This is a genomic window from Janthinobacterium sp. 67, assembly GCF_002797895.1.
In the GTDB taxonomy this organism is placed as follows: domain Bacteria; phylum Pseudomonadota; class Gammaproteobacteria; order Burkholderiales; family Burkholderiaceae_D; genus Janthinobacterium.
Genome location: NZ_PGES01000001.1, coordinates 4978043 through 5090070 on the forward strand (window position 1 = coordinate 4978043; position 112028 = coordinate 5090070).

General features: G+C 62.9%; 110 protein-coding genes and 1 other RNA gene (2 of these 111 running past the window's edge). 72 read left to right on the forward strand and 39 right to left on the reverse strand.

Annotated features, from left to right (window positions below; translation table 11 throughout):
- The 4 genes from thiE to CLU90_RS22365 all read left to right on the forward strand — a co-directional run.
- Positions 1-106: the end of a thiamine phosphate synthase gene (thiE, locus tag CLU90_RS22350; protein ID WP_100428930.1), read on the forward strand. 506 nt of this gene lie to the left of the window's left edge; the window shows 106 of its 612 coding nt (coding positions 507-612); the start codon falls outside the window, past its left edge; its stop codon occupies positions 104-106.
- A gap of 78 nt (positions 107-184) precedes the next feature.
- Positions 185-817 carry an ANTAR domain-containing response regulator gene (locus CLU90_RS22355; RefSeq protein ID WP_034749164.1) on the forward strand — a complete coding sequence of 211 codons (633 nt, stop codon included), beginning with the start codon at positions 185-187 and terminating at the stop codon, positions 815-817.
- 93 nt (positions 818-910) lie between these two features.
- Positions 911-2017, forward strand: coding sequence for an S-(hydroxymethyl)glutathione dehydrogenase/class III alcohol dehydrogenase (locus CLU90_RS22360; protein WP_034749160.1), 1107 nt, complete (start codon positions 911-913; stop codon positions 2015-2017).
- A 182-nt stretch (positions 2018-2199) separates the two neighbouring features.
- Positions 2200-3063, forward strand: coding sequence for a hypothetical protein (locus CLU90_RS22365; protein WP_157808880.1), 864 nt, complete (start codon positions 2200-2202; stop codon positions 3061-3063).
- 13 nt (positions 3064-3076) lie between these two features.
- On the opposite strand, the gene CLU90_RS22370 is transcribed toward CLU90_RS22365, so the two are convergent.
- Positions 3077-3601, reverse strand: a complete 525-nt coding sequence (locus CLU90_RS22370) for a GNAT family N-acetyltransferase (RefSeq protein WP_100428932.1) — start codon at positions 3599-3601, stop codon at positions 3077-3079.
- Entirely contained in the window at positions 3598-3873 is a 276-nt protein-coding gene (locus CLU90_RS22375; protein ID WP_100428933.1) for a hypothetical protein, read from the reverse strand. Before CLU90_RS22375 ends, CLU90_RS22370 begins: the two co-directional genes overlap by 4 nt.
- Positions 3874-3982: 109 nt before the next feature.
- Between CLU90_RS22375 and CLU90_RS22380 the strand changes: the two genes are divergently transcribed.
- Together CLU90_RS22380 and CLU90_RS22385 are read left to right on the forward strand one after the other, a co-directional pair.
- Positions 3983-6286: a UvrD-helicase domain-containing protein gene (locus tag CLU90_RS22380; protein WP_100428934.1), complete on the forward strand. Its 2304-nt coding sequence runs from the start codon at positions 3983-3985 to the stop codon at positions 6284-6286.
- Between the two features lie 407 nt (positions 6287-6693).
- Entirely contained in the window at positions 6694-7653 is a 960-nt protein-coding gene (locus CLU90_RS22385; protein ID WP_100427598.1) for an IS110 family transposase, read from the forward strand.
- A 98-nt stretch (positions 7654-7751) separates the two neighbouring features.
- Here the strand turns inward: CLU90_RS22385 and CLU90_RS22390 are convergent, their stop codons facing one another.
- The 3 genes from CLU90_RS22390 to CLU90_RS22400 form a co-directional block, all read right to left on the reverse strand.
- The gene (locus tag CLU90_RS22390) at positions 7752-8543 is read right to left on the reverse strand and encodes a BPSS1780 family membrane protein (RefSeq protein ID WP_092716867.1); all 792 of its coding nucleotides are present in this window, start codon (positions 8541-8543) and stop codon (positions 7752-7754) included.
- Between the two features lie 3 nt (positions 8544-8546).
- The gene (locus tag CLU90_RS22395) at positions 8547-9503 is read right to left on the reverse strand and encodes a homoserine kinase (protein ID WP_100428935.1); all 957 of its coding nucleotides are present in this window, start codon (positions 9501-9503) and stop codon (positions 8547-8549) included.
- Between the two features lie 84 nt (positions 9504-9587).
- Positions 9588-9983, reverse strand: a complete 396-nt coding sequence (locus CLU90_RS22400; protein WP_046683428.1) for a hypothetical protein — start codon at positions 9981-9983, stop codon at positions 9588-9590.
- 291 nt (positions 9984-10274) lie between these two features.
- On the opposite strand from CLU90_RS22400, the gene polA reads away from it, so the two are divergent.
- The 4 genes from polA to CLU90_RS22420 all read left to right on the forward strand — a co-directional run bounded on the left by polA (position 10275) and on the right by CLU90_RS22420 (position 17088).
- Positions 10275-13037, forward strand: a complete 2763-nt coding sequence (polA, locus tag CLU90_RS22405; protein ID WP_100428936.1) for a DNA polymerase I — start codon at positions 10275-10277, stop codon at positions 13035-13037.
- A 167-nt stretch (positions 13038-13204) separates the two neighbouring features.
- Positions 13205-14089 (forward strand): dienelactone hydrolase family protein, encoded by an 885-nt coding sequence (locus CLU90_RS22410; RefSeq protein ID WP_100428937.1) that lies wholly within the window; start codon positions 13205-13207, stop codon positions 14087-14089.
- A 246-nt stretch (positions 14090-14335) separates the two neighbouring features.
- Entirely contained in the window at positions 14336-15094 is a 759-nt protein-coding gene (locus CLU90_RS22415; RefSeq protein WP_046683425.1) for a ZIP family metal transporter, read from the forward strand.
- Between the two features lie 257 nt (positions 15095-15351).
- Positions 15352-17088 (forward strand): ABC-F family ATP-binding cassette domain-containing protein, encoded by a 1737-nt coding sequence (locus CLU90_RS22420; RefSeq protein WP_100428938.1) that lies wholly within the window; start codon positions 15352-15354, stop codon positions 17086-17088.
- Positions 17089-17133: 45 nt separating this feature from the next.
- On the opposite strand, the gene CLU90_RS22425 is transcribed toward CLU90_RS22420, so the two are convergent.
- From CLU90_RS22425 to CLU90_RS22435, 3 genes are read right to left on the reverse strand one after another with little or no spacing between them, the layout of a single operon-like run.
- Positions 17134-17985: a sulfurtransferase gene (locus tag CLU90_RS22425; protein ID WP_100428939.1), complete on the reverse strand. Its 852-nt coding sequence runs from the start codon at positions 17983-17985 to the stop codon at positions 17134-17136.
- Positions 17986-17998: 13 nt separating this feature from the next.
- Positions 17999-18922, reverse strand: a complete 924-nt coding sequence (locus CLU90_RS22430; RefSeq protein ID WP_092716881.1) for a DMT family transporter — start codon at positions 18920-18922, stop codon at positions 17999-18001.
- A gap of 54 nt (positions 18923-18976) precedes the next feature.
- Positions 18977-20077: an aromatic ring-hydroxylating oxygenase subunit alpha gene (locus CLU90_RS22435; RefSeq protein WP_100428940.1), complete on the reverse strand. Its 1101-nt coding sequence runs from the start codon at positions 20075-20077 to the stop codon at positions 18977-18979.
- A 407-nt stretch (positions 20078-20484) separates the two neighbouring features.
- Here CLU90_RS22435 and CLU90_RS22440 point away from each other — a divergent pair, with 407 nt between their 5' ends.
- The 6 genes from CLU90_RS22440 to CLU90_RS22465 all read left to right on the forward strand — a co-directional run bounded on the left by CLU90_RS22440 (position 20485) and on the right by CLU90_RS22465 (position 26654).
- Entirely contained in the window at positions 20485-20736 is a 252-nt protein-coding gene (locus CLU90_RS22440; RefSeq protein ID WP_046683420.1) for an exodeoxyribonuclease VII small subunit, read from the forward strand.
- A complete protein-coding gene (locus CLU90_RS22445) occupies positions 20733-21644 on the forward strand; it encodes a polyprenyl synthetase family protein (protein WP_232731298.1) in 912 nt (303 codons plus the stop codon). Before CLU90_RS22440 ends, CLU90_RS22445 begins: the two co-directional genes overlap by 4 nt.
- Positions 21645-23513 carry a 1-deoxy-D-xylulose-5-phosphate synthase gene (dxs, locus tag CLU90_RS22450; RefSeq protein ID WP_100428941.1) on the forward strand — a complete coding sequence of 623 codons (1869 nt, stop codon included), beginning with the start codon at positions 21645-21647 and terminating at the stop codon, positions 23511-23513.
- Positions 23514-23704: 191 nt separating this feature from the next.
- Positions 23705-25771 (forward strand): FUSC family protein, encoded by a 2067-nt coding sequence (locus CLU90_RS22455; protein WP_100429543.1) that lies wholly within the window; start codon positions 23705-23707, stop codon positions 25769-25771.
- A gap of 278 nt (positions 25772-26049) precedes the next feature.
- A complete protein-coding gene (locus CLU90_RS22460) occupies positions 26050-26430 on the forward strand; it encodes a glutaredoxin family protein (protein ID WP_232731299.1) in 381 nt (126 codons plus the stop codon).
- 32 nt (positions 26431-26462) lie between these two features.
- The gene (locus CLU90_RS22465; RefSeq protein WP_100428942.1) at positions 26463-26654 is read left to right on the forward strand and encodes a hypothetical protein; all 192 of its coding nucleotides are present in this window, start codon (positions 26463-26465) and stop codon (positions 26652-26654) included.
- Positions 26655-26726: 72 nt separating this feature from the next.
- Here the strand turns inward: CLU90_RS22465 and CLU90_RS22470 are convergent, their stop codons facing one another.
- A complete protein-coding gene (locus CLU90_RS22470) occupies positions 26727-27281 on the reverse strand; it encodes a cob(I)yrinic acid a,c-diamide adenosyltransferase (protein WP_100428943.1) in 555 nt (184 codons plus the stop codon).
- A gap of 150 nt (positions 27282-27431) precedes the next feature.
- Between CLU90_RS22470 and CLU90_RS22475 the strand changes: the two genes are divergently transcribed.
- Genes CLU90_RS22475 through glcF form a run of 3 tightly spaced genes read left to right on the forward strand, consistent with a single transcriptional unit; the run spans position 27432 to position 31242 of the window.
- A complete protein-coding gene (locus CLU90_RS22475) occupies positions 27432-28922 on the forward strand; it encodes an FAD-linked oxidase C-terminal domain-containing protein (RefSeq protein WP_100428944.1) in 1491 nt (496 codons plus the stop codon).
- Between the two features lie 16 nt (positions 28923-28938).
- The gene (glcE, locus tag CLU90_RS22480) at positions 28939-30009 is read left to right on the forward strand and encodes a glycolate oxidase subunit GlcE (protein WP_092716892.1); all 1071 of its coding nucleotides are present in this window, start codon (positions 28939-28941) and stop codon (positions 30007-30009) included.
- 6 nt (positions 30010-30015) lie between these two features.
- Entirely contained in the window at positions 30016-31242 is a 1227-nt protein-coding gene (glcF, locus tag CLU90_RS22485) for a glycolate oxidase subunit GlcF (protein WP_092716894.1), read from the forward strand.
- Here glcF and CLU90_RS22490 read toward each other — a convergent pair.
- The 4 genes from CLU90_RS22490 to CLU90_RS22505 all read right to left on the reverse strand — a co-directional run bounded on the left by CLU90_RS22490 (position 31235) and on the right by CLU90_RS22505 (position 36202).
- Positions 31235-33343, reverse strand: a complete 2109-nt coding sequence (locus CLU90_RS22490) for a putative bifunctional diguanylate cyclase/phosphodiesterase (RefSeq protein ID WP_100428945.1) — start codon at positions 33341-33343, stop codon at positions 31235-31237. The two genes, glcF and CLU90_RS22490, sit on opposite strands and share 8 nt — an antisense overlap.
- A 184-nt stretch (positions 33344-33527) precedes the next feature.
- Positions 33528-34013 (reverse strand): glutathione peroxidase, encoded by a 486-nt coding sequence (locus tag CLU90_RS22495; RefSeq protein WP_092716898.1) that lies wholly within the window; start codon positions 34011-34013, stop codon positions 33528-33530.
- Between the two features lies 1 nt (position 34014).
- Positions 34015-35154 carry a PilT/PilU family type 4a pilus ATPase gene (locus CLU90_RS22500; RefSeq protein ID WP_175539389.1) on the reverse strand — a complete coding sequence of 380 codons (1140 nt, stop codon included), beginning with the start codon at positions 35152-35154 and terminating at the stop codon, positions 34015-34017.
- Between the two features lie 4 nt (positions 35155-35158).
- Positions 35159-36202: a type IV pilus twitching motility protein PilT gene (locus tag CLU90_RS22505; protein WP_092716900.1), complete on the reverse strand. Its 1044-nt coding sequence runs from the start codon at positions 36200-36202 to the stop codon at positions 35159-35161.
- Between the two features lie 70 nt (positions 36203-36272).
- Between CLU90_RS22505 and CLU90_RS22510 the strand changes: the two genes are divergently transcribed.
- Entirely contained in the window at positions 36273-36974 is a 702-nt protein-coding gene (locus CLU90_RS22510) for a YggS family pyridoxal phosphate-dependent enzyme (RefSeq protein ID WP_100428946.1), read from the forward strand.
- Between the two features lie 16 nt (positions 36975-36990).
- On the forward strand, positions 36991-37821 hold the full coding sequence (proC, locus tag CLU90_RS22515) for a pyrroline-5-carboxylate reductase (protein ID WP_100428947.1): 831 nt from the start codon (positions 36991-36993) through the stop codon (positions 37819-37821).
- Here proC and CLU90_RS22520 read toward each other — a convergent pair whose 3' ends face one another.
- The 8 genes from CLU90_RS22520 to CLU90_RS22555 all read right to left on the reverse strand — a co-directional run bounded on the left by CLU90_RS22520 (position 37822) and on the right by CLU90_RS22555 (position 42954).
- Complete coding sequence (locus CLU90_RS22520; RefSeq protein ID WP_100428948.1) at positions 37822-38538, reverse strand: anti-sigma factor; 717 nt, start codon at positions 38536-38538, stop codon at positions 37822-37824.
- Positions 38535-39110 (reverse strand): sigma-70 family RNA polymerase sigma factor, encoded by a 576-nt coding sequence (locus tag CLU90_RS22525; protein WP_232731300.1) that lies wholly within the window; start codon positions 39108-39110, stop codon positions 38535-38537. Before CLU90_RS22525 ends, CLU90_RS22520 begins: the two co-directional genes overlap by 4 nt.
- Positions 39111-39184: 74 nt before the next feature.
- Positions 39185-39742: a DUF3455 domain-containing protein gene (locus CLU90_RS22530; RefSeq protein WP_100428949.1), complete on the reverse strand. Its 558-nt coding sequence runs from the start codon at positions 39740-39742 to the stop codon at positions 39185-39187.
- Between the two features lie 90 nt (positions 39743-39832).
- A complete protein-coding gene (locus CLU90_RS22535) occupies positions 39833-40180 on the reverse strand; it encodes a hypothetical protein (RefSeq protein ID WP_092716910.1) in 348 nt (115 codons plus the stop codon).
- Positions 40177-40563, reverse strand: coding sequence for a phage holin family protein (locus CLU90_RS22540; RefSeq protein ID WP_046683403.1), 387 nt, complete (start codon positions 40561-40563; stop codon positions 40177-40179). The genes CLU90_RS22535 and CLU90_RS22540 overlap by 4 nt, the downstream gene beginning before the upstream one ends.
- 56 nt (positions 40564-40619) lie before the next feature.
- Positions 40620-40976 carry a glycine zipper domain-containing protein gene (locus CLU90_RS22545; protein WP_092716915.1) on the reverse strand — a complete coding sequence of 119 codons (357 nt, stop codon included), beginning with the start codon at positions 40974-40976 and terminating at the stop codon, positions 40620-40622.
- A gap of 107 nt (positions 40977-41083) precedes the next feature.
- Positions 41084-41938 carry a 4-hydroxybenzoate octaprenyltransferase gene (ubiA, locus tag CLU90_RS22550; RefSeq protein WP_035824713.1) on the reverse strand — a complete coding sequence of 285 codons (855 nt, stop codon included), beginning with the start codon at positions 41936-41938 and terminating at the stop codon, positions 41084-41086.
- A gap of 77 nt (positions 41939-42015) precedes the next feature.
- A complete protein-coding gene (locus CLU90_RS22555; RefSeq protein ID WP_092716917.1) occupies positions 42016-42954 on the reverse strand; it encodes a hydrogen peroxide-inducible genes activator in 939 nt (312 codons plus the stop codon).
- Between the two features lie 134 nt (positions 42955-43088).
- On the opposite strand from CLU90_RS22555, the gene CLU90_RS22560 reads away from it, so the two are divergent.
- From CLU90_RS22560 to CLU90_RS22600, 8 genes are all read left to right on the forward strand, one after another.
- Positions 43089-43328, forward strand: a complete 240-nt coding sequence (locus CLU90_RS22560) for a DUF3717 domain-containing protein (RefSeq protein ID WP_100428950.1) — start codon at positions 43089-43091, stop codon at positions 43326-43328.
- Between the two features lie 44 nt (positions 43329-43372).
- Entirely contained in the window at positions 43373-43855 is a 483-nt protein-coding gene (gene rfaE2 / locus CLU90_RS22565) for a D-glycero-beta-D-manno-heptose 1-phosphate adenylyltransferase (protein ID WP_092716921.1), read from the forward strand.
- Between the two features lie 126 nt (positions 43856-43981).
- Positions 43982-45466, forward strand: coding sequence for a hypothetical protein (locus CLU90_RS22570; protein WP_157808881.1), 1485 nt, complete (start codon positions 43982-43984; stop codon positions 45464-45466).
- Positions 45463-46932, forward strand: coding sequence for a hypothetical protein (locus CLU90_RS22575; protein ID WP_100428952.1), 1470 nt, complete (start codon positions 45463-45465; stop codon positions 46930-46932). The genes CLU90_RS22570 and CLU90_RS22575 overlap by 4 nt, the downstream gene beginning before the upstream one ends.
- Positions 46933-46976: 44 nt before the next feature.
- Complete coding sequence (locus CLU90_RS22580) at positions 46977-47417, forward strand: hypothetical protein (protein ID WP_092716927.1); 441 nt, start codon at positions 46977-46979, stop codon at positions 47415-47417.
- Positions 47418-47451: 34 nt separating this feature from the next.
- Positions 47452-51147 (forward strand): tubulin-like doman-containing protein, encoded by a 3696-nt coding sequence (locus tag CLU90_RS22585; RefSeq protein ID WP_100428953.1) that lies wholly within the window; start codon positions 47452-47454, stop codon positions 51145-51147.
- A 33-nt stretch (positions 51148-51180) separates the two neighbouring features.
- Positions 51181-52395 carry a hypothetical protein gene (locus tag CLU90_RS22595; protein WP_157808882.1) on the forward strand — a complete coding sequence of 405 codons (1215 nt, stop codon included), beginning with the start codon at positions 51181-51183 and terminating at the stop codon, positions 52393-52395.
- Positions 52396-52412: 17 nt separating this feature from the next.
- Entirely contained in the window at positions 52413-53183 is a 771-nt protein-coding gene (locus tag CLU90_RS22600) for a hypothetical protein (RefSeq protein ID WP_100428956.1), read from the forward strand.
- A gap of 92 nt (positions 53184-53275) precedes the next feature.
- Here CLU90_RS22600 and trmL read toward each other — a convergent pair whose 3' ends face one another.
- Positions 53276-53746, reverse strand: a complete 471-nt coding sequence (gene trmL, locus CLU90_RS22605) for a tRNA (uridine(34)/cytosine(34)/5-carboxymethylaminomethyluridine(34)-2'-O)-methyltransferase TrmL (protein WP_100428957.1) — start codon at positions 53744-53746, stop codon at positions 53276-53278.
- Between the two features lie 24 nt (positions 53747-53770).
- Entirely contained in the window at positions 53771-54526 is a 756-nt protein-coding gene (locus CLU90_RS22610; protein ID WP_100428958.1) for a ComF family protein, read from the reverse strand.
- Positions 54527-54583: 57 nt separating this feature from the next.
- Between CLU90_RS22610 and CLU90_RS22615 the strand changes: the two genes are divergently transcribed.
- Positions 54584-55507, forward strand: a complete 924-nt coding sequence (locus tag CLU90_RS22615; RefSeq protein WP_232731301.1) for a methyltransferase domain-containing protein — start codon at positions 54584-54586, stop codon at positions 55505-55507.
- Positions 55508-55630: 123 nt separating this feature from the next.
- On the opposite strand, the gene CLU90_RS29420 is transcribed toward CLU90_RS22615, so the two are convergent.
- On the reverse strand, positions 55631-55894 hold the full coding sequence (locus CLU90_RS29420; protein WP_139178444.1) for a hypothetical protein: 264 nt from the start codon (positions 55892-55894) through the stop codon (positions 55631-55633).
- Positions 55895-55973: 79 nt separating this feature from the next.
- Here CLU90_RS29420 and coxB point away from each other — a divergent pair, with 79 nt between their 5' ends.
- The 6 genes from coxB to CLU90_RS22640 are packed head-to-tail and all read left to right on the forward strand — an operon-like array spanning position 55974 to position 60639.
- On the forward strand, positions 55974-57182 hold the full coding sequence (gene coxB / locus CLU90_RS22620) for a cytochrome c oxidase subunit II (RefSeq protein ID WP_092716952.1): 1209 nt from the start codon (positions 55974-55976) through the stop codon (positions 57180-57182).
- Positions 57183-57195: 13 nt separating this feature from the next.
- Positions 57196-58794: a cytochrome c oxidase subunit I gene (ctaD, locus tag CLU90_RS22625; RefSeq protein WP_034749009.1), complete on the forward strand. Its 1599-nt coding sequence runs from the start codon at positions 57196-57198 to the stop codon at positions 58792-58794.
- 51 nt (positions 58795-58845) lie between these two features.
- Positions 58846-58953, forward strand: a complete 108-nt coding sequence (locus tag CLU90_RS29955; protein ID WP_217635101.1) for a cytochrome oxidase small assembly protein — start codon at positions 58846-58848, stop codon at positions 58951-58953.
- Positions 58950-59522 carry a cytochrome c oxidase assembly protein gene (locus tag CLU90_RS22630; protein WP_092716955.1) on the forward strand — a complete coding sequence of 191 codons (573 nt, stop codon included), beginning with the start codon at positions 58950-58952 and terminating at the stop codon, positions 59520-59522. Before CLU90_RS29955 ends, CLU90_RS22630 begins: the two co-directional genes overlap by 4 nt.
- Positions 59523-59531: 9 nt before the next feature.
- The gene (locus CLU90_RS22635; RefSeq protein ID WP_034749002.1) at positions 59532-59738 is read left to right on the forward strand and encodes a DUF2970 domain-containing protein; all 207 of its coding nucleotides are present in this window, start codon (positions 59532-59534) and stop codon (positions 59736-59738) included.
- Between the two features lie 40 nt (positions 59739-59778).
- Complete coding sequence (locus tag CLU90_RS22640) at positions 59779-60639, forward strand: cytochrome c oxidase subunit 3 (RefSeq protein ID WP_092716958.1); 861 nt, start codon at positions 59779-59781, stop codon at positions 60637-60639.
- Between the two features lie 230 nt (positions 60640-60869).
- On the opposite strand, the gene CLU90_RS22645 is transcribed toward CLU90_RS22640, so the two are convergent.
- Positions 60870-61070: a twin transmembrane helix small protein gene (locus CLU90_RS22645; protein WP_034748996.1), complete on the reverse strand. Its 201-nt coding sequence runs from the start codon at positions 61068-61070 to the stop codon at positions 60870-60872.
- Positions 61071-61106: 36 nt separating this feature from the next.
- Here CLU90_RS22645 and CLU90_RS22650 point away from each other — a divergent pair, with 36 nt between their 5' ends.
- The 6 genes from CLU90_RS22650 to CLU90_RS22675 are packed head-to-tail and all read left to right on the forward strand — an operon-like array spanning position 61107 to position 66269.
- On the forward strand, positions 61107-61856 hold the full coding sequence (locus CLU90_RS22650; RefSeq protein ID WP_092716961.1) for an SURF1 family protein: 750 nt from the start codon (positions 61107-61109) through the stop codon (positions 61854-61856).
- Positions 61837-62466, forward strand: a complete 630-nt coding sequence (locus CLU90_RS22655) for an SCO family protein (protein ID WP_100428960.1) — start codon at positions 61837-61839, stop codon at positions 62464-62466. The genes CLU90_RS22650 and CLU90_RS22655 overlap by 20 nt, the downstream gene beginning before the upstream one ends.
- An 18-nt stretch (positions 62467-62484) precedes the next feature.
- Positions 62485-63660: a COX15/CtaA family protein gene (locus CLU90_RS22660; RefSeq protein WP_100429544.1), complete on the forward strand. Its 1176-nt coding sequence runs from the start codon at positions 62485-62487 to the stop codon at positions 63658-63660.
- Positions 63661-64560 (forward strand): heme o synthase, encoded by a 900-nt coding sequence (cyoE, locus tag CLU90_RS22665; protein ID WP_100428961.1) that lies wholly within the window; start codon positions 63661-63663, stop codon positions 64558-64560. It begins immediately after the preceding gene.
- On the forward strand, positions 64557-65150 hold the full coding sequence (locus CLU90_RS22670; RefSeq protein WP_100428962.1) for an SCO family protein: 594 nt from the start codon (positions 64557-64559) through the stop codon (positions 65148-65150). Before cyoE ends, CLU90_RS22670 begins: the two co-directional genes overlap by 4 nt.
- A 42-nt stretch (positions 65151-65192) precedes the next feature.
- Positions 65193-66269 carry an AI-2E family transporter gene (locus tag CLU90_RS22675; protein WP_092716972.1) on the forward strand — a complete coding sequence of 359 codons (1077 nt, stop codon included), beginning with the start codon at positions 65193-65195 and terminating at the stop codon, positions 66267-66269.
- Here the strand turns inward: CLU90_RS22675 and CLU90_RS22680 are convergent, their stop codons facing one another.
- The 3 genes from CLU90_RS22680 to nhaR form a co-directional block, all read right to left on the reverse strand.
- A complete protein-coding gene (locus CLU90_RS22680; protein WP_034749482.1) occupies positions 66270-67610 on the reverse strand; it encodes a hemolysin family protein in 1341 nt (446 codons plus the stop codon).
- Positions 67611-67719: 109 nt separating this feature from the next.
- On the reverse strand, positions 67720-69054 hold the full coding sequence (locus CLU90_RS22685; RefSeq protein ID WP_100428963.1) for an MFS transporter: 1335 nt from the start codon (positions 69052-69054) through the stop codon (positions 67720-67722).
- 122 nt (positions 69055-69176) lie between these two features.
- Positions 69177-70091, reverse strand: a complete 915-nt coding sequence (gene nhaR, locus CLU90_RS22690) for a transcriptional activator NhaR (protein WP_100428964.1) — start codon at positions 70089-70091, stop codon at positions 69177-69179.
- 117 nt (positions 70092-70208) lie between these two features.
- On the opposite strand from nhaR, the gene CLU90_RS22695 reads away from it, so the two are divergent.
- The 6 genes from CLU90_RS22695 to CLU90_RS22720 all read left to right on the forward strand — a co-directional run bounded on the left by CLU90_RS22695 (position 70209) and on the right by CLU90_RS22720 (position 74854).
- Positions 70209-71291, forward strand: a complete 1083-nt coding sequence (locus tag CLU90_RS22695) for a DUF475 domain-containing protein (RefSeq protein ID WP_100428965.1) — start codon at positions 70209-70211, stop codon at positions 71289-71291.
- A gap of 131 nt (positions 71292-71422) precedes the next feature.
- Entirely contained in the window at positions 71423-71998 is a 576-nt protein-coding gene (locus CLU90_RS22700) for a TerD family protein (RefSeq protein WP_092716984.1), read from the forward strand.
- A gap of 194 nt (positions 71999-72192) precedes the next feature.
- Entirely contained in the window at positions 72193-72888 is a 696-nt protein-coding gene (locus CLU90_RS22705) for a TIGR00266 family protein (protein ID WP_092716987.1), read from the forward strand.
- Between the two features lie 39 nt (positions 72889-72927).
- Complete coding sequence (locus tag CLU90_RS22710; protein WP_100428966.1) at positions 72928-73509, forward strand: TerD family protein; 582 nt, start codon at positions 72928-72930, stop codon at positions 73507-73509.
- Between the two features lie 79 nt (positions 73510-73588).
- Positions 73589-73807 carry a hypothetical protein gene (locus CLU90_RS22715; RefSeq protein WP_010394888.1) on the forward strand — a complete coding sequence of 73 codons (219 nt, stop codon included), beginning with the start codon at positions 73589-73591 and terminating at the stop codon, positions 73805-73807.
- A 159-nt stretch (positions 73808-73966) separates the two neighbouring features.
- Positions 73967-74854, forward strand: a complete 888-nt coding sequence (locus tag CLU90_RS22720; protein ID WP_092716993.1) for a hypothetical protein — start codon at positions 73967-73969, stop codon at positions 74852-74854.
- Between the two features lie 39 nt (positions 74855-74893).
- On the opposite strand, the gene CLU90_RS22725 is transcribed toward CLU90_RS22720, so the two are convergent.
- From CLU90_RS22725 to CLU90_RS22740, 4 genes are all read right to left on the reverse strand, one after another.
- The gene (locus tag CLU90_RS22725) at positions 74894-76546 is read right to left on the reverse strand and encodes a patatin-like phospholipase family protein (RefSeq protein WP_157808883.1); all 1653 of its coding nucleotides are present in this window, start codon (positions 76544-76546) and stop codon (positions 74894-74896) included.
- Positions 76547-76613: 67 nt separating this feature from the next.
- Complete coding sequence (locus tag CLU90_RS22730; RefSeq protein WP_100428968.1) at positions 76614-78935, reverse strand: CPBP family intramembrane glutamic endopeptidase; 2322 nt, start codon at positions 78933-78935, stop codon at positions 76614-76616.
- Positions 78935-79666: an ABC transporter ATP-binding protein gene (locus tag CLU90_RS22735; RefSeq protein ID WP_092717002.1), complete on the reverse strand. Its 732-nt coding sequence runs from the start codon at positions 79664-79666 to the stop codon at positions 78935-78937. Before CLU90_RS22735 ends, CLU90_RS22730 begins: the two co-directional genes overlap by 1 nt.
- Positions 79667-79726: 60 nt before the next feature.
- The gene (locus CLU90_RS22740; RefSeq protein ID WP_100428969.1) at positions 79727-80419 is read right to left on the reverse strand and encodes an ArsR/SmtB family transcription factor; all 693 of its coding nucleotides are present in this window, start codon (positions 80417-80419) and stop codon (positions 79727-79729) included.
- A 76-nt stretch (positions 80420-80495) separates the two neighbouring features.
- Here CLU90_RS22740 and CLU90_RS22745 point away from each other — a divergent pair, with 76 nt between their 5' ends.
- Both CLU90_RS22745 and CLU90_RS22750 read left to right on the forward strand, forming a co-directional pair.
- A complete protein-coding gene (locus tag CLU90_RS22745; RefSeq protein ID WP_100428970.1) occupies positions 80496-81599 on the forward strand; it encodes a cytochrome P450 in 1104 nt (367 codons plus the stop codon).
- Positions 81596-81964 carry an antibiotic biosynthesis monooxygenase family protein gene (locus tag CLU90_RS22750; RefSeq protein ID WP_100428971.1) on the forward strand — a complete coding sequence of 123 codons (369 nt, stop codon included), beginning with the start codon at positions 81596-81598 and terminating at the stop codon, positions 81962-81964. Before CLU90_RS22745 ends, CLU90_RS22750 begins: the two co-directional genes overlap by 4 nt.
- Here CLU90_RS22750 and CLU90_RS22755 read toward each other — a convergent pair.
- Entirely contained in the window at positions 81939-82391 is a 453-nt protein-coding gene (locus CLU90_RS22755; protein ID WP_092717008.1) for a hypothetical protein, read from the reverse strand. The genes CLU90_RS22750 and CLU90_RS22755 overlap by 26 nt on opposite strands.
- A 178-nt stretch (positions 82392-82569) precedes the next feature.
- Between CLU90_RS22755 and CLU90_RS22760 the strand changes: the two genes are divergently transcribed.
- Positions 82570-82836, forward strand: a complete 267-nt coding sequence (locus CLU90_RS22760; protein ID WP_092717011.1) for a hypothetical protein — start codon at positions 82570-82572, stop codon at positions 82834-82836.
- A gap of 89 nt (positions 82837-82925) precedes the next feature.
- Here CLU90_RS22760 and rpoH read toward each other — a convergent pair whose 3' ends face one another.
- The 5 genes from rpoH to CLU90_RS22785 form a co-directional block, all read right to left on the reverse strand.
- Positions 82926-83819 (reverse strand): RNA polymerase sigma factor RpoH, encoded by an 894-nt coding sequence (rpoH, locus tag CLU90_RS22765; protein ID WP_092717014.1) that lies wholly within the window; start codon positions 83817-83819, stop codon positions 82926-82928.
- A gap of 392 nt (positions 83820-84211) precedes the next feature.
- Positions 84212-85132: a permease-like cell division protein FtsX gene (gene ftsX, locus CLU90_RS22770; RefSeq protein ID WP_100428972.1), complete on the reverse strand. Its 921-nt coding sequence runs from the start codon at positions 85130-85132 to the stop codon at positions 84212-84214.
- Positions 85129-85872, reverse strand: coding sequence for a cell division ATP-binding protein FtsE (locus CLU90_RS22775; protein ID WP_100428973.1), 744 nt, complete (start codon positions 85870-85872; stop codon positions 85129-85131). Before CLU90_RS22775 ends, ftsX begins: the two co-directional genes overlap by 4 nt.
- Before the next feature lie 10 nt (positions 85873-85882).
- Positions 85883-86941, reverse strand: a complete 1059-nt coding sequence (gene ftsY, locus CLU90_RS22780; protein WP_100428974.1) for a signal recognition particle-docking protein FtsY — start codon at positions 86939-86941, stop codon at positions 85883-85885.
- 164 nt (positions 86942-87105) lie between these two features.
- Complete coding sequence (locus tag CLU90_RS22785; protein WP_100428975.1) at positions 87106-88047, reverse strand: MerR family transcriptional regulator; 942 nt, start codon at positions 88045-88047, stop codon at positions 87106-87108.
- Between the two features lie 205 nt (positions 88048-88252).
- On the opposite strand from CLU90_RS22785, the gene CLU90_RS22790 reads away from it, so the two are divergent.
- The 10 genes from CLU90_RS22790 (at position 88253) to CLU90_RS22835 (ending at position 97943) form a co-directional block, all read left to right on the forward strand.
- A complete protein-coding gene (locus CLU90_RS22790; protein ID WP_100428976.1) occupies positions 88253-89563 on the forward strand; it encodes an NAD(P)/FAD-dependent oxidoreductase in 1311 nt (436 codons plus the stop codon).
- Positions 89553-90350: a DUF1365 domain-containing protein gene (locus tag CLU90_RS22795; RefSeq protein WP_100428977.1), complete on the forward strand. Its 798-nt coding sequence runs from the start codon at positions 89553-89555 to the stop codon at positions 90348-90350. Before CLU90_RS22790 ends, CLU90_RS22795 begins: the two co-directional genes overlap by 11 nt.
- The gene (locus CLU90_RS22800) at positions 90347-91594 is read left to right on the forward strand and encodes an SAM-dependent methyltransferase (RefSeq protein ID WP_232731302.1); all 1248 of its coding nucleotides are present in this window, start codon (positions 90347-90349) and stop codon (positions 91592-91594) included. The genes CLU90_RS22795 and CLU90_RS22800 overlap by 4 nt, the downstream gene beginning before the upstream one ends.
- 2 nt (positions 91595-91596) lie before the next feature.
- Positions 91597-92145, forward strand: coding sequence for a chalcone isomerase family protein (locus tag CLU90_RS22805; RefSeq protein ID WP_100428978.1), 549 nt, complete (start codon positions 91597-91599; stop codon positions 92143-92145).
- On the forward strand, positions 92142-93422 hold the full coding sequence (locus tag CLU90_RS22810; protein WP_092717039.1) for an MFS transporter: 1281 nt from the start codon (positions 92142-92144) through the stop codon (positions 93420-93422). The genes CLU90_RS22805 and CLU90_RS22810 overlap by 4 nt, the downstream gene beginning before the upstream one ends.
- On the forward strand, positions 93410-93970 hold the full coding sequence (locus CLU90_RS22815; RefSeq protein ID WP_092717042.1) for a DUF3833 domain-containing protein: 561 nt from the start codon (positions 93410-93412) through the stop codon (positions 93968-93970). Before CLU90_RS22810 ends, CLU90_RS22815 begins: the two co-directional genes overlap by 13 nt.
- Positions 93967-94734, forward strand: coding sequence for an SDR family NAD(P)-dependent oxidoreductase (locus tag CLU90_RS22820; RefSeq protein WP_100428979.1), 768 nt, complete (start codon positions 93967-93969; stop codon positions 94732-94734). The genes CLU90_RS22815 and CLU90_RS22820 overlap by 4 nt, the downstream gene beginning before the upstream one ends.
- Positions 94731-95189 carry a nuclear transport factor 2 family protein gene (locus CLU90_RS22825; RefSeq protein WP_100428980.1) on the forward strand — a complete coding sequence of 153 codons (459 nt, stop codon included), beginning with the start codon at positions 94731-94733 and terminating at the stop codon, positions 95187-95189. The genes CLU90_RS22820 and CLU90_RS22825 overlap by 4 nt, the downstream gene beginning before the upstream one ends.
- Before the next feature lie 974 nt (positions 95190-96163).
- Positions 96164-97249: a porin gene (locus CLU90_RS22830; RefSeq protein ID WP_092717051.1), complete on the forward strand. Its 1086-nt coding sequence runs from the start codon at positions 96164-96166 to the stop codon at positions 97247-97249.
- Between the two features lie 151 nt (positions 97250-97400).
- Entirely contained in the window at positions 97401-97943 is a 543-nt protein-coding gene (locus CLU90_RS22835; protein ID WP_100428981.1) for a hypothetical protein, read from the forward strand.
- A gap of 73 nt (positions 97944-98016) precedes the next feature.
- Here the strand turns inward: CLU90_RS22835 and CLU90_RS22840 are convergent, their stop codons facing one another.
- Positions 98017-99720: a thiamine pyrophosphate-binding protein gene (locus CLU90_RS22840; protein WP_100428982.1), complete on the reverse strand. Its 1704-nt coding sequence runs from the start codon at positions 99718-99720 to the stop codon at positions 98017-98019.
- 236 nt (positions 99721-99956) lie between these two features.
- On the opposite strand from CLU90_RS22840, the gene rnpB reads away from it, so the two are divergent.
- From rnpB to murG, 11 genes are all read left to right on the forward strand, one after another.
- An RNA gene (rnpB, locus tag CLU90_RS22845) (RNase P RNA component class A) lies at positions 99957-100318 on the forward strand.
- Positions 100319-100980: 662 nt separating this feature from the next.
- A complete protein-coding gene (gene mraZ, locus CLU90_RS22850; RefSeq protein WP_035824821.1) occupies positions 100981-101409 on the forward strand; it encodes a division/cell wall cluster transcriptional repressor MraZ in 429 nt (142 codons plus the stop codon).
- A 9-nt stretch (positions 101410-101418) separates the two neighbouring features.
- A complete protein-coding gene (gene rsmH / locus CLU90_RS22855) occupies positions 101419-102396 on the forward strand; it encodes a 16S rRNA (cytosine(1402)-N(4))-methyltransferase RsmH (RefSeq protein WP_100428983.1) in 978 nt (325 codons plus the stop codon).
- The gene (gene ftsL / locus CLU90_RS22860; RefSeq protein ID WP_034748894.1) at positions 102393-102662 is read left to right on the forward strand and encodes a cell division protein FtsL; all 270 of its coding nucleotides are present in this window, start codon (positions 102393-102395) and stop codon (positions 102660-102662) included. The genes rsmH and ftsL overlap by 4 nt, the downstream gene beginning before the upstream one ends.
- Entirely contained in the window at positions 102662-104440 is a 1779-nt protein-coding gene (locus CLU90_RS22865; RefSeq protein WP_092717063.1) for a peptidoglycan D,D-transpeptidase FtsI family protein, read from the forward strand. The genes ftsL and CLU90_RS22865 overlap by 1 nt, the downstream gene beginning before the upstream one ends.
- An 8-nt stretch (positions 104441-104448) precedes the next feature.
- Positions 104449-105957: a UDP-N-acetylmuramoyl-L-alanyl-D-glutamate--2,6-diaminopimelate ligase gene (locus tag CLU90_RS22870; protein ID WP_100428984.1), complete on the forward strand. Its 1509-nt coding sequence runs from the start codon at positions 104449-104451 to the stop codon at positions 105955-105957.
- A gap of 11 nt (positions 105958-105968) precedes the next feature.
- Positions 105969-107399 carry a UDP-N-acetylmuramoyl-tripeptide--D-alanyl-D-alanine ligase gene (locus tag CLU90_RS22875; RefSeq protein ID WP_100429546.1) on the forward strand — a complete coding sequence of 477 codons (1431 nt, stop codon included), beginning with the start codon at positions 105969-105971 and terminating at the stop codon, positions 107397-107399.
- 2 nt (positions 107400-107401) lie between these two features.
- On the forward strand, positions 107402-108577 hold the full coding sequence (mraY, locus tag CLU90_RS22880) for a phospho-N-acetylmuramoyl-pentapeptide-transferase (protein WP_092803429.1): 1176 nt from the start codon (positions 107402-107404) through the stop codon (positions 108575-108577).
- Positions 108577-110133 (forward strand): UDP-N-acetylmuramoyl-L-alanine--D-glutamate ligase, encoded by a 1557-nt coding sequence (gene murD / locus CLU90_RS22885; protein WP_100428985.1) that lies wholly within the window; start codon positions 108577-108579, stop codon positions 110131-110133. The genes mraY and murD overlap by 1 nt, the downstream gene beginning before the upstream one ends.
- A complete protein-coding gene (gene ftsW, locus CLU90_RS22890) occupies positions 110133-111344 on the forward strand; it encodes a putative lipid II flippase FtsW (RefSeq protein WP_092717072.1) in 1212 nt (403 codons plus the stop codon). Before murD ends, ftsW begins: the two co-directional genes overlap by 1 nt.
- Positions 111341-112028: the 5' portion of an undecaprenyldiphospho-muramoylpentapeptide beta-N-acetylglucosaminyltransferase gene (gene murG, locus CLU90_RS22895; protein ID WP_100428986.1), read on the forward strand. It continues 407 nt past the right edge of the window; the window shows 688 of its 1095 coding nt (coding positions 1-688); the start codon lies at positions 111341-111343; its stop codon lies off the right edge, out of view. The genes ftsW and murG overlap by 4 nt, the downstream gene beginning before the upstream one ends.

Sequence of the window (112028 nt, forward strand, 5' to 3'; positions counted from 1 at the left end):
GCTGGCAGCGCGCGGCGCCGACATGGTGGCGGCCATCAGCAGCGTCTATCAGGCGGACGATGTGGATATTGCGGTGCAGCAATTCAATCACTTGTTTGCGGCATGAATAGGGGCGTGCAGGGCTGGTTCGGGGGAATAATCGGCATATAATAAGAACATCATTCATTACCGAGGTCCCCCATCCATGAGTCAGCCAGCCGCCGCGAAACGCCTTATCCTGATCGTTGACGATGACCAGCTCCTGTTGGAATTCCTCGGCGAAGTCCTGCGCCATGCCGGCTACGAAACAGCCCTGGCCCATTCGGCCGAAGTGGCGCTGCAACTGATCGCCCAGCGCGAGCCGGACCTGGCCTTGCTCGACATCCACATGCCGGGCATGTCCGGGCTGGAACTGGCCAAGCGCCTGCATGGCGAGACGGCCGTGCCGTTCATGTTCCTGTCCGGCAGCGGCGACAGCGAATCGGGCAAGCAGGCGGCCGCCTATGGCGCCGTCGGTTACGTGGTCAAACCCGTCGACGAGGGCCGCTTGATGCCCGCGTTTGAAGCGGGCCTGGCCCGTGCCGATGAAATCCGCCAGCTGCGCCGCACGGAGCTGAACCTGAACGCGGCCCTGGCCGCCGGCCGCGAAACGAGTTTGGCCGTGGGTTTGCTGATGGGTAAATTCCAGACGGACCGCAACACGGCCTTTGAAGTGCTGCGCGACCATGCCCGTTCCAGCCGCCGCAAGATCAATGAGATCGCCAGCCAGCTGCTGCTGGCCGAGGAAACCCTGAACGGCTTGCACGGAGCGTTCTTGAACCGCGCAAAAACCAAGTAAGCGTTTTCCTGGCGCCTGCTTTGTTATGATGTGGCGATACGGCGCGCTGGCGCGCCCGGTTCAACCATACTCAGCACACACCACAGGACACACATGAAAACCAAAGCAGCGATTGCATGGAAGGCGGGCGCGCCTTTGACCATCGAGGAAGTCGACCTGGCCGGCCCGCGCGAGGGCGAGGTACTGGTCGAGATCAAGGCCACGGGCATTTGCCATACCGATTACTACACCCTGTCGGGCGCCGATCCGGAAGGCATTTTCCCGTCCATCCTGGGCCATGAAGGCGCCGGCATCGTCGTAGACGTGGGACCGGGCGTGAAAAGCCTGAAAAAGGATGACCACGTCATCCCCCTTTACACGCCGGAATGCCGCCAGTGCAAATTCTGCCTGTCGCAAAAAACCAATTTGTGCCAGTCGATCCGCTCGACCCAGGGCCGCGGCCTGATGCCGGATGCCACCTCGCGCTTTTCCATCGACGGCAAGCCCATCTTCCACTACATGGGCACGTCCACCTTTTCCAACTACATCGTCGTGCCGGAAATCGCCCTGGCGAAGATCCGCGAAGATGCGCCATTCGACAAGGTTTGCTACATCGGCTGCGGCGTCACCACCGGCGTGGGCGCCGTGCTGTTTACGGCCAAGGTCGAGGCGGGCGCGAATGTCGTCGTGTTCGGCCTGGGGGGCATCGGCCTGAACGTGATCCAGGCGGCCAAGATGGTCGGCGCCGACAAGATCATCGGCGTGGACATCAATCCGGCCCGCCAGGCCATCGCGCGCAAGTTCGGCATGACGCATTTCGTCAACGCCAACGAGGTGGAAAACGTCGTCGACACCATCGTGCAGCTGACGGACGGCGGCGCCGACTATTCGTTTGAATGCATCGGCAACACCACCACCATGCGCCAGTCGCTCGAGTGCTGCCACAAGGGCTGGGGCCAGTCCATCATCATCGGCGTGGCGGCGGCCGGCCAGGAAATTTCCACCCGTCCATTCCAGCTGGTGACGGGGCGCGTGTGGAAAGGTTCCGCCTTCGGCGGCGCGCGCGGCCGCACGGATGTGCCGAAGATCGTCGACTGGTATATGGAAGGCAAGCTCAACATCGACGACCTGATCACGCACCGCCTGAAGCTCGACGACATCAACCAGGGCTTCGACCTGATGAAAAGCGGCGAGTCGATCCGCTCCGTCGTGCTGTACTAATACATTACGCCGTACCACGGCGTTTTTGCGGAGGCTGCGGCCTCCGTTTTTTTTGCCCGCCTCCATCCATCGTCCGTGTTTGCCATCCAGGGCGGTCTTTTTGCAGCCTGTCGCATGGCGCTGGAGCGGTGCTCCATCCACCGCTAAAGTGCATGCTCCACTACTTTTGCGACGAGGCAGCCATGTCCACTTCCCACCGTTTGATCCTCAGCCTGGCCGGTATCCTGATCGGCGGCAGCGCGCTGGCCGTGCAGCCGCCCCAGCCGCCCGCGCCGCCAGCGCCGCCGGCCGCACCGGCCGCACCCAGCAAACAGATCAATATTTCCATGGGCAGCGGCGATGGCTATGCGCTCGTCGACAGCACGGAGGACAGCGTCACCATGGCCGGCACCGATGTCGATGGCCAGCAGATCAAGCAGCTGCAGCGCTCGCTCAAGGGGCAGTTTCTGTGGTTCCGCGACCAGGGCAAAGGCTATGTAACGCAGGATGCCGCGCTGCTGGCCCGCGTGCGCGACGCCTGGAAGCCGTCGCAAGATCTGGGTTTTCAGATGAGCGGCCTGGGCAAGCAGATGAGCGAGCATGGCAAGGCGATGGGTGAACTGGGCAGCAAGATGGGCGCCCAGGGCGCGGCGCAGGCGAATGGCGGCACGCGCGAGGCGGCGCAGCTGCAGGCGCTGGGCCGCCAGCAGCGGGAACTGGGCCGCAAGATGGGCGAGGCGGCGCGCCGCCAGGCGCAGGCGACGACGGAGACGGCGCGCCGCGCGGCCGAGCGCGATGTCGAGAGCTTGCAGCAGCAGATGGAAGATGCGCAAGACAAGATGGAAGAGGTGAATGACCGCCTCGCCGCCGCGCACGAGCGCGAGGCGGACAAGGCGGAAGTGCTGTCGCGCCAGATGGATCAGCGGGGCAAGCCGATGGAAGTGCTGGGCAAGCAGATGGAAGCGCTGGGACGCCAGCAGGAAAAAGCCACCAAGGCGGCCGACAAGGCCACGCGCCAGGTGATCGCCCAGGCGCTCAGCGAAGGCAAGGCGAAGCCGGTGCGCTGAGCAGCGTGCCGAATCAGGGCGCCAGCGGCTTGCGCATCAGGCAGCGCAGCGCCGGATCGTGGCCATCCTGCGCTTCGCGCGTCAGCCTGCGCGCGTGGCCCGCGCCCAGCGTCGCGGCATCGGTTTCGCTGAAACCGTGGCGCGCATAATAGGGTGCGTTCCATGGCAGGTGGCGATACGTGCTCAAGGTCAGCCAGGCGCAGCCCAGCGCCCGGGCATGGGCCGCCGCCGCGTCGAGCAGGCGCGCGGCCAGTCCCTGCCGTTGCTGCGGCAGCGCGACGGACAATTCCACGATGAACAGCTGGCCATCGAGCGCCTCGGCCGCCAGGAAGCCCACGGGCGTATCGTGCTCATCGGCGGCCACCCACAGGCCGCCTTCGCGCCATAGCCCCTGTAATGTGCTTAGGGGCAAGGTTTCCCCTTGCGCCAGCCACGCCAGGTCCGGCCCGGCCTGGGCAAACAGGGCCGCGGCGCTGCGTTCGACCCGGGCCAGCAAGGGCAGGTCGGCGCCGGTGGCCGCGCGGATGGTGTAGCTCATGGCGTGTGCCACACGGCGGCCACGGCGCAGTATTGGGCCGGCAACTGCCGCATGGCGTCGTCCGCGCTGGCATACACGTCGTCCTGCACCGTTTCCCACTGCGCGTCGCAGCTGAAACGGTAGATGCGCGCTTCGCCCGCGTAACGGCAGACGGCCAGGCCGTGGATGGCGGTGGGGGCACCACCATGCTCATTGGTGACATGGCCGAAGGGCTGGTCGGACCAGGCCCAGGCCAGTACGCGGGCGCCGTCGAGGTGGGTGGGGGGTGTCATGGGGATACAGGCTGCGGTGTCGGGATGGCGATTGTAGCGCGCGTGGGTAAAATGCCGCGAACGCTGGACAAATGCACAGTATTTTTAGCCATGCCGGTATAATCACGGGATGCAAAATCTTCTTCACAACCTCAATCCCGAACAATTGGCTGCCGTCACCTTGCCGGCGCAGCATGCGCTGATCCTGGCAGGCGCCGGTTCGGGCAAGACCCGCGTGCTGACCACCCGCATCGCGTGGCTGATCCAGACCCAGCAGGTATCGCCGCCCGGCATCCTGGCCGTGACGTTTACGAATAAAGCCGCCAAGGAAATGCTCACGCGCCTGTCGGCCATGCTGCCGATCAATACGCGCGGCATGTGGATCGGCACCTTCCACGGCCTGTGCAACCGCTTGCTGCGCACGCATTACCGCGACGCGGCCTTGCCACAAACGTTCCAGATCCTCGACTCGCAGGATCAATTGTCGGTGATCAAGCGCTTGTTGAAGGCAAACAATATCGATGATGAAAAATTCCCGCCGAAGACGGTGATGTATTTCATCAACAACGCCAAGGACCAGGGCTTGCGCGCCACGGACGTGGAAGCGTACGACGCGCACGAGCGCAAGATGGTCGAGCTGTACCAGTTGTACGACGACCAGTGCCAGCGCGAAGGCGTCGTCGATTTTGCGGAATTGCTGTTGCGCACGTACGAATTGCTGAGCCGCAACCAGCCGCTGCGCGAACACTACCAGGCCCGCTTCCGCCATATTCTGGTGGACGAGTTCCAGGATACCAATAACCTGCAATACAACTGGCTCAAATTGCTGGCCGGCCACGGCAGCCGCGATGGCGGCGCCCTGTTTGCCGTCGGCGACGATGACCAGAGCATCTACGCCTTCCGCGGCGCGAATGTCGGCAACATGAGCGCCTTCGAGCATGAGTTCCAGGTCAAGAACTTGATCAAGCTCGAGCAGAACTACCGCTCGCACGGCCACATCCTCGACAGCGCCAACGTGCTGATCGCGAACAACAGCAAGCGCCTGGGCAAGAATTTGCGCACGGACGCGGGCCATGGCGAGCAGGTGCGCGTGTATGAAGCCAGTTCCGATCTGCAGGAAGCGCAGTGGATCATCGAAGAGGCGAAAAGCCTGATCGCCGATGGCGCCTCGCGCAGCGAAATCGCGATTCTGTACCGCTCGAATGCGCAGTCGCGCGTGATCGAACACGCGCTGTTTTCGGCCGCGATTCCGTATCACGTGTATGGCGGTCAGCGCTACTTCCAGCGCGCCGAGGTCAAGCACGCGATTGCCTATTTGCAATTGATGGACAATCCCCACAACGATTCCGCCTTCTTGCGCGTGGTGAACTTCCCCACGCGCGGCATCGGCATGCGCTCGATCGAGCAATTGCAGGCCGCCTCGGAACAGTACGGCATTTCGCTGTACGCATCCGTGCCCTACGTGGCGGGCAAGGCGGGCAGCGTGCTGGCCGGCTTCGTCAAGCTGATCGAAGGCGTGCGTTTCGAAACGCAGCAATTGTCCTTGCCGGAAATGGTGCGCGTGGTGCTGGAAGCGAGTACCTTGCTGCAGCATTACCAGAACGAAAAAGAAGGTGCCGACCGCATCGAAAATCTGGAGCAGATGGTCAGCGCGGCCAGCCAGTTCATTTCCGAGGAAGGTTTCGGCCAGGGCGCACCGGCCCATCTGGGCCCTGCCGCCCAGGCGCAGTCGGGCGCGCCCGTCGTCAACCAGGATGGCATCGAAATTTTGGATGCGGACGCGCCGCTGCCGGCCGTGATGTCGCCGCTGTCCGCCTTCCTGTCGCATGCATCGCTGGAAGCCGGGGATAACCAGGCGCAGGCGGGCCAGGATGCGCTGCAGATGATGACGGTGCACTCGGCCAAGGGCCTGGAATTCGACAACGTGTTCATCACGGGCCTGGAAGAGGGCCTGTTCCCGCACGAAAGCAGCTCGAAGGAAGACAACGGCGTGGAAGAGGAACGCCGGCTGATGTACGTGGCCATCACGCGCGCGCGCAAGCGGCTGTACATGAGCTTTTCGCAGACGCGCATGCTGCACGGCCAGACGCGCTACAACATGAAGTCGCGCTTCTTCGACGAATTGCCGGAAGAATCCTTGAAATGGCTGTCGCCGAAGGTGCAGGCGAACTGGTTCGGCAACCGCAAGTCGGCCTGGGACGAGGCGCCCAAGGTGGCCAGCCTCGGTTCGGACAATGCGATTGCGCAAAAGATCGCGCAAAAAGCCACGGGCGGCGGCTGGCGCATCGGCGAATCCGTGGCGCACGCTAAGTTCGGCGAAGGCGTGATCGTCAACATCGAAGGCGGCGGCGGCAATGCCCGCGCGCAAATCAATTTCGGACAGCACGGCATGAAGGTGCTGGACCTGGGGATTGCGAAGCTGGAACGGCTGTGAAGGTAATCCGGCATAACAATGTTGTCGGATTACGCGTGGCCTTCAGCCCCCGCTAATCCGACCTACAGGACGATACTCTGACCGGTCGCGTAGGTCGGATTAGCGAAGCGTAATCCGACACCATTGTTGGCCTCGCAGCGTCGGATTACAAGGCGTGCCGCTAATCCGACCTTGTATTATTCCCTTCATGCCGTTCGTGATATTGCGAACGGTATCGACCGCTGTCAAAATCTTGGTAGGCATATCAAGACCGGGTAACTGGATGCCGTATCCGCCCTTAGGCTTCGAGCCAGTTTCGTAGATCTCGCACCAGTTACCCATCCTCAATGTCAAGATCGGACAGTATCTTTGGCACCGGCATGCCGGTTAGCCCGCATTCACAAGGTAGATCGCAAGAGGAGCACAGCATGTTTAATCTGGGAATCGACGTTGCCAAGGCAAAGCTCGACTGCGCGCTGCGCCTGCCCAATGGCAAGCATCGTAACAAGGTAGTAGACAACAATGACAAAGGATACACCGAGCTGCACGCATGGCTACTCAAGCATGAGGCCGGCAGCCCGCGTGTGTGTATGGAAGCGACCGGCACCTACTGGGAAAGGGTGGCCGAATATCTGGCGGGACGGGGCATGCTGGTCAGTGTCATCAATCCGGCGCAGATCAAGGCCTTCGGCGCTTCGCGCCTGGTGCGCACGAAAACGGACAAAGTCGACGCGCAGCTGATCGCCGACTTCGCCCATGAACGCCAGCCCGAGCCATGGCTGGCGCCGTCGCCGGCCGAACAGGCACTGCGCGCCATGGTGCTGCGCATGGAAGCCTTGCAAGCCATGCGCCAGCAGGAAAGCAATCGGCTCGATGTGGCGCGTGCAGCGGTACGCCAGGGCATCGTCGATCACATCACCTGGCTCGATGGCCAGATCAAGGAACTGATCCGAGCCATCAGACGGCATATCGATGACGACCCGGATTTGCGCGGCAAGCGTGAGCTGCTCGACACCATTCCTGGCCTCGGAGAGCGGACAATTCCGGTGCTGCTGTCCTACTATGCCAATCCCGAGCGCTTCGACAGCGCCAAGCAAGCCGTGGCGTTTGCGGGACTCGACCCGCGCCAGCACGAGTCTGGTTCCAGCGTACGTGGCAAGCCACGCATGTCGAAGGTCGGCCATAGCTTCCTGCGCAAAGCGCTGTACATGCCCGCCATGGTGACCGTGTACCGGACAGCCTGGGGCAAGCGCTTTGGTCAGCGCCTGCGTGCTGCTGGCAAGGCAAAGAAACTGATCATCGGCGCCATGATGCGCAAGCTGGTGCACGTGGCATTCGGCGTGCTCAGGTCGGGAAAAATATTTGATCCGACCTTGCACGCCGCTTGACGGGGATAACAGTATCTACGCCGTGGCATTGCGAGGCATTCGGAAAATAAAAAAGGGGCAGCCTGCGCAGGCTGCCCCTTTTTACATCTGGCCGGCGATTATTCGCCGGTCTTGTCCAGCGACACGGTCTTGCTGTCATCGACGGGCAGGCCGAAGATCTGGCGGTAGGCCGCGTAGAACGAGCAATGCATGATGATGGTGAGTATCATCGACAGCGGCATCATCAGTTGCATCATCAGCGGCGTGCGGCCAAAGATGACGGCCAGCAACTGGCTGGTGACGACGCTGATGGCGAACCACGTGCTGGCGAAGACGATGAAGGCCGACAGCGAGCGCCAGACGGCGAAAAAGCTGAAGAACAGCGCCTTGCCCAGGCTGATGCGTTGCCAGTAGATCAGCGGCGCGGCAAAGCAGAAGGCCATGGCGGCAGGTACGTACATGACGATGGCCAGCAGGATGCCCAGGCCCAGGCGCGATTCGGGGATGGCGGCGCGCGCCGCTTCTTCCGTCAGCTGTCCGGTGACCAGTTGCCACAGCAAGCCGTCGTCCACCAGGGTCGAGGCGCCGATGGCGACGATGGCCATCAGGATGTACAGCACGCCCAGGCCCAGCAGTGACGGAAACGCGGGCTTGCGAAAGCCCGAGATCAAGAGGCTGGGCAGGACGCGCTTGCCCTGGTCGATATTCAGGCAGCCTTGCACGAAGGCGACGGAAAACACGGGCACGAGGATGACGGGCAGCAATTGACCGAGCACGGGCACGATGCTGACGGCCAGCATGCAGAACATATAGCCGAGAAACAGCATCGACATACCGCCAGGCTGCTGGCGAAACAGGCCGAAGCCTTGTTTTACCCAGAGCCAGCCTGTACTTGCAGGTAATTTTTCCATTTTTTAAAACAATTCCGGAGCAGGTGTGGCAATACGTTCGCACAGAATGCGTTCGAAATGCGTGGGATCGTGCGGCGTCAGCATTTCCGCTTCGCGCGGCTGGTAATAGTCGTACAGGCGCGACAGCCAGAAGCGCAGCGCGGCGGCGCGCAGCATCGGTTGCCATGCCGTCTGTTCTTCATGCGTGAATGGCCGCACGGCCTGGTAGGCGTCAAGCAGGGCGCGCACGCGCACCGTGTCGAGCACGCCCGTGTCCAGGTCCACGCACCAGTCGTTGACGGTGACGGCCACGTCGAACAGCCAGGTGTCGCAGCCGGCAAAATAAAAGTCGAAAAAGCCCGTCAGGCGCTCGCCGTCAAACATGACGTTGTTGCGGAACAAGTCGGCATGCACGGGACCGCGCGGGATGGCTTTATACGTATCGCAGGCGGCAAAGGCGTCCTGGAAGTGGATTTCCGCGCGCAGCAAATGGGCCTTGGCGTCGTCGAGGTGGTGCAAGACCAGCGGCGTAGTGGCGTTCCACCAGTCCAGGCCGCGCAAATTTGGCTGCTGCAGGGGGAAGTCCTGCGCCGCCAAATGCATTTTCGCCAGCATGGTGCCGACGGCCGCGCAGTGCACGGCTTGCGGCGCCATCTGCGAGCTGCCGTCGAGTTTGCTGACGATGGCGGCCGGTTTGCCTTGCAGGGCCGTTACCAGTTCGCCATCGGCATTGGCGATCGGCGCCGGCACGAGCACGCCCCGGTCCGCCAAATGGCGCATCAGTTGCAGATAGAACGGCAATTGCTCGAAGCTGAGGTTTTCAAAGATCGTCAGCACATACTCGCCGCGCTCCGTGCTCAGGAAAAAATTGCTGTTTTCGATGCCGGATGCGATGCCCTTGAGCGCCAGAGGTTTGCCAAGTGGAAACTGCGTGATCCACTGGCCGATATCGTCCAGGTGTAGCGCGGTAAAAACTGCCATGGGAAAGAGGGGAATGGTCTAAAAGGTCAAAAAAAAGCCGGCTGCCCCGCAGGCGGCCGGGGCAGGGCAGAAGAGAGTGGCTGCTTACTTCGCTGGTGCGGGCGGTGCTGGCGCGTCCGCTGCCTCTTCATCGCGTTGTTTCTGTTTCTTCTTGCCCAGGTCGAATTCCAGCACTTTCCATTGCGGGCCGCGCAGGGCGCCATTGTGGGCCTGGTCGCCGCCGGCGGCCGGCTTCATGTAATACGTGCTGCCGCCGCTCGTGACTTTGACTTCGGACGTCACGCCCGCTTCGCGTTTTTCGGTAATCTGCTGCTTGGCCGCCGCTGGCGCCACGGTAATGGGCGCTTCGCCCATTTCCTCGATACGTTCGAGCTGTGGCGGCGCGTCGCTCGGTTTGGCCGGCGTCTGGGCGCTGGCAATGGCCGAACATGCCAGCAGGGGCAGGGCGAGGAATGTCCAGAGTGTCGATGTACGCATCATGATGGGTTCGCTTCCATGTGTGGGACTGCAGCGCGTGCAGTGTGTAATGCCGTCAATTTATCTATAAGGCATTGTAACAAACTGGTAGGCAATGCTGTTTAAATGGGTTGAAATCGGCCGAGGTGGCAGCCCGCGTGCCCGCACGGGGCCGCCAGAGTGGCAAAAACAGCAAGAACGGCACGCGTGGCGGCCGGTGGCGCGGCCTTAAACTCTGCGATAATTGTGCGATATTCCGCCCGTTCGCCGCTGTGTCTTCCCGGCTGGCGCGGCTCACCTTATTTTATTGGCATTATGCAAAACACCCTGCTGTTAGTCGACGGTTCCAGTTACCTCTATCGCGCCTTCCATGCGCTGCCCGACCTGCGCAGCCCGGATGGCTATCCCACGGGCGCCATGCACGGCATGGTCAACATGCTGCGCCGTCTGCGCGCCGATTTCCCGGCCGCCTACATCGCCTGCGTGTTCGATGCCAAAGGTAAAACTTTCCGCGATGACATGTATCCCGAATACAAGGCCACGCGCGCCTCGATGCCGGACGACCTGCGCCTGCAGATCGAACCGATCCACGAAGCCGTGCGCGCCATGGGCTGGCCTATCCTGATGGTCGACGGCGTGGAAGCGGACGACGTGATCGGTACCTTGGCCGTGCAGGCTGCCGCCGCCGGCATGAACGTGGTGGTCTCCACAGGCGACAAGGACCTGGCGCAGCTGGTCAACAGCCAGGTGACCCTGATCAATACCATGAGCAATGAAAAGCTCGACGAGGCGGCCGTGCTGGTCAAATTCGGCGTGCCGCCGAACCGCATCATCGATTACCTGTCGCTGATCGGCGATACGGTCGACAACGTGCCGGGCGTGTCGAAATGCGGCCCGAAGACGGCCGTCAAATGGCTGACCTTGTACGACAGCCTGGAAGGCGTCATGGAAAACGCGGCCAAGGTGGGTGGCGCCGTGGGGGAAAACCTGCGCACGGCCCTGCCATGGCTGCCGCAGGCGCGCGCCCTGATCACCGTCAAGACGGATTGCGATTTGTCCGGGCACATGACGACGATCGCCGACTCGCTGGTGGCGAAGCAGGAAGACAAGGAAGCGCTGCTGGCCTTCTTCAACCGCTACGGCTTCAAGGCCCTGCTGCGCGAACTGGGCGCGGCGCCGCCGCCGATGTCTCCCGTTGGCGCACCGACAGTTGCCGGTGCCGCCATCGCGAATACGACGGGCGACATGTTCGCCGATGCCGCGCCAGCAGTCGAGGCCGTGTATGAAACCGTGCTGACGGATGAGCAGCTCGATAAATGGATCGCGCTGATCGATGCGGCGCCCTTGACCGCCGTCGACACGGAAACCACGTCGCTGGAACCGATGACGGCGCAGATGGTCGGCATTTCCCTCTCGGTGGCCGAGCACGCCGCCTGCTACATCCCGCTGGCGCACGATTACGCTGGCGCGCCCGAGCAGTTGACGCGCGAACACGTGCTGGCGAAACTGCGCCCGTGGCTGGAAGACGAAAACAAGCCCAAGCTGGGCCAGAACCTGAAATACGACAGCCACATCTTCGCCAACCATGGCGTGACCCTGCGCGGCATCGCCCACGATACCTTGCTCGAATCGTATGTGTTCGAATCGCACAAGAAGCATGACATGGACAGCCTGGCGCTGCGCCACCTGAACTACACGACCATCCCGTTCGAGGACGTGTGCGGCAAGGGCGCCAAGCAGATCACGTTTAATCAAGTCGAGGTCGAGCAGGCGGCGAAATACGCGGCCGAGGATGCCGACGTCACCTTGCGTTTGCATAATGCCATGTGGGGCAATGTGGCGAATGATGAAAAACTGACCTTCATCTATGAAAAGATCGAGCTGCCGACGGCCGTGGTCTTGCAAAAGATCGAGCGCAACGGCGTGCTGATCGACGACGAATTGCTCAACATCCAGTCGGCCGAGCTGGCCGTGAAAATTCTGGAACTGGAAAAGAAGGCCTATGAACTGGCCGAGCAGCCGTTCAACCTGGGTTCGCCCAAGCAGATCGGCGAAATCTTCTTTGAGAAGCTGAAACTGCCGGTAATTAAAAAAACCCCGACTGGCGCGCCATCGACGGATGAAGAAGTGCTGCAGAAGCTGGCCGAGGATTATCCGCTGCCCAAGGTGCTGCTGGAATACCGGGGCATGGCCAAGCTGAAGTCGACCTATACCGATAAATTGCCGAAGATGATCAACGTCACGACGGGCAGGGTGCATACGAACTATGCGCAAGCCGTGGCCGTGACGGGGCGTTTGGCGTCGAACGACCCGAACTTGCAGAATATTCCCATCCGCAGCGCGGAAGGCCGCCGCATCCGCGAAGCCTTCATTGCCCCGCCGGGCAGCCACATCGTCTCGGCCGACTATTCGCAAATTGAATTGCGCATCATGGCGCACATCTCGGGCGACGAAGCCATGCTGCGCGCATTTGCCGACGGCATCGACATTCACCGCGCCACGGCGGCCGAAATCTTTGGCGTGCCGGCCGCGGAAGTGCAGAGCGAACAGCGCCGCTACGCCAAGGTCATCAATTTCGGCTTGATCTACGGCATGAGCGCATTCGGTCTGGCCGGCAACCTGGGCGTGGACCGCACGGCCGCGCAAAGCTATATCGACCGATATTTCGCCCGTTTCTCCGGCGTGAAACAGTATATGGAAGACACGCGCCAGCAAGCCAAGGCGCGCGGCTACGTGGAAACCGTGTTCGGCCGCCGTTTGTGGTTGCCGGAAATCAATTCGCCAAACGGCCCGCGCCGCCAGGGTGCGGAACGGGCCGCGATCAACGCGCCGATGCAGGGCACGGCCGCCGACCTGATCAAGCTGGCCATGATCGCCGTGCAAGGCTGGCTGGAAACGGACAACTTGCAAACAAAAATGATCATGCAGGTGCACGATGAACTGGTGCTGGAAGTGCCGGATGCCGAGCTGGAACTGGTCAAGCGCAAGCTGCCGGAACTGATGGCTAGCGCGGCCGCGCTGAAGGTGCCGCTGACGGCGGAAGTAGGTATCGGTAAAAATTGGGACGAAGCGCATTGATGCTGTGTCGGCTTACGCGGGGCATGCCCCGCTAAGCCGACCTACATGTTTAATTCAGCAATGACCGTAAGCCGAACGCATGTTTACTTGAGCAATGACCGTAGGTCGGCTTAGCGCGCAGCGCGTAAGCCGACATTTTTTGTCAACACACCCTTCAGGAGAAACGCATGAGCGACATGATCACCGATTGTGAAAGTTTGCTGGGCCAGAGCAGTTTGTCCGGGCCGGACGGCCGGCGTGGTTTCCTGAAGGTGGCGCTGGGCACGGGCTTTGCCGTGGCCGTGCTGCCCGTGGCGGCGCAAAACGTCATCAAGACGGATTCCGCCGGGCTCGTCACGGGCAGCATGTCGGTGATGGTCGACGGCCAGGCCGTGCCCGTGTACGCGGCCCAGCCGGAAGGCAAGACGGGTTTGCCTGTGGTACTGGTTATTTCGGAAATCTTTGGCGTGCATGAACATATCGCCGACATGGCGCGCCGTTTCGCCAAGCAGGGTTATCTGGCGCTGGCGCCCGATCTGTTCGTGCGCCAGGGCGATCCGACCAAGGTCAGCAGCATTCCCGAATTGATGAAAGGCATCATCGCGAAGACGCCGGACGCGCAGGTGATGACGGACCTCGACGCGGTGGTGGCGTGGGCGAAACAGAATGGCGGCGACACGAGCCGCCTGGGCATCACGGGTTTCTGCTGGGGCGGGCGCATCACGTGGCTGTACGCGGCGCACAATCCGGCCGTCAAGGCGGGCGTAGCCTGGTATGGCCGCCTGGTGGGCGAAGCGACTACCTTGCAGCCGAGCAACCCCATCGATATCGCCGCCAGCTTGAAGGTCCCCGTGCTGGGCTTGTATGGCGGCAAGGATACGGGCATCAGCCAGGAATCGATCGCGAAGATGAAGGAGGCGCTGGCCAAGGGCGGCAACAAGTCCGAATTCGTCGTGTACCCCGATGCGGGCCACGCCTTCAATGCCGATTACCGCCCCAGCTACGTGGCGGCCGATGCGAAAGACGGTTATGCGCGCTGCCTGGCCTGGTTCAAGCAGCACGGCGTGGCGTGACGCCGCAACAGAAAAACACCGCATTTCCCAGAAGTTAACGCGAAAGGCGCACCGGGCTGTAAAATGCCCGCTGCGCGCCAATGCAGTACAATTGCATCTTCATCGCGCGGCGCTGCCGCCAGACGCGCAAAAAATTAAACAATAGATAACAACGCATTCATCAGGCCAGACGCCAGCATCGCGGGCGCCAGTGACCCGGCGCCATTTTGAGGTAAGAAAATCATCGATCCCGTCCTTATATCCATTTTGCTCGCGACCACGATCGCGGGCGTGTTGAGCATTACCGCGGCGGCGATCTTTTCGTTTGCATTCCTGTCCAAAGTGGTCGAGCGCATGGTCAGCTTGTCCGTTGGCATCATGTTGTCGACGTCATTGCTGCACGCCTTGCCCGAAGCGTTCGAATCGCAGGCGGACCCGCGCACCCTGTTCGCCACGCTGCTGGCGGGCTTGCTGGCCTTTTTCATGCTGGAAAAATTCGCCATCCTGCGCCATTCGCACCACCACGAAGGCGATGGCCACCACCATGCGCACGGCCACGACAAGCACGAAGCGGGCAAGGCCGGCTGGATGATCCTGGTCGGCGACGGCATGCACAATTTTACGGACGGCATTCTGATCGCCGCCGCCTTCCTGGCCGACCCGAAGCTGGGTCTGGTGACGGGCCTGGCCATCATCGCGCATGAAATTCCGCAGGAAATAGGCGATTTCATCGTGCTGCTCAATGCCGGTTTCTCGCGCCTGCGCGCCTACATCTTCAACCTGCTGTGCAGCCTGATGGCGGTGGCGGGCGGCCTGCTTGGCTATTTCACCCTGGACCGCGCCAGCAATCTGATTCCTTACGTGCTCGTGTTCGCCTCGTCAGGCTTCATCTACATCGCCTTGAGCGACCTGATGCCGCAGATGCAGCGCCGCGCCACCTTGCGCGAAACCATTCCGCAAGTGCTCTTGATCGCGCTGGGCGTGTGCATCGTGCTGTTCCTGACGCACAAGCGCCACGGCGGTTGATGTACTGACTGCGTGAGTGTAGTATTGCCTTTCTGACTAACTTGCACAGAAAGGAGGAAAATATGGAAATTTTTATGCTCGCCCTATGGGATGCGCGTTCTTTAAGCGCATTTGCCAGCTCTTGCCCACGTTCTATCGCGCTGCGATAACCTGGCCAGAGCAAAGTTACCCTCCTCCACGAGTCCTTTCCTGGTACTCCGTTGTCGTTAGCGCTCCTGGTAACGCGGATGCTTGCATCCCGAACAAAGACAAGAGCCATGACTACCCTTATCTCGACACAAGCTTTACAGCTGGATACCCACGACGGTTTCCTGTTCAACGAACTCGCCTTTACCTTGCGCCAGGGCGACCGCATCGGCCTGATCGGCCACAATGGTTGCGGCAAATCCACCTTGCTGGGTCTGCTCAGCGGCACGCGCGAAGCCTCGTCCGGCACCATTCATGTCGCCCGTGCCTGCCGCTTGCAGCACGTGGAGCAGCATTTGCCAGCCGAACTTGCCGGCCTGAGCCTGTACGACGCCTTGCTGGCGCCCGTGCTGGACCAGCCGGAGCTGCATTGGCGGGTCGACAGCCTGCTGGCCGAACTCGGTTTTGATCAAGAAACTGCGCAAGTGCCCGTGCACTCGCTGTCCGGCGGCCAGCACACGCGGCTGCTGCTGGGCCGTGCCCTGCTGCAGGAGCCGAACGTGCTGCTGCTCGACGAACCGAGCAATCACCTGGACTTGCCGTCCTTGCTGTGGCTCGAGCAATTCCTGCTGGCCTGGCGCGGCGCCTTCATCCTCGTCTCGCACGACCAGCGCCTGCTCGACAACGTGGCTACGCGCAGCTGGATCTTGCGCGACAGCCGCCTCTACGACTTTGACTTGCCGTGCGGCCCCGCGCTGGCGGCGCTTGCCGAAGCGGATATGGCCGCTGCCGCCCGCCATGCGGCCGAGCAAAAGGAAATCGACCGCCTGTCGGCCAGCAGCGCCCGCCTGGCCCTGTGGGGCCGCACCTATGACAATGAAGACCTGGCGCGCAAGGCCAAGACCATGCAGCGGCGCATCGACAAACTGAAGGAGGAACAGTCGTTCGTCAGCGATGGCGCGCCGTGGCGCTTGAGCCTGCGCGGCAAGGCGCTGGCGGCCGACCAGCTGCTGGCGCTGGACGACCTGAACGTGCGCGCCGTGCCGCAATCTCCCGTGCTGTTCCACGTCGACCAGCTGTGGCTGAAACCGGGCGACCGCATCGCCTTGCTGGGCGCCAACGGCAGCGGCAAGTCGTCCCTGCTGCGCCTGTGCTGGCAAGCGATACAGGCGCAGGAGGAACGCAGCGGCCTGCGCTACCACCACGCCGCCAACATCGGTTACTACGACCAGTTGCTCAAGCAACTGGCCGATGACGCCGACCTGTCCGACGCCCTGTATCCGTTTGCCGTGCAAAACGAGGCCGCGCGCAGCCAGGTGGCGCGCAAGCAGGCCTTGATCGCGGCCGGTTTTCCGTATGCGCGCCATGGTCAGACGGTGGCGACCCTGAGCGGCGGCGAGCGGGCGCGGCTGCTGTTCCTGGGCTTGTCGCTGGCCAGCTACCACTTGTTGCTGCTGGACGAGCCGAGCAACCACCTGGACATGCAGGGCAAGGCGGAGCTGGGGCAAGCCTTGCAGGGTTTTGAAGGGGGCTGCCTGCTGGTGTCGCACGACCGCGACCTGATCGAAACGGCGTGCAACCGTTTTTGGGTGGTGGCCGATGGCCAGCTGGAAGAGTGGCCGGACGCGGCCAGCGCGTATGCACGACTCAGTGTGGAAGATGGGCAAGCGTTGACGCCCGCGCCAACAGTGGAGCATGCCTCTGCGGTATTGGCGGACGTCGACGTGCAGCTGGAACGCTTGTGCGAACTGGAGCAATTGCTGGCGGAAGACCTGGCCCGCAAGCCGCGCCACCAAAAGCCGGCCAGTCAGCAGGCGTGGCTGGCGGAACTGGAACGGCTGAATCTGGCGCTGGGGATAACGTCGTAGTTACCCACAGGTAAAGAAATGGCGGACCATCTGGTCCGCCATTTTTTAATTCCCCGTCGCCACGGGCCGCGCCGGATCGGCGCACCATTCGCTCCACGAGCCCGGATACAGGGCCGCGCCAGGCAAGCCGGCCACTTCCATGGCCAGCAGGTTGTGGCAAGCCGTCACGCCGGAGCCGCACTGCAGGATGGCCGCTTGCGGTGAGTCTATCAATGCGCTGAAGTCGCGCTGCAGTTCGTCCGCACTTTTGAAACGGCCGTCCGCTTGCAGGTTATCCTTGAAGAAACGGTTTTTCGCGCCGGGGATGTGGCCGCCCACGGGGTCGATGGTTTCGTTTTCGCCCCGGTAGCGGTCGGGCGCGCGCGCGTCGATGACGGTCAGCGCCTGGGTTTCCAGGTTGGCGACGACGTCCTGTACGCTGACCGTGCGCGTCAGGCTGGCTTTTTCCGTGATGTTGCCGACGGGGCGGGGCGCCACCGGCGTGACCACGGGCAAACCTTGCGCCTGCCAGGCGGCCAGGCCGCCGTCGAGCACGGCGACGGCGGGATGGCCGAGCCAGCGCAGCAGCCACCACAAACGGGCGGCGAACATGCCGCCCTGGCCGTCGTAGGCGACAACTTGCGTGTCGTCGTCGATGCCCCAGCCCCGCAGGGTGGCCAGCAGGGCGTTGCGGTCGGGCAAGGGATGCCGTCCCGTAAAGTCCGCGCCGCGCGCCGTCTTGGGGCCGGACAGGGCCGTGTCGATATCGGCGAACTGCGCGTTCTGGATGTGGCCGGCGGCAAACGCATCGCTGCCGGCCGTCGGCTTGAGCAAGTCGTGGCGGCAATCGAGGATCACCCAGTTGCTGTCGTTCAGGTGGTCGGCCAGTTCGCTGGCCTGGATCAAGGTGGTGTACATCGGAAACGCTCCTTTACACTTCGCTGGCAATCGGATCCGTGCGCGCGATCGCCGCGCCACGGGCCGTGTTGCGGGTATTGTAATAGGTTGCCGCGATGCCGGAAGCGAGAATGATGCCGATGCCGGTCCAGCCGTGCCAATCGAACAGGTCGCCAAAGATCACCACGCCCCAGAAGCTGGAAAAGACGATGCCTGTGTATTGCAGGTTGGCCACCACGAGGGTCTTGCCCAGGCGATAGGCACGCGTCATGGCCATCTGCGCCATGGTGGCGCACAGACCGATAGCGGCCAGCAAGCCGATGCCGTAGCCGCTCGTGTGCGCATGCCAGACGATGGGGCCGCCGCCGGCGCTGGCCACGTGGCCGATCACGCCGGCAAGGAAATTGACGACCGAGAAATAAAACACGACCCGGTATTCGGGCTCGCCCAGCAAGCCCAGTTTACGCACCTGCAAATAGGCGAGGGCAGACAGCATGCCGGAAATCAATGCCGTGATGGCGCCGGCCAGCTGGTCCGTCTCGAACACGGGTTGCAGCAGCAGGGTCACGCCGACAAAGCTCATGGCAATGGCCGCCACCAGCGGCCACTCGACCTGTTTCATGCCTTTCCAGAAGCCGCCGGCCAGCAGGATCACGGCGATCCAGATGGGCGCCATGTAATTCAAGGTCATGGCCGTGGCCAGCGGCAGGATGGCGATCGCGTAAAACCACAGCCACAGGGCGATCACGCCCACCACGCCGCGCCACAGATGCTGGCCCGGCATCGTGGTTTTGAAGCTGCCGCCCTGGTAGAGGATGGTGCAGCTCATGACGATCATGCCGATGATGCCGCGGTACATGACGATTTCGGACGTCGAATACATATCCGACGCCAATTTGACGCACACGCCCATGATGGCGAACATGAAACTGGCAAATAGCATCCAAAGCGATTGCATGAGAAATCCTGACGATGAAAAAGAAAAGGCCGCGCAATGCGGCCCTGGAGGGAATTACAGTTCGATATTATTGCGGTACCACTCGTGGAAGTGCTGCATGCCGTCTTCCATGGGCGACTGGTAAGGGCCCACTTCGCTCACGCCGCGCGCCATCAGGGCCTTGCGGCCCGCATCCATGCGCTGGGCGATTTCATCGTCCTCGACGCAGGTTTCCATGTAGGCAGCCCGTTCCGCTTCGACGAAGTCGCGCTCGAACAGCACGATTTCTTCCGGGTAATAGAATTCCACCACGTTGCGCGTCTTTTGCGGGCCATCGGGCCACAGGGTCGAGACGACGAGCACGTGCGGATACCATTCGACCATGATGTTCGGATACAGGGTCAGCCAGATGGCGCCATACGGCGGCGCTTCGCCGCCACGGAATTGCAGCACCTGCTCTTGCCATTTCTTGTAGGCAGGCGAACCGGCCTGCTGCAAGCCGCGGTGCACGCCCACCGTTTGCACGCTGTAATCCTTGCCGAACTCCCAGCGCAGGTCGTCGCAGCTGACGAAGCTGCCCAGCCCCGGGTGGAACGGTTCGACGTGATAATCCTCGAGGTAGACTTCGATGAAAGTCTTCCAGTTGTAGTCGCACTCGTGGATTTCCACGTGGTCGAACATGTAGCCGGAAAAATCGAGGTCTTTCGAGACGGACAAATCTTTCAATTTTTCCATCACGTTGTAGCCGTTTTGCTCGAACAGCAAGCCATTCCAGCTTTGCAGCGGCGTTTTCGACAGGTTCAGGCACGGCGTCTCGGGGAAATGCGGCGCGCCGATCAGTTCACCCTTGAGGTCGTAAGTCCAGCGGTGCAGCGGGCAGACGATATGGTTGGCGTTGCCGCGGCCGTTGTACATCAGCGCCTGCCGGTGGCGGCACACGTTGGACAGCACTTCGATGCCGTTGGCGTTGCGCACGAGCATGCGCCCCTCGTTCTCAGACGCCAGGGTCATAAAATCGCCGGTTTCCGGCACCATCAGCTCGTGCCCGACATAGCGCGGGCCGGCTTGGAACAATTGCTGCATTTCACGCTGCAACAGCGTTTCGTCAAAATAGACGTGGACCGGAAGTTGCGCGTTTGAGCGCGCCAGCTTGGCGTGAGTAGCCAGATCGGACATCCCAACCCCCCATAAATGTACAACGGTCAGCAGTGCTCCAAGCCCTTGCCTGGACAACCGCTACAGAGAGAAAGAATCCGCAAAGACCTGAATTCAAATTTGTTGAAACGGTATTTCGGACAGAACCGGCGATTATAGCGCGGATCCGGCCTCGACATTGCCAAAACCCCCGGCAATTGGCGCACTTTAATGAGAAACGTTGTCATTTACCGTGCTATTTCCGCCAGATGGGGGCGATTGGACTAAAATTCACTGACAAACGGACAATGTCATAGACTTTGAGCGCACCGATTGCGCTTTAGTTTTCACTTAATAGTGTGGTTTGTTCTAAAATAACGCTTCTATGCTGGCCGGGAGTCCCCGGCGTCTCCCTACAAGCCCCTCGTGCCACGAAGAGATCTGAGTCTATGTCGAAGAAATTAACTGCCGCTGCCGCAGCGCCGGCCTCGTTTGAAGAGGCGATGGCGGAACTGGCGCAGCTGGTAACGCAAATGGAAGCGGGCCAGTTGCCGCTGGAAGCATCGGTCGCGGCGTATCAGCGCGGCTCGGAACTGGTCAAGTATTGCGCTACCCAGCTCGATAGCGTCGAAGCACAGGTGAAAGTATTGGAAGGCGACATGTTGAAACCGTTCGTGGATGCCGGCGAGGCCGCCCAATGATGGCCAGCGTACAGCAAGACGGCGTCACCTTCGGCGACTGGATGCAAGCGACCCAGTCGGGCGTGGAAAGCCGGCTCGACCAGTTCCTGCCGGCGGCGGACGTGGTGCCGCACAAGCTGCACGCGGCCATGCGCTATGCGCTGTTGGGTGGCGGCAAGCGCGTGCGTCCGCTGCTGGTGATGGCGGCGGGCGAATTGTTTGACGCCGATCAAGATACCCTCGCGCGCGCCGCTTGCGCGCTGGAAATGATTCACGTGTATTCGCTCGTGCATGACGACATGCCTTGCATGGATGACGACGCTTTACGCCGTGGCAAGCCCACCGTGCACATCGCCTACGATGAAGCGACGGCCCTGCTGGTGGGCGACGCGCTGCAATCGCAGGCCTTCATGCTGCTGGCCGATGGCGCGGCGATTCCTCCGACGCGGCAGATGGCCATGGTGCGCCTGCTGGCGCACGCGTCCGGGTCAAGCGGCATGTGCGGCGGCCAGGCGATCGACCTCGACAGCGTCGGCCTGGCCTTGACCTTGCCGCAGCTGGAACAGATGCATCAACTGAAAACGGGCGCCTTGCTGCGCGCGGCCGTGATCCTCGGCGCGCTGGCCGGCAAGGACTTGACGGCGGACGAGATGACTGCGCTGAACGCCTATGCGCGGGCCGTCGGGCTGGCGTTCCAGGTGGTCGACGACGTGCTCGACGCCACGGCCGATTCGGCCACCCTGGGCAAGACGGCGGGCAAGGATGCGGCCGCCAACAAGCCCACTTACGTATCGATACTAGGGCTGGAACCATCGAGAGCCCTGGCAGAACAATTGCGGTGCGACGCCCATGCGGCGCTGGCGCCATTCGGGGACAAGGCACGCCGTCTGCGCGAGCTGGCGGACCTGGTCGTGCAGCGGAAGGCATAAATGAAACTGTTAGAAACCATCAATGAACCAGCGCAAGTGCGCAAGCTGGCCCGCTCGCAACTGGTGCCGCTGGCCCAGGAACTGCGCAGTTTCCTGCTTGACTCCGTGTCCAAGACGGGCGGCCACCTGTCGTCCAACCTGGGCACGGTCGAGCTGACCGTCGCGCTGCATTACGTGTTCAACACGCCGCACGACCGCATCGTGTGGGACGTGGGCCACCAGACCTATTCGCACAAGATCCTGACGGGCCGCCGCGAGCGCATGCACACCCTGCGCCAGAAGGATGGCATTTCCGGCTTCCCGAAACGCGACGAAAGCGAGTACGACACCTTCGGCACGGCGCACTCGTCGACGTCGATCTCGGCCGCCCTTGGCATGGCGCAGGCCGCCAAGATCAAGGGCGACCCGCTGCACGCGATCGCCGTGATCGGCGACGGTTCGATGACGGCCGGCATGGCCTTCGAGGCGATGAACAACGCGGGCGTGCAGGAAGACGTCAACCTGCTGGTGATTTTGAACGACAACGACATGTCGATCTCGCCGCCCGTGGGCGCACTGAACCGCCACCTGGCGCGCTTGATGTCGGGCCAGTTCTATGCGGCCGCGAAAAATGTCGGCAAGTCCATGCTGCCGGCGCCCGTGCTGGAACTGGCGAAGCGCTTTGAAGAGCACGCCAAAGGCATGGTCGTGCCCGCCACCATGTTCGAGGAATTCGGTTTCAACTACATCGGCCCCATCGATGGCCACGACCTCGATTCGCTGATCCCGACCTTGCAAAACATCAAGCAGTTGAAGGGCCCGCAATTCCTGCACGTGGTCACCAAGAAGGGCCAGGGCTACAAGCTGGCCGAGGCGGAACCGATTTTGTACCACGGCACGCCGAAGTTCAATCCGGCGGAAGGCATCAAGCCGGCCACGGCGCCGGGCAAGATGACGTACACGGAAGTGTTCGGCAACTGGCTGTGCGACATGGCGGCCCACGACAAGCGCCTGGTGGGCATCACGCCGGCCATGCGCGAAGGCTCGGGCATGGTGAAATTTGAACAGCAATTCCCCAACCGCTATTTCGACGTCGGCATCGCCGAGCAGCATTCCGTGACCTTCGGCGCCGGCCTGGCCTGCGAAGGCTTGAAACCCGTCGTGGCCATCTATTCGACCTTCCTGCAGCGCGCCTACGATCAATTGATACACGACGTGGCCCTGCAAAACCTGGACGTGACGTTCGCGCTGGACCGCGCCGGCCTCGTGGGCGCAGATGGCGCCACGCACGCGGGCAATTACGACATGGCGTTTTTGCGCTGCATCCCGAACATGGTCATCATGGCCGCGTCGGACGAAAACGAATGCCGCCAAATGCTGACGACGGGCTACCGCTACCCGGGCCCGGCCGCCATCCGCTATCCGCGCGGCGCCGGTGCCGGCGTGGCCATCGTGCCGGAACTGAGCAGCATCGAAATCGGCAAGGGCGAGATCAAGCGCCAGGGCAAGCGCATCGCCATCCTGGCCTTCGGTTCCATGGTGGCGCCGAGCGTGGCGGCGGGCGACAAGCTCGACGCGACGGTGGTCAACATGCGCTTCGTCAAGCCGCTCGACGTGGCGCTGGTGAAACAGCTGGCCGCGGAGCACGATTACCTGGTGACGGTGGAAGAGGGCTGCATCATGGGCGGCGCCGGTTCGGCCGTGGCCGAAGCGCTGGCGGCGGAAGGGATCGTCAAGCCGATTTTGATGCTGGGCTTGCCCGACACCTTCATCGACCATGGCGACCCCGTGCAACTGCTGAAAAGCGTGGGTCTCGATGCCGCCGGCATTGCCGCGTCGATTGAACAGCGTTTTGGCGGCACGCAGCCGCGCCTGGCTGTCGTCAGCTAAGTTTGCCTGCATACAGAGAAGCGGCACTGCGGTGCCGCTTTTTTTTCGCCTTTTCCTGATTTACATTGCACTGCAACATTTTTCGCCGGGGAATGCTACGATGACGCTTTGATACCCTTTCAAAGTCCAACTTGCATTTCAGGAAACTTCACCGCCGTACGCGCGCACTGGCCGGCCGCTGGCTGACGGGCATGCACGCCTATACCGACAAGCTGGCGCAGCGCCGTCCCCTGTGGATGGTCAGCCTGGCCATCGATGAAACGAATTTGTCCGAGGGCTTGCGGGCCGCCTGCGCGTCGAGCGCCATGTTGCTGCTGGGCTTGCTGTTCGACCACCCCGATTTTTCCTGGGCCGCCATCGGTGCCTTCTGGACCTGCCTGGCCGACGCGGCCGGCACGCGGCGCATGCGTTTCGTCTCGATGGTGGGCTTCGGCTTGCTGTCGACCGTGGCAGGCGGCCTGACGGCGCTGGCGGCAGGCCATGGCGTGGCGGCCGCCGCCGTCGCCGTCATGGTGTTTTCCTGGGCCGGCGCGCTGGCGCGCATCTGGGGCGCGGCCACGGCGCAAGTGGCCATCCTGGCGGCCACGGCCTGCGTGGTGATGGTCACGCATCCTCTTGAATCGATGACGCAGACGGCGCCTTTCCTGGGTCTGTACATGTTCGGCTGCCTGTTTGCCACCGTGCTCAGTTTTACGGTCTGGCGCATCCACCCGTTCAGCCCGGCCAGGCGCGCCATCCGCGCCGCGTATTCGCGCCTGGCCGGCATCGCGCGCGACAATGCGCGCTTCCTGGAGCAGGGCCCGGCGCTGCCGGACGCGGCCGCGCATGGCGCCAGCTACCGTTCCCAGGCGCGCGCCGCGCTGGAAGCGGCGCGCGTGGCGTTGGCCGCCGTGCCGCCCGCCCGCGCGGGACGCAGCGCCCTGTACGACAACTTGCTGCTGGCGCTCAGCGACGCCGAGCGCATCTTCGCCTATCTGATCGCCGTCACGCATACGTGCGAGCGCGAGCAGCAGCGCCTGCGCCAGGATCCGCGCGCGCGGCGCAGCCTGGAAGTGATGGCCGTGCTGCTGCGCCGCCTGGGACTAGCCGTGCAGCGCCAGCCGGCAACGCCGCCGCTGGCCTTGCAGCGCCGCCTGGCTGGCTGCGGACGGCGCCTGGAAGCGGCGCTGGGCGCCTTGCTGCCCTTGCGCCTGAACGTGGACTTCATGGAACTGGGCATGCCGCGCGCGACGCAGCTGCCGTGGCGCGAGGCGGCTTTCCTGGCGCTGGGGCAGGCATGGCAAACGGCGAAGGTCAACGCCACGCCGCAATCGTTGAGCTGGCGCCATGCGGCGCGCGTGTCGCTGGCGACGACGGCCGGTTTCCTGCTGGTCGAAGCCTTGCATATTCCGTTCGGCTACTGGGCCACCATGGCGACCTTGTTGATCTTGCAGCCGTCCGTGTCGACCACCTGGCCGCGTGGCATCGAGCGCGTCGCGGGCAGCGTGCTGGGTGCCGTGCTGGCCGTGCTGATCGGCCTGGTTATTTACACGCCGCTGGGCATCTCGCTGGTGGTGTTTCCCCTGATCGTCGCCACCATGGCCTTGCGCCGGGTCAGCTACAGCCTGCACGTGCTGTTCATGACGCCGGCCTTCGTGCTGGTGGCCGACTATGCGGCGCCGGCCAGCGAGATGGTGTACGCGATTAGCCGCCTGGGCAACAATGTGCTGGGCTGCGTGCTGGCCCTGCTGGCCACGTTTTTCCTGTGGCCGGACCGCGAGGCGGACGACCTCGACCAGCGCCTGGCGAAAGCCGTGTCGGCCAACCTGAAATACCTGCTGGCCGTGCTGGCGGCGGGCGGACGGTGGGATAGCGCGATTGCGCGCCTGCGCCGCGAGGCGGGGCTGGCCAGCAATAACGCGGAGCAAGTGCTGCAGCGCCTGCGCATCGAGCGCCGCCTGGACCGCAGCAGTGGCGTGGGCCTGGCGGCATTGCGTACCTTGCCGCTGCTGCGCCGCGTGGCAGGCAGCACGGCGCGCATCAGTCTGAGTCCGCAGGCCGAACCGGCGCCGCCCGCATTGCAACGGTGGATCGCGGAGGTCAGCGGGGAAATCGATGCGCTGCTGCGCGGTGCAGCCGATGCCAGTGCGCCGGGACCCTGCGCGGCCGAAGGCTTGACTGCCCTGCAAGCGGACGCCGTGGCCCAGGTGCAACTGTTGCGCGGCTTGCTGCGCGAGCACGTGCAGGCGGCCGATGGCGCGGTGGCATCCTCGCGCTGAAGGTGGCCGCCGGGCCGGCTGCGCCCGCAACCGGCTTTTTTCATGCTTGCGGCGCCAATATTGTAGAGACGTTTGGCGCCTGCCAATCTCTCCAAATTCCACATTTCATGGGCTTCCCCGATATATTTTCCAAACTGGAAATTTATCGAAAGGAAACGTTGACTCTAAAATAAGTGCGGTCTATATTCGATTTTGCAGGATGTAAATTCTAAAAGTAATCAGCATTCAACCGCAAGCGGCATTCTTTTGCCACGTCAATCGAAGGTAGAAAATGTTTCATGATGCAAAAGAAAATTAAAACCATCGCCATGTATGGCGTGATCCTGGCCGCTGGCCTGGGCTGCGGTTATGGCCTGTCCCTGTTGCCCGGCTTGTTCAAGTCGAATTACACCGAGGGCAATTACGCCGCATATTTCCCGAATGCCCAGGCGAAAGTGGTGCTGTACGGCACGGACTGGTGCGGCTATTGCGCCAAGACGCGCGCGTATTTCAAGGAAAACAAGATCGAATTCGTCGATCTCGATATCGAGAAATCCCCGGAAGCGAAGAAAGCCCATGACGCGCTGGGCGGTGGCGGCGTGCCGGTGGTGTTGATTGGCAACCGCAAGATACAGGGTTTCAATGCGGGCGCGCTGGAAGCGGCGCTGAAGAAAATTTGACGTCCCAATTTTCTTAATTTCAAAGGCTGAGCATGTTCAAAAAGATTGCCGCCTTCCTGTTTGCCGCTGGCGCGGCCCTGTCTTTCAGCGTGCACGCGAGCGGCCCCGATTGCACCTTTGTCTGCGAACGCAAGCTGCTCGATTGCGTCGAATTCGGCCAGCCGGCCTGCATGGAAAATTATCAGGCTTGCCAAAAGGAATGCCTGCGCCCGCCGCGTAACTGACGCGCGGATGCAATACCCGTTTGCGGATGCCTACTGATCGCCTGACCGTTGGCCAAGCCGGCATAGGCTGCTTTATCCCCGCGTGCGGTCATGCCGCCACAGCACGTCGCTGCCGCCGGCAAAGCGGTTGAGCACGCGCGACAGCACGAACAGCAGGTCCGACAATCGGTTCACGTACTGGCGCGGGTGCTCATGGATGGTTTCCGCATTGGCCAGCGCGACGATGCTGCGCTCGGCGCGGCGGCAGACGGTGCGGCATACGTGGGCCAGCGAGGCGGCGCGCGAGCCGGCCGGCAGGATGAATTCGGAGAGGGCCGGCAAGTCCGCATTGTATTTCGCCAGCAAATCGTCGAGGCGCAGCACGTGTTCTTCCTTGATCAGCTGGTAGCCGGGGATGCAGATTTCTCCGCCCAGGTCGAACAGGTCGTGCTGGATGGCCACCAGCTCGTCGCGCAAGGCGTCGGGCATGGCTTCGCACAGCAGCAAGCCGATATTGGAGTTCAGTTCGTCCACGTCGCCCATGGCGTGGATGCGCGCGCTGTCCTTGCTGGTGCGGCTGCCGTCGCCCAGGCCGGTGCTGCCATTGTCGCCCGTGCGCGTGGCGATTTTCGAAAGTCGGTTGCCCATGATGCTGATCCTGTAAAGAAGAATGGGGGCAGCATACGACACTGCGCGCCGCCTGGCCGCGGATTTGCGGGCAAATCGGACAAAAAATGCGGCGCGCGCCACTTTTGTGCTTACAATCGTTGCACGCCCATGTCCATTTGTCCCCATCTTATGCTCAATGCCGCTCCTGAATCCGGATTGACCGCCGCGCGCCAGCAAGCCGTCGTCGCGGCCCTGCTGGCCGTGCTGCCGGCCCGCTGCGTGCTGTCCGACGCGGAAGACACGCGCCCGTATGAATGCGACGGCCTGGCCGCCTACCGCCAGTTGCCGATGGTGGTTACCTTGCCGGACACGGAAGAACAGGTCATCGCCATCCTCGGCGTCTGCCGCGAACTTGGCGTGCCGATCGTGCCGCGCGGCGCCGGCACGGGCCTGTCGGGCGGCGCCTTGCCCATCGCCGACGGCGTGGTGCTGTCGACGGCGCGTCTGAACCGCATCGTGCGCCTCGATGCGTATGCGCGCACGGCCGTGGTGCAGCCGGGCGTGCGCAACCTGGCCATTTCCGAAGCGGCCGCGCAATATGCGCTGTATTACGCGCCCGACCCCTCGTCGCAGATCGCCTGCAGCATCGGCGGCAACGTGGCGGAAAATTCGGGCGGCGTGCATTGCCTCAAATACGGACTGACCGTGCACAACGTACTGCGCGTGCGCGTCGTCACCATCGACGGCGACGTGCTGGAACTGGGCGGCGAATGCCTGGATTCGCCAGGCCTGGACCTGCTGGCCGTCTTCATCGGCTCCGAAGGCATGCTGGGCATCGTCACGGAAGTGACCGTGAAATTGGTGCCGAAGCCGGCCACGGCCAGAGTCATCATGGCCTCGTTCGGCGACGTCGTCACGGGCGGCAATGCCGTGGCCAACGTGATCGCCGCCGGCATCATCCCGGCCGGACTGGAAATGATGGACCAGACGTCGTCGCGCATGGTCGAACCGTTCGTCAAGGCCGGCTACGACATCGATGCGGCGGCCATTTTGCTGTGCGAAGCGGACGGCACGCACGAGGAAGTGGAAGAGGAAATCGCCCGCATGACGGCCGTGCTGGAAGGGGCGGGCGCCAGCGCGATTGCCGTTTCGCAGTCGGAAGCGGAGCGCATGAAATTCTGGTCCGGCCGCAAGAACGCCTTTCCCGCCGCCGGACGCATCTCGCCCGACTACTACTGCATGGACGGCACCATCCCGCGAAAAAAACTGGCGGAAGTGCTGACGGGGATCGCCGCCATGGAAACGACGCATGGCTTGCGCTGCGCGAACGTGTTCCACGCGGGCGACGGCAATCTGCACCCCTTGATCCTGTTCGACGCCAACATGCCCGGCGAATTCGAGCGCGCCGAAGCGTTTGGCGCCGACATCCTGGCCCTGTGCGTGGCCGTGGGCGGCACCATCACGGGCGAGCATGGCGTGGGCATGGAAAAGATCAATTCCATGTGCGTGCAATTTACGCGCGCCGAACTCGATGCCTTCTTTGCCGTCAAGCGCGCCTTCGATCCCCACGCCTTGCTGAACCCGGACAAGGCGATTCCCACCTTGAACCGCTGCGCCGAATTCGGCAAGATGCATGTGACGGCGGGGCGGCTGCCATTCGCCAACCTGCCCCGTTTTTAATCTGCCGGAGACTCTTTTGCAAGCAATCGTTGAACAATTCAGGCAGCAGATCCTGGCGGCCAGCGCGGCGGGCAGCCCCTTGCGCCTGCGCGGCGGCGGCACGAAGGACTGGTATGGACAGCAGCTCAAAGGCGAGGTGCTCGACACGCGCGCCTATGCGGGCATCATCGACTATGAACCGACGGAGCTGGTAGTCACGGCCCGCTGTGGCACGCCGCTGGCGGAAATCGAGGCGGCGCTGGCCGCGCGCAACCAGATGCTGGCGTTCGAACCGCCGCATTTCGGCCCTGGCGCCACGGTGGGCGGCGCCGCCGCCAGCGCCTTGTCCGGCCCGCGCCGGGCCAGCGCCGGTGCGCTGCGCGATTTCGTGCTGGGCGCCGTGCTGATGGATGGCCATGGCGAACGCCTGGCCTTCGGCGGACAAGTCATGAAGAACGTGGCCGGCTACGATGTCTCGCGCCTGCTGGCGGGCTCCTTGGGCACCCTGGGCCTGATCCTGGAAGTGTCGCTGAAGGTGCTGCCCTTGCCGCTGCGCGAAGCGACGTTACGCTTGCCTTGCGCGGAAATCGCCGCCTTGCGCATGCTCAATGAGTGGGCGGGCAAGCCGCTGCCGATATCGGCCAGCTGCTGGCATGACGGCGTGTTGACGGTGCGCCTGTCCGGCGCCGAGGCGGCCGTCTCGGCGGCGCTGCAATCCCTGGGTGGCGAAGTGCTGACGCACGATGACGCGGCCGTCTTCTGGCTGTCCGTGCGCGAGCAAACGCACGCATTCTTTGCGGGCGCGGGCAGCCTGTGGCGCCTGTCGCTGCCGCCGCACGCCAGCGCCATGATTTTAAAAGGGCGCCAGCTGATCGAGTGGGGCGGCGCGCAGCGCTGGCTCAAGCTCGATGGCGACGCCGATGCGGCCGGCAGCGTGCAGATTCGCCAGGCCGTGGCGGCCGCTGGCGGCCACGCCACCCTGTTCCGTGGCGGCGACAAGGCCGTGGGCGTGTTCCATCCGCTGGCGCCGGCCGTGGCCACCATCCACCAGCGCCTGCGGCAGGCTTTCGACCCGGCCGGCATCTTCAACCCGCACAGAATGTATTGAGCGCGCATGCAAACCAATCTCGCCGATTTCATCAAGAATACGCCGGCAGGCGACGAAGCCGAAGCCATCCTGCGCGCCTGCGTGCATTGCGGTTTTTGCACGGCCACCTGTCCCACCTACCAGTTGCTGGGCGACGAACTCGATGGCCCGCGAGGACGCATCTACCTGATCAAGCAAGTGCTCGAAGGCGCGCCCGTCACGGCCAAGACGCAGACGCACCTGGACCGCTGCCTGACCTGCCGCAACTGCGAGTCGACCTGTCCGTCCGGGGTGCAGTACGGGCGACTGGTCGACATCGGCCGCAACGTCGTCGAGCAGCGCGTGCAGCGCCCCTTGCGCGAACGGGCGCTGCGCTTCGCGCTGAAGGAAGCCTTGCCGCGCCGCTGGCTATTTACGCCCGTGTACAAGGCGGGGCAGGCGCTGCGTCCGCTGCTCTCAAAAAACTTGCAGGATAAATTGCGCCCGGGCGCGCAAGCCGGCGCCTGGCCCACGCGCCAGCATGCGCGCAGCATGCTGCTGCTCGACGGCTGCGTGCAGCCGGCCATGTCGCCGAACATCAACGCGGCCACGGCGCGCGTGTTTGACGCGCTGGGCGTGCAACTGATCGTCGCGCCGAAGGCGGGTTGCTGCGGCGCGCTGCGCCATCACCTGAACGACCAGGACGCGGCGCTGGACGACATGCGCCGCAATATCGACGCCTGGTGGCCGTATGTGGAAAGCGCGGAAGCCATCGTCATGACGGCCTCCGGCTGCGGCGCCACGGTGAAGGAATATGGCCATTTGCTGGCGCACGATGCGCAGTATGCGGAGAAGGCGCGGCGCATCGCGGCGCTGACGCGCGATCTGTCCGAGATCATGCCGGCGTTTGAAGCGGAACTGACGGCTCTGCTGCAAGGGCGCATCGGAAAACGGGTGGCGTATCACCCGCCGTGCACCCTGCAGCATGGCCAGCAGGTGCGCGGCAAGGTGGAGCAGGTGCTGCGCGCCGTCGGCGTCGACGTGCGCCTGTGCGCGGACAGCCATCTGTGCTGCGGTTCTGCGGGCACGTATTCGATCCTGCAGCCGGCACTGTCGCAGCAGCTGCGCGACAACAAGGTGGCGAACCTGGAAGCGTGCGAGCCGGAGATGATCGTGTCGGCCAATATCGGCTGCCTGAGCCATTTGCAGTCTGGCACGGAGACGCCCGTGCGGCACTGGATAGAACTGATCGACTCGGCCTTGACGGTTAAATAGGTACTTCGCTGTACTGCGCGATGCGCCACTGCGGTGCTGGCACGAAGTTGGCGGCCCACTCCAGCACGGCGTCGGCCGGCATGGGGCGGGCGATGCCGTAGCCTTGCGCCAGGTCGCAGCCCAGCTGGATCAGCCGCGCGCCATGTTCGACGCTTTCCACGCCTTCGGCGATCACCGTCAGGCTGAAGGAACGAGCCAGGCCGATGACGGCGCGCACCAGGTGCAGGTCGTCGCGGTCGTTGAGCATATTGCGCACGAAGCTCTGGTCGATCTTGACGATGTTGGCCGGCAGGCGTTTTAAATACGACATCGACGAGTAGCCGGTGCCGAAATCGTCGAGGGCGAACGTGATGCCCAGCGCCTGGCAGGCGCGGATGATGCGGCGCACGTCTTCGATGTCGTGCAGGGCCGACGATTCGAGGATTTCCAGTTCCAGCATGCTGGCGCGCACGCCGGGAAATTCGCCGAGGATGGTTTCCAGGCGCGAGACGAAGTCCGGCTGCTGGAAGTGGCGTGCCGCGATATTCACGCTGACCACCCAGTGCTTGCCGCAAGCGGCCCAGCGCTGCATCTGCCACAGGGCCTGGCGCAGCACCCATTCGCCGATATCGATGATCAACTCCGTCTGCTCCACCAGCGGCAGGAATTGCGCGGGCGCCAGCACGCCGCGGCGCGGATGCTGCCAGCGCAGCAGCGCTTCCATGCCCACCACCGTGCCGGCGCGCATGTTGACCTTGGGCTGGTAGTACAGCCGCAGTTCGCCATTGATCAGGGCATGGCGCACTTCCGTGCGCTGGTTGTGATGCGTGCGCACTTCTTCATCGAGATTGGTGTCGAAGAAATGGTACTGGTTGCGCCCTGTCAGCTTGGCCTGGTAGACGGCGTGGTCGGCGTGGCGCAGCAGGCTTTCCGTATTCAAGTCCTTGCCCGCGTAGACGGCGATGCCGGCGCTGGCCGTCATGTGCAGCGCCTGCTGGTCGCACTGGTAGGGGCGGCCCAGTTCCGCCATCAGCTGCGTGACGTTCTGTTCGATGCTGGCGATGCTGGCCTGGCCGCACAGCAGCAGGACGAATTCATCGCCGCCCAGGCGCGCCGCGTAATGGATCTGGCCCGTAAAGTCGTGCAGGCGGCTGGCCACCTGCTTGAGGATTTCATCGCCCGCCTCGGCGCCGTAGCGGTCGTTGATGGCCTGGAAGTGGTCGAGGTCGAACAGACAGACGGCCAGCAGGCGCTGGCGTTCGCGCGCGAGGAACAGTTCCTGTTCGAAGCGGGCGGCCAGCGCGGCCCGGTTGGGCAAACCCGTCAGCACGTCATTGTAGTTTTGCCACGACAGCTTTTGCAGGGCCTGCTGCATGTGCACGGTTTCGTTCAGTTGTTCGCCCAGCTGGCGCTGACTGGTTTTCAGCGAGGTCAGCAGTGCTTCGATATCGCCGGCCATGCCGTTGAACGATTGCGACACGGCTTGCGCCTCGGGCGTGGCGCCGGCCGCCAGGCGCACGGCGAAGTTGCCGTCGCGGAAGCGGTCGGTCGCTTGCACGAAGCGCGCCAGCAGCTTGCGGTGCGTGGCCAGGATCAAGCCCAGCAGCACGAAGACGAGCACGATATTGACGGTGCTGAGGACGGCCTGCTCGCGTACCCTGAGCCACACTTGCGCCAGGGGCAGGCCGGGCGTGTAGTGCAGGTCGAGGATGCCGTCGCCACCGTCCGGCAACGCCACCGTCAGGCGGCTGCGGATGGCCGTGATGCCGGCCAGGCGCGCGAACCATGCCGGTACCGTGGCCAGCGTGCCGGCCAGCTTGCTGTCGGCCAGCACTTCGACATGCCCGCCAGCCGTGTCCCAGCGCGCGGAAACGAGGCTGCGGTTCAGCGGCAGGGCGCTGCGCAGCACTTGCCGCACGCTGTCGTGCATCGCGTGACTGTCCGCGTGCACGGCCAGCGGCAGCACGCTATTGGCCAGGAACAGGTCGAGTTGCCGCGCATCGTATTGGTAGCGCGCGTTGGCCAGCGCCGTTTCCGTGCCGAGCAGGGCGTGATAGCGAACGGCGGAAACGGCGAGTATCAGGAAGAAAATAGGAAGAAAGAGGCGGGAATAAATTCCCATCCGCATCCATGAAGATAATATTTTCCCAAAGACTGGCATCGTTTTTTGATCGATATCTGCGAATAATTATGCAAACATTATCACCGAAATTTGCTATTGGAAACACAATATTGATGTCAGGCATGAAATAAGTGCGGATTGATTGATTTCAGCAATTATTGTTTTTAATCAGACCGTTGAATTGCTACTCCAGTAGTAATTGCCGGATGTCGGCTGCCAGGCTGGCCGGTTTGCTGGCCGTCGCGTAGCGGCGAAATACGCTGCCATCCTTGCGCACCAAAAATTTGGTGAAATTCCATTTGATCGACTGCGTGCCCAATATGCCGGGCGCCGCCTGTTTTAATTGCGCAAACAGGGGATGGGTATGCGGGCCATTCACGTCGATCTTGGCAAACAGGGGAAAGGTGACGCCAAAGTTTTTCTCGCAAAAGGCGCCGATTTCCGCATTCGAGCTCGGTTCCTGCTGGCGGAATTGATTGCAGGGAAAGCCCAGCACGACCAGGCCCTGGTCGTGGAATTCGCGGTACAGCGCTTCGAGCCCTTGGTATTGCGGCGTGAAGCCGCAGGCGCTGGCCGTGTTGACGACCAACAATACCTTGCCCTTGTAGCGCGCCAGGTCGATGGGCGTGCCATCCAGTGCCTCGGCCTGGAAATCGTGGATGCTGGTCATGTCAGAGGAGTCCCAGTTTGGTGGTGCCCGTTTGCGGGGCGGGTTCCGGCGCCGTTGCGCCCTTGAGCTTGATCGTCAGGCGCAGGTCGTTGACGGAGTCCGCGTTGCGCAGCGCGTCTTCATAGCTGATGGCGCCCGCCTCGTGCAGGTCGAACAGGGCCTGGTCGAAAGTCTGCATGCCGTGTTCGCGCGATTTTTTCATCAATTCCTTGATTTCGTGCACCTGGCCCTTGAAGATCAGGTCGCTCATCAGCGGCGAATTGAGCAGGATTTCCAGCGCCGCCTTGCGTCCGCCGCCGTCCTTGTTGGGAATCAGCCGCTGCGAAATCATGCCTTTCAAATTCAGCGACAGGTCCATCAGCAACTGCTGGCGCCGCTCTTCGGGGAAGAAATTGATGATGCGGTCCAGTGCCTGGTTGGCGTTGTTCGCGTGCAAGGTGGCCAGGCACAGATGGCCCGTCTCGGCAAAGGCGATGGCATGGTCCATCGTGTCGCGGTCGCGGATTTCGCCGATCTGGATCACGTCGGGCGCCTGGCGCAGGGTGTTTTTCAGGGCCGTGGCCCAGTCGTCCGTATCGACGCCCACTTCGCGCTGGGTAACGATGCAGTTGCCGTGCGGATGGATGAATTCCACGGGGTCTTCGATGGTGATGATGTGGCCATGGCTGTGTGCGTTGCGGTGGCCCACCATGGCCGCCAGCGTGGTCGACTTGCCGCAGCCCGTGGCGCCCACCATGATGACGAGGCCGCGCTTGCTCATGACGATGTCTTGCAGGATGGCCGGTAAGCCGAGCCCATCGAGGGTGGGAATGGCGGTATTGATCAAGCGCAAGACCATGCCTGCCTGGCCCATCTGCACGAAGGCGGACACGCGGAAGCGCCCGAGGCCCTCCGGGCTGATGGCGAAATTGGCTTCGCGGCTGGACGCGAACTCGGCCGCCTGGCGTTCGTTCATGACGGCGCGCACGTAGCCGGCCGCCTGCTGCGCGTCGAGCGCGCCGCCCGCCAGCGGCGTCAGCTTGCCGTCGAGCTTGATGGCGGGCGGAAAGCCGGCCGTGATGAACAGGTCGGAGCCGCCCCGTGCGTGCATGTGCGCCAGCAGCGCGTGCATGGCGCCATAGTGTTCGTGGTTCGTCTGCATGCGCTTATCCGGGGAAGTTTTCAGGCGACTTGGCGGCCGAGCGGGCCGTTTCCGCCGAGATCGTGCCGCGACGCACGAGGTCGGCCAGGCACTGGTCCAGGGTCTGCATGCCCACGTTGCTGCCCGTCTGGATGGCCGAATACATTTGCGCCACTTTCGCTTCGCGGATCAGGTTGCGCACGGCCGGCGTGGCCAGCATGATTTCATGCGCGGCCACGCGGCCCATGCCATCCCTGGTTTTGAGCAGGTTCTGCGAAATGACGGCTTGCAAGGATTCGGACAGCATGGCGCGCACCATTTCCTTTTCCTCGGCGGGGAAGACGTCGATGATGCGGTCGATCGATTTCGCCGCCGACGAGGTGTGCAGGGTGCCGAACACGAGGTGGCCCGTTTCAGCCGCCGTCAGCGCCAGGCGGATGGTTTCCAGGTCGCGCAATTCGCCCACTAAAATCACGTCCGGGTCTTCGCGCAGGGCCGAGCGCAGCGCGTTGCTGAACGAATGCGTGTGCGAACCCACCTCGCGCTGGTTGATCAGGCATTTTTTCGGTTCATGCACGAATTCGATCGGGTCTTCGATGGTCAGAATATGGTGGTTCAGGCGCTCGTTGACGTGGTTCACCATCGCCGCCAGGGTGGTCGACTTGCCCGAACCCGTCGGGCCCGTCACCAGCACGAGGCCCCGTGGACGCATGGCCAGCTCGCCGAAGATGCGCGGCGCGTTCAGGTCTTCCAGGGTCAGCACTTTCGAGGGAATCGTGCGCAGCACGGCCGAGGCACCCCGTTCCTGGTTGTAGGCGTTGACGCGGAAGCGGGCCAGGCCGGGAATTTCGAACGAGAAATCGCATTCCAGCGCTTCCTCATACGCCTTGCGCTGGCTGTCGTTCATGATGTCGTAGATCATGCTGTGCACTTCCTTGTGCTCGAGCGGCGCCACGTTCAGGCGGCGCACGTCGCCATTGACCCGTATCATCGGCGGCAGGCCGGAAGACAGGTGCAAGTCGGAAGCCTTGTTGCTGACGGAGAAAGCGAGTAGTTCGGAGATGTCCATTTATAATCCCTGTGCCTGCATTGATGGGCTGCCTGAAGCGGCCGTGCCCCGTATCCACTAGAAAATGATTATGTCCACAATCGAACTGAACTTGCAAGCCGTCCGCGACGCAATCGCGCAAGCGGCGCTGGAGGCGCAACGCACGCCCGAAGACGTGACCCTGCTGGCCGTCTCGAAAACCTTCGGCGCGGACGCCGTGCTGGACGCCATGCGCGCGGGCCAGGCGGCGTTCGGCGAAAATTATCTGCAGGAGGCGCTCGACAAGATCGCCGCCGTCAAGCTTGCGCAGCCGCAAGGCGCACCCGTCTGGCATTTCATCGGCCCCATCCAGAGCAACAAGACGCGCCCCATCGCCGAGCACTTCGACTGGGTGCATACGGTGGCGCGGGAAAAGATTGCCGCGCGCCTGTCCGAGCAGCGCCCGGCCGGCTTGCCGGACCTGAATATCTGCCTGCAAGTCAATATCAGCGGCGAAGCCAGCAAGAGCGGCGTGACGCCAGCCGAATTGCCTGCCCTGGCGCATGCCGTGGCGCAGCTGCCGCGTTTGCGTTTGCGCGGCCTGATGGCCATCCCCGAGCCGGAAACGGAGCTCGCGCTTCAGCGCGTTGCCTTTGCGCAGCTGCGCGCGCTGTACGAACAATTGAAGGCCGAAGGGCTGGCGCTCGACACCTTGTCGATGGGCATGTCGGCCGACTTGCGCGCCGCCGTGCTCGAAGGCGCCACCATCGTGCGCGTGGGCAGCGCCATCTTCGGTTCCCGCAACTATTCCTGATGAAGAGAGAACAAGCATGACGACAGAATTGAATATCGCCTTTGTGGGCGGCGGCAACATGGCCGCGGCCCTGATCGCCGGCCTGGCCGGCAAGCTGACCCTGGGCGGCAACATCCACGTGATCGACCCCCATGCGCCCGCGCTGGAAAAACTGCAGGCGCAATTCGGCGTCACGACGGCGACTGCCGCCGGTGACGCATTGCGCGGCGTGGACGTGATCGTGCTGGCCGTGAAACCGCAAAGCATGCGTGAAGTGGCGGCGCAATTGCTGCCCTTCCTCGACGGGGAGCGGGCGCCGTTGATCCTGTCGATCGCGGCCGGCATCCGCGCGGCCGACCTGTCGCGCTGGCTCGGCGACTATCCCGCCATCGTGCGCTGCATGCCGAATACGCCAGCCCTGATCGGCATGGGCATCACGGGCATGGTGGCCAGCAGCGGCGTGAGCGAAGAACAGAAAAAGACGGCGGACGCCATCCTGCGCGCCGTCGGCCAGACGGTCTGGCTCGACGACGAAGCCAAGATCGATCCCGTCACGGCCGTGTCCGGCAGCGGTCCCGCCTATGTGTTTTACTTTATCGAAGCGATGCAGCAGGCGGCCGCCGAACTGGGGCTCACGCCCGAGCAGGGCACGCAACTGGCGATTGCCACGTTCACGGGCGCGGCGCAGCTGGCGGCGAACTCCAGCGAACCCGTGTCCTTGCTGCGCGAGAGGGTCACGTCGAAAGGCGGCACGACCTACGCGGCCCTGACCAGCATGGAAGAGAGCGGCGTGAAGGCGGCCATCGTCAAGGGCATCAAGGCGGCCGCCGAGCGGGGGCGCGAGATGGGCGACGAGCTTGCCAAGTAATCAGATGACTTTGACGGCGCGGCCGATATACAGGATCGGCCCAGTCGGCCTGCCTGTCGGCGAGCCTGTTTGCGGCTCCAGCGTGATTTCAAACAGTTGATCGGGCTGCAGCGGCGGCAGCTTGTCCAACGTCAACTTGAGGCTTTGCCCCGGCGTGACGAGGCCCAGCGAGACGGGGGCGCCCCAGTCCTTGCCCTTGGTCCAGAATTGCAGGGCCTTTTGCTGCGGCACGGCAGTCGGCCCCAGCGGGATCAGGCTCAGGTCGCGGTTTTTGCCGCCGCGTCCGCCCGCCTGTACGATCCAGCCCGGCGATTTATCCTGCGGCGCCACCAGCACCACCAGGTAGCCGGGTCCGGCTGGCGCTTGCAGTTGCGTCGTGGCCAGCACGGCCAGCGCGGCCGTGGCCGCCAGGCCGCCGCCGGCCAGCAGTCTCCAGAAGGCCAGGCTGTTCCACCACGCCTGCCAGCCGCCCGCCTGCCGCACGGCTTTCGGCGTGAACAGGCTGGCGCTGATGCGCGGCCACAGCTGGGCGGACGGCGCTTCGGGCGGCGCCAGGGTTGTCAATGGCAGCAGACGTTGTTCCCAGGCGTCGACGGCGTCGCGCAAGGCGGGCTCGCGTGGCAAACGCTGTTCCACTGCCGCGCGTTCGGCCAGCGCCAATGTGCCCAGCACGTATTCGCCGGCCAGTCTTTGCAGTTCTTCGTCGCTGTCGATCATTGCATGCACTCCCGCAAGGCGGCCAGGCCCCGCTTGACCCAGGCCTTGACGGTTCCCAGCGGCGCTTGCAGGCGCTGCGCGATTTCGCTATGGGAACAGCCATCGACATAGGCGTACAGGATGCTGTTGCGTTTGCCTTCATCCAGGTGGCCGAGGCAATCATGCAGCTTGCCCAGGTCCGCCTGGTCGGCATAGGCCTCGCCCGTATCATGGCCTAGTCGTTCGTGCAGCAGGGTTTCCACGGTATCCTCGTCGGCTGACAGTTCATGGGCGCGGGCACGCACCACGTCCAGCGCCTGGTGCCGCACCACCACATAGATCCAGCCCTTGCCGCTGCCGCGCGTGGCGTCGAAACTGCCGGCGCGGCGCCAGATGTTCAGGAAGGCGTCGTGCAGCACATCTTCGGCCAGAGCCCGCTGGCGCACGATGCGCAGGGCCACGCCCAGCAGGTAGCGGCTTTCCTGCTGGTACAGGCCATGCAATGCCTGCTGCTCGCCCCTGGCGCAGGCGCGCAGGGCGGCATCGTAATCGTAAGGGGCGGCTGGCGTTGGCAAGGTTGGCGCAATCGTCAAGGTTTAACGGTTAGCAAGTTTTCAATGCCGAGTATAGGCCAGAATCCAGCTTGCCAACCGTCAATTTAACGCTGTTATGCTGCTTTCCAGAAGATGTAGTCAGCCTGGTAGGGCACCCATTGTTTGGCGCCGATGGATTCCATGCCGCAGGGGCTGCTTGGCGCCACGCCACCGCTGGTGGCCACGCGCTGGATGTAGCTGACGCCCTGCATGGCGCCGCTGCCCGTGGCCGGGTTGGCTTTTACCAGTTGATACGGGATGTTGCCCGTGCCGGCCGGCGCCACGGCCACTTGCGTCGCCGTCACCTTCGAGCCATCCAGGTTGGCCCAGGTGGCAGGTGGGCCGACGTAGGTGCCGACCTGCATGCCGCTGCGGTCGTTCAAGGCCGCGTCCGGTCCCACGAAGACCCATTCATGGCCCGTCATGTCTTTCTTGGCCTTGCATTCGTAGGCGATCTTGCCCACGCCTACCGTCTGCATGGCCACCTGGTGGCCATCGGGCACTTTCACGGCGTTGGGCAATTGCTCCTGCGAATAGCGCGCGCTCATGGGAGCGCAGGCGCTCAGCAGCAGGGCGGCACACAGCACGGTGAGGGAAGGGGCGGTATGGCGTGGGGCGATGATGGCATGCATGGCGGACTCCTGGTAGTTGGCTCAACCGGCTGGTTGATATCATTACTACGCAGGGGTTTGCCATTTGGATGCAGCCAGGAAAAAAATAATTTATTCCGGCGTTTCTTTCTTGCTGAAACGCTGCGCCAGTGCCAGCACGACGGGCATGGCGGTGGTGGCGTGCTTGAGCAGCGCGCCGCTAGCCCGCAGCAGCGGCAGGAAACGGCGCGGACGCACGAGCACGAGGCCCAGCACGGCGCCCCCTATCATCAGGGGAATTTTGAAGCGCGTGGCCAGGGTGTGGCGCAGATTGCCGCCCGTGAGCGGTTCCAGCAATTGCCGCGTCTGCACGCCCAGGGCCAGGCGCTGCAGCGCGCATTCGGCCAGCAGCGCATCGCGCCGCTGCGCCAGGCTGGCGGCCGTATGCACATGCGACAGTTTGGTGGGATGCGTGGTCATGGCCGCTCCGATCCCCGGCGGGCCAGCAGTTGCAGCTCGTCCAAGTCTTTGTTCAGTTCGGAAAGTGTGAAGGACAGCAGTTTCGGCTTGCTGCGGAAACTGGCGCGCACGCCCAGCAGGGTAGCGATGGCGGCGACGATGAAGACGGCGGCCGTGATGGCGATGGCGGCGATGCGGTGCGTATCCCAAAATAATACGATGACGAGGAACACGATCAATACGAGGCCGACGAACAGGCACAGCAGTGCCAGCATGGCCAGCGCCAGATAGGACAGGAAGCGCAGCGACTCTTCTTCCATTTCCACGGCCGCCAGGGCCAGACGGGTCTGGACGATGGCGGCGAGGGTCGCTGCGACTTGGGCGACATGGTGCACGATAGCCATATGCTGCCTTTCGCGTCAGGAGACGGCCTATGCCGTCGGTGCTGCGTCGGTACTAACTAGCGGCGTGACGAGGAAAGCAGCAGGCCGAACAGCACACCCACGACGGCGCCCGCGCCCACGGCTTTCCATGGATTGTCCTGCACGTATTCGTCGGTGGCCTTGGCCGCCTTCTTGGTACGTTCGAGCAAATCTTCTTCCAGCTTGATCAAGTCTTTCTTGGCCGTTTCCAGGGTGGCGATGAACTTGTCCTTGACGGCTTTGACATTCTCGCCCGTCTGATCCTTGGCGCCATCGAGCCAGCCTTCCGCTTCGTCGATGACGTTCTTCAAGTCGCCGACCAGTTTGTCGCGCGCCTTGTCGGCGTCGGCGAGGATGCTGTCGTTGCTGGATTTTCCGGTATGTATCGAGCTCATGTATTACCTCTTGGAAGTGAAACTGCACAGTGAAATACCAGTGTAGGCAGCTGCGGCCAGGCTGTCTTGCGCCGCCTCAAGGGCTACCGCGGCGCAAGGGGTATTGCTTAACGGAAAGCAAAGTCCAGTACGACGCCTGCAAACACCGCTGCTCCTAGCCAGTTATTATGCCGGAATGCCGCAAAACACGGCATACGCTCGCGTGCGCGGATCAGGGTGTAGTGGTAAACGGCGCAGCCGGCCGCCACCACCAGCCCCGCGACGAACCAATAACGCAAGCCCAGGTACCAGCCGCATGCGAGCCACAGCAGCAGGAAAACGGCATAGCAGAACATGACGATGGCCACGTCGTAGCGGCCGAAGGTGATGGCCGACGTCTTGATGCCGATTTTTAAATCGTCGTCGCGGTCGACCATCGCGTATTCCGTATCGTAGGCCACGGCCCAGAAGACATTTCCCAGCAGCAGCAGCCAGGCGACGACGGGCACGGCATCCGTGATGGCGGCAAAGCCCATGGGGATGCCGAAGCCGAAGGCGATGCCGAGATACGCTTGCGGAATGGCAAAGAAGCGCTTGAAGTAGGGATAGGTGCCGGCGATGATGACGGCCGCCACGGACAGTTGCTTGGTCAGCGCATTCAGGGGCAGGATCAGGCAAAAGGCCAGCACGGTGAGCACGCCGGCCACGGCCAGCGCTTCCTTGCCACTGATGCGTCCGCTGGTGATGGGGCGCTCCGCCGTGCGCTTGACGAATTTGTCGATATCCTGGTCGGCGTAGTCGTTGATGGCGCAGCCGGCCGAGCGCATCAGGAAAGTGCCGAGAGTAAAGATGAGCAGCAGCCGCCAGTCCGGCACGCCCTGCTGCGCCAGCCACAGCGCGCACAGGGTAGGCCACAGCAGCAATACGGTACCGATAGGCTTGTCCAGCCGTATCAGGCGGAAATACAGCGCCAGCTTGTTCATGGAAGACTCGATCTTGTTGAAGAGAAAGGTCGATTATCGCAAATAGTACGTAAATGTACTATTTTGCGCCTGGGGCGCTAGTCGTCGTCTTCGCACAAGGGGGTGATGCCGGGCAAGTTGCAGCTGGCGATGGCCGCGCACAGGGCGTCGATGGCCGCCTTGCGCGTAAAACTCTTGCGCCACAGCATCACTACCCGGCGCGATGGCACGGGTTCCGCGAACGGCCGGTATTCGAGCATGCCGTCGGTGGCGTGCATATTGGCGACGGAGGCGCGCGGCAAGACGGTCAGGCCGATGCCGCTGGCCACCATGTGGCGGATGGTTTCCAGTGAAGAACCTTCAAACGTGCGCTGCATGCCGTTGCCGGGCGAGGAAAAACGCGCCATTTCGGGGCACACTTCCAGCACCTGGTCGCGGAAACAGTGGCCATTGCCCAGCAGTAGCATGGTTTCCGATTTCAAATCCTGCGCGGCGATTTTGTCGCGCGCCGTCCATGGATGCTGGCGCGGCATGGCCACGACGAACGGTTCGTCGTACAGTTCCTGCATGGCCATGCCGTGTTCGGGCAGGGGCAGGGCCATGATGGCCACATCCAGTTCGCCCTGGCGCAGCAATTCGAGCAGGCGTACCGTGAAGTTTTCCTGCAAAATCAAGGGCATCTGCGGTACCTGGTCTATCATGGCCTTGACCAGGGGCGGCAGCAGGTAGGGGCCGATCGTGTAGATCACGCCCAGGCGCAGGGGACCGGCCAGCGGGTCCTTGTTTTGCTTGGCGAGTTCCTTGATGGCGGCCGTCTGTTCCAGCACGCGCTCGGCTTGCGCAATGATCTGCGCGCCCAGAGGGGTGACGGAGATTTCCGCGCCGCCCCGTTCGAACAGGACGACGCCCAATTCGTCTTCGAGTTTTTTGATGGCCACTGACAGGGTGGGCTGGGCAACGAAACAGGCTTCGGCGGCATGGCCGAAGTGCTTCGCTCGCGCGACTGCAACGATATATTTCAGTTCAGTCAGTGTCATAGCTTGATTGAAACACAGGAAGTACTTACTTGCAATGAATGAAAGGTGGCGCAAACGTGAAACTGTCGCGTCGATGGCGTATTGTAGCGGATCGCCCCCTATAATGCGGGACCGGGCGGCGGAGGGAGAGGGCAATGGAATTGCAGATACAGGCGCTGGAAGCGGCAATCAATTACTGGCGTGTCAGGCAACCGGCGCGCGGCAATGAATATGCGCTGTCGCCGCCCGTCAGCCGACTGGCCCGCGTGTATGCGCTGATGATTTATTACCGGCAAGATCGCATCGCCGAAGAGGGCCTGGAACCGGCCATCCTGGCCTTGATCGATGCCTGGCGCCGCGATGGCGGCGGCATCCAAGGCGATAGCCACGCCTGAACGTGAGCATGTCGTGACCGTATTTAACCCAACAAGAGATATCCATGCCTGACTTTGAAAACAAACTGTGCGGCCGCGACGAACTGCGCGCCCGCGCGCAAGCGCTGCCGAAACCGGTGGTGGTGACCAACGGCGTGTTCGACATCCTGCACCGCGGCCACGTGACGTATCTGGCGCAGGCGCGCGCGCTGGGCGCTTCGCTGATCGTTGCCGTGAATACTGATGCTTCAGTGAAACGTCTGGGCAAGGGCGACGACCGTCCCCTGAACAATTGCGAAGACCGCATGGCCGTGCTGGCCGCGCTGGAAGCGGTGAGCCTGGTCGTGCCGTTCTCGGAAGACAGCGCCCTGGAAGTGGTGCAGGACATCGAGCCGGAAATCTATGCCAAGGGCGGCGACTACGATATGGCGGCCATTCCCGAAGGGCGTGCCGTGCTCGCGTATGGCGGCCAGGCCGTGGCCATCGATTTCGAGCACGACCGTTCGACCACCAAGCTGTTGACGAAAGTGCGGGCGCAGCAGGGCTGAAGGCCGCCGTCAATGTTTCCATACAGATAAAAAGACGTTACTATGAGAACTGCCAGCGCTGCGACTTCGTTTCGACAGCCCCAGCACGTTACACCGTCTGATTGCATCGTTTGTCATAGAAAATAAATGGATCATAAAACTTCTGGGGATTGGCCACTGCCCTCCGGCGCCTGGTACGTCGATGACGAGGGCGCATGGAGCATGCAGCGCAGCGCGGACGGCCAGAACGTCTCGCCCTTGGTGAGCGATGCCGATATCGGCAAGCTGATGCTCGCGCGGCGCCTGCCCGCAGCCGCCGGCGCACCCGTGCGCCAGTTTCCGCCCGAATTCTCGTTCGACCCCGCTTCGGGCGCGGCCTTGCAAGTGCCGCCCGACACTTCCGCCACGCCGCCGTGGGTGCCGCCGTACGGCGCTTATCCCGTCAGCGACGTGCCGCCGGCCGGCCCTGCCGGCTTGCGCCAGGCCAGCGTGCCCCTGAAACTGGCCGACCAGCGCGCGCGCGAAGAGCATGCGCAGGCCGATGCCTCGCTACCCATGCCGCCGCCCGGCGAATACGAATTCTTTTCCGCCCAGTTCGGCACCAGCGCGCCCGCGCTGCTGGCGCTCGACCCGCGCAAGGCCGTCCTGCACGCGTGGCTGCCCGCTTCGAAACGCTGGCTGGCGCTGGACCCCGACTATGGCAGCCTGCTGGCCGAATCGGACCTGGCCCACGGCGCCTGGCGCGCCGAGCTGGTGCCGGAGTTCAATAGCGTGCTGGTCTTGCCGACCAGCCATGGCCTGGCCTGCATCCGTCCCGACGTGCCTTCGCTCACCTACGTGGTCGAGCACGTGGGCGGCGCGCCGTGCGTGGCCAGCCCCGTCTGGTTCCAGAACCGCCTGTGGGCGCCGCTGCGCGACGACGATGGCCGCATCCGCTTCGTCAACCTTGATGCCGCGCAAAAGCCGGGCAGCGACGTACTGCTCGACGGTGTGGTCGACCTGGGCACCGTCAGCGCGCCCGTGGCCTACAACCGCATGGCCGTGTGGCCCTGCGCCAACGGCCAGCTGCGCTTGCAGCTGCAGCCGGACGGCAACGTGGCTGCGTCGTTTACGCCCTGGCCCGAAGGGCTGGTGCCGCATTTCGAATTCGGCAGCCCCTACGTGTCGCGCGACGGCGGCCTGTGGCAGCTGTGCTTCGAGCGCAGCCGCGGCACCTATGTCTACGTGAAACTGGGCGCGCAGGCCGAACGGGCCGACGCGCTGGCGCCGCGCCTGTGTTCGGGCAGCTTCAATTACCGCTTCGCCACCAAGCTGAAAACGGCGCCGTGGGAAGAGCCGGAACACGGCGACGATGGCGGCAAGAACCAGGCCGTCATGCCGCTGCTGGAATCGAGCGTTGGCAACAGCGTCTTCGGCGTCAAGTTCGCCACCAGCGCCGGCCTGTCGAGCGTGCTGCGCTCGAACGAGCGCCTGGCGGCCCAGCTGGTGCAGGACGACGAATTGCGCGAAACCGTGTTCCACACGTTCGCCGTCAGCGAGCCGTGGCGTGTGCGCCTGTTTGTCCATGAAGGCATGCTGTGGGCGTACCACCCGCTGCTGTCGCGCATCGATGGCTGGGCCTTGCAGGCATGAAAGCGCGCATCCTGATCGCGGCCTGCGCCGCTTTGCTCAGTGCGGCCGGCGTGCAGGCGGCCGGCATCCAGCAAGCCTTTCTCGTGCAAAACTCGGGCTGGATGGAGCCGTTTTACACGGATGAACATTCGCAGCTGAAAGCCCTCGTGGGCGCCGTGGCGCAGGCCGCCACCAGCCCGTCCGATAAAGTCTACACCCTGGCCTTCAGCCAGAGCAGCGGCAGCAATGTGTCGCCCTCGCTGATCGGGCAGGGGCAGGGCGGCGCCGGCGTGGCGGGCCAGCTGGCGAACTTGGGCCTGGCGCGCAAGAGCGCCGGCGGCGCGCTGGCCGATACGGATTTCCAGGAAGCCGTCACGAAGACCATCACGGGTCCTTTCCAGTCCGCTTCCGGCATCGTGTGGATATTTACGAACAACAAGAACAGCCCGAACAACGACAGCCAGACGGCCGAGCGCAACCGCGACTTTTACCGGCTGCTGCACTTGGAACCGTCGATCACCAAGACGGTGGTGTTTCCGTTGCGTATGCCCGTGCAGGGCAAGCTGTACAGCGCCAAGGGCTTGATGGTGTATGCGCTCGCCTACGGCCAGCCGGCGTCCGAGGCGTTGAACCGCATCCTGGCCGAAGGGCGGCTGTCGCAAGTGCTGACGCGCCCGCCCGCGCGCCTGAAACCGGTGGACCAGGATGCCGTGCGCATCGTGCCGCAGTCCGTCAAGAACAGCGCCAATGTGCACGCCAGCCTGGGCCGCGACGGGCGCACCATCGTGCTCGACGTCGATGCGGCGAATCTGGTGCCGCAAGTGGTGCTGCAGGCGTCCCTGCAAAACATGTTTTTCCCGTACGTGATCGACAGCGCCAAAGTGCACGCCAGCCTGGCTGGCCGGAACGCGCCCCTGCACGTTGCGCCGGATCAAATCCGCCAGCTGCAGCCGGGCGCCAGCCAGTCCGTGCAGGTACAGTTTGCGCTGCCGATGGCGCAAATCCCGTCGCCATGGTCGGCGCAGGCGATCGCCGCCATGGGCAAGCAGGTGATGCTGCCCATGCAGGCGCAGGTGGGGCTGTCGGAACAGCGGCTGGCGCTCGCGTCCAGCTTCGGCAAGGATTTGCAGGAACTGTTCCCCGGCGACCCGATCTCAAGCATGTTTACGCCACCCGACAGCGTGCGCGCGTCGCAGGCAACGATACCGCTGCTGGTGCGCATCCAGTATCCGCTGCTGCCCGTGCTGGTGATACTCGGCGGCGTGCTGGCGCTCGTGCTGGGCTTGCTGGCGCTGGGTTTGCTTGGCACGCGCGCCACGCGCTACAAGGTGATGGCCGACGGCGTGCAGCGGCAAGTGTTGTTGAAACCATTTAAAAGCGTGCAGATCCGCGACGATGACGGCCGCGACATCGGCGAACTCAAGCGGGGCCTGGGCAAGCCGGCCGTCGTGCGCGTGGCCGAGGGCCATACCCTGAGCCTGGCCTGAACACAGATTCCTTTTTAATTAGTCAAATCCACCAGAGGCATACCATGGCGCAAGACACTCCCAAAGACAACGCAGGTTTCACTTTGCCAGCCCCGGCGTCCGCGCCGCCCGCCGCCGATGCACCTGCTGCCGGCGCAGCCGCCACCACGGCCACGACCGAACCTGCGCCCGCGCTCGACCCCGCCAGCACGACCGACACCTCGTCGCGCGACACCCTGATCGGCGGCGTCGTGCTGTTGCTGCTGTTCATCGCCTTTTTCTTTGCCAAGAATGCCTATGCGAATGGCCTGGTCGCCAAGCGCGTGCCGCCGAACAAGGCCAATGCCTCGGGCTGGTGGTTGTTCATCTTCCTGGCCAGCCTGGCGACCGGCGTCGTGCTGGCCGCCGTGAACGCGCATAAATTCCTCGCGCCATTGTTCATGGGACCGCTGGTGCTGGTGGGCCTGGTTGCGTTACTGTTGACCTTTACTTCCAGCCGCCGCTAAGCACGCCGTAACACGTTTTATCCAAGGAATCACCATGGCAGAGAACCTGAACCAAACCATCACCGGCGGCGCCAGCGAGCGCAAGCAGGACAAGATCATCGAACTGCGCCCGACCCTGTTCATCGGCATCGGCGGCACGGGCATGCAGGTGCTGATGCGCGTGCGCCGGCGCGTACTCAACACCCTGTGGGGCGGCGCGGGCAACCGCACGCGCATCGAGGGCTTGGCCGACTTTCCTATCGCGCAATTCATCCATTTCGACCTCGACAATGGCGCCGTGATCGAAAGCGGCGAGTCGCAGGCGAAGGACTTGCAGTTCGACCAGGTGAAGTTCACGGACGATGACAAGGTGGTCGAATCGTTCGACATGGACAAGTACAGCCGTGATGAAGATTCCTTGGAAAAATATCCGCACATCAAGGAATGGCTGCCGTTGACGCCGCAGCGCATCCGCGAATTGCGTTTCGACATGAGCAGCGGCGCCGGCCAGATCCGCGCCGTATCGCGCCTGTATTTCTTCGACAAGTACGCAAAGATCCGCGACAAGATCCGTCTGAAATTGAAAGCCCTGAAGGCGGGCCTGTCGCATGAGCGCCAGCTGGCCGAGCTGGGTTTGCGCATGGAAACGAACCGTTTCCGCATCGTCATCGTCGGTTCCGTGGCGGGTGGTACGGGTTCCGGCTCCTTCCTCGACATGGGCTTGCTGGCGCGCTGGCTGGCGCGCAGCGAAGTGGGCGCGGCCGACGTGGAGCTGATGTTGTTCTTGCCGACCGGCTACACCAAGGCCAACAAGGACCGGGTCGAGGCTAACGGCTATGCGGCGCTGATGGAGCTGGAATCGGCGATGATGGGCAACAAGGGTTATGTTGGCCGCTGGGATGCCTACGACCGTCCGGAACTGACGCGCGAGCCCTACAGCGAGGTTTACCTGATCGATTCGGGTAACCTTGCCCAGCAGCACACCAAGGATGTCAGCGACGTCTACCACATGGTGGCTGATTCGCTGTTCGAGGATTTCGCCTCGGCCGACTTCGCGCGCGCCAAGCGCTCGATCGCCGTCAACCAGGCGCAGCACAAAAACTCGCTGTACAACGCGCCCGTGCCGCAAGACCGCTTCGGCGACATGCGGCTGTATTTCTCGAAGCGCTTTTCCTCGTTCGGCATGGCCGTGCTCGACACGCGCCAGGAAGCGGCGCGCGACGAGCGGGCCCACCGCTGGGCCGGCGCCATGCTGCAAGCGTTCTTTGGCGTGGGCGGCACGGATGCGGGCGCCAACCGGGCCACGGATACGCAGCGCGATAACTTCCTCGCCGCCAATATGTTCCTGAAGGGCACGCCGTTCAGCGATTTCCCCGAGTTTTCCGACAAGAGCATCGAACTGAAGCGCTCCAGCGGCGACTTCATCGATTTCCGCGTCGTCGACGAATTGCTGGAAGACCGCCACGGCCACTTGCTGGCCGGCGTGGAAAACCGCGTCAACACGCGCATCAACGATATCCGCACGGGCTTTGACCGCAGCGAATGGCCGGCGCAAGTGCGCGATGCCATGAAGCACCTGGAACGCGACGCCGTGCGCGACCAGGATTCCACGGCCGACACGACGGAAGACCGCATCAGCAAGCGCCGCCGCGAAGTGCTGGAAGACGTCAAGAAAGTCGTGCGCGACCAGCTGTATGGCTACCTGGACAACAAGGAATTCGGCGGCCTCGAATACGTGCTGTCGCTGGTGGAACAGATCAAGGATCGCATCGAGGCGCCGGGCAGCGGACTGACGGCGCAGATCGGCAACAATGCCGAGCGCTACCGCGAAATCAAGGAAGCCGTGCGTTCGCGCGAATACGAGCGCCTGCTGAACAACCTGGAGCAGACGCGCAGCACCTTCGGCTTCCTCAGCAACGGCGAAAAGCAGGCGGGCGTGGTGATGGACCATTTACGCACGGAAATGGCGAATGCGCTGAAATTCCATCTGCGCGCCAAGGCGGCGGACGAGTCCGTGATTTTGCTGGGCGAACTGTCGCGCTGGCTGGGCAATCGTGTCGGCGTCGACGCGCAAGGCCGCGCGCAGTGGAATGGCCTGGTGGGCGAGCTGCAAACGGGCCGCGAAGGCGTGCTGGCCATGCTGGCCGAATTGAAAACGGCGAACACGATTTTGCAAAAGGACCTGGACAAGGAACACGCGACCCTGATCGTCATTCCCGTCACGGAAAAAGACATCGCGCTGCCATCGGCGGCCACCTTGCGCCAGTGGGCCGATGAAGCGTTCAAGGACATGGGCGGCTCGAAAGCGCTGTTCCCCATGCTGGGCGAACCGGCGCAGCGAGGCTTGATCCTGGCCAAAGTCACGCGCATGGCCGAAAACATGATCGCCACGACCAGCCTCGTGGAAGGGGCGACGAGCACGCCCGACCCGCTGTTCGAAGCGCTCGAACAGATGGAGGTGTCCGAACGCCTGGACCGTTTCCGCAAGCTGCTGGCCTGCTCGATGCCGTGGATCGACGCCAATATGGCGGGCGACTTCACGGTCGTGTCGGACCAGTTCAAGTGCGTGATCGGCGTGGCCAACGCGGCCGCCTTCAAGGCGAAGTTCGGCGCCGAGCTCGAATCGTGCATGCCGACCCAGGTGGGCATCACGGTGAGCCAGCTGGAAATCGTCGAAACGGGCATCCGCGGTCGCGCCGTCTGCTATTGCGAGCTGGCCGGCGTGCCGATGACGGTGCTGCGCGGCCTGGAAGGCTGGCGCACCAGTTACCGCAAGGAAGGCGACAACGACAAGGCGCCGACCCACACGCATATCGACCCGACGCAATTCACGCACCCGATCGCACCGAACACGGACGAGATGAAGCGCCTGGCGGAAGACTTCGGCGAATTCCTGCAAGCGATCATGCTGGGCGTGCTGACGCGCCACACGGGCCGCGTCGTGCCGCCGGGCCAGTACCAGTTTGCCGTCGAGCCGGGCGACTTGCGCCGTATCGGCAACGAGCGGGCCATCCGCCAGAACGGCATGCCCGCCTCGTACCAGAAAAATATCGCCCTGCGCATCGAGGAAAAATTGACGGCGCTTGACGCCGTGCAGACGGCCGCCATGGCGGCGCTGGCAAAATACTATGAACGCACCGTGTATGCGCCCAAGCTGGTGGCGCAGGCCGATGGTTCGCAGCTGCCCTACGTCGGTTTTGGCAGCGCCATTTCCGCCGAAGTGGGTGCGCGCCTGCGCGAGTCGGCGCGCCGCAAGGGCATGGCCAGCGACGAGCTCGACCGCACGGTGCAAACCCTGCTGGGCCGCCTGAAGGAATGGGCGAACGTCATCGGCGACTCCGACAGCGATGCCTATGACTGGGAAGTGCGCGAGCCGGAAGCGGACGGCCAGCCGCGCCTGAAGTACGCGATCAAGGCGGAAATGCTGGAAGCGGGGCGCCTCGAGCAATTGCTGCGCCCGGCCGGCGCGGCCGTTGCCCCGGCGGCGGCCGTGTTCGGCATGGCGCAGCCACCGCTGGGCGGCATGCCGCCGCTGGTGGAATACCAGTATTTCCTGGGCATTAATGGCCAGCAGCAGGGACCGTTTACGGCCCAGCAGATCGTGCAGTACGTGCAGGCGGGACAGGTCGCACCGGCCACCACCAAGGTGTGGCGCGCCGGCTTGCCGGCCTGGGCCGACTTGGCCCAGTTCCCCGAACTGGCGCCCTTGTTCCTCAGCGCGCCGCCACCGTTGATGCCGCCGCCCCTGTGAACGCTGGAATGACGCTGGAATGAAGGAATAGTTTTGGATATTTGTAACAAATGCAAGACGGGCCTGTGGACCGTTGTCAGCCATTGCCCGTACTGCGGTCACGTGGTGGCGGGTGCTGCCCAGCCAGCCGCGGCCGTGCCGCCGCCGCTGCCTGTGCCAGAGCCTTTGCCAGTGCCAGCACCGCCGCCGGTAGCGCCCAAGCCGCCGCCCGTGCCGGTGGCGCCTGCGCCTGCGCCGAAGGCGGTACCGAAACCGGCTGTCGTTCCACCGCCAGCGCCGCCGAAGCCGGTCCAGCCGCAAGCCGTGCCCAAGCCCGCGCCCGTGCCGCCATCGGTGCCACCCGTGCCATCACCGCCGCGCAAGTGGCTGCGCTGGCTGGGCGGCATCGCCGTGCTGGCGGCCGTCATCGTCTACATGAATGGCAAGCCGGGCGGCAAGAATGAATCGGCCTGCAATGACGCCATCGATAGCGGCCTCAAGCTGGTAGCGGATGGCAGCCTGGACGGCGCCCGCCAGAAGCTGGCGACGGCGAAGAATGTATGCACGGGCAAGTCCAGCGCGAAGGCCGACGATTTGCAGGCGGCCATCGGCAAGGCCGGCGCCGCGTCTAGCGGCTGCCAGCGCAGTGTGCGCGCCATCGAGCGCGCGATCGACGGCCATCAATTGCAGAGCGCCGCCAAGGGCATTGCCGCGCTCGACATCGATTGCGCGGGCGCATCGAGCGTCGATTCCTTGCGCAAGCAGCTGGCGCGCCAGCAGGCGGCAGCCGCGTCCGTGCTGGTGGGCGTGCGCCAGGCGCTCGACGGCAAGGATGCGACGGCGGCACAAAATGGCATCGCCAGGCTGGAAGCGATCGACCGCGAAGCGGTGGAATTGCCGCAGTTGAAGGCGGACGTGCGGGCGCTGTCGGCGCCTGCCCCTGTTTCTGTCCAAGCCCCGGCGCCGGTATCAATGCCGGCACAGCAGGAACCGGCGCCCGCGCGCGCGGTCGAACGCTCAGCGCTGGCCGAACGCCGTCCGCCGGAAACGGCGCCCGTCGATAGCGGCGCGGCCATGCGCAACGAGATGGCGCAATCGTTCCTGCGCGATGCCGAGCGTTCTTTGCTGGAAGGCAAATTCGATGCGGCCAAGACGTATCTGGAAAGCGCGCGCCGCGTCGATCCGGGCAATGCGCGCATCGACAATTTGTCGCGCCGCATCCGCGAGCGCGAACGGCAAGTGCTGCAGACGGAAACAACGATCAATTAGCAATCTGGGGAGTCACCATGCTGAACCACACTACCATGCGCGCTGCCGCTGCGCTGACCATCGCGGCCATGCTGGCCGGCTGCGCCACGGCGCCGATGAACCCGAACGGCGTACGCCAGGATAGTTCCTATCCGCAAGGCGGAACCCAGGCGGCCACGGATGAAGACCCGTGCAGCGTGGGCACCTCGGCCGCTGCCGGCGCGGCCGTGGGAGCGCTGCTGGGGGCATTGGCGGGAGGCAAGAATGGCGCGCTGAAGGGCGCGGCCATCGGCGGCGGCCTGGCGGCGGCCGGTTGCCTGGCCATCAATGTCAATTCGCGCCAGACCAAGACGGCGGCACAGGCCGACCGCGACTATATCCGCACACGGGGCGCGCTGCCGCGCGAGCCGCAAGTGGTGTCGTACACGCCGCAGCTGAGCGCCTCGACCGTCAAGCGCGGCCAGCCGTTCAAGGTCAATTCGGTGGTGGAACTGGTCAACGGCAGCGCACAAAGCGTCAACGACGTGCGCGAAGAGCTGGTCGTGCTCGATCCGCAAGGCCAGCCGTTCAAGTCCGGCTCGAAAGCGCTGGCCAGCAACAACAAGTCGGGCGGGCGCTTTGAAAACTCGTTCCAGCTGACCTTTCCGGAAGGCGTGTCGCAAGGCGTGTATGGCGTCAGGACGAATCTGTACGTGAACGGCAAGCTGGCCGCCACGCGCGACTTGCGTACGCAGCTGGTGATGCTGGATGTGGATACGCGCGTTGACGCGCAGCTGGCGCTGCGCAGATCGCCGTATGCAAACGGGTAGGTCGGATTAGCGGGGTAAAGCCCCGCGTAATCCGACAACACCACTAACGCCAACAATGTTGTCGGATTACGGCCCCTTGGGCCTAATCCGACCTACGCGCCGCCCTGGTAGCCATGCTGGCGCCACGCTTCGTAGACGACCACGGCCACCGTATTCGACAGATTCAAACTGCGGTTGTCCGGGCGCATCGGCAGGCGGATGCGTTGTTCGGCGGGAAAGCCGTCGCGCAGGGCCGGTTCCAAGCCCTTTGTTTCCGAGCCGAATACGAATACGTCGCCCGGCAGGAAGGCCACGTCGCCGAACGGACGCGAGCCGCGCGTCGTCATGGCGAACATGCGGGACGGGTCGGGCTGGGTGTCGGCCAGGAACGCGTCCCAATTCTTGTGCACCTTCATGTTGGCGTAATCGTGGTAATCGAGGCCGGCGCGCTTCATCTTGGCATCGTCGAGCGGAAAGCCCAGCGGTTCGACCAGGTGCAGCTGCGCGCCCGTATTCGCGCACAGGCGGATGACGTTGCCCGTATTGGGCGGGATTTCAGGTTCTACCAAAACAACGTGAAACAAAATGCTCTCCTTATATAAGTGATGCTAGCGTGGCGGCGTGCGCGCCACCACCAGTATGCTGACCCTGGCCGCGCCCGCGCTCTTGCAGGCGGCCGCCAGGGCGTTGACGGTATGGCCGCTGCTCATCACGTCGTCGACGATGCCGACATGACACCCTTGCAATAGCGGGGCGTGTTCGGGCGCGATGGCGAATGCGTGCGCCAGGTTGGCTTGCCGTTCCTGCGGCGCCACGCCGCTTTGCGCCCGGGTTTCGCGCACCCGCAGCGCCAGGCGGGGCTGCAGCGGAACGTCCAGCAGGCGCGCCAGCGGACGGGCAATTTCCAGCGCCTGATTAAAGCCCCGTTCGGCCAGCCGGGCCGGGCCCAAGGGCACCGGACACAGCAACTGCGGCGCCTCCCACTCTGGTTGTTGCTGAATGGCAACATGCAGCAGTTGCGCAAACAGGGGCGCCAGCGCCAGGCGCGCGCCGAATTTCAGCTGCAGCAGCAACTGGTCGACGGGCGCCGCATAATCAAACGCCGTGATCGTGGCGTCATACGCGGGCCCGTGGCGCAAACAGCGTCCGCACAACAACGCCACCTCGATGTCCGCGAGCGGATTGGCGCACTGGCGGCAGCGGTGGCGCAGTTGCGCCAGATACTGCGCGCGGCAGGGCGGGCACAGCACTTGCGGGCAGCCCATGCCGCACAGCGCGCATTGCGCCGGCAGCACCGTGGCGCCCAGCCACAGCCGCAGCGCCTGCCACGCGGCATCAAGGCGGTGCCGGGTGGCCGTCCGCATCGCGATGGCCTCGTTCCATGTACACTGCCGACATTATCTCACCTCACCCGATTCAACATGCCAGTTCCCACCAGTCCGCCCAAAATGAGTGCGCCCATCGATGCGGTGCAAGTACGCGATTTCTTTTCCCGTCCGGCGCGCGTCGCGCCATCGGACTTCCTGCGCCGCGAAGTGTCGGCACGCATGCACGAGCGCCTGGAGCTGGTGAAAATCACGCCCTTGCGCGTGCTCGACGCCGGCTGCGGCCCGGGCGCGGACTTGGCGCAGTTGCACAAGGATTATCCCGCCGCGCAGATCATCGGTCTCGATGCAGCGCAAGCGATGATGCAGGCGGCGCGCGCGCCCGCGTCGAAACTGGCCGGCCTGAACCAGTTCCTGAGCAAACTCTTGCCGGCCAAGGCGGGTGTGGATTTGCTGTGCGGCGACCTGGGCGACTTGCCGCTGGCGGCCAACAGCGTCGACCTCGTATGGTCGAACCTGGCGCTGCACTGGCACGCCCAGCCCGACCGCGTGTTTGCGGAATGGCGGCGCGCGCTGCGCCTCGATGGCTTGCTGATGTTTTCCTGTTTCGGTCCCGACACCTTCCGCGAAGTGCGCGACGCCTTTGCCGAGGCGGACTTGTATCCGCACGCCTTGCCCTTTGTCGACATGCACGACTTTGGCGACATGCTGGTCGAGACGGGCTTTTCCACGCCCGTGCTGGACATGGAGATCATCACCGTGACCTACGACACGGCGGAAAAACTGCTGGCGGACGTGCGCGCCTTCGGCGGCAATCCGCTGACCACGCGCCGGCGCGGCCTGATGGGCAAGGCGGCCTGGCAGCGCATGCTGGCCGCGCTGGAAAAGATGCGCCGTCCCGACGGCAAGCTGGGCCTGAGTTTCGAGGTGATCTATGGCCACGCCTTCCGTCCCGCGCCGCGCGTGACGCGCAACGGCGAGGCGATCATCCGTTTCGACCTGCCGCGCAAGCCCAAATAAAAGGGCAAAGAAACCGACACTTGGTCGGCATCCGCGCATGGATGTTGCAGCAAGCGTTGCAAAGCGCGCGGCGGCCGGGAGACGTGCGCGCACAAAGCCGATTATTGCTTGATGGATTCAAGTTTACTTGATTATAATCGTTGATTGTTTGTCAGCTTGCCAAGTAGAAAAAACAAGGGCTGCATACAAAATAAAAAAAACAAAGCGAGACGAATTCGAAGTTACTGCATTAGTATAGTAACCATCTTCCACACGAGGCCATTTCGATGTGGGGAAGAAAAACAGGGTTCCAGCATGGTTGTGCGCCGCCGTTTTTGCTGCGGCAGCCAGCATGGAATTCGCTGGTGCTTGACGCGCATGGCCGTATTCCGGCCGTGTTGCTTTCATGGAGGAGCGGCAGCGGTCCAGTACGGAGAAGTCCGCAGCCGTTTAAAATATCATTATTTTTTGGGTGGTTGGGGAAAACATGACACATGCAAAGCGACTTCAATCGTTGCTGCTCGGGCTGTCTTTGACAGCGTTTGGCATCGGGCGATGGGCCACGGCGGCACCGGCTGCCGGCACCTATCCCGGCACCGGCGGTCCCGTGCCGCTCGAAATGAATCTGCAGCCGCCGGCGACACAGATCGCCCATGAAATCTACGATTTGCACACCCTGATGATGATCATCTGCCTGGTGATCTTCGTGGCCGTGTTCGGCGTCATGTTTTACTCCATCTTCAAGCACCGCAAGTCCCTGGGCCACAAGCCGGCCACTTTCCACGAAAGCACCACCGTCGAGATCGCCTGGACCGTCGTGCCTTTCCTGATCGTCATCGGCATGGCCCTGCCTGCCACGCGCACCGTCGTCGGCATGAAGGATACCTCGAACGCCGATATCACCATCAAGGCCACGGGCATGCAGTGGAAATGGGGCTATGACTACCTGAAAGGCGAAGGCGAAGGCATTTCCTTCCTTTCCAACCTGTCCACGCCGCGTTCGCAAGTGGGTGCGCCGGGCGCGCCGCCGACGGAAAAACGCGGTGAAAACTACCTGATCGAAGTCGATAACGAAGTCGTCGTGCCGGTCAACAAGAAGATCCGCATGGTACTGACGGCCAACGACGTCATCCACGCCTGGTCCGTGCCCGCCTTCGGCGTCAAGCAGGATGCGATTCCCGGCTTCGTGCGCGACACCTGGTTCAAGGCCGACCATATCGGCACCTTCCGCGGCAATTGCGCCGAGCTGTGCGGCAAGGAACACGCGTTCATGCCCATCGTCGTCAAGGTCGTATCGAACGAAGACTACAAGGCCTGGGTTGATGTAAAACAAAAGGAAATGGCCGCATTGGCTGATGATCCAAGCAAGGTGTGGACCATCGACGAATTGAAGGTCAAGGGCGAGAAAGTGTATACGGCCAACTGCGTGGTCTGCCACCAGGCGACGGGCAAGGGCGTGCCCGGTGCGTTCGCGCCGCTGGACGGCTCGGCCGTGGTGAATGGTCCGAAAGCGGCACAGATCCACGTCTTGCTGAACGGGCAAAAGAGCGGCAAGTATCCCGCTGAAATGCCAGCCTGGAAACAGCTGTCCGACACGGACATTGCCGCAGTGATCACTTACACGCGCAATTCGTGGTCGAACAAGGCCGCAGAGAACATCGTTCAACCAGCCGAAATCGTGGCTGCACGCAAGTAATTAGGAGCCGCATATGAGTACTAGCACGAGCACCTTGGACCACGCCGGTCACGATCACGACCATGCCCACGACCACCCGACTGGCTACCGCCGCTGGCTGTTTGCCACCAACCACAAGGATATCGGTACCCTGTACCTGTGGTTCTCGTTCATCATGCTGCTGTCGGGCGGCGTGCTGGCCCTGATGATACGCACGGAACTGTTTCACCCAGGCCTGCAATTTTTCCACCCAGAATTTTTCAATCAGCTGACCACGATGCACGGCCTGGTGATGGTGTTTGGCGCCATCATGCCGGCCTTCGTCGGCTACGCCAACTGGATGATCCCGCTGCAAGTGGGCGCGTCCGACATGGCGTTTGCCCGCATGAACAACTTCTCGTTCTGGTTGCTGCCACCGGCCGCGCTGCTGCTGGCCACGTCCTTCCTCGTGCCGGGCGGCGCCACGGCTGCCGGCTGGACCCTGTATGCGCCGCTGTCGACGCAGATGGGGCCCGGCATGGACATGGCGATTTTCGCCATGCACCTGATGGGCGCCTCGTCCATCATGGGTTCGATCAACATCATCGTCACCATCCTGAACATGCGCGCACCCGGCATGACCCTGATGAAAATGCCGATGTTCTGCTGGACCTGGCTCATTACCGCCTATCTGCTGATCGCCGTCATGCCCGTGCTGGCCGGCGCCATCACCATGACCCTGACGGACCGCCATTTCGGCACCTCGTTCTTTAACGCGGCAGGCGGCGGCGACCCCGTCATGTACCAGCACATCTTCTGGTTCTTCGGCCACCCCGAGGTCTACATCATGATTCTGCCGGCCTTCGGCATCGTCTCGCAGATCCTGCCCGCGTTTGCCCGCAAGCCTTTGTTCGGCTACGCCTCGATGGTGTACGCCACGGCCTCGATCGCGATCCTGTCCTTCATCGTCTGGGCGCACCACATGTTTACCACCGGCATGCCGGTGACGAGCCAGCTGTTCTTCATGTACGCGACCATGCTGATCGCCGTGCCGACAGGCGTGAAAGTGTTCAACTGGATCGCCACGATGTGGAAGGGTTCCATGACGTTCGAGACGCCGATGCTGTTCTCGGTCGGCTTCATCTTCGTGTTCACCATGGGCGGCTTCACGGGCCTGATCCTGGCCGTGACGCCGATCGACATCCAGCTGCAGGATACCTATTACGTGGTGGCGCACTTCCACTACGTGCTGGTGGCCGGTTCGCTGTTCGCCCTGTTCGCCGGCTTCTACTACTGGTCGCCGAAATGGACGGGCCACATGTACAACGAGACGCGCGGCAAGATCCACTTCTGGCTGTCCCTGATCACGTTCAACGTGACCTTCTTCCCCATGCACTTCCTGGGTCTGGCCGGCATGCCGCGCCGCTACGCCGACTATCCGGCGCAGTTCACGGACTTCAACATGATCGCCTCGATCGGCGGCTTCGGTTTCGGCCTGATGCAGGTGTACTTCCTGTTCTTCGTGGTCTTGCCGACCATCCGCGGCGGCAAGGCTGCGCCGGCGAAGCCATGGGAAGGCGCGGAAGGCCTGGAATGGACCGTGCCGAGCCCGGCGCCTTTCCACACGTTTGAAACGCCGCCGACCGTGAAATGAGGTATCCCGGGCCGGCGTGTTGCGCGGCCCGTCTTGCATAAAGTGCCTGTCATGACCGAACGTAAAAAACCGAACAACCTGCGTACCGGGCTGATACTGGCCGCCCTGGCGGCCTTCTTCTTCCTGTCCGTGTTCGCCAAACGGCTGTGGCTGTCGTGACGACGCCCGCGCAACAGGAAACACGCGGTCTGAACCGCAAGATGCTGGGCAAGCTGCTCGTCATTGCCGTGCTGATGTTCGGCTTTGGCTATGCCCTGATTCCCGTCTACAAGCAAATTTGCGAAGTGATGGGCATCAACGTGCTGACGCAAAAAGATGGCACGGTGGCTTACGACAACAATACGCAGGTCGACACGACGCGCAGCATCACCGTCGAGTTCGACGGCAATGCGCAGGGGCCTTGGCGCTTCCGCCCGACCGTGTCGAGCATGCAGGTGCATCCGGGCGAACTGGTGACCGTCATGTATGAAGTGGTCAACACGCAAAACCGCGTCGTCAATGCGCAAGCCATCCCCAGCTATGCGCCGCAAAGCGCCACGCCGCATTTCAAGAAGGTCGAGTGCTTCTGCTTCAAGCAGCAGACCCTGAAGGCCAAGGAAGCGCGGCAGATGCCGGTGGTGTTCTTTCTCGACCCGGCCCTGCCGAAAGAGGTGAAGACCATCACCCTGTCGTACACGTTTTTCGAGATTGCCGGTCTGAGCCAGGCTCAGACGCCGGCCGTCCAATAGGAGAGTGACATGGGCGAATCCAAGCAGCCTGAAAAAGCGTCGTTCCTGTACTCGCTGCGAGCCGTCGTATGGTCGTTTACAGGCTTGCGCCGCAAGAGCGATTTCGACACGGATTCGGCCAAGCTCAATCCCGTGCACATCGTCATCGCCGGTTTCCTGGTGGTGGCTTGCCTGATCGGCATCCTGATTTCAATTGTTAAATTCGTCGTTTTATAAATTATAAAAAACCACCCTACAAGTTTTTGAGGAGATGATGATGAGTTCCAACCACGCCGCCGCACCCTATTATTTCGTGCCCGGGCCGTCGCGCTGGCCCATGCTGGGCGGCGCCAGCCTGCTGCTGACCATGATCGGCGCCTCGGCCTGGGTCAATGACGTCTCCTGGGGCCCGTACGTGAACTACCTGGGCATCGCCGGGATCCTGCTGGTGCTGTATTTCTGGTTCGGCGACGCCATCAGCGAGTCGGAGCAGGGCCTGTACAGCGAGCGCATCGACCACTCTTTCCGCTGGAGCATGAGCTGGTTCATCTTTTCGGAAGTCATGTTCTTCGCCGCCTTCTTCGGCGCCCTGTTCTATGCGCGCAGCATCTCGATGCCGTGGCTGGCCGACCTCGACCACAAGGTGATCTGGCCTGATTTCGCCGCCCACTGGGGCAATACTGGCCCGGCCGGCACGGTGCAGGAATTCACCACCATGACGCCGTTCTGGATTCCAACCATCAATACGGCCCTGCTGCTGACGTCGGGCGTCACCTTGACGATTTCCCACCACGCGCTGCGCGCCGGCCACCGCGCCATGACGGCCCTGTTCCTGTTCGCCACCATCGTACTGGGCGCCATCTTCATGGGCTTCCAGGTCTACGAATACATGCACGCCTACAGCGAACTGAACTTGAAATTGACGTCGGGCATCTACGGCGCCACCTTCTTCATGCTGACGGGTTTCCACGGCTTCCACGTGACCCTGGGCGCCATCATGCTGTCCGTCATCTTGTACCGCGTGCTGAAAGGCCATTTCACGCCGGAACACCACTTCGGCTTCGAAGGCGCCGCCTGGTACTGGCACTTTGTCGACGTCGTCTGGCTGGGCCTGTACGTGGTCGTGTATTGGTTATAATGGCGGGGAAGGGCGCGCGCAGTTAGCGCTTGCGCCGGCACCATAAAAAAAGCCGTACCGGGACATCCTGGGTACGGCTTTTTTTCTGATGAGTGGATTTTTGCCATAGATGCAAGAGAATGCTGACCCCAAACCCGTCGTACAGCCGGGGTCGGTCCCTGCGGGATTGGAATCCGCCCCATTGGGGCGCATTCCCCCTTCAGGTCCGACCCCGGTATTTGTCCTTGGGTTTAATGAATTCCCGTCGGCTGGATATAGCCGAGCTTGTGCGCCAGCAGGATCAGCAGGAACAGGGTGATCGACAAGCCCACGCGCAGGGCCAGCGCCTGCACCGTGCGGTTGCTCTTGCCCTTGTCGCGCATGAGGAAGAACAGGGCCGAGCCCAGGCTGCCCAGGATCAGGATGAAGGCGATGGCAACGAGAATTTTCATGGATGGTAGCGCCAGGCTTGAGGAGGTTTCATTGTAATGCGTATCCGCTTCCATTTTAGATGGATTCCATTTGTTGTAATGCTGCTACTGGTGGCCCTGGGCGTGTCGCTGGCGCAATGGCAGCAGCGCCGTGGCGACGAGAAAGTCGCCCGCGCGGCCCGGCTCGCGGCGGGCAACCAGGCCGCACCGCTGGCATTGACGGCCGCGCCCATGCTGCCGGCCGATGCGCAAGCGATCGAATATCGCAGGATCACCGTCACGGGCCATTTCGTGCCCGCCTGGACGGTGTACCTGGACAACCGCCCCTACAAGGGCCAGGCCGGTTTCCACGTGCTCACGCCGTTCCGGATCGACGGTTCGGCCATGCACGTGCTGGTGGCGCAAGGCTGGCTGCCGCGCAACAATGCCGAGCGCACGCGCATTCCCGATTACGCCAAGCCCACGGGCACGGTGACGATTTCCGGCATCGCGCGCCTGAACGCGGGCCATGTGATGGAACTGGGCACGGCGCCGGCCTTGGCGCCGCACGCCATCGTGCAAAATGCCGATATCGGCCAGCTGGCCCAGGCGAGCGGCCTGGCCTTGCAGCCCTTTATCCTCGAACAAACAGTTGATCCCGCAGCAACGGCGCCAGCGTCCAGCCAGCTTCCCGTGCGCGACTGGCCGGCGCCCGACCTGGGCGCCGACAAGCACCGCGGCTATGCATTCCAGTGGTACGCACTGGCACTGATGGCTTTTCTATTTTTTGTCTTTACAGGATTTCGACGTGCAAACAAACAGCCCTGACACAACGCAAGACAGCAACGATAAGCAGGCGCAGAATACGGGACGATGGAAATTGCTGGCCGTCGTGGCCGTGTGCGCCTTTCCCATCATCGCTTCGTATTTCACGTATTACATCATCAAGCCCACGGGCCGCAACAATTACGGCGCCCTGATCGACCCGCGTTTGTACCCGATCCCCGAGGCACAGCTGCAGGTGACGGAACTGGACGGCAAGGCGTCGCCGCTGGCGCAATTCAAGGGCAAGTGGGTATTGCTGCAAACGGGGCCATCCGATTGCCTGGAAGCGTGCAAGAAGCAATTGTTTGACATGCAACAACTGCGCCTCATGCAGGGCAAGGAGCGCGAACGCCTGGAACGGGTCTGGCTGGTGACGGATGGCCAGCCGCTCGACACCCTGGTGATGCGCGAATTCGACGGCACCAGCATGCTGCGCGTCAATGGCGACGCCCTGAAGGCCTGGCTGCCCGTGGAGCCGGGAGGCAAGACCAGCGACCATCTGTATTTGATCGATCCGCTGGGCAATCTGATGATGCGTTTCCCGAAAGACGCGGACCCGAACAAGATCAAGAAAGACATCGCCAAGCTGCTCAAAGCTTCGGCGATCGGTTGAGGAGTCCGCATGCCGACGATGCATCTCTCCGCGCTGGCCCAGCTGGGCCTGACGGGTCTGCTGGTGGCGCTGCTGCCGCTGACCATGGTCTGGGTGTCCGCGGACGCCAATAAATACCGCAAGCTCGTGTGGATCGCCGTCTTCCTGACGGTCGACCTGATCATGTTTGGCGGCTTTACGCGCCTGTCCGATTCCGGCCTCGGCTGCCCGGACTGGCCCGGCTGCTACGGTTCGGCCAATCCTTTCCTTGCGCACGAGCATATCGTCGCGGCGGAAACCCTGATGCCGACGGGCCCCGTGACGGTGGTCAAGGCCTGGATCGAAATGACGCACCGCTACCTGGCCATGGCCATCGGCGTCTTGATCGTGGCGATGATGGTGCAGGCATGGCGCCAGTGGCGCAAAAGCCAACGGCAGGAATTTGCGCCCGCGCTGCCGACGGCGCTGTTCCTGTTCGTCTGCCTGCAGGGCGCGTTCGGCGCCTGGACGGTGACATTGAAACTGCAGCCGGTGATCGTCACCATCCACTTGCTGCTGGGCATGGGCTTGCTGGCCATGCTGACGTGGCTGGGCGGGCGCCAGGACCATGCCGTGAAACCCTTGCTGCGCGCCGATGCGGACGCTGCCGTGCTGCGCCCGGTGCGCGCGCTGGCCGTCATGTCGCTCGTGCTGTTGACGGTGCAGATCGCGCTGGGCGGCTGGGTGAGTACCAACTACGCCACGCTGGCCTGCACGGATTTCCCCCTGTGCGGCGGCAAGGTGATTCCGGAAATGGATTTCGAGCATGGTTTCCATCTGTGGCGCGAGCTGGGCAAGACGGCCGCCGGACATTATTTACCGTTTTCCGCGCTGACGGCCATCCACTGGGTGCACCGCAATTTCGCCTTCATCGTGCTGGCCGGCGTCGGCTACACCGTGTTTCGCGCATGGAAACTGCCGTCCCTGCGCGGCACGGCACGCTGGGTCGCGCTGGTGCTGGCCCTGCAGGCGGCCACGGGCCTGGCGACGATCTACCTGAGCTGGCCGCTGTCGATTGCTGTCCTGCATAACGGCGGGGCGGCGCTGCTCGTGTTATTGCTGACCATGTTAAACTACAAGGCTAAATTCCAACTCGATGTAGCGCGCAACGTTCAGCGCGCTTGCGCCTCCGCGCCAGTGCCCTCGGCACAAGCCAGTCCTTCCCGTACCGCATAAATGACTACTCAGACCATCAGCCGTAAACCTTCCCCCCGCATCGCCCAGTATTGGGCGCTGACCAAGCCCCGCGTGACGCAACTGGCCGTGTTTTGCGCCGTCATCGGCATGTTCCTGGCCAGCGAAGAGTTGCCCGACTGGCACGCGGTGGTGTTCGGCACCATCGGTATTTGGCTGCTGGCCGGCGCCGCGTTTGCCGTCAATTGCCTGGCCGAGCGCGAAATCGATGCGCGCATGGCCCGCACGGCGCGCCGCCCGATGGCCATGGGCGACATCACGGTGAAACAGACCGTGGTGTTCGCGCTGCTGATCGGCGGCCTGGGCATGGCGATTTTGTACCACCTCGTCAATCCGCTGACCATGTGGCTGACCTTTGTCACCTTTGTCGGCTATGCCCTGATCTACACCATGGTATTGAAACCGGCCACGCCGCAGAACATCGTCATCGGCGGCCTGTCCGGCGCCATGCCGCCCGCGCTGGGCTGGGCGGCCGTCGCCAACGACGTGCCGATGCAGGCCTGGCTGCTGGTCCTGATCATTTTCGTATGGACGCCGCCGCACTTCTGGGCCCTGGCCATGTACCGCCGCGACGATTACGCGCGCTCGGGCCTGCCCATGCTGCCTGTCACGCACGGCATGCAATTCACGCAATTCCACGTCTGGCTGTACTCGATCGCGCTGGCCGCCACCACCTTGCTGCCGTACGCGGTGCGCATGAGCGGCCTGATCTACCTGGCGTCTGCCGTGCTGCTCAACGCCGGCTTCCTGTACTACGCGTGGAAGATGTACCGCCACTACACGGACCTGATCGCGCGCAAGGCGTTTACTTTTTCCATCATCTACCTGGCATTGCTGTTCGCGGCCTTGCTGGTCGACCACTACATTCCTATCGGCTCATGAAAAAATACCTGACCCTGTTGCTGGCGGCCGCGCTGGTCGCCGTCCTGGCCGGCTGCGGCAAGCCTGCCGTACCGAAGCTGGCATTCAAGAACACGGACGTGACGGGCCTGGGCTATGCGCGCGAGTTCGCGCTGACGGACCACACGGGCCATCCGCGCACCCTGGCCGACTACAAGGGCAAGCTGGTGCTGATGTTCTTCGGCTACACGCAATGCCCGGACGTCTGCCCCACCACCATGGCCGACATGGCCCAGGTGATGCGGGAAATGGGCCCGCAGGCGGACCAGGTGCAAGTGCTGTTCGTCACGGTCGACCCCGAGCGCGACACGCAGCAATTGCTGGCGCAATACGTGCCCGCCTTCGACAAGCGTTTCGTGGGCCTCTACGGCAGCCTCGAAGCGACGGCCAAGGTAGCCAAGGAATTCAAGGTGTACTACGCCAAGGTCGAGGGCGAGACGGACAGCAGCTACACGGTCGACCACACGGCCGGCACCTATGTCTTCGACCGCGAAGGCAAGATTCGCCTGTTCGTGCGCCACGGTGAAAAGCCTGCCGCCATCGCGCACGATCTTAAACTTCTGCTATCCTGACCCGGTCGCGCCCGAGGGCGCCATCTTCAGGATATGCAGTACATGGACAAACGTTTCGAGCCCCACGCCCGCCTGGCAGCCATCATCTTTTTGTTGATCGGCTGCTTTTTCGTCTTGCGGCCCTTCCTGGCCGCCATGCTGTTTGCCGCCTGCGTGGGTATTTCCAGCTGGCCCCTGTATCTGCTGCTGCTGGAACGCCTGAAAGGCCGGCGCAACTGGGCGGCCGCCATCATGACCCTGTCGCTGCTGCTCGTCATCGTGCTGCCGCTGGCCCTCGTCACCTACAATCTGGCCGACAATGTGTCGCGCATCTATGAACAGTTGCGCGCCGCGCTGGAAGCGGGCGGCCTGCATCCGCCGGCCTGGCTGGCCAGCATTCCCGTGGTGGGCGAAACCATCGCCGGCTACGTGGAGCGCCTGCTCGGTGACCGCGAGGAATTACTCAATCTGGGCAAGACGATGCTGGAGCCGGCGCGCCATTTCCTCGCCTCCGGCGGCATCCTGCTGGGTACGGGCCTGGCGCAGACCAGCCTGGCCGTGTTCGTCAGCTTCTTCCTCTACCGCGACGGCCAGCAGCTGAGCCGCGCCCTGATGACGGGCGCCGGGCGCATCATCGGCGACAGCGCGCCGGGCGTGGGCCTGACCATCAGCCGCACCGTGCGCGGCGTCATGTACGGTTTGCTGGGTACGGCGCTGGCGCAGGCGCTGGTGGCCGTGGTCGGCTTTCTGATCGCCGGCGTGCCGGCCGTGGCCCTGCTGGGCGTGGCCACCTTCATCTTTTCGCTGATCCCCGTCGGACCGCCCCTGATCTGGGGCGGCGCCGCCATCTGGCTGTTTTCCGACGGCCAGACGGGCTGGGGCATCTTCATGCTGGTGTGGGGCGCCTTGCTGATCAGCGGCGTGGATAACGTCGTCAAACCCATGCTGATCAGCCGGGGCAGCAGCCTGCCGTTTTTGCTGGTGTTGCTCGGCGTGCTGGGCGGTGTGCTGGCCTTCGGCTTCGTCGGCATCTTTATCGGGCCGACCCTGCTGGCGGTGCTGTACAGCTTGCTGCAAACGTGGACGGTGGGCGAGACCACCGTGCCGCAGGGCAAAGATACCCTGACGAGCAAGAAGTAATTAATCTCTTAAATCGGCATCCAGATCCCGTTCCTGCTTCGGGATCACTTTAATGAGCACGATGCGGGGTCCGTTCATCTTCTTGACGACGATGTCGAAGTCGACAAAGGTGATGCGCTGGCCCTGCTTCGGAATGTCACCGAGCTTGACCATGATCAGGCCGCCCACCGATTCCACGTCGTCCAGTCCCAGCTCCTCGTTTTCGATATCGATGCCGAGGATGCGTTCGAGCGAAAAGATGGGCAGGCTGGCCTTGCCGATCAGGGTGCCGTCGCTTTGCTTGAGCCAGTCGTTTTCATTGCGGCGGAATTCGTCGCGGATTTCGCCGACCATGGCGCCGAGCAAGTTGTCCAGGGTGATGAAACCCAGCGGGCGCTTGCCCTTTTCGCCGATCAGGGCGAAGTGGGGCGCGCCGTCGCGAAAGCGCCGGAACAGTTCCAGCGCCGGCGTGCGCGCGGAAATGATGTCGACGGGACGCAGGAACGGCGTGAGCGAGGTGATCGGCTTGCCCGCCTGCTGGGCAAAGAACAGATCCTTCAGGTGCACCACGCCCAGCACGTCGTCTTCATTCGTGTCGAAATACGGATAGCGGCTGAAGCGGTTGCGCAGCACCGTGTCGAGGTTTTCTTCCAGGGTGTTCGAGGCGTGCAGGGCGATTACTTCATTGATCGGGCGCATCAGGTCCGACACCGTCATCTGTTCGAAATCGAGCGACTGGGCCAGGATGTTGCGCTCGTCGCGCGTAAACTTTTCGCCGGGCTGGCTGGTGCGCAGGATCAGTTTCAGTTCTTCGGACGAGTAATGGGCGTCGTGGCCGCCCTTGCCGGACAGGCCCGCCAGGCGCAGCACCCAGTTGGCGCTGGCGTTGAGCAGGTAGATGGCCGGGTACATGGTCCAGTAAAAGCCGTACAGGGGAATCGCGCTCCACAGGCCCACGGCTTCCGGGTTGCGGATGGCCATCGATTTGGGTGCCAGCTCGCCCACGACGATATGCAGGAAGGAAATCACGCTGAAGGCGACGACGAAGGACACGCCATGGATCAGCTCTTGCGAGGTGACGCCGATGGCGCCGAACAGCGGCTCGAGCAGGCCGGCGAATGCCGGTTCGCCGACCCAGCCCAGGCCCAGCGACGCCAGGGTGATGCCCAGCTGGCAGGCGGACAGATAGGCGTCCAGCTGGCCATGCACCTTGGCCAGGATGCGGCCCCGCAGTCCCTGCGTCTTGGCGATGGCGCGGATGCGTGTGCGCCGCAAGGTGACGATGCCAAACTCGGCGGCAACAAAAAAACCGTTCAGCGCGACCAGGAAGAGGGCGAGCAGGACTAGCAAGACATTGTGCATGGGGGCGCTGAAGATGGGCTGGTAAAACGTCATCTTAAACGACGAAGGGCGCCATAGCCTAATTTTGCCGCGCGCCACCCGGCCAGGGGCGGGCGCGCGGACGGCGGCCCTAGGCTTTGGCGGCCGTTTGCGGTCCGCCGCGCATGGCAAAGACCATGGCGGCCGAGACGACGGCGGGGATGGCGACGACGAGGAAGATCGTGCTGTTGGGCCAGTTCAGGCGGATCAACTCGCCACCGAGCACGGGACCGATGATGGAGCCGATGCGGCCCACGCCCAGGCTCCAGCCTATGCCCGTCGAGCGCAGGGTGGTCGGGTAGTAGCTGGCCGCCAGGGCGTTGACGGCAGGCTGGCCGCCCACCACGCAAAAGCCGGCGATGAAAATCGTGATGAACAGGAAGGCCAGCGACACGTCCGGACGGCCGATCAGGGCAATGGCGACGGCGGCAACGAGGAAGCACGGCAGCAGGATGCGGCGGAAGCTCGAGCGGTCGATCAGCTGGCCCATGACGAGGGTGCCGAGGGTGCCGCCCACTTGCAGGGCCGTGCCGGCCAGCACGGCGTTGGCGGTCGACAAGCCCGCTTCCTTGGCGATCGTCGGCAGCCAGTTCGACAGGAAATACAGGTTCAGCAAGTTCATGAAGTTGATGACCCACAGCAGTATCGTCATCTTGGCGCGGCCGCCCGTAAACAATTGCAGCACGGGCGCGCCCTTGTGTTCCTTCTCATGCACGACATACTGCGTGTCGGCCGTGATGCTCACCGTCGGATCGATGCGTTTCAACCACTGCGCCACCTTGTCCAGCTTGCGTTTTTTCAGCACGAGGAATTGCATCGATTCCGGCAGCAGGAAGAACATCAGCACGCCGATGACGAGCGGCACCACGCCGCCCACGTAAAACACGGATTGCCAGCCGAAGGCGGGAATCAGCGCGGCGGACAATAAACCGCCGAGCACGGCGCCCAGGGTAAAGCCGCACGAGACCAGCATCATCAGGGTGACTTTCCTGCGCAGGGGGCTGTATTCGCCGGCCAGCGCCATGGCGTTCGGCATCACGGCGCCCAGGCCCAGCCCGGTAATGAAGCGTATCAGCTGCAATTGCTCGATGTTGGTTGCCAGCGGCGTGACCAGCATGCAGAGGGAAAAGAAGATGGTCGAGCCGATCAGCACCGGGCGGCGGCCGAATTTGTCGGCCGTGATGCTGAACACGAGCGAGCCGACCAGCATGCCCAGCAGGCCCGCGCCGAACACGGGACCCAGGTTGGCCTTGCTCACATGCCAGTCCGCGATGATGGCGGGCGCCACGTAGCCCATCGCCTGCACGTCGAAACCATCCATGATGACGCACAGCCCGCACAGGATCAGCATGCCGATCTGGAAGGAGCCGATCCTGTTGTTATTGATGAGATCGGGAATATCGATCGTCTTGCCTGCCATGGACATGGTGCCGCTCCTGTTTTTATGGTGATCGCGTCCTTCCGGCGAGGGAAGGGCGCGTGTTTGTCTCAGGCTTCATTACAATCGCTTTTGATTGATTATTCAAACGTTATTTTCGAATGGATTTATCAGGTTTCCTTGTGAATCTTTGGCGCGCGCTCGATGGCGGCCAGGATCACGTCCAGCGCCGGATGCATGATCTTGCGCTCGTTCGAGATGACGTAGAACTGCTCGCGCAGGGATGAGGCGTCGCCGACCAGCACGGCGCCGAATTGCTCCTCGATATCGGCCGCCAGGCTGGCGGACGCGAAGAACAGGCCCAGGCCCTTGCGGCCAAATGCGTTGAGCATGGCGTTGTCTTCGAATTCGCCGACGACGTCGGGGCGCACGCCTTGCTGCACCATCCATTCGTCGATGCGCCCGCGCAAGGCGTTATTGCGCGCGGGCAGCAGGAAAGGCGCGCCGTGCAGGCTGTGCGGGAAATTGTCGCGGTATTGCTCGGCCAGCGCGGGGCTGCCGAACAGTTTCATGGCGCTCTCGCCCCACAGGTGGCTCGATACGCGCAGGCTGGCGCCGGCGGGCACGGCGCGGTCCGTCAATACCAGGTCCAGCTTGTGCAAGGCCAGGTCGGCCAGCAGCGATTCGAATTCATCTTCCAGGCACACGAGCTTGATGGGCTGGTCCAGGCTGCGCGTGGCGTCAAGCATGCGATAGGCCATCAGTTTCGGCAGCGAATCGGAAATGCCCACGGTCAGGCGCATCTTTTCCGCGTCGGCGTCGGCCAGCGCGTCCTGCATCTGCTCGCCCAGCAGGAAAATCTGGTCCGCATAGCCGAGCGCCAGGCGGCCCGCTTCCGTCGGCACCAATCGCCGTCCCTGCGGCTGCAGCAGCGACTTGCCCAGCTCCTTTTCCAGCAAGGCCAGTTGGGTGCTGATGGTTTGCACGGCCAGGCCCAGCCGCTCGGCCGCGCGCGTCACGCCGCCTTCCTTGGCGACCACCCAAAAGAAGTACAAATGGCGGTAATTGAAGCCCGTGGTTTTCATCGATCCATCCTCTATCTTCTGTTTTTACGAAGTAATACTTCCATTATCTTCTATTTTTAAATGTGTCACACGTCCCTATACTACCTTCCATTGAATTTGGATAAAGGGGAACTATCGATGAAACATTTCAGAGTGTCATTCTTGGTGACATTCATCTGCCTGGGCATTTCCGCCTGGTGGGGTTACACGCACGGTGGCGTGCAGACGATGCTGGCGGCGCTCGGTATCGCGGTAATCCTGGGCGTGATGGAAGTGTCGCTGTCGTTTGACAACGCGGTGGTCAATGCGTCGGTGCTGAAGAACTGGGACAAGTTCTGGCAGAACCTGTTCCTGGGCGTGGGCATCATCATTGCCGTCTTCGGCATGCGTTTGCTGTTCCCGCTGGTTATCGTGGCGCAAGCGGCGGACCTGGGTTTGATGGAAGTATGGAATCTGGCACTGAGCAATCCGGAACAGTACTCGATGCACCTGACGAACCACCATGCGGAAGTGGCGGCTTTCGGCGGCATTTTCCTGCTGCTGGTGTTCCTGAACTTCCTGCTGGATGACGAAAAAGAAACGCACTGGCTGGGCCGTATTGAAGAAAAACTGGGCGCGCTGGGCAAGGTATCGTCGATTTCCGTGATGATCGCGCTGGGCACCCTGATGGCCAGCCTGTCGATGATCGATGAAGGCCAGAAACTGGTGGTCCTGACGGCCGGCCTGTGGGGCATCCTGACCTACGTGGGTGTCGATGTGATCAGTGGCTTGCTGGAAGGCGACAACGGCGACGGCAACATGGGCGACATCGTCAAGCGTGGCGGTATCGGCGGCTTCCTGTACCTGGAAGTACTCGATGCATCGTTCAGCTTTGACGGCGTGATCGGCGCGTTCGCCATCACCAAGGATGTCGTGATCATCATGCTGGGCCTGGCTATCGGCGCGATGTTCGTGCGGTCGATGACGGTGTTCCTGGTGCGCAAGGGCACGCTCGACGAGTTCGTTTATCTGGAGCACGGCGCGCACTATGCGATCGGTATCCTGGCCGTGATCATGTTGGTCAGCATGAAGTTCCACATTCCCGAGATCTTCACGGGGCTGATCGGCGTGGCCTTCATTCTCGCTTCGCTGTGGTCGTCGATCCGTTACAAGCGACGCATGGCCTTGCTGGAAGGCACGGACGATAAACAGCCTGAGCTGGAAGCAGCAGCCAAGGCGTAAGAGATACGCGGCAAACGCCACACCCGTTTGCCAGCGTGATGCAGCAAGCGCCATCCCTGGTCCGGGGAGTCGGACCGGAGAAGGCGCCAGGTGTACCAATCGTTTTTTATTTCACATAGGAGAAATACATCATGGCAATCAGTCTGCAAAAAGGCGGCAACGTCAACCTGAGCAAGGAAGCTCCCGGCATCTCGAAGATGATCATCGGCCTGGGCTGGGATGCCCGCGCCACGGATGGCGCCGCGTTCGACATCGACGGTTCCGTGTTCCTGTTGAAGGCGGACGGCAAGGTGCGCGCCGACCTCGACATGATTTTCTACAACAACCTGAAATCGAGCGACGGCTCCGTCACCCACTCGGGCGACAACACCACGGGCGCCGGCGATGGCGATGATGAAACCGTCATCGTCGACCTGGCCACGGTGCCAGCCGAGATCGACAAGATCGCCGTCTGCGTGACGATACACGATGCCGAAGCGCGCAAGCAAAACTTTGGTATGGTATCGAAGGCGTACGTACGCTGCGTGAATGCCAACGGCAACACGGAAATCGCCCGCTTCGACCTGTCGGAAGACGGTTCGGCCGAAACGGCCATGGTCTTCGGCGAAATCTACCGCAATGGCGGCGATTGGAAATTCAAGGCCATCGGCCAGGGTTATAAAGGCGGTCTGGGGCCACTGGCTGCCTCGTTCGGCGTCGGCGTATAAGGTAGCCACACCAAACCTACTGCGCGGTGCGCTTTGCGGCCGGCGATGCTCACCGTACTAAAGTACGGTTGCGCTTCTCGGCCACAAATCACATCCGCTCGCTACGGTTTTGTGCGGCACCGTTACTCTGTATTAACGGCGGTTCATTATGGGAGCCGTCTCCATCATTGCCTAGTTGAGGAAGGAACAGTCAGATGCCAGTGTTTACTATTACCGGGGACGTCGACCCGTTCCTGCATGTGTCGCTTGCCAAGGGCGAGAAGATTTATTGCGAATCCAATGCGATGGTGATGATGGAAACCAATCTTGAGCTGAAAGGCAAGATGACGGGCGGCATAGGCGCCGCGCTGATGCGCACCTTTGCCAACGGGGAATCGTTCTTTCAGCAGCATATCGAGGCCATGCGTGGCGACGGCGACTGTCTGCTGTCGCCCACCTTGCCTGGCGCGATGCGGGTGCTTGAGATTGGCGCCCAGCAATACATGATCAGCGACGGCGCCTTCGTGGCGGCCAGCGCTGGCGTGGAATTGAAGGTGCGCACGCAGAGCCTTGGCAATGCGCTGTTTGCCCAGAGCGGTGGCTTTTTCATTACCGAGACGGCAGGCAGCGGCCAGTTGGCGGTGTCCGGTTTTGGCGCGATGTCGATACTGGAAGTGACGCCTGGCAAGGACGTGGTGATCGATAACTCGCACGTCGTGTGCTGGGACAACCGCCTGCAATACGAAATTTCCATGACGACCGGCAGCAGCGGCGGCTTTCTGGGGAACCTGATCAACAGCCAGACCAGCGGCGAGGGCGTGGTACTGAAGTTTTCAGGCACGGGAAAAATCCTCGTCTGCTCGCGCAACCGCGCGGCCTTCCTCGCCTGGACCCAAAGCAAGCCGGCGTAACTAATATTTGATGTAACCAAGCAAACAGGAGCTATGCGTATGTCTGTCAATTTGAGCAAGGGCCAGAAGATTTCTCTGGACAAAGAAGCTGGTACCACCCTGACCCGTATCACCATGGGCCTGGGCTGGGATGCGGCCAAGACCAAGGGTTTCCTCGGTTTCGGTTCGAAGACGGAAGCCGTCGACCTGGACGCCTCGTGCGTCATGTTCGATGAAAACAAGAGCACGTCCGACATCGTCTGGTTCCGCCAGCTGAAAAGCAAGGACGGCAGCATTGTCCACACGGGCGACAACCGCACGGGCGCGGGCGATGGCGATGACGAACAGATCAATGTCGATCTGTCGACAGTGCCGGCGCACGTGAAAAGCCTCGTTTTCACCGTCAACAGCTTTACTGGCCAGAACTTCTCGCAGGTGGAAAACGCCTATTGCCGCATCTTGAATGCCAGCAATAACCAGGAAGTCGCGCGTTTCAACCTGTCTGTGCAAGGTTCCCACACGGCACAGATCATGGCCAAGCTGTACCGCCATAACGGCGAATGGAAGATGCACGCCATCGGCGAAAACGGCAACGGTCGCACGTTTGACGACTTGATGCCGCAAATCGCCGTGCATCTATAAGGAGCAGTACGCAGCGGGCGGGGGACGGACCGGATACCGGCCCTTGTCCGCTGCTCTAAATTTAGGAGAGTATGTCGTGATGCGATTGCTGATAGCCTTGCTACTTCCGTGTCTCACGTTTTTCATGCTGGGGCGCCCGCTGGCCGGTGCCGCCGCCTTGATTCTGCAGTGCACTGTGATCGGCTGGGTGCCGGCGGCCCTGTGGGCCCTGTACACGGTGAACCAGCATAAAACGGAGCAGGAACTGGAAGGTGCGTTAAGCCGCAGCTACATGCGCAGGCGTAGTCGGTTGATCTAGATCAAGCGGGCGCTTGGAATCCTTGCGCTAATGACACTCACGAGTAATCGTGCGTGTCATTTTTTTTGGGCCGGACAGATATTTACGCTCGGGGAAAGTTTCCATCGGTTAATTTTGCTTGATATACTTGCTATTTTATTTCCCATGATCGAGTAATGTATGCTGTTATCTAAAGTAATTTCCTACGTGATGGCTGGCGCGCTGGTGTTGGCCAGTAATTTATCGCAAGCCCAAGAAAACTTTCTTAAAGAAACGCACGAGCGGCAGTTGAAACTGGCGCAGATTTTGGGAAAAAAGGAGCTTAGTGATAAAAGTAAGGCGGACATACTGATAATGCAAGCAGCCTCGCTGGACTCCCTGGAGCGTTCGCAAGAAGCTTTGCCTTTGGTCGAGCAAGCTTTGCGGATTGCCACGCCGGAACAGCAAGCGTCTTTCACTGTTACCAAAGCAACGATTTTTTTTACCCAAGGACGTGTAGCCGATGCATTGGCCCTACTGGCGCCGCTACTTGACAGTGAACGCCAGGCAGCGGCTGCCGCCAAACCGGATGAGCGGGCCGGCAGGCTGGCAGTGCATCAATCCGGCTTCATACTCGCCGCTTTTTCCAGCGTTGAATTGGGTGATTGGAAAAACGCGTTGGCCTATCTGGCGGATACGGAATTTACGTCCGATGAACCTGAATTCGCGGAATATCGGGCAGTGGTCTATCGCTATATCATGGCGCGTGCAAACGATGCTTCGCTTGCCAATGCAAATCTTGAAAAGCAGGCTGTCCATATTGAAAAGAATAGCAAATCGCATTATGGCGCGCTGTTAAGAATGTGGCAGGGCGCGGATAATCTGACGGAGTTATCTCGCTTAATCGCGCGCAAGGACGCTGAAGAACAGCAGGATGCCTTTGCCGAAAGCTTGTTTTATATCGGCGCCTATACAAAATATGTCAAACGCGATCCTTCCTTGGCACTCAATTCCTTGCAGCAACTGAACCGGATATCACCTTATGGCAGCTTGGAATGGGTGCACGGCAAGCGCGTGCTGGCGTTGTAGCCGCCTTTGCCAACTGCCGGGCAGGCCGTGCCAAGGCGCTCACTTCTTGCAGCGTATCGGCACGTTCACGGAATTGCCGTCCGAACTCAGGTTGCGGTACTGCAGGTCTTCGCTTTCGATGGCGAAGCGGGGCACGGCGTGGACATAGCGCTGCTTGCAGACGGTGTCGTCATTGATCAGCTTACCCGCCAGCATGTAGTCGCACAGGGCGAAGCGCGATTCCTCGTCGTCGAGGATCAGCACGCGCGCGGCGCTGTACAGGGCCGATTGCAGCACTTCCGGGCTGCAGTTTTCCGGGCCTGTCAGCTTCAGATGGGTTTTCGTCTGCGTGGCCAGGCGCTGCAGCTTGACGAGGGCGGCGCGTTCTTCCTTGCGGGCGCTGTCGATGTGCGCATCGCCGCTGGACAGGCGCAGCGCCAGCGAGGCGATCTGGTCGATGGAAATATGCCAGGCAAAGCCTTCGAGCCACGTGCGGATCTGGCCGGGCAAGGGATCGGCCGCGTCGATTTCGCAGCGGTACTGGCCCAGGTGGGGGCGGCACAGCACGGGGATGGCAAAGGCCGAGGTGCGCTTGCTCTTGACGAATTTTTGGCTCAGGTCGCCAAAATTTTCATGCGTGATAGTATCGAAGCGGGCTTGCCCAAAACCCATCTTGACGAGATTTTCCTTGCGCTGGCGCGAAAACAGGGCGTCGACGGCATCGTAGATATTCTTGTTGAAGATGCGGTCCAGCGGCTGGCGCTCGTCCGACATCTTTTCGAAGACGGCGCTGGAATTGGGCGCGTTGGCGTCGATGGACATGAGGATGAAGGGCTTGCTGTTCAGGCGCGGCGGCACGACGGCCATGTCGTTGCCGTACAGCTGCGTCAAGGCCACGTCCCACAGGGTTTCCACGCCCAGGTTGTCGGCCGCGCCGCCATCGAACAGGTGCACGTACGACGGCGACTCGCGCGACTCGGAACCGAGCTCCGGCACGAAGGTGTTTTTCGGGCGGAAACGTTCGAAGGTGACGGAATCGAACACGCCGGGAAAGGCGGCCGAGGTGGCCACAGCCGTGGCCAGGCGGATATCCTGGATCGGCGAATGCAGGGTGCCGTAAAAATACTCATAGGAAAACACCACGCGCTTGCCGCCATCGGTGGCGTCCGTCGCGTTGGCCAGGAAGATGGGGCCGTCGTGCGGCAAGTCCTCGTAGGTTTTTTTGTCGTACAGCACATCGTCAAACACGTCGGACAGGAAGGAGGTACGCGTCTTGTTCGTCAACAACATCGTCGTCAGGTTGGCCGGTTTCAAAATGGTCTGGCCGAAGAAATCCGTTTTCAGCTTGCTGCGCAGCAGGGGCCAATCCGTCTGCTTGCCATGCAGCGCATAGTAGCCGCCGGCGATGGCGCCGCCCGAGACGCCGGAGATGGCCGAGGCGCCGCTGACGAGGCCGAACTGTTCCAGTTGCTCCAGCGAGGCGGCCGAGAAATTGGCCGCGCGGCTGCCCCCGCCGGACAGGGCGATGCCGATGAAATGGTCGTTGGGCATGGGGATCTGGATGCGCGCCTTGGGCGCGTCGATGCGCAGGCGCGGGGTTTCCTGCACGGTAAACGTGCGGTTTTCGACGCCGCTGTTGGGGCGCAGGGCGAGGACCGTGCAGCCGCTCAGCAGCGCGACGAGGAGAAGTGGGGCGAACAAGCGTGGATACATGCGCGATCTGTGCGTAGTCATTGGTTGGGATACGGACGGAAACGTGTGCGATTCTAGCAAATAAACATCACTTGCCCAGCTGGAACGCCAGGATGACCGCGTTATAGCCCGCATGTACGAGCATGGGCGCCAGCAGCGATCCGCTGCGTTCGTACGCGAGTCCCGTGCACAGGCCCAGCACGAACACGGGCAGCATCGACGCGGGTGGATGCACGACGGCAAACAGGGCGGCGGCGATGCCGATCGCTTGCCAGGCCGGCAGCGAGCGGCGCAAGCCTCCCTGGATCAGGCCGCGGAAAATGAATTCCTCGCACAGGGGCGCGGCCAGTACCGTCAAGCCCAATAGCCACAGGCCGGTCCACGGACTGGCGCCCGCTGGCGCTGCCGCAGGCGGTTGCAGCATCAGCGTGCAGGCGATGCCGCAGAGGGCCGATATGGCCGCGCCTGCCGTACCCCAGCGCCAGGGGTGTTTGCCATGCGCCATGCGCGGCACGCCGGCCGTCTTGCTACGCCAGTAGACCAGGCGCACCAGCGCGTACGTGAGCGCGCCGGCGCCGCCGAAGGCGATGGCCACTTGCGCCAGCGGCTCGGCCACCTTGCCCTTAAGCAGGAGCAAGGCCAGGGTTTGCAGGGTGAAGAACAGCATGGCGGCGATCAGGCCGTCCGACGCGGAAACTCTGGCTGGCGGCGAGGCGGCCGGATCGAGCAGGTAGGGTATTTCATCGCGCGCTTTTTGCCACAGGGCCACTGCCAGCGCCGCCGTCAGCACGACGAAGGCCAGCTGCTGCGCCAGGCTGCCGGCCGCCAGGGCGGCGATGTACAGGCCCGTCAGCAGCAGGTACAGATACGTGTAGGCAGGCCGTATTTTTGACGTCGCCTCGGTGGCCAGCGGATCGCTGGCAAACACGCCCAGCGCCACGGCAATCAGCGAGTACAGGGGGATGCCGGCCAGGGCCAGCAGCATCAGACCCGCCATGTCCCAGCGCCAGGCGTCTTGCCAGGCCAGCGCCGCGCCGAACAGGATCACGGGGTAGAGCAGGGCCAGCGCGGCCCACAGCTGGGCTTTTTGCCGCAGCGCCTGTTCGACGGAAACGGGAAACGTGTACAGCAGCCACAGCGCGCCGCCTTCCTTGTTGAGGGTCTGGAAGGCCGACATCATCAGCACGTAAGTGCCGAGGAAAAAGCCGGTGGAGGCCAGCAAGGCGGGGCTGGACAGCAGCTCGTGCAGGTCGCGCGCCTGGCCCGAGAACAAGGCCTGGCCGCCGAGGATCAGCAGCGGCATCAGCAGGGTCTGCACGAGAAAATTGCGGTCGCGCAGCAGCAAGCTCAGTTCGCGGCGCTGGATCACCGTACCGATGCCGGCGCGCCACCTGCCTGCAGGCGGTGCCGCCGGGACGGGCTTGCGGCTGGCTTCGCGCTGGCCCGCGCCCACCACGCCGTGGCGCAGCTGGCGGCGCAGCAGCGCCATGCCCAGCAGCATCAGGCACAGGCATTGCGCCAGCAGCAGGGCGGCCGGCAGCGCTGCCGCCGCACCCTTGGCATTGAGCAAACTCACCAGCAGGCCCGGAGGCGTCCAGGCGCTCCAGGCGGGCATGGCCGCCGCCCACGCGTGGGCAAAGCCGCCCGTGCCCATGCCGAACGACATGCCCATATACATGGGAAACAGGCCGGCTACCGACAGCAGCGCCTGCAGGTTGCCCAGCTGCGCGGGGCTGAGCGACAGGCGCAAGCCCGTGTCGACCAGGGTACGCAGCATGGCCGCCAGTGCCAGCAGGAGCAGGCAGGCAAGGAGACCCGACAGCGGTGCGAACCAGCCCTGGTTCGAGTACCACGCGATCATGGTGGTGCAGGGCCACAGCACCAGCAGGCCGAGCGGGTTGACCAGCGTGCGCTCGAGCACGCGCGCCCACAGCAGGGTGCCCTTGTCGACGGGCAGGGTGACCAGCCATTCCAGGTCCCAGTCCGGCTTCGACAGCTCTCCCATGCCCAGCGGCAGCAGCAGGCTCACCAGCCACAGCAGCGCCAATTGCAGGGTCAGGGCGCCTGCCAGCGCCGTACTGAAAGGCTGCTCGATCAAGTGGGCGATGACGGGCGCCAGCACGCGCTCGCCCGCGTTCATGCTGCCCTTGGCCTGGCAAACGGCCACCTGGTCGAGCAGGCAATGCATGTTCAGCAGGTTGTGACGGGCGATATTGCCGGACGAAAACAGCATGGGCAAGAGCAGCAGGGCGCCCAGCAGCCAGCGCCCCCGTTTCTTGCCCGGCGTGGCGGCACGGCTCGTGGCGCCCTTCTTGAAAGAAAAACCCTTGCCGCTGACGTTGAGCAGGCGCTGCAGGCGCAAGCGGGTCAGCAGCCAGACGGCGCGCCAGGCGCCTGGTGGCGCGGGCATCACGCGGCAGCCGTTTCGTCGGTGAGCTGTAAAAAGATGTCTTCCAGGCTGCCGTCGCTGGACAGCTGCTGGCGGATATCGTCCAGGCTGCCCGTGGCCGCCAGGGCGCCCCGGTGGATGATGGCAACCCTGCTGCACAGCTTTTGCGCCATATCGAGCAGATGCGTGGAAACGAAGATGGTGGTGCCGGCCGCGGCGATGCGCAGCAGGCGTTCCTGCACGTCGCGCGAAGCACGCGGGTCGAGGCCGTTGATCGGTTCGTCGAGGATCAGCACGGCAGGATCGTGTATCAGCGCGCACGCGAGGCCCAGCTTTTTCTTCATGCCCAGCGAGTAATTGACGGCGAAATCTTCGCTTGCCTCGTCCAGTCCGAATTCCGTCAGCAGACGCGCGGCGCGGGCGGCCGCTTCCACACGCGGGTAACCATGCATTTCGGCGACGAATTGCAGGATTTCGCGGCCCCGCAAATAATCGTAAAAGATGGGGTTGTCGGGCAAATAGCCGACCTTGCGCTTGACGGCGGCGCCGTCGCGGTGGCAATCGAGGCCATCGATCAGCACCTTGCCGGCGCTGGGCACGAGGATGCCCATCAGCATGCGGATGGTGGTGGTCTTGCCGGCGCCATTCGGTCCCAGGAAGCCGAAGACTTCGCCTTTATTCACCTGCAAGCTGAGCGGCTTGACGGCCTCGAACGTGCCGTAGCGCTTGGCCAAACCCTGGAATGCGATCATCGTATGCCCTCGTGTCATTTCAATACATATTGAGTAAGTGGCAAGATGATAGCGTGCCTTTCAGCCGCCGCCAAATGCGGCCAGCAGGCGCCGCTCGCCGGCCGGCGTGATGCGCAGGGCGCGGCTGTCGAGTTCGCGCTCGGCCCAGCGCTGGCGCAGGGCCAGTTGCAGCAGGGCGGCTCCCAGCGCGCCGCCCAGGTGGGCACGCCGTTCGCTCCAGTCCAGGCAGGCACAGGCGAAGCGGCGGCGCTGCTGGAGCAATTGCGGCACGTCGATGCCCAGGGCCGCCATGCCGGCCGCGCCCGCTTCCGACAGACGATATTCTCCGCCGTCGTCCAGCAGCCAGCCCTGCGCGTGCAACTGGTCGTGCAGGGCGACGGCGACGGTGCCGGCCATGTGGTCGTAGCAGGTGCGCGCATGGCGCAAGCGGTCCGGTGTCGAAGGGGTAAACGGCGTTGCCGGCACGCCGGCCACCACCAGCAGCGCTTCGAGGGCTTGGCCCACTTCCGCGCTGGCCAGGCGGTAATAGCGGTGCTTGCCCTGCGCCACCATTGACAGCAAGCCATCGTCGCGCAAGCGGCTCAAATGGGCGCTGGCCGTCGAGGCGCCCACTTCGGCCAGCGTGGCCAATTCCGTGGCCGTGCGCGCATGGCCATCGAGCAGGCTGCACAGCATGCGCGCGCGGGCCGGTTCGGCGATGGCGCCGGCCAGTTGCGCCAGGCCCATGTCGGCCGAGGAAAGTTTGTCATCCATGATTCGTTCGCCGGCGAAGTGTTGTGGTGGAAGGATCAGCATACTCGTGTCCCAACCTTACCGCAATGGAAGCCATATGCATCTCGTCGACCCTGCCGACCCTTTTTCCGCCGTCACCCACATGGCGCCGTATGACTACTATCGCCGCCTGGCCGATGGCCCGCCGCTGCGCTTCGACGCTACGCTCGACTGCTGGCTGGCGACGGGCGCGGCTGGCGTGCAGGCCGTGCTCGAGCATCCCGCTTGCCGCGTCCGCCCGCCGGGCTTGGCCGTGCCGCAGAATCTGGCTGGCACGCCGTGCGGCGCGATTTTTGCGGAACTGGTGCGCATGAACGATGGCGAACGGCATGTCGTGCCGAAACAGGTGCTGGCGCGTGCGCTGGGCCAGGTGGACCTGCTTCGCCTGCAAGTACAGACATCGCGCATGGCAGGCGACCGCGTGCCCGCCAGCGCGGCCCAGCTCAACGAAGCGATTTTTCAATTGCCCCTGTTTGCCATGGCGGACTTGCTGGGCTTTGCGCCAGCGCAATGGCCGGCGCTGGCCGAATGGACGCGCGCTTTTGTCGCTTGCCTGTCGCCGCTGAGCAATGGTGAGCAACTGGCTGGCGCGCAGGAAGCGGCCGACGCCTTGCTGCAAGGTTTTGGCCACTTGCTGCGCGAGGGCGACGCGCGGCCGGGCAGCCTGCTGGCGAGTATCGTGACAGAGACCGATGCCATGGGGAACGGCTTGCTGGCCAACCTCGTGGGTTTGCTGTCGCAAACGTGCGACGCGACGGCCGGCTTGCTGGGCAATGCCATTGTTGCCTTGCGCACGCAGCCGGAGTTGCTGGCGCAATTGCGTGCAACGCCTGAGCGATGGCCGGCCATGCTGCGCGAGGTCAGCCAGTGTGATCCTTCGGTCCACAACACGCGCCGCTACACGGCGCAAGACGTGGAGTTCGACGGCGTGCGCGTGCCAGCCGGGCAGATGATCGTCGTCGTGCTGGCCAGCGCCGGCCAGGCGGCCTTGGGTTTTGGCCATGGCCGCCACGTCTGTCCGGGCCAGTCCATCGCGCACGCGATCGCCACGGCTTGCCTGCAGGCGTGGTCCGACGGGCTGGAAGGCATGCCGCTGGCGTGGCGTTATCTGCCGTCGTTGAATGCCCGCATCCCCGTGTTTACGCAAGGAGAAAATGCATGATCGCCGTGATTTTTGAAGTCTGGCCCAGCGCCGAAGGGCGCCAGCAGTATCTGGATATGGCGACCGCGCTGCGGCCCCTGCTCGACGAGGTCGATGGTTTCATTTCCATCGAGCGCTTCGGCAGCCTGAGCGAGCCAGGCAAATTGCTGTCGCTGTCCTTCTTTCGCGACGAAGCGGCGCTGGCGCAGTGGCGGCAGCTGGAAGCGCACCGCGCGGCGCAAACGGCCGGCCGGCAGGGCGTGTTTGACGATTACCGCTTGCGCATCGCCGCCGTCGTGCGCGATTACGGCATGCTGGAGCGGCAACAGGCGCCGACCGACAGCCGCCAGCATCACGACGTTAGCGGGGCAGGGCGCCCTGCGTGATCTTGACCTTGACCCGATACGCAGGCTCGGCCGCATTCAGGGCCGGCGGCGTGGCCGGGTCGACGTCGAGCAGGGTGAACGTCAGGTGGTTGACGGTGACGGAACTGGAAGCGCCGGGCATGGATTCGGACAGGACGATGTCCGTGGCGCCCGCGCTGTTGAGCAGGCTGAAACTGTAGCTGACGTAGCCTTTCCACACGCACACGGCGCCCTTGCGGCAGCGGCTGTCGTTGACACGTTCGAGTTTCAGGGTATCGGTGGCCGTGATGGCGACCTGTTCGCCGGGCGACAGCACGTGGGTGACGCTGCGCGGCGTGTTTTCCGCGTCGCCGGCGCTGCCGGCCGCGCCGCAGCCGGCCAGCATCGCCAGGCAGGCGATGAGCAAGGGGAGCAGGACGGTACGGTAAGAGCGGGTCAGAGATTGCATGTTTTTCCTTTCAGGCAGAGCGTCCCGGGCATGCCTGTGCACGCATGGGATGAAATGATAATAACAAAATGATATTTTTCCGGCGCACTATTGGCGCGCTGCCGATGAATTGACGCGCCGGCCACGCGGCGCGCCGATTACTGCGTAAAATGGCTGTTTTGAAAATCAGGAAACAACCATGAAAAAAACCGACCTGGCCAAAAGCGATGCCAAGAAACTGATGGGAAAGATGAATGTTCCCGGCGCCGGTGCATTCGGTAAGGAAGCGGTCGTCGTCGACCGCCGCGAGCAGCGCAAGCGCGACCAGGCCCTGGGCCTGGTGCCATTCGCCGTCAAGCTGAACAGCGATCTGGTCTTGCAATTGCAGACCCTGGCCAAGGAACGCGGCGTGGATCTGAATGAAGTGGTCGCCGAGCTGATCACCAAAGGCTTGGCTGCAGCTTAACGGCCGACCATGTTTATCTGTTGATAAACATCATTTGTAAAACTAAAAGGCGCCTCGCGGCGCCTTTTACATTGCGGCATGGCTGGCGATTACACGTAGGCGGCCAGGGCGCCCTTCATTTTTTTCAGCGCCGCCACTTCGATTTGACGGATGCGTTCGGCCGATACGCCGAACTCGTCCGCCAGCGCGTGCAAGGTGGCGCCGGAGCCGTCGTCGTTGGCCAGCCAGCGCGCTTCGATGATGCGGCGCGAACGGGCGTCGAGCTTGCTCAAGGCCGTTTCCAGGCCTTCCGATTGCAAACGCGTCACTTGTTCCGCTTCCAGCACCTTGGTCGGCTCGCTTTGCTCCGACGACAGGTAGGCGATCGGTGAAAACTTGTCGTCTTCATCGTCGGTCGGCGATTCCAGCGCGATGTCGCGGCCGCTCAAACGCGTTTCCATCTCGATCACTTCTTCGCGCTTCACGTCGAGCAGCTTGGCCAGCGCATCGATCTGCTTCGGCGTCATCGCGTCCAGGCCCGTCTTGTGGCTGCGCAGGTTGAAGAACAGCTTGCGCTGTGCCTTCGTCGTCGCGACCTTGACCAGGCGCCAGTTTTTCAGGATGTACTCGTGCATCTCGGCTTTCACCCAGTGCATGGCGTACGACACCAGGCGCACGCCCTGGTCCGGATCGAAACGTTTCACGGCTTTCATCAAGCCGATATTGCCTTCCTGAATCAGGTCGGCATGCGGCAAGCCATAGCCCAGGTAGCCGCGGGCAATCGAGACCACCAGGCGCAGGTGCGACAGCACCAGCTCTTGCGCGGCGGCCAGGTCATTTTTTTCGCGCAGGCGTTTCGCCAGCGAAATTTCTTCGTCGTGGGTCAACATGGGCAGGCGGTTCACGGCCGAAATATAGGCGTCGATATTGCCCAGATTGCCAGTGAAACCGAGGCCCAGCGCATTACTTTTGGTCGGAACCAATGCGGACGTTGCGGACATCATAGTCATGTTTTCTCCCTCGTAGTCTTGCTTTGTTCCAGTTGGCCACGTCACGCGACGTGGTCCTGTTGTCTGTTTGCGTATTCGGTCTTGCACTTTGCAGAGCGCGGCACCATCTTCATCTGGCGTCCATGGCGCTACTGCCTTTGGTATGTCCCTATATTAGCACTCTCTGCTTGAGAGTGCCAATCAGCACATTTAATCGTCCTGATAGCCTAAATACTATGGCGGGTTAATGCTTGATATATATCTCTGAACAGCGATTTGAACACGTAACCAGTCTACGACCTCTGGCTGAAGCGAACCTTAAGAATACTTGCTAAACATCAAGATAACAGCAGATGGGGAGGGTGAGGCGCATGGCGGCACCGCAGGCGCCGCCATGGAAGGGAAGGTCAGTTCAGGCGCGCCAGGTGGCGCTGCACGCAGAGGAAGGCGCCGATCAGGCCCAGGCCGGCGCTGACGGCCAGCAAGCCGGCCATCGGCAGCGGCGCCAGCGGCACCAGCTGGAATTCGGACGCGTACAGGCGGGCAAATTCGGCAATCGCGGTATTGAGCGGTTGCAAGGCCAGCGCGACGGCGCCCAGGGCCAGCGCGCCGGCACACAGGCCCAGCAGGGCGCCCGTGTAATAGAAGGGGCGGTGGATGAAGGTGTCCGTGGCGCCGATCAGTTTCGAAATGCTGATTTCATCGCGCTGCTGCATCACCTGCAGGCGGATGGTATTGAAGACCACGGCGATCACGGCCACGCCCAGGGTGATGGCCAGCAGCAGCAGCACCAGGCGCAGCACGCCCAGCAGGGCCGCCAGGCGCTTGACCCAGGCCGAATCGACCTGCGCCGATTCCACGCCGGGCAAGTGGCGCAGCTGTTCCGCCACCGCGTCGACGTCCCGCGCTTCGCTGGCGCTGCTGAAGGCATCGAGTTTCAGCACATAGCTGTCGGGCAGGGGATTGTCGCCCAGGGTGCTGAGCACGTCTGCCAGGCCATTCTTGTTTTTCAGGGTATCGAGCGCCTGTTCGCGCGGGATGAAGACGATCTTCGCCTTTTGCTCGCCGACGATCTTGCGCATGGAACTGGCCAGGGCCACGGCTTGCTCGCGCGGCGTGTCGATCTTCAGGAAGACGCTGATTTCCGGATCGACCGACATCTGTTCCGACATGGGACGCACGTTGTCGAGCATGGTCAAGCCGGCGAACGGCAGCGACAGCGCGATGGCGACCACGACGACGTTCAACAGGAAGCCGCCCGGCGACTTGCGCAGGTGAATCAGCGCCGAACCCAGCGCGAAACGGTGTTGCCGGAACCAGCCTCTCATGACTGTTCTCCCTGCGCGTCGTCCTGGTCGGGCGATGGCGCAAAATTGGGATCGGGCGGCGCGAAGACGGGCGCCTGCGTGGCCTTGTCGATGGCCACCAGCTGGCCGTTCTTCAGGTGGATCACGCGGGCGGCGGCGTCGAGCATCTGTTCGTCATGGCTGGAAATGAGGCAGGTCACGCCCACGGAGTGGAAGGCCTTCAGGGCGTCGAGCACCTTGTTGGCGCTGGCGCGGTCCAGGTTGGCCGTCGGTTCGTCGGCCAGGATGATCTGCGGCCGGTTGACGATGGCGCGCGCGATCGATACGCGCTGCTGCTCGCCGCCCGACAGCGACAGCGGACGCGCCATGGCGCGGTCCAGCAATCCCACCTTGTCGAGTGCGGCGCGCGCGCGCTGCTCGGCGGCCGCCTTGTGGGCGCCGACGACGAGCAGCGGCAGCATGACGTTGGCCAGGATGGAGCGGTCGTTCAATAATTTTTGCTGCTGGAAGATCAGGCCCATGTTACGGCGCAAAAACGGCACGCCTGCCGGCTTGATCTTGGCCATGTCCTGGCCATTGACGATCAGCTTGCCCGACGTGGGGCGTTCCATGGCGGCGATCATTTTCAGCAGGGTGGATTTGCCGGCGCCGGACGGGCCGGCCAGAAACACCAGCTCGCCCTTGGCAATACTGAGCGAAATGTCGCTGAGCGCCACGGCATCGGGGGAGTATTGCTTGGAGACGTGCTGAAATTCAATCATGTAGGTAGGCTTATCCGAGCAGCGCTTCGACAAATTCGGCAGCCACGAAAGGCTGCAAGTCTTCAATTTTCTCACCGATGCCGATGAAATACACGGGTACGGGACGCACGCGGGCAATTGCCGCCAGCACGCCGCCCTTGGCGGTACCGTCCAGCTTGGTGATCACCAGGCCGCTCAACTGCAGGGCATCGTCGAACGCTTTCACTTGCGTGAGGGCGTTCTGGCCGGTGTTGCCGTCGATGACGAGCAGGGTTTCATGCGGCGCGCCATCCATGCCCTTGCCGATCACGCGCTTGATTTTCTTCAATTCTTCCATCAGGTGCAACTGCGTCGGCAAGCGTCCCGCCGTATCGACCATGACCACGTCAATGCCGCGCGCCTTTGCCGATTGCACGGAGTCGTAGGCCACGGCGGCCGGGTCGCCCGACTCCTGCGAAATTACGGTGACGTTGTTGCGCTCGCCCCAGACCATCAGCTGCTCGCGCGCGGCGGCGCGGAAGGTGTCGCCGGCGGCCAGCAGCACGGACTGGTTGTTCGACTGCATGTGCTTGGCCAGCTTGCCGATGGTGGTGGTCTTGCCGGCGCCATTCACGCCGGAAATCATCATCACCAGCGGCTTGTGGCGGCCCAGTTCGAAGCGCTTTTCCAGCGGCAGCAAAAGGTCGATCAGCAGCACTTTCAGCGCGGCCTTGACGGCGGCGGCGTCGAGCAACTTGTCTTCCTTGACCTTCTTCTTCAATTCCGTCAGCAGGAATTCCGTGGCGTCGATGCCCGCGTCGGACATCAGCAGCGCCGCTTCCAGCTCTTCGTACAGGGCGTCGTCGATCTTCGCGCCGACGAACAGCACGGATAAAGTATTCGAGGTTTTCGACAGGCCGGCCTTGAGGCGCGTCATCCACGATTTTTTCTCGGGTTCGGCGGCCACGATCACGGGCACGAGCTCGGCCGGCGCGCCGCTCAGGGGCGTAGCGGCAGGCTGCGGTGCAGGCGGCGTGGCGGCGGGAGGGACGAGGGGCTCGGCTGGCGCAGCCTCGGGAGCGATGGGTTTTTTCTTGAAGAAACTAAACATGGATGTGTGGTGGCGGGTGCTGACCTAAGGCCCGGCGGCGCCGGACACTGTGTTACGGGCTATTCTACCAGAGCACGCCCGGCCCTTCATGCTTTACTGTTCGATTGGCAACATTGCGCGCCTATCCACGGAGATCGCCGCAGTTGCCGCGCTTTTCAGCCGGTTCAGTGGGTTTGCAGCGCGTGTGCCTGATGGCGGCGGCGCCAGTCGGCGATGCTTTCCTCGACTTGCCGCAAGTCCAGCACGTGCAAAAACGGCGGCGGCTGCTTGGTCAGCACGGGACTGCGTCCGCCGGCCCACAATTCCATCTCTGGCGGCAAGCTTGCATGCAACTGCTGCAGGCTGTCGCGCGTCTGCCGTTGCTTGCTGGCGCTGGAAAACGACAGCGCCACGATATCGGCCCGCTGCGCGCGGGCGGCCGCGATGATGTCCGTCAGCGGCGTTTCCACGCCCAGCGACAGGCACTGTGCGCCGGCCGCCGCGCACAGCGCCTCGGCCATCAGCAGCCCCAGGCCATGACGCTCCTGCGGCAAGGTACTGAGGACGATGCGCGGCGTGCGCGTGGACGGGCTGCTCGCTTGCGGCAGGGAAAAGATGGCGTGGCGCATCACTGTCTGTAAGGTTTCGCTATACAGATGCTCTTCATATACGGCCAGGTCGCCGCAAGCCCACGCTTCGCCCACCATGCTCGTAAGGGGGGCGATGACGTCGATGGTGAAGGCCTTCAAGCCCAGCACGGCCAGCGCCTGACGCAGGGCGCCGCCCAATTCCGCCATCTGGTGACCGCGGCACAGGGCCAGGTAGTGCTCGAGTTGCGGTGGCGGCGCGGGCGGCGCCGCGCTGCCGGCGCTGGCCAGCTGCTGCAGTTGCACGGTGCTGTGCTGCATGATTTTTCCCGGACGAAATCCGAGGTCCAGCAGGCGCTTGACCATGCGCAATTTTTGCACTTGCTCGGCTGGATAGCTGCGCTCGCCAAAGGCATCGCGCTGGGGCTGGGGAAAGGCGTAGCGGCGCTCCCAGACACGCAAGGTTTCCTTGGCCAGCCCGGTGTCGCGTTCGACATCGCTGATGCTGAAGGCGGGAGAGGGTTGCAGGTCAGTATCCATACCAGGGGGGGCTTTGCTCGCTTGCGGAAGAACGTGGCTTGCATTTTACGCCTTCCGCCGCCCCTTACCAAATAGCTGAATCCGATCAGAAATTGCCGGCGTATAAGTTTGTGAACTGCTGAGAGCGCTCATTGACATAAATCAATATTTCATCGATTATCCATGAGGCTTATTTGTCCAGGACAAACTTAATACAGGTGCATTCATGAAAATTGCCGTCGTCGGAGCAGGAATCGCAGGATTGTCGTGTGCCTATCGCCTGGTGCAGGCGGGCCAGGACGTCACCTTGTACGAGGCGGGCGACTATTTTGGCGGCCACAGCCATACGGTCGATGTCACGCTCGATGGCGTCACGCATGGCGTCGACACGGGTTTTCTCGTGTTCAACCACGCCACCTATCCGAACCTGGTGCAACTGTTCGATGAACTCGGTGTCGAGGCGGCCGACAGTGACATGTCGTTTTCCGTGAAAATGCCGATGGGCACGGCATCCGACGCCCGCGTGCTGGAATGGGCGGGCGCCAATGTCGATACCGTGTTTACCCAGCGCAGCAATCTGCTGCGCCCGGCATTCCTGCGCATGCTGCGCGATATCCTGCGCTTCAACCGCCAGGCCAGTGCCCTGGCGACGGCAAGCGTGCCGGCGCCGGCCATGCCGCTCGGTGAATTCCTGGATCTGCACAATTATGGCGACGAGTTCCGCCACTGGTATCTGCTGCCGATGGCCGCCTGCATCTGGTCGTGCCCAGCGCGCCAGATGCTGGCCTTTCCCTTGGCCACCTTCATCCGTTTCTGTCACAACCATGGCTTGCTGCAAGTCAATGACAGGCCGCAATGGCGCACGGTGCGGGGCGGATCGCGCGTCTATGTGGAAAAACTGCTGGCCGGCATCCCGCAGCAGCGCCTCGCTTGCCCCGTGCTGGCCGTGCGCCGCCAGCCGCACGATGGCGCGCGCATGGTCGAGCTGCATACGGTCGCCGGCGTCGAGCACGTCGATCACGTCGTGCTCGCTTGCCACAGCGACCAGTCGCTGGCCTTGCTGGCCGACATCCGCGACGACGAGCGCTCCGTGCTCGAAGCCGTGCGCTACCAGCCTAACCGGGCCGTGCTGCATACGGATGCGTCCTGCCTGCCGCAGCGCCGCAAGGCCTGGTCCGCCTGGAACTACCAGGGCCGGCCGGCCGCGCAAGGCGATGCGCCGCAAGTGTGCGTGCATTATTTGCTGAACCAGCTGCAACCCTTGCCATTTACTACGCCCGTCATCGTCTCGCTCAATCCGCTCGACGAGCCCGCTCCGGCCAGCATCATCGACGAGTTTTCGTATGCCCACCCCGTGTTCGATGGCGCGGCCATTGCCGCCCAGGCACGCCTGGCCGGTTTCCAGGGTGCGCAGCACACGTGGTTCGCGGGCGCCTGGACGGGCTATGGTTTCCATGAAGACGGCTTGAAGTCGGGCCTGGCCGTGGCGCAAATACTCAATGGCATGGCGGCGGCGGAGCTCGGCCATGCCGCGTGATCCATCACTGCCCGTGGCGCCGCAGCCCCAGTTGTGCCTGGGGCAAGTGCGCCATGCACGGCTGCGCCCGCGCAAGCATGCTTTCAGTTACGGCATGTTTTATCTGCGCCTGCCCTTGCGCAGCATGGGCGCGCGTGATTTTCCTGCCCGTTTGATGTCGCGCAACCGCGCCAATGTGCTGTCCTTCCGCGACAGCGACCATGGCGATGGGGCAACGCCGCTGCCGGACTGGATCGACGGCTTGCTGCGTGAACATGGCGTGACGGATGCGGGTGGTGAAATCTGGCTGCAAACCATGCCGCGCATGTTCGGTTATGTCTTCAATCCCGTCAGCTTCTGGTTTTGCCACCGCCCGGATGGCGCGTTGCGGGCCGTGGTCTGCGACGTGCGCAATACCTTTGGCGAGCGCCACCTGTACCTGCTCGAACAGGGCGGCGCCATCGCGTATGGCAGCGAGTTGCGCGCCAATAAAATTTTCCATGTTTCGCCGTTTTGCAAGGTGGAAGGAAATTATCGTTTCCGTTTCTTGCGCAACAGCGAACAGAACGGCGAACGCCACCTGGCCCGTGTCGATTATGACGACCTCGACGGCCCGCTGCTGCAAACGAGCTTGTCCGGCACGGCGCGGCCGCTGCGCGATGGCGCCATCGCCTGGGCCTTGCTGCGCTACCCGCTGATGACGTTAGGCGTGATGGCGCGCATCCATTGGCAAGCCTTGCGCCTGTGGCTGCGCCGCGTGCCGTTTTTCAGCAAACCCCTTCCACCACAAGAAAAGGTGTCCCGATGAGCTCCGATTCCCTGCCGACCGGCCTGCAGGCGCGCGCCTGCGTCCGTCCCGACCACACGGCCGATCACACGCACTTGGACGTGCCCGCTTCAGGACGCGTGATCCTGCGCCTGCTGGAAAAATTGCAGCATGGCGCTTTGCGCCTGCGCACGCCCGACGGCAGCATCTTGCTGTATGGCGACGGCAGCCATCCCGTCACCCTGGACTTGCACAACTGGCGCCTGTGCTCGGCCGTGCTGCGCTCGGGCGACATCGGCTTTGCGGAAACGTTTATCGCCGGCGACTGGCGCACGGACAATTTGCCGGGCTTGATCGAATTGATGATACGCAACCGCGCGCAGATCGAATCGCTGATCTACGGCAACTGGTGGGGCAACCTCGTCTACAAGCTCAGGCATTTGCTCAACCGCAATTCGCGGGCCGGCAGCAAGAAGAACATCCACGCCCATTACGACATCGGCAATGCTTTTTATCAGCTGTGGCTCGATCCGTCGATGACGTATTCGAGCGCGCTGTTCAGCGAAGGCGCCAGCCTGGAGCAGGCGCAAGGCGCCAAATACCGGCGCATCGCCGACCAGCTGCAGCTGCAGCCGGATGCCAGGGTGCTGGAAATCGGCTGCGGCTGGGGCGGCTTTGCGGAAACGGCGGCGCGCAGCTACGGCGCGCACGTGACGGGGTTGACCTTGTCGACCGAACAGCTGGCCTATGCGCGCCAGCGCCTGCACGACGCGGGGCTGGCAGGGCAAGCCGACCTGCAGCTGTGCGACTACCGCGACAGCGCCGGCCAGTACGACGCCATCGCCTCGATCGAAATGTTCGAAGCCGTGGGGCAAAGCTACTGGCCCGGCTATTTCGCATGCGTGGCGCGCAACCTGAAGCCGGGCGGCCGGGCCTGCATCCAGACCATCGTCATTGCCGACGACTTGTTCGAGCGCTACAGCAAGAGCACGGATTTCATCCAGCAATACATCTTCCCGGGCGGCATGCTGCCGTCGCCGGCCGAGTTTCGCCGCGCCGCCGAGGCGCAGGGCTTGCGCGTGGAAGATTCCTTCAGCTTTGGCCTCGATTATGCGGAAACCCTGCGCCAGTGGCGCGCCAGCTTCCTGGCCCAGCGCACGGCGCTGGAAAAGCAGGGTTTCGATGGTCGTTTCCTGCTGACCTGGGAGTTTTACCTCGCGTATTGCGAGGCCGCCTTCCAGGCGCACAACACGGATGTGATGCAATTTACCCTGATCAAGGACTGACCATGCGCCGTTTGCTTGCCGCTGTCGTGCTGTTGTTGACCATGTCCGCTGCCGTGGCAGCGCCGCCTGCCTTTATCGCCGCCGACGTGCCCGAAGCCCGGCTGGCGGGCGAGGGCGAATACACGTGGTTCGGCATGCGTATTTATCGGGCGCAGCTGTGGGTGGGCCCGCAAGGCTACCAGGGCGCGGCGTCGGCAACGGCGCCTTTCGTGCTGGAATTGCGCTATGCGCGTGCGCTCGACGGCAAGAAGATCGCCGAAGCCAGCTATGAACAGATGCAGAAAATCGGCGCGGGCACGCCGGAGCAGCGGCTGGCCTGGTTGTCCACCATGCAGCGTATCTTTCCTGATGTTAAGGAAGACCAGCGCATCGCGGGTGCCTACCGGGCCGGCATCGCGCCCGGCGTGCGCTTTTACCTTGATGGCAAGATGCTGGCCGACGTGAGCGATGGCGACTTCGCGCGCGCCTTCTTTGCCATCTGGCTCTCGCCGTCGACGACGGCGCCCAAGCTGCGCGCGGCCTTGCTGCAGAGTGCGGCGCCGCTGCCATGAATGCCGTGGGCAGCGCCTTGAACTTGCCGGCCTTGTTCAGTTATGGCCTGTTCGGCTTGCCGCTGGCCATGCTGGCGCTGCCCATCTATATATATGTGGCGCCGTTTTATGCGCAGCGCAGCAGCCTGGACCTGGCGCAGATCGGCGCCGTGCTGCTGGCGGCCCGCATCGCCGCCGCCTTCATCGACCCGGCCTTGGGTGCGTGGATGGCGCGCGGCGGGCGCAGCTATGCCGCGCTGATCGGCGCCTCGCTGCCCTTGCTGCTGCTGGGCTTTGGCGCCCTGTTCCATCCGCCGGCCATGCGTGAAGCGGCGACCCTGGCCTGGTTCCTGGCTGCCTTGCTGCTCGTCTACACCGCTTATGGCCTGGCCGGCATCGCGCACCAGAGCTGGGGCGCGGCCTTGAGCCAGCTGCGCGCGCAGCGGGCGCGCGTGACGGCCGTGCGCGAAGGCTGCGGTTTGCTGGGCGTGATCCTGGCCGCGGGGCTCACTTCCGTGTTCGGCTATGACGGCTTGTCGCTGGCCTTTGCCGCCTGCCTGCTGGCGGCGGGCGCGCTGCTGCTGGCGCGCGCGCCGCGTCCGGCTTTGCGCAGTGCCGCAGAAGCGGTTTCCGGCAAAGGCTGGCGGCTGCCATTTCGCCAGCGCGCGTTTCGCTGGCTGTTTGCCGTCCTGCTCGTCAATGGCGTGGCGGCCGCCATTCCCGCCACCCTGTTCCTGTTCTTTGCCGGCGACTACCTGCGCCTGGGCCATTATGCGGGACCGTTTTTGATCGTCTACTTTTGCGCGGCGGCCGCCTCGATGCCCGCGTGGGTGGCGCTGGCGCGCCACTTTGGCGAAGCGCGCGCCTGGGGCGGCGCCATGCTGCTGGCCGCGACCGTGTTCGTCTGGGCATATGGCCTGGGGGCGGGCGCCGCCTGGGGTTTTGCCGGCATCTGCCTGCTGTCGGGCCTGGCGCTGGGCGCCGACCTGGCCTTGCCGCCGGCCCTGCTGGCGGGGCTGATCGGCGCGGCCGGCCATGCTGGGCGGCACGAAGCGGCGTATTTCGGCTGGTGGAACTGGGGTGTGCAGATGAGCCTGGCACTGGCGGCCGGCATCGCCTTGCCCCTGCTGGCCTGGCTCGGCTATGTGCCGGGCGGCAGCGGCGGCTTGTCGGCCCTGTCTGCCGCCTACGCCTTGCTGCCCTGCGCCTTGAAACTGCTGGCGGCGGCGCTGCTGTGGCGCGCGCCCCTGCAACATATATATAGCGACCATCTGGAGAATCGACCATGCACCTCATGAAATGTTGCCGGCGCGGCATGACGGCGGCCGCCTTGCTGCTGGCGCTGGCCGCCTGTTCCACGCCGCCCACGCCGGCCATCTACGCGCAGGAATTGCCCGTACTCGACCTGCAGCAGTATTTCAAAGGCATCCTGGATGCGCACGGCATCTTCCAGGATCGCTCGGGCAAGGTGGTCAAGCGTTTTACGGTCGTGATGCGCGCCAGCTGGGTGGGCGAGACGGGAACCCTGGACGAGGATTTCACGTATTCGGACGGCAGCAAACAACGGCGCGTGTGGACCCTGCGCAAGACGGCGCCCGGGCGCTTCATCGGCACGGCGCCCGACGTGATCGGCGAAGCCGTCGGCGAAGTGGCCGGCAATGCGCTGCGCTGGCAATACGTGCTGGCGCTGCCCGTCGACGGCACGGTCTACCACGTCGACTTCGAGGACTGGATGTTCCTGATGGATGACAAGGTCATGCTGAACCGCGCCGCCATGAGCAAGTTCGGCTTTGGCCTGGGCGCCGTCACCTTATCGTTCAGCAAGCGTTCGCAGGCGGTCCCATGAATCGAAAGATCAGCAATTGGGCCGGCAAGCACGTGTGGATCATCGGCGCTTCCAGCGGCATCGGCGCCGCCTGCTCCACCTTGCTGCTGGAGCAGGGGGCGAGCGTGGCCCTGTCGGCCCGCCATCGGGCGAGCCTCGAGCAGTTGTGTGAAGGACAGCCGCTGGCGCAGGCCTTGCCGCTCGATATCACCCAGCATGCGCAGCTGCGGGCCGTCTGCGCGCAATTGCAGCAGCAATGGACGCATATTGACCTGATACTGGTGGTCGCCGGCGGCTATCAGGCCATGCGCGCCGACAGCTTCGACCTCGAGGCGGCCCAGGGCTTGCTGGCCCTGAATGTGGGCGGCGTCTTCAATTGCCTGGAGCAAGCCTTGCCGTGGCTGTTGCGCCAGGGCAGCGGCGGCATCGGCATCGTCGCTTCGGTGGCCGGTTATGGCGGCTTGCCCAAGGCGCTCGCGTACGGCGCCAGCAAGGCGGCGCTGATCAATCTGACGGAGTCGCTGTATCTGGATTTGCATCCACGCGGGATTGATGTGTATCAAATCAACCCCGGTTTCGTCGCCACGCCCTTGACGGCCGACAACGATTTCACGATGCCGGCCTTGATGACGGCGCAGGACGCGGCCGCCGCCATGCTCGACGGCATCGAGCGGGGCCAGTTCCACATCCATTTCCCCAAGCGCTTTACCAATACCATGCGCCTGGCGCGGCTGTTGCCGTACCGCGCCTATTTCTGGCTGATTCGCAAGGTGACGGGCTTATGAATACAAGCATGCCGGACATGACGGAACGCGTGGAGGAGGCGCTGGCGCGCCTGGTGGCGTTTTATGAGCACCTGAGCCTGGAAAGCCTGGCCCAGCTGGGCGCCGTGTATGCACCGGGCGCCCGGTTCAAGGACCCGTTCAACGAGGTGGCGGGCCATGCCGCCATCCTGGCCATCTTCGAGCACATGTTCGTGCAAGTCGATGCGCCCCGGTTTGTCGTGCTGGAAAGCCTGGGACAGGGGCAGCAAGCGTTCCTGACGTGGGAATTTCACTTCCGCATGAAACGGCTGGTATCTGGCGAACAGTGCATACGCGGCGCCACCCATGTGCGCTTCGATGCGCAGGGAAGGGTGGTCATGCACCGCGATTACTGGGATGCGGCGGAAGAACTGTATGAAAAGTTACCGTTGCTGGGTGGTTTCATGCGCATGCTCCGGCGCGCAAGCCGGCGCTAAGGCCGTTTCTTGATGCTTTTAAGCAAAAAATACGAAAAAGAAAAAGTAAATTGTGCGGAAGGGGGCGCGTGAAAACTTGATTTCCGTCAAAGTGTCGTTTTTTAGACACAAATATATCAAAATATTGAGAAGGCAACATTGTAAGAAATTGTTTCAACTGATGCGCAATTTGCAAGCAAGAGTCGTCCTCATCCGTTCCAATCGGGTAGTTGAGGCGTAGCCTGGAAAACATGAAAAACATTTCTATGTGAGCAATTTAAATTACCGGAAAGTCAGTAATTTCGTTAATACTCTGCCTATTTTTCTGACGCGCGCGCCGACGTCGAAAATGGCGTCTACGCCCCTGAATAATGCGGCAATGCACCAAAACAGGGCGCAATATTTCCCGTTTTGGGGCCTTCGGCAGCAAACATTGGCGATGCCGTGTATGCTTCGTCCCGTTTATCCATTATCGCCTGACAAATTGTGCGCTTTGTCGTGTAAATCTTGGAGGGCAAATGACGGGTAAAGCATGTTGACGTTTTAATCACTCGCCTGATACTGTTGCACTAATACAACGGATGTCGACAAGGCATGCGCTATGATGGAATGGTCAATCAGGCCAATGCATTGGTTGGCAAGGGGCACTGGCTCTGTCGCGTAGTACGGTTGGCGATGGTCGGGATGCCTGAAAAAGCCCTCGGCCTGGTACCGGAAGTAACATGTTGGAACTTGATGGAATGTGAAACGGTCGTTATAGTGCCGCTTCCGGTGCCCTTTGAGCACCGAACCGGCGCATGAAAATACGGCCGCTTCGCAGCCTTCAAGCTTATCGGCGCAATAGCGTGCCGATACCGATATGAATGTTCCTCTGACCGGAACAGCAATGTGGCAGGTGGAGACCTTGCCCTCACTCATAAAAAGCGCTCTGCTAGAGCGCAGCTCGAGATGCATAGGCTGTATTACTTTTTGCTTCAAAATTAAAGGAAATCGCAATGAAAAAAACTCTGATCACCCTGGCAGTTCTGGCAGCGGCCACTGGCGTCGCCCAAGCTCAATCGAGCGTTGTTATCTACGGTACCGTTGACGCTGGTTTCGTCAGCGAGCGCGGCGGTGTTAACGGCAACGTTAACAAGCTGGACAGCGGCATTGCTTCGGCTTCCCGTATCGGCTTCAAAGGCACCGAAGATCTGGGCAGCGGCCTGTCGGCACTGTTCGTTCTGGAAACAGGTTTCAACGTTGATAACGGTACGCAAGACAAAGCCGGTTCGATCTTCAACCGTCAAGCTTACGTTGGCCTGAGCAGCAAAACGACCGGTACCCTGACCCTGGGTCGTCAATACACCCCTTGGTACAACACCCTGTCGAAAGTTGCTGATCCATTCGCAGCTGGCTACGCTGGTTCCGCCAAAAACCTGTTCACAGCGAACACCCGCACCAGCAACACCGTGGTTTACGCTTCGCCAAGCTTCAACGGCTTTGACGCTGACGTGGCTTACACCTTCGGCGAGAACGCTGAGTCGAACAAAATCGGCCGCCAAATCGGCGCGTCGGCTGGCTACTCGAACGGTCCTCTGAACGCTCGCTTTGCTTACAACAACACCGACAACACCCAGTTCCAAATCGGTAGCGCACGTAACTACCTGCTGGCAGCTAACTACGACTTCGCAGTTGTTAAAGCTTACGTCGCATACGGCGTGAACAAAGGCTACAACAGCATGATCGCTAACAACGCCGTACAAAACGCTAACGGTTCGTTCTCGTCCCGTAACGCATTCGGTGGCGTCGACGCTGCCTTCAGCCGCGATAGCAACAACATCCTGGTTGGCGCAACCGTACCAGTTGGCACCGCTGGCACCGTGATGGCTTCGTTCATCCGCACGAACGATAAAGACGTCGCCAATGCTGACGCTGATCAATGGGCACTGGGCTACTCGTACGCTCTGTCGAAGCGCACGAGCACCTATGCTTCGTACGCCAAGATCAAAAACAAAAACGGCGCAGGCTACACCGTTGGTAACAACAGCAATGTTGGTACGGGCGACAAAGCCTTCAACGTTGGCGTTCGTCACTCGTTCTAATATTCGCGCAAGCGAAGCTTAGTTCCGCTGCCAGCATCCCTTCGGGGATGCTGATAAGCAAGGAAACGCGTCTCCAGGCTAGTCCTGGCGGCGCGTTTTTGCATTGGCGGCGCCAGTTGTAATGGCGCCGTTACTCAAGTAAAGGAATGCCATGTATTCATCCACATCGCCGCGCCTGGCCGCCATGCTGGCCGCGCTGCTGCTCGCTGGCGCCACGGGCGCCGCTGCCGCTGCCGTCAAGGGCAAGAAGCCGGCCGGACTGGAGCGCTACGGCGTGGCCGTCTACTCCGACCTGTGCCTGCAAAAGGACAGCGGCGAAATCGGCGGCCAGCGCGTCACCCTGCACCGCTTTGCCGAAGCCGATTCCGTCATCTATGAGTTCACGGCTGGCGCCCTGAGCTGGCCCATCGTGGCCAATGACGTCAACCTGGACGCGGTCACGGGCGTTTTCGACTTCACCATCGCCGGCGCCGACGGCGAGGAGCGCACCATCGTCGGCAAGTTTTCCAGGGATGGCCAGACCCTGACCCTGGAAGGCGATTACTGCGGCGGCAACGTGCGCATGCCCATGAAACTGAGCCGCGTGCGCGATTTCGGCCGTCCCCTGAAAAACTGCACGCCATGCCCGCCGACGCCGCAAGCGCCCGCCGAGACAGTGCCTGCCGAGGAAAGCGCGACTGTGCCCGCTGCCTGAGCGATCACTGCTGCCAAAAAGAAAAAGGCCCGGTATCGACCGGGCCTTTGTTATTTGCAGCGTCGCAAGAGGCTTACTTTGCCGCCTGTGCCTTTTCCGCCGTGGTGCGGATGGTGGCCAGGGTGGCGTTCGGCGTGATCAGGTTGCCGTCGTAGCGCAACTCGATCAGGGCCGGCAAGTTGTGCGCCTTGGCGTGCGCCAGCGCCCGTTGCAGGGCAGGGGCGAACTCTTCCGTCGCATTCACCACTTCGCCCTGCGCGCCATACGCTTGCGCCAGCGCCGCGAAATCCGGGTTGTGCAGGGTCGTGCCCGAGACGCGGCCCGGGTAGTCGCGCTCCTGGTGCATACGGATGGTGCCGAACATCTGGTTATTGAAGACGATGATGACCACGCCCGCCTGGTATTGCACGGCGGTGGCCAGTTCCTGGCCATTCATCATGTATTCGCCATCGCCGGCAAACGTGATCACGGTGCGTTCCGGATGCACGATTTTCGCCGCCACGCCTGATGGCACGCCGTAGCCCATGGCGCCGTTGGTTGGCGCCAGCTGGGTGCGCATGCCGCCGTAGCGGTAGAAGCGGTGCGCCCACGAGGCGTAGTTGCCGGCGCCGTTCGTCAGGATGGTGTCGGCCGGCACTTGCGCCATGATCTCCTGCGTTACCTGCCACAGGTCCAGCGGCGCCTGGCCATCCTGGAAGATGGGCGGGCGCTCCTGGTAGGCGGCCAGCTCGGCCTTGGCCTCGGCCGGCGTGTGCTGCCAGGCGGTAGCGTCGACGGGAGCCATGGCGGCCAGCATGGCGCACACTTGCGGCATGCCGCTGTTGATCATCAGCTCGGCCTGGTAGACGCTGCCCAGTTCCTCGGCATCCGTATGGATGTGCACGAGGCGCTGGCGCGGCACGGGCGAGTCGAACAGGGTGTAGCCCCCCGTCGTCATTTCACCGAGGCGCGGCCCGATGGCGATGACCAGGTCGGCATTTTTCACGCGCGCGGCCAGTTTCGGGTTGATGCCGATGCCGACGTCGCCGATGTAGTTCGGGTGCGCATTGTCGAGCAAGTCCTGGAAGCGGAAGGCGCAGGCGACGGGCAGGTGGTTGCTTTCCGCAAACTGTTGCAGGTCGGCGCAGGCCTGCGGCGTCCAGGTGGCACCGCCCAGCAAGACCAGCGGCTGTTTCGCGGTGGCCAGCATGGCGCGCAGTTGCTGCATTTGCGCGTCGGATGGTGCCGCCTGCACGGGCTGGTAGGCGCGCGTGTCGGCCACGGTGGCCAGCGAAATGAGCATGTCTTCCGGCAGGGCCAGCACGACGGGGCCGGGGCGCCCGCTGGTGGCCACCTGGAAGGCGCGCGCCAGGTATTCGGGGATGCGCTCGGCGCGGTCGATCTGCGCCACCCACTTGGCCATCTGGCCGTACATGCGGCGGTAGTCGATTTCCTGGAACGCTTCGCGGTCGACGAAATCGTTGCCCACCTGGCCGATGAACAGGATCATCGGGGTGGAATCCTGGTAAGCCGTGTGTACGCCGATCGAGGCGTTGGTGGCGCCCGGTCCGCGCGTGACGAAGCAGATGCCCGGCTTGCCCGTCAGCTTGCCGTAGGCTTCGGCCATGAAGGCGGCGCCGCCTTCCTGGCGGTTGATGATGAAGCGGATGCCGGAATCGTGCAGGGCGTCGAGCACGTCCAGGTAGCTTTCGCCAGGCACGCCAAAGGCGGTGTCGACACCGTGGATCTGCAGGGCATCGACCAGGATCTGGCCGCCGGTACGGGATTGTTGCGTCATGTTCGGCTCTTTATATTCTAGTGGGTGGCAAAGAAATGGGGCAAGCGGTGCGCATGCGCCTGCATGCAAGCAGCTTGCCTCATTCTATGTGAGCCGATTTGGCCCGGCTTTTGAAATGGCGACACCGAATTACACAATCCCCCGTACCCGGAGCCCGACGAGGTGCCCGGCGAGCGGTGTCGTGCCGGCACAGGCCTTTTTGCAGAAACATGCTGCGGCGCGGTACAATGGCGGGTGAAGCAGGCCAGACAGTCGCTGGCCGGCGCAGCAATGCGCTGGCGGGAGGAAGGTCCGGACTCCATAGAGCGGGGTGACGGTTAACGGCCGTCCGCTGAAAGCCTACTCGACGTACTTGTACGGAGAGGGGGTATAAGGCGAGGAATAGGGCCACAGAGACGAGCGTATTAAGTTACGGTGAAACGCGGTAACCTCCACCTGGTGCAATTTCAAATAGGCACGCGATGATGCTGCTCGCGGAGCGTGCGGGTAGAAAGCTTGAGCGCCCGAGTAATCTGGCGCCTAGAGGAATGACTGTCATAGCGCCAACCTGCAAGGGAAGGCGCCGTAACAAAATCCGGCCTATCGGCCTGCTTCACTTGAATTCCCGCTTCCTGGCTTGCCAGGGAGTATCTCGGCCGCGGCAGCGTTGACTGCCGCGCGCCAATCAAAAGCCCCCGCAACGGGGCTTTTTTTGTTTCTAAAAATAAGGCAATCGAGATAAAGTTGTATAGACAAGTAAAAATGGACAATTGGTTAAAGTTTCTTGGTTCTAATTAATTGCTGCATTGCAAAAATAGTTTTCCCACATCAGGCCAGCCCCGGAAAACAGGGCCGGCAGGCGCCATGGACGATTATTTTTTGCTTTAAACCAAGTCTTTCGCTGCGGACGATTGCTGTTGTGCCTGGATGACGAAATTATTGTCATGTGTCAACTAACTGTAAAAAATTCAATTTTTTGATTTCGTTTTTTTCGATGTTTACGGTAGGAAAACACATGTGTGCAGATGAGGTAGCACATTCACTATCTTTCATAAGTATCTAATTTATCGATATATTTTTATTTGAGACTCCTTCAACGATATGCGCTAAGTCCTTAATTTCATTAATAAAATTCCTGTTTTGCCAATCGGAAACCGCTTGACCACTATCTTTGCTTCCTCTAAAGTGGGCAACTGTGTGAAAAAGTGTGTTTTTGTGGGAAATTTTCCCTTTTTATCGCGATGCGCAAGCGTCGCAACCCAAGCTCAAAAAAGGTCTTTCGTGTTTCAAGGCGCGTCCGCAATCAATCTCGATGCCAAAGGCAGGATGTCTATCCCTGCCAAGCACCGTGACGCGCTGGCGATTCAATGCGAAGGCCGCTTGACCCTGACGAAACACCCCGATGGCTGCCTGCTGTTTTTCCCCCGTCCCGTGTGGGAAAGCCACCGCCAGCAAATCGCCGCCTGGCCCATGTCGGCGCGCGCCTGGCAGCGCATCTTCCTCGGCAACGCCGTTGACGTCGAGCTGGACTCGGCCGGCCGCGTGCTCATCTCGCCCGAATTGCGCAACGCCGTCGGACTGGCGCGCGAAGTCATGATGATCGGCATGGGCAGCCACTTTGAAATATGGGATGCCGCCAAATTGGCCGAAAAAGAACAGCAGGCGATCGATGCCGGCACCCCCGATGTACTTTCCAATTTTTCTTTCTAAGGCTCCGTAATGACACAACTCACGGTGCCGGAATTTCAGCATCGCACGGTGCTGCTCGATGAAGCGGTCGATGCGCTCGACCTGTCGGGCGACCGCGCGCACGGCGTTTACGTCGACGGCACGTTCGGCCGCGGCGGCCATAGCCGATTGATTTTGTCGCGCCTGGCGCCCGACGCGCGCCTGATCGGCTTCGACAAGGACTTGCAAGCGATCGCCACGGCCGAACAGATCGCCGACCCCCGTTTCCAGATCGTCCATGACAGCTTTGCCACCATGACGGCCAGCCTGGCCGAACGCGGCGTGCGGCAGGTGGACGGCATTTTGCTTGACCTGGGCATCTCGTCGCCGCAAGTCGACGACGCGGCGCGCGGTTTCAGCTTCCGCAACGACGGACCGCTGGACATGCGCATGGATACCACGCGCGGCATCTCTGCGGCCGAGTGGCTGGCCGTGGAGACCGAGCAGAATTTAGAGAAAGTGATACGCGATTATGGGGAAGAACGGTTTGCTTTTCAGATTGCAAAGGCGATTGTTGCTGGCCGGGCAGTCCAGCCAATTTCAAGCACACGACAGCTTGCCGGCATCGTGGCAGGCGCCGTCAAGACCCGCGAGAAGGGTAAGGACCCCGCTACCCGCACCTTTCAGGCCATACGCATTTTCATTAACAAAGAGCTCGAGGATCTCGAGATCGGCCTGAACCAGGCGTATGCCTGCCTGGCGCCCGGCGCGCGCATGGCCGTGATCAGTTTTCATTCGCTGGAAGACCGCATGGTCAAGCGCTTCTTCGCTTCGAAGGCGAACGTGGTGCAGCCTGACCGCCGCCTGCCGATTCGCGCCGTGGACTTGCCGCAGCCGGAAATGAAGCTGATTTCGAAGATGAAGCCGTCCGATGCCGAGATCGAGGGCAACCCGCGCTCGCGTTCGGCCGTGATGCGCGTGGCGCAGCGTTTGCCGCTGGCCGCTCCTGCAAACGGCGGCGCCCGATGACTGGCAAGCTGTGTGTCGTGCTGTCGGCCCTGCTGGTGTGCTGCGGCCTGTCGCTGGTGAACGCGCAGTACCAGTCGCGCCACCTGCTGATCGACCTGGAACGCGCGCAAGCGCTGTCGCGCCAGCTCGATATCGACTGGGCGCAGCTGCAGCTGGACCAGTCCACTTTGGGCAAGCATGAACGCATCGAATCGATCGCACGGCGCGACCTGAGCATGACGCCGCTGACGGCGGCGCGTACGCAATACCTGACGGAGGGCGAATAATGAAGTTGGGCGGTAATAGCAACGGCCGGGTGGCGGCATCGAAAGGCGTGCCATTCTCGAAGAACCCCGTACTGGCGGTGCGTCTGCCCGTCTGGCGTTCGCGCGTCGTGCTGTTCCTGCTGTTCTTCGCTTTCGCCGGCCTGGGGGCGCGCGCGCTGTGGCTGCAGGGCGTGTCGACGCAGTTCCTGCAAAAGCAGGGCAAGGCACGCTATGAGCGCACCCTGGAATTGCCGGCCACGCGCGGCAAGATCACCGACCGCAATGGCCAGGTGCTCGCCTCGTCCGTCCCCGTGAAAGCCATCTGGGCCATTCCCGACGACGTGCTGCAGGCAACACCCGAAAAAATCAATGCGCTGGCCGGCCTGCTGGAAATGAACGTCAACGAATTGCGCAAGAAGCTCGATTCGGACCGCAGCTTCGTTTACCTGAAACGCCAGGTCGAGATGGACGTGGCCGACAAGATTTCCAAGCTGGGCATCGACGGCATCGACGAACGCAAGGAATACAAGCGCTTCTATCCGCAGGGCGAAGTGATGACCCACGTGGTCGGCTTTACCAACGTGGAAGACGTGGGCCAGGAAAGCATGGAACTGGCGCAGCAGAAAACCCTCGTCGGCACCACCGGCAGCCGCCGCGTGATCAAGGACCGCCTGGGCCACATCGTCGAAGACATCGGCTTCATCCACGAACCGCACGACGGCAAGGACCTGACCCTGTCCGTCGACAGCAAGATCCAGTACATCGCCTTCACGCAGCTGAAGGAAGCGGTGGAGAAATTCAACGCCAAGGCCGGCGGCGCCGTGGTGCTCGACGTGCACACGGGCGAAGTGCTGGCCCTGGCCAATTACCCGAGCTACGACCCGAACGACCGCCGCAAGCTCACGGGCCAGCAGCTGCGCAACCGCGTCATGACCGATACCTTCGAACCCGGTTCGACCCTGAAGCCGATCACGGTCTCGCTGGCGCTCGACACGGGCCGCGTCAAGCCGGGCACCCTGATCGACACGGGCCCGGGCCGCTATACCATCGCCGACCGCACGATCACCGACACCAAGCCGCATGGCGTGATCAGCGTGGCCGAGATCATCGAAATGTCGTCGAACATCGGCACCTCGAAGATTGCGCTGGGCATGCCGTCGCAGGAAATGTGGGAAATGTTTACCAAGGTGGGCTTCGGCCAGCAGCCGAAATGGGGCTTCCCTGGCGCCGTGGCCGGCAGAGTACGGCCCTATAAATCGTGGCGCCCGGTGGAGCAGGCGACCATGAGCTACGGTAACGGCATTTCCGTGTCGCTGATCCAGCTGGCGCGCTCCTACATGATGTTCGCGCGCGATGGCGACACGATTCCCCTGTCGTTCCAGAAGGTCAATGAACTGCCCGTGGGCCAGCAAGTGATCAAGCCGAAGACGGCCGCCGAAATGCGCGCCATGCTCGAACTGGTGGTCTCCGGCGCGCACGGCTCGGCCAAGCGTGCCCAGGTCGCCGGCTACCGCGTGGGCGGCAAGACGGGTACCGCCTACAAGGTTGAAAACGGCCGCTATGCGATGCCGCGCAAATACATCGGCTCTTTCGTGGGCATGGTGCCGATGTCGGCGCCGCGCTTCATCATTGCCGTGATGATCGATGAACCGACTGGCCCCGCCCACTATGGCGGCCAGGTTGCCGCTCCCGCTTTCGCGGCGATTGCGACCAACGCGCTGCGCGCGATGAACGTGCCGCCCGATTCCTCCGTTACCGAAATCGTGGTCCCGGCCAATGCCGGCCCGGAGGCCATGTGAAGTCACTCATGACCATACAAGACATCAGTTTGTGGATCAAAACGGCTGCCCCGTCCGGGCAGCTGACGTCCGATTCGCGCCGCGTGCAGCGCGGCGACGTGTTTTTCGCCTATGCGGGCGCCACGCAGTTCATCGCCGCCGCCATCGCGCAGGGCGCCGCCGCCATCGTGCATGACGCCGTCGAATGGAATGCCGCATGGACCGTGCCGCACCTGCTGGTCAGCGACCTGAAGCGCCTGGCCGGCCCCGTGGCGCATGTTTTTTACGGCATGCCCGACAGCGCCATGTTCAGCGCCGGCGTGACGGGCACGAATGGCAAGACCTCGTGCGCGCTGTGGCTGGCGCAAGCGCTGGCGCGCCTCGGTGTAACATCGTCCGTCATCGGTACCTTGGGCGTGGGCCTGTGCAAGCCGCGCGGCGCCATCGAGTTCGACGTCACCGGCTACACCACGCCGGACGCCGTGCTGCTGGCGCGCAAGCTCGCCGTCATGCGCGACGCCGGCGCGCAAGCGGTCGCCATCGAAGTGTCGTCGATCGGCCTGGACCAGGAACGCGCGGCGGGCATGCATTTCGACGTGGCCATGTTTACCAATCTGACGCGCGACCACCTCGACTACCACGGCGACATGGCGGCCTACGAGGCGGCCAAGGTAAAACTGTTCGACTGGCCAGGCTTGAAAACGGCCGTCATCAACCTCGACGATGCCATGGGCCTGCGCCTGGCGCGCCACGTGGACGGCAAGCTGTCCGGCCAATACCCGGTCATCGGCTACACCTTGCAGGATGCGGCGGCCTTGCCCGACTTGCCGGGCGTATTGATGCTGCGCGCCAGCCAGTTCCGCAGCCGCAATGCCGGCACCGACTTCCACCTGGAATGCCCGCTCGGCGTGGCGCTGGTCAAGACGCAGCTGGTGGGCCACTTCAATATCAGCAACGCGCTGGCCGTGCTGGGCGCCTTGCTGGCGCACGGCACCGGCCTGCGCGCCGCCATCGACGGCATCGAATCGCTGCAGCCGGCCCCGGGCCGCATGCAGCAGGTGGGCGGCCAGGAAGCGCCGATGGTCGTCATCGATTACGCGCATACGCCGGACGCGCTGGAAAAAACCCTGGCCGCCTTGCGCCAGGTGGCGCAGGAGCGGGGCGGCCAGCTGTGGTGCGTGTTCGGCTGCGGCGGCGACCGCGATCCGGGCAAGCGCCCGCAGATGGGCGCCATCGCGCAGCTGGCCGATCATGTGCTGGTCACCAGCGACAATCCGCGCAGCGAAGACCCGCACGCCATCATCGCGCAGATCGTCGCCGGCATGCGCGCCGACGGCCCGCAGCCGCAAGCCATCGAAGACCGCGCCGCCGCCATCCTGTCGGCCATCAAGCACGCGGCCAAGCCGGACGTGATCCTGCTGGCGGGCAAGGGCCATGAGCCATACCAGGAAATCAAGGGCAAGAAACTGCCGTTCTCCGATGCCGACCATGCGCAGCTGGCCCTGTCCGCGCGCCTGACGATGATGAGGACGAACTGATGGATCGCCTCATGCACGCAAGCCTGACGGAACTGATGCCATCGCTGCAAGGCGCGCAGCTGACGGGCGACGCCGTTTTTGACGGCGTCTCGACCGACAGCCGCAGCGCCCCGGCCGGCTCGCTGTTCGTCGCCCTGCGCGGCGAGAGTTTCGACGCCCACGATTTCCTCGATCAGGTGGCCGCGCGCGGCGTCGCCGCCGTGGTGGTCGAGCGCCTGCCCGAAGGCTGGGACAGCGGCAAGGTGCCGGCCATCGTGGTGGCCGATACCTTGGTGGCGCTGGGCCGCATTGCCAACCACTGGCGCGGCCGCTTCAATTTGCCTGTCATCGGCGTCACCGGCAGCAACGGCAAGACCACCGTCAAGGAGATGATTTCGTCCATCCTGGCGGCGGCCTTCGGCGAAGAAGGCCGGCTGGCCACGCGCGGCAACCTGAATAACGAGATCGGCGTGCCGCTGACCCTGTTCCGCCTGAGCGGGGAGCACAAGGCGGCCGTCATCGAGATGGGCATGAACCATCCTGGCGAGATCGCCCGCCTGGCCGCGATTGCCGCGCCGACCCTGGCGATGGTCAACAACGCGCAGCGCGAACACCAGGAATTCATGCATACGGTGGAAGCCGTGGCGCGCGAGAACGGCGCCGCGCTGGCGGCCCTGGCCGACGACGGCGTGGCCGTCTTCCCGCATGGCGACGAATTCACACCCGTGTGGCGCGAGCTGGCCGGCGCTCGCGCCGTCATCACCTTCGGCCTGTCGAAAGACGCCGACGTCAGTTGCACGCACCGCGCGGCCGAGGATTTTGGCAGCGACCTGTTCGTCAGCGTGCGCGCACGGGACGGCGGCTTGCGCCAGTTTTTTGTCGGCCTGCAGGCGGCGGGCGAACACAATGTGCGCAATGCGCTGGCGGCCGTGGCATGCGCCGTCGGCGCCGGCATCGCCATCGAACATATTCAGCAGGGCCTGGAGGCATTTTCTCCCGTGAATGGCCGCCTGCAGAAAAAACGTGCCGCCAATGGCGCCACCATCATCGACGACACGTATAACGCCAATCCGGATTCGGCGCGCGCGGCCATCGATGTGCTGGCGCAGGCCGCGGCACCACGCATCCTGGTGCTTGGCGAGATGGGCGAAGTCGGCACGCAGGGGCAGCAGTTCCACGAAGAGATCGGCGCCTACGCCGCCGCCAAAGGCATCGAACACGTGCTGGCGACGGGCGGCCTGGCGCGCCATCTGGTCAATGCGGCGCAGGTCGCCGCGAGCCGGGAATCAGGCACGGTCGTGGAGTATTTCGAACAGTTCGACGGTTTGCTGGCGGCGCTCGATGCGCATTTGTCCGGCCGTTCGGATGCAACAGTATTAATCAAGGGCTCCCGTTTCATGAAGATGGAACGGGCCGTGCAGCATTTGATTGGTTCAAACAACAATAACAAGGAAGCTCACTAATCATGCTGCTCTGGCTCGCTCATTATTTCCAGGACGACATTGGCCCACTGCGGGTCTTTAACTTCATCACGTTCCGCGCCGTCTTCGCCACCCTGACGGCGATCCTGATCGGCCTGTGCGCCGGTCCCGCCGTGATCCGCATGCTCACGCGCATGAAGGTCGGCCAGGCCGTGCGTACGGACGGCCCGCAAACGCATCTGAAAAAACACGGCACGCCCACCATGGGCGGTGTGCTGATCCTCATCGCCATCGGCATTTCCACCCTGCTGTGGGCCGACCTGTCGAACCGCTTCATCTGGCCGGTCTTGATCGTCACCCTGGGCTTTGGCGCCGTCGGCTGGGCCGACGACTACCGCAAGGTGGTGCACCAGGACCCGGAAGGCATGCGCTCGCGCGAAAAATACTTCTGGCAGTCGCTGATCGGCATCGTCGCCGCGTTTTACCTGGCGTTTTCCGTCTCCGTGTCGGAACCTGACGCGGGCCACGTGTGGAATCTGATCTACGCCTGGGTACAGTCCGGCTTCGCCATGGACCTGCCGCCGAAGGCCGATCTGATCGTACCGTTCTTCAAGACCATCAGCTATCCGTTGGGCGTGTGGGGTTTCATCGCGCTGACCTATTGCGTCATCGTCGGCACCAGCAACGCCGTCAATTTTACCGATGGTCTCGATGGCCTGGCCATCATGCCGACCGTGATGGTGGGCACCGCCCTGGGCCTGTTCGCCTACCTGACGGGTAACGCCACCTATGCGCGCTACCTGTTCATCCCGCACATTCCGGGCGCCGGCGAACTGGTGATCTTCTGCGGCGCGCTGGCCGGTTCCGGCCTGGCCTTCCTCTGGTATAACACGCACCCCGCGAAAGTGTTCATGGGCGACGTGGGCGCGCTGGCACTGGGCGGCGCACTGGGCACCATCGCCGTCATCGTGCGTCAGGAAATCGTCCTGTTCATCATGGGCGGCATCTTCGTCGTCGAAACGCTGTCCGTGATCATCCAGGTCGTCTGGTTCAAGTACACCAAGAAGCGCTTTGGCGCCGGCCGCCGCGTCTTCCTGATGGCGCCATTGCATCACCATTTTGAACAAAAAGGCTGGAAAGAGACGCAGGTTGTCGTGCGTTTCTGGATCATCACCATGATGCTGGTGCTGCTCGGCCTGACCACCTTGAAGCTGCGCTGATGATGTACGACGCTAAAACCGCACTGGTACTGGGCCTCGGCGAATCGGGGCTGGCGATGGCCCTGTGGCTGGCCCGCAGCGGTGCGCTGGTCCGCGTGGCAGATACAAGGGAAACCCCTGAGCGCCTGGCCGCGCTGCAGGCCGCCGTGCCGCAGGCGCAGTTCATCGCCGGCGCCTTCACGGCCGACCTGCTCGATGGCGTCGATTTCGTCGCCGTCAGCCCTGGCCTGGCGCCGCAGCGCGAACTGGCGCACATCGTGCCGGCCGCAGCTGAAAAGAATATCCCCGTGTGGGGCGAGATCGAACTGTTCGCGCAGGCGCTGGCCGCGCTCAAGGCGGAACGCGGCTATGCGCCGAAAGTCGTCGCCATCACGGGCACGAATGGCAAGACGACGGTGACCAGCCTGGTGGGTCTGCTGTGCGAACGCGCGGGCCTGGCCACGCGCGTGGCCGGCAATATCAGCCCGGCCGCGCTCGACGTGCTGCGCGAAGTGCTCGACGCCGAACCGGCGCCACAGCCTGTGGCTGAAGGAGAAGAAGCGGCGGAACCCGTCGCCAGCACCCTGCCGCAGGCGTGGATACTCGAGCTGTCCAGCTTCCAGCTGCACACGACGTTCAGTCTGCAGGCCGATGCGGCCACGGTCCTGAACCTGTCGCAGGATCACCTGGACTGGCATGGCGACATGGCCGCCTACGCAGCCGACAAGGCGCGCATCTTCGGCGACGAGACCGTGCGCATCCTGAACCGCGACGATGCGGCCGTCATGCACATGGCCGATCCGCTGGTCGAGACGATCACCTTCGGCACGGGCGAGCCGGCGGAAGTGGACAGCTTTGGCCTGGTCAATGAACGCGGTATCTTCTGGCTGGCGCAAGCCGTGCCCAGCGAAGAAGTGATCGAGAAAAAGCGCAGGAAGAACGATCCGGCGCCGGAACCGGTGCCGACGATGGCGAAAAAACTGATGCCGGCCGACGCGCTGAAAATCCGCGGCCAGCACAACGCTTCGAATGCGCTGGCGGCGCTGGCCCTGTGCCGCGCCATCGGTTTGCCATTCGCGCCGCTGCTGCACGGCTTGCGCGAATACCAGGGCGAGCCGCACCGCGTGGAGCTGATCACGGCCGTCAATGACGTCGAATACTACGACGACAGCAAGGGCACGAACGTGGGCGCGACAGTGGCCGCGCTGTTCGGCCTGGGCAAGGCGTTTGGCGGCGCGGAACAGCGCCTGGTGCTGATCGCCGGCGGCGACGGCAAGGGGCAGGATTTCTCGCCGCTGGCTGAACCCGTGTCGCGCTATGTGCGCGCCGTGGTGCTGATCGGCCGCGATGCGCCTGCGCTGCGCGCTGCCCTCGAGCCTGCCGGCGTGGACATCGTCGACTGCGCCACCTTGCCGGAAGCCGTCAAGCGCGCCAGCAGCCTGGCGCTGGCCGGCGATGCCGTGCTGCTGTCGCCCGCGTGCGCCAGCCTGGACATGTTCAAGAACTATGCGCACCGCGCGCAGGTGTTTGTCGACGCCGTGCGCGACATCGCCCTGGAAAACGGACAGGATATCTGATGGCCTTCCAACTGCCCTTCAGCTTTGGTTCCGGCTCGGCTGCCAAGCCGCTGGATAGCCGCGCGCGGCAGTCGAAGATGATGGACTACGACAAGCCGCTGGTGTGGGTCGTCCTGCTGCTCATGTTGCTGGGCATGGTGATGGTGTATTCGGCGTCGATCTCGCTGTCGGACGCGCGCAAGTTCGCCGCCTACACGAACAATTATTTTGTCGTGCGCCAGGCGCTGTTCATCGGCGTGTCGGTGATCGTTGGCGCGATGGTATTCCGCATCCCCGTCGCCACCTGGCAAAAGATGGCGCCGTGGCTGTTCATCGGCACCCTGGTGCTGCTGGTGATGGTGCTGATCCCGGGCCTGGGCGTATCGGTCAACGGCGGGCGCCGGTGGCTGAATTTGCCGGGCCTGCGGCCGCAGCCGTCCGAGCTGATGAAGGTGGTGATGGTGCTGTACGCGGCCGATTACACGGTGCGCAAGCAGGAATACATGCACAAGCTGACCAAGGGCTTCATGCCGATGGCGCTGGCCGTGAGCTTCGTCGGCCTGCTGCTGCTGATGGAGCCCGACCTGGGCGCTTTCGGCGTGATCGTCTGCATTGCCATGGGCATCCTGTTTTTGGGCGGCGTCAACGCCATCTGGTTCGGCGGCATCGGCGCCATGCTGACGGCGATCTTCGTCACCATCATCGCCCTGTCGAAATTCCGCCGCGAGCGGTTTTTTGCGTATCTCGATCCGTGGCAGGAAGACAATGCATTGAACAAGGCTTACCAGCTGACGCACTCGCTGATCGCCTTCGGGCGCGGCGAACTGTTTGGCGTGGGCCTGGGCGGCAGCGTGGAAAAACTCCATTACCTGCCTGAAGCGCACACGGACTTCTTGCTGGCCGTGATCGGCGAGGAACTGGGCCTGGTCGGCGTGCTGGTCGTGATCGGCATGTTCTACTGGATTATCAAGCGGGCGTTTGACATCGGCCGCCAGGCGATCGCCATCGACCAGACCTTCGCGGGCCTGACGGCGAAGGGCATCGCCATCTGGATCGGCGTGCAGACCTTCATCAACATGGGCGTGAACCTGGGCCTGCTGCCGACCAAGGGCCTGACCTTGCCCCTGATGAGTTATGGCGGCACGGGCGTACTGATTAACTGTATCGGCCTGGCGATTTTGCTGCGCATCGATTACGAAAACCGGATCCTGATGCGCGGAGGCCGGCTATGAACAACGTGACGAACTTGAAGACGACGAAAAGACTGATGATCATGGCGGCCGGTACCGGCGGCCATATCTTCCCTGGCCTGGCAATTGCGCAAACGATGCGCGCGCGCGGCTGGGAAGTGAGCTGGCTGGGCACGACCCACGGCATGGAACAGGACCTGGTGCCGAAAAGCGGCATTCCCATGGATGCGATTGAATTTTCCGGCATGCGCGGCAAAGGTCTGGCGCACACGCTCAAGGGCGGCTTCAAGATGCTGGCCAGCTTCTTTGCCATCCGCCGTTTTATCGCGCGCCGCAAGCCGGACGTGGTGATGGGCATGGGTGGGTATGTGACGGTGCCGGGCGGGCTGATGGCGCGCCTGAAGGGCGTGCCGCTGGTGCTGGTCAATGCCGACGCGGCCCTGCTGTTGTCGAACAAGACGCTGGTGCCGCTGGCGCAGCAAGTATGCTTCGGCTTTCCGGCCGATTTCGGCAGCGCCGCCGGCAAGGCCGTCGTCACGGGCAATCCCGTGCGCGCCGAGATCCTGGCCATGGCGCCGCCGGCGCTTCGCTTCGCGGGCCGCAACGGACCGCTGCGCATCCTGGTGGTGGGCGGCAGCCTGGGCGCGAAAGCGCTGAACGACAATCTGCCCGCCGCGCTGGCCCTGATGCCGGAAGCCGAGCGTCCGCTGGTGACGCACCAGTCGG

What these genes read in the sequence shown, in the direction of transcription:
- CLU90_RS22355 (WP_034749164.1), top strand. Translation starts at nt 185, where the DNA reads ATGAGTCAGCCAGCCGCCGCGAAACGCCTTATCCTGATCGTTGACGAT.
- CLU90_RS22360 (WP_034749160.1), top strand. Translation starts at nt 911, where the DNA reads ATGAAAACCAAAGCAGCGATTGCATGGAAGGCGGGCGCGCCTTTGACC.
- CLU90_RS22365 (WP_157808880.1), top strand. Translation starts at nt 2,200, where the DNA reads ATGTCCACTTCCCACCGTTTGATCCTCAGCCTGGCCGGTATCCTGATC.
- CLU90_RS22370 (WP_100428932.1), bottom strand. Translation starts at nt 3,601, where the DNA reads ATGAGCTACACCATCCGCGCGGCCACCGGCGCCGACCTGCCCTTGCTG.
- CLU90_RS22375 (WP_100428933.1), bottom strand. Translation starts at nt 3,873, where the DNA reads ATGACACCCCCCACCCACCTCGACGGCGCCCGCGTACTGGCCTGGGCC.
- CLU90_RS22380 (WP_100428934.1), top strand. Translation starts at nt 3,983, where the DNA reads ATGCAAAATCTTCTTCACAACCTCAATCCCGAACAATTGGCTGCCGTC.
- CLU90_RS22385 (WP_100427598.1), top strand. Translation starts at nt 6,694, where the DNA reads ATGTTTAATCTGGGAATCGACGTTGCCAAGGCAAAGCTCGACTGCGCG.
- CLU90_RS22390 (WP_092716867.1), bottom strand. Translation starts at nt 8,543, where the DNA reads ATGGAAAAATTACCTGCAAGTACAGGCTGGCTCTGGGTAAAACAAGGC.
- CLU90_RS22395 (WP_100428935.1), bottom strand. Translation starts at nt 9,503, where the DNA reads ATGGCAGTTTTTACCGCGCTACACCTGGACGATATCGGCCAGTGGATC.
- CLU90_RS22400 (WP_046683428.1), bottom strand. Translation starts at nt 9,983, where the DNA reads ATGATGCGTACATCGACACTCTGGACATTCCTCGCCCTGCCCCTGCTG.
- polA (WP_100428936.1), top strand. Translation starts at nt 10,275, where the DNA reads ATGCAAAACACCCTGCTGTTAGTCGACGGTTCCAGTTACCTCTATCGC.
- CLU90_RS22410 (WP_100428937.1), top strand. Translation starts at nt 13,205, where the DNA reads ATGAGCGACATGATCACCGATTGTGAAAGTTTGCTGGGCCAGAGCAGT.
- CLU90_RS22420 (WP_100428938.1), top strand. Translation starts at nt 15,352, where the DNA reads ATGACTACCCTTATCTCGACACAAGCTTTACAGCTGGATACCCACGAC.
- CLU90_RS22425 (WP_100428939.1), bottom strand. Translation starts at nt 17,985, where the DNA reads ATGTACACCACCTTGATCCAGGCCAGCGAACTGGCCGACCACCTGAAC.
- CLU90_RS22430 (WP_092716881.1), bottom strand. Translation starts at nt 18,922, where the DNA reads ATGCAATCGCTTTGGATGCTATTTGCCAGTTTCATGTTCGCCATCATG.
- CLU90_RS22435 (WP_100428940.1), bottom strand. Translation starts at nt 20,077, where the DNA reads ATGTCCGATCTGGCTACTCACGCCAAGCTGGCGCGCTCAAACGCGCAA.
- CLU90_RS22440 (WP_046683420.1), top strand. Translation starts at nt 20,485, where the DNA reads ATGTCGAAGAAATTAACTGCCGCTGCCGCAGCGCCGGCCTCGTTTGAA.
- CLU90_RS22445 (WP_232731298.1), top strand. Translation starts at nt 20,733, where the DNA reads ATGATGGCCAGCGTACAGCAAGACGGCGTCACCTTCGGCGACTGGATG.
- dxs (WP_100428941.1), top strand. Translation starts at nt 21,645, where the DNA reads ATGAAACTGTTAGAAACCATCAATGAACCAGCGCAAGTGCGCAAGCTG.
- CLU90_RS22455 (WP_100429543.1), top strand. Translation starts at nt 23,705, where the DNA reads ATGCACGCCTATACCGACAAGCTGGCGCAGCGCCGTCCCCTGTGGATG.
- CLU90_RS22460 (WP_232731299.1), top strand. Translation starts at nt 26,050, where the DNA reads ATGATGCAAAAGAAAATTAAAACCATCGCCATGTATGGCGTGATCCTG.
- CLU90_RS22465 (WP_100428942.1), top strand. Translation starts at nt 26,463, where the DNA reads ATGTTCAAAAAGATTGCCGCCTTCCTGTTTGCCGCTGGCGCGGCCCTG.
- CLU90_RS22470 (WP_100428943.1), bottom strand. Translation starts at nt 27,281, where the DNA reads ATGGGCAACCGACTTTCGAAAATCGCCACGCGCACGGGCGACAATGGC.
- CLU90_RS22475 (WP_100428944.1), top strand. Translation starts at nt 27,432, where the DNA reads ATGCTCAATGCCGCTCCTGAATCCGGATTGACCGCCGCGCGCCAGCAA.
- glcF (WP_092716894.1), top strand. Translation starts at nt 30,016, where the DNA reads ATGCAAACCAATCTCGCCGATTTCATCAAGAATACGCCGGCAGGCGAC.
- CLU90_RS22490 (WP_100428945.1), bottom strand. Translation starts at nt 33,343, where the DNA reads ATGGGAATTTATTCCCGCCTCTTTCTTCCTATTTTCTTCCTGATACTC.
- CLU90_RS22495 (WP_092716898.1), bottom strand. Translation starts at nt 34,013, where the DNA reads ATGACCAGCATCCACGATTTCCAGGCCGAGGCACTGGATGGCACGCCC.
- CLU90_RS22500 (WP_175539389.1), bottom strand. Translation starts at nt 35,154, where the DNA reads ATGCAGACGAACCACGAACACTATGGCGCCATGCACGCGCTGCTGGCG.
- CLU90_RS22505 (WP_092716900.1), bottom strand. Translation starts at nt 36,202, where the DNA reads ATGGACATCTCCGAACTACTCGCTTTCTCCGTCAGCAACAAGGCTTCC.
- CLU90_RS22510 (WP_100428946.1), top strand. Translation starts at nt 36,273, where the DNA reads ATGTCCACAATCGAACTGAACTTGCAAGCCGTCCGCGACGCAATCGCG.
- proC (WP_100428947.1), top strand. Translation starts at nt 36,991, where the DNA reads ATGACGACAGAATTGAATATCGCCTTTGTGGGCGGCGGCAACATGGCC.
- CLU90_RS22520 (WP_100428948.1), bottom strand. Translation starts at nt 38,538, where the DNA reads ATGATCGACAGCGACGAAGAACTGCAAAGACTGGCCGGCGAATACGTG.
- CLU90_RS22530 (WP_100428949.1), bottom strand. Translation starts at nt 39,742, where the DNA reads ATGCATGCCATCATCGCCCCACGCCATACCGCCCCTTCCCTCACCGTG.
- CLU90_RS22535 (WP_092716910.1), bottom strand. Translation starts at nt 40,180, where the DNA reads ATGACCACGCATCCCACCAAACTGTCGCATGTGCATACGGCCGCCAGC.
- CLU90_RS22540 (WP_046683403.1), bottom strand. Translation starts at nt 40,563, where the DNA reads ATGGCTATCGTGCACCATGTCGCCCAAGTCGCAGCGACCCTCGCCGCC.
- CLU90_RS22545 (WP_092716915.1), bottom strand. Translation starts at nt 40,976, where the DNA reads ATGAGCTCGATACATACCGGAAAATCCAGCAACGACAGCATCCTCGCC.
- ubiA (WP_035824713.1), bottom strand. Translation starts at nt 41,938, where the DNA reads ATGAACAAGCTGGCGCTGTATTTCCGCCTGATACGGCTGGACAAGCCT.
- CLU90_RS22555 (WP_092716917.1), bottom strand. Translation starts at nt 42,954, where the DNA reads ATGACACTGACTGAACTGAAATATATCGTTGCAGTCGCGCGAGCGAAG.
- CLU90_RS22560 (WP_100428950.1), top strand. Translation starts at nt 43,089, where the DNA reads ATGGAATTGCAGATACAGGCGCTGGAAGCGGCAATCAATTACTGGCGT.
- rfaE2 (WP_092716921.1), top strand. Translation starts at nt 43,373, where the DNA reads ATGCCTGACTTTGAAAACAAACTGTGCGGCCGCGACGAACTGCGCGCC.
- CLU90_RS22570 (WP_157808881.1), top strand. Translation starts at nt 43,982, where the DNA reads ATGGATCATAAAACTTCTGGGGATTGGCCACTGCCCTCCGGCGCCTGG.
- CLU90_RS22575 (WP_100428952.1), top strand. Translation starts at nt 45,463, where the DNA reads ATGAAAGCGCGCATCCTGATCGCGGCCTGCGCCGCTTTGCTCAGTGCG.
- CLU90_RS22580 (WP_092716927.1), top strand. Translation starts at nt 46,977, where the DNA reads ATGGCGCAAGACACTCCCAAAGACAACGCAGGTTTCACTTTGCCAGCC.
- CLU90_RS22585 (WP_100428953.1), top strand. Translation starts at nt 47,452, where the DNA reads ATGGCAGAGAACCTGAACCAAACCATCACCGGCGGCGCCAGCGAGCGC.
- CLU90_RS22600 (WP_100428956.1), top strand. Translation starts at nt 52,413, where the DNA reads ATGCTGAACCACACTACCATGCGCGCTGCCGCTGCGCTGACCATCGCG.
- CLU90_RS22610 (WP_100428958.1), bottom strand. Translation starts at nt 54,526, where the DNA reads ATGCGGACGGCCACCCGGCACCGCCTTGATGCCGCGTGGCAGGCGCTG.
- CLU90_RS22615 (WP_232731301.1), top strand. Translation starts at nt 54,584, where the DNA reads ATGCCAGTTCCCACCAGTCCGCCCAAAATGAGTGCGCCCATCGATGCG.
- CLU90_RS29420 (WP_139178444.1), bottom strand. Translation starts at nt 55,894, where the DNA reads ATGAAAGCAACACGGCCGGAATACGGCCATGCGCGTCAAGCACCAGCG.
- coxB (WP_092716952.1), top strand. Translation starts at nt 55,974, where the DNA reads ATGACACATGCAAAGCGACTTCAATCGTTGCTGCTCGGGCTGTCTTTG.
- ctaD (WP_034749009.1), top strand. Translation starts at nt 57,196, where the DNA reads ATGAGTACTAGCACGAGCACCTTGGACCACGCCGGTCACGATCACGAC.
- CLU90_RS29955 (WP_217635101.1), top strand. Translation starts at nt 58,846, where the DNA reads ATGACCGAACGTAAAAAACCGAACAACCTGCGTACCGGGCTGATACTG.
- CLU90_RS22635 (WP_034749002.1), top strand. Translation starts at nt 59,532, where the DNA reads ATGGGCGAATCCAAGCAGCCTGAAAAAGCGTCGTTCCTGTACTCGCTG.
- CLU90_RS22640 (WP_092716958.1), top strand. Translation starts at nt 59,779, where the DNA reads ATGAGTTCCAACCACGCCGCCGCACCCTATTATTTCGTGCCCGGGCCG.
- CLU90_RS22645 (WP_034748996.1), bottom strand. Translation starts at nt 61,070, where the DNA reads ATGAAAATTCTCGTTGCCATCGCCTTCATCCTGATCCTGGGCAGCCTG.
- CLU90_RS22650 (WP_092716961.1), top strand. Translation starts at nt 61,107, where the DNA reads ATGCGTATCCGCTTCCATTTTAGATGGATTCCATTTGTTGTAATGCTG.
- CLU90_RS22660 (WP_100429544.1), top strand. Translation starts at nt 62,485, where the DNA reads ATGCATCTCTCCGCGCTGGCCCAGCTGGGCCTGACGGGTCTGCTGGTG.
- cyoE (WP_100428961.1), top strand. Translation starts at nt 63,661, where the DNA reads ATGACTACTCAGACCATCAGCCGTAAACCTTCCCCCCGCATCGCCCAG.
- CLU90_RS22670 (WP_100428962.1), top strand. Translation starts at nt 64,557, where the DNA reads ATGAAAAAATACCTGACCCTGTTGCTGGCGGCCGCGCTGGTCGCCGTC.
- CLU90_RS22675 (WP_092716972.1), top strand. Translation starts at nt 65,193, where the DNA reads ATGGACAAACGTTTCGAGCCCCACGCCCGCCTGGCAGCCATCATCTTT.
- CLU90_RS22680 (WP_034749482.1), bottom strand. Translation starts at nt 67,610, where the DNA reads ATGCACAATGTCTTGCTAGTCCTGCTCGCCCTCTTCCTGGTCGCGCTG.
- CLU90_RS22685 (WP_100428963.1), bottom strand. Translation starts at nt 69,054, where the DNA reads ATGTCCATGGCAGGCAAGACGATCGATATTCCCGATCTCATCAATAAC.
- nhaR (WP_100428964.1), bottom strand. Translation starts at nt 70,091, where the DNA reads ATGAAAACCACGGGCTTCAATTACCGCCATTTGTACTTCTTTTGGGTG.
- CLU90_RS22695 (WP_100428965.1), top strand. Translation starts at nt 70,209, where the DNA reads ATGAAACATTTCAGAGTGTCATTCTTGGTGACATTCATCTGCCTGGGC.
- CLU90_RS22700 (WP_092716984.1), top strand. Translation starts at nt 71,423, where the DNA reads ATGGCAATCAGTCTGCAAAAAGGCGGCAACGTCAACCTGAGCAAGGAA.
- CLU90_RS22705 (WP_092716987.1), top strand. Translation starts at nt 72,193, where the DNA reads ATGCCAGTGTTTACTATTACCGGGGACGTCGACCCGTTCCTGCATGTG.
- CLU90_RS22710 (WP_100428966.1), top strand. Translation starts at nt 72,928, where the DNA reads ATGTCTGTCAATTTGAGCAAGGGCCAGAAGATTTCTCTGGACAAAGAA.
- CLU90_RS22715 (WP_010394888.1), top strand. Translation starts at nt 73,589, where the DNA reads ATGCGATTGCTGATAGCCTTGCTACTTCCGTGTCTCACGTTTTTCATG.
- CLU90_RS22720 (WP_092716993.1), top strand. Translation starts at nt 73,967, where the DNA reads ATGCTGTTATCTAAAGTAATTTCCTACGTGATGGCTGGCGCGCTGGTG.
- CLU90_RS22725 (WP_157808883.1), bottom strand. Translation starts at nt 76,546, where the DNA reads ATGTATCCACGCTTGTTCGCCCCACTTCTCCTCGTCGCGCTGCTGAGC.
- CLU90_RS22730 (WP_100428968.1), bottom strand. Translation starts at nt 78,935, where the DNA reads ATGCCCGCGCCACCAGGCGCCTGGCGCGCCGTCTGGCTGCTGACCCGC.
- CLU90_RS22735 (WP_092717002.1), bottom strand. Translation starts at nt 79,666, where the DNA reads ATGATCGCATTCCAGGGTTTGGCCAAGCGCTACGGCACGTTCGAGGCC.
- CLU90_RS22740 (WP_100428969.1), bottom strand. Translation starts at nt 80,419, where the DNA reads ATGGATGACAAACTTTCCTCGGCCGACATGGGCCTGGCGCAACTGGCC.
- CLU90_RS22745 (WP_100428970.1), top strand. Translation starts at nt 80,496, where the DNA reads ATGCATCTCGTCGACCCTGCCGACCCTTTTTCCGCCGTCACCCACATG.
- CLU90_RS22750 (WP_100428971.1), top strand. Translation starts at nt 81,596, where the DNA reads ATGATCGCCGTGATTTTTGAAGTCTGGCCCAGCGCCGAAGGGCGCCAG.
- CLU90_RS22755 (WP_092717008.1), bottom strand. Translation starts at nt 82,391, where the DNA reads ATGCAATCTCTGACCCGCTCTTACCGTACCGTCCTGCTCCCCTTGCTC.
- CLU90_RS22760 (WP_092717011.1), top strand. Translation starts at nt 82,570, where the DNA reads ATGAAAAAAACCGACCTGGCCAAAAGCGATGCCAAGAAACTGATGGGA.
- rpoH (WP_092717014.1), bottom strand. Translation starts at nt 83,819, where the DNA reads ATGATGTCCGCAACGTCCGCATTGGTTCCGACCAAAAGTAATGCGCTG.
- ftsX (WP_100428972.1), bottom strand. Translation starts at nt 85,132, where the DNA reads ATGAGAGGCTGGTTCCGGCAACACCGTTTCGCGCTGGGTTCGGCGCTG.
- CLU90_RS22775 (WP_100428973.1), bottom strand. Translation starts at nt 85,872, where the DNA reads ATGATTGAATTTCAGCACGTCTCCAAGCAATACTCCCCCGATGCCGTG.
- ftsY (WP_100428974.1), bottom strand. Translation starts at nt 86,941, where the DNA reads ATGTTTAGTTTCTTCAAGAAAAAACCCATCGCTCCCGAGGCTGCGCCA.
- CLU90_RS22785 (WP_100428975.1), bottom strand. Translation starts at nt 88,047, where the DNA reads ATGGATACTGACCTGCAACCCTCTCCCGCCTTCAGCATCAGCGATGTC.
- CLU90_RS22790 (WP_100428976.1), top strand. Translation starts at nt 88,253, where the DNA reads ATGAAAATTGCCGTCGTCGGAGCAGGAATCGCAGGATTGTCGTGTGCC.
- CLU90_RS22795 (WP_100428977.1), top strand. Translation starts at nt 89,553, where the DNA reads ATGCCGCGTGATCCATCACTGCCCGTGGCGCCGCAGCCCCAGTTGTGC.
- CLU90_RS22800 (WP_232731302.1), top strand. Translation starts at nt 90,347, where the DNA reads ATGAGCTCCGATTCCCTGCCGACCGGCCTGCAGGCGCGCGCCTGCGTC.
- CLU90_RS22805 (WP_100428978.1), top strand. Translation starts at nt 91,597, where the DNA reads ATGCGCCGTTTGCTTGCCGCTGTCGTGCTGTTGTTGACCATGTCCGCT.
- CLU90_RS22810 (WP_092717039.1), top strand. Translation starts at nt 92,142, where the DNA reads ATGAATGCCGTGGGCAGCGCCTTGAACTTGCCGGCCTTGTTCAGTTAT.
- CLU90_RS22815 (WP_092717042.1), top strand. Translation starts at nt 93,410, where the DNA reads ATGCACCTCATGAAATGTTGCCGGCGCGGCATGACGGCGGCCGCCTTG.
- CLU90_RS22820 (WP_100428979.1), top strand. Translation starts at nt 93,967, where the DNA reads ATGAATCGAAAGATCAGCAATTGGGCCGGCAAGCACGTGTGGATCATC.
- CLU90_RS22825 (WP_100428980.1), top strand. Translation starts at nt 94,731, where the DNA reads ATGAATACAAGCATGCCGGACATGACGGAACGCGTGGAGGAGGCGCTG.
- CLU90_RS22830 (WP_092717051.1), top strand. Translation starts at nt 96,164, where the DNA reads ATGAAAAAAACTCTGATCACCCTGGCAGTTCTGGCAGCGGCCACTGGC.
- CLU90_RS22835 (WP_100428981.1), top strand. Translation starts at nt 97,401, where the DNA reads ATGTATTCATCCACATCGCCGCGCCTGGCCGCCATGCTGGCCGCGCTG.
- CLU90_RS22840 (WP_100428982.1), bottom strand. Translation starts at nt 99,720, where the DNA reads ATGACGCAACAATCCCGTACCGGCGGCCAGATCCTGGTCGATGCCCTG.
- rsmH (WP_100428983.1), top strand. Translation starts at nt 101,419, where the DNA reads ATGACACAACTCACGGTGCCGGAATTTCAGCATCGCACGGTGCTGCTC.
- ftsL (WP_034748894.1), top strand. Translation starts at nt 102,393, where the DNA reads ATGACTGGCAAGCTGTGTGTCGTGCTGTCGGCCCTGCTGGTGTGCTGC.
- CLU90_RS22865 (WP_092717063.1), top strand. Translation starts at nt 102,662, where the DNA reads ATGAAGTTGGGCGGTAATAGCAACGGCCGGGTGGCGGCATCGAAAGGC.
- CLU90_RS22870 (WP_100428984.1), top strand. Translation starts at nt 104,449, where the DNA reads ATGACCATACAAGACATCAGTTTGTGGATCAAAACGGCTGCCCCGTCC.
- CLU90_RS22875 (WP_100429546.1), top strand. Translation starts at nt 105,969, where the DNA reads ATGCACGCAAGCCTGACGGAACTGATGCCATCGCTGCAAGGCGCGCAG.
- mraY (WP_092803429.1), top strand. Translation starts at nt 107,402, where the DNA reads ATGCTGCTCTGGCTCGCTCATTATTTCCAGGACGACATTGGCCCACTG.
- murD (WP_100428985.1), top strand. Translation starts at nt 108,577, where the DNA reads ATGATGTACGACGCTAAAACCGCACTGGTACTGGGCCTCGGCGAATCG.
- ftsW (WP_092717072.1), top strand. Translation starts at nt 110,133, where the DNA reads ATGGCCTTCCAACTGCCCTTCAGCTTTGGTTCCGGCTCGGCTGCCAAG.